Consider the following 81,130-nt stretch of genomic DNA (forward strand, 5'->3'; position numbering starts at 1 on the left):
TTCCCGCCCTAGGTACAAGAAAAGCCCATCAGTCGATGGGCTTTTCTTGTTTATAGCTTTTTCTCCAACGCTCCCCTCCTTCGCCTTAAATTTCATTATCCGAACTTACCCGTGCTTTATAAAGCTCAATCTTTTGATAAACCTTGTTAAAAAACATTTTCTTGTCCCGCGTTCCGGCCGTATTTAACAACCTTGAATTTTTAAGCTGATGCTGATAAAAATTTGAAGCATGTTGGCAAGTGTCTTTATCATTTGTAATGAAATACCCCAACATCGTATGGGGAACAAATAGCGACTTTCTGTCTTTGTTTCCAACTAAAACATTATTGTTTAAGATCAAGAGTTCGTGGTAATATAGTTGATACTGATCGTTATTCGGGATACATTTTTTTTCCAATGAAAACACCAACTCCTTGATCTGGTCACAGAGGGTCTTCCCATTGTCAGCCGTCAATAGACCCGCTTGGGAAAAATACATAATCTGCTGTAGTGTACTATTGATCGTGGTATCATTCCAGATCTCTTTCACTCTGATGGACGAATAATAATCGTTCAGCTTTTGCCCCCTATTGTCCATTGGTGTTTTTGACAAAAACGACTCAAAAGAAACCTCCAACTCATCCGGGCTCAATAAATTAAGCCAAACATACCGCTTAAAACGAGATAATAATCCTGTATTTATCGTATAGAAGATCGGTATATCCTTGGCAGAATAATACAGGAACGTCTCAAGATTAGGCTTAAATTCTGTTAAAGACCTAAAGGAATTTTCGAGGTAATTTGACAGATCATTGAATGACTGAATTTCTGTTGTCCTTTTCACTAAAACATGATCACTGTTCTGAAACATCTTATCCAAAGAAAGTGAAAAGTGATTCGCTAGCTGCACTGTCTCCTCTATTGAAAATTTACTCTTCATCGAAATTCTCCGGTGTGCCGCATCGTAGCTGATATCAAGTGCACTTGCTATAGCCTCGATGACCGACCTCGTTGCATCTATTTTTCGTTGTATTTCCTGGATCAGCTTTTCTTGATACATAGATCTATTGGCTTTTGCGATTATCACAAAAATAAAAATATTTTTTATTGTTTACCACAATTTAGAATGCGATTATCACAATAAATTTGTTAGACAAAACAAAAAGTCATTTTATTAAAATCTGCATATGAAAACATCGCTAAAAATACCTCCGCAATCAGTTGATCAAGCTGAAAACTTATGTGCTTTACCTTTTTCGTCGGAGATTAGCACCAAAGGAACGGAGCAACTACGGTGCTACCTAAGCGAAAAAACGAACCAGCAATTTCCTACATTGACCGATACAAAAATCGACCTATCGCTACTAAATGGAAATATTGAGAACTTCATTGGTATGAGTCAAGTGCCAACAGGGATTATCGGTCCGTTAAAAGTCCATGGAACTGCTGCCAACGGCACATACTATGTCCCATTGGCCACCAGTGAGGGGGCGTTGGTTGCTTCTTATCATCGTGGAGCAAGGGCCTGCCTGCTGGCAGGAGGAATCACATCGATCTGTCTAAAAGAAGGTGTTCAGCGAAGTCCCGTATTCAAATTTGAAAACCTAAATGATTTAAGCCTTTTCGTTTCGTGGTTCCTTGCTGAGAAAGACTGTCTTCAGGATATCGTTAAGAAAACAAGTCGTTTTGCAAAATTAACGGACACAAAAATCCAGATTGAAGGCAATCATCTGACCATCTCATTTGAATATTTCACCGCAGATGCGGCGGGACAAAATATGGTCACCATCTGTACAGATGCTATCTGTCGGTTTATTGTCAGTCTCTGCCCAGTTAAGCCTACGCACTGGTTTATTGAGGGGAACAGTTCCGGCGACAAAAAGGCTACGGCAAATTCCTTCAACAATGTTAGAGGTAAGAAAGTAACGGCAGAAATAGAACTATCGGCCAGCATTGTATCGGAAGTACTCAAAACATCCGCCGAACTTGTGGATAGATACTGGCGTAGCTCCACCATGGGGATCATCCAAAGCGCTGCCATAGGCGCGCACGGTCACTATGCCAATGGACTGGCAGCCCTATTTTTAGCTACAGGCCAAGATGTTGCCTGTGTAGCCGAAGCTGCTACCGGCATCACAAGAATGGAATTAAATAAAGATGGATCACTCTATGCCAGCGTCACCTTACCAAACCTGATCATAGGGACTGTTGGCGGAGGTACAAATCTCCCTACTCAAAAGGAATGTTTGGAGATCATGGATTGTTACGGAGAAGGAAACTCAATAAAATATGCCGAGATAGCCGCAGCCCTTGTACTTGCAGGCGAACTATCTATTGCTGCGGCCCTGTCAGCAGGCCAGTTTACGCAGGCACATCAAAAATTCGGCAGAAAAAAAACAATATAAAAATGGAAACAAAAAAAGAAAATAGATGGAATGTGCCAAATGCACTTTCCATTTACCGCCTACTAGCATTACCTTTTATTAGCTATGCCATATTAATTGAAAATAGGAATCTCTTTATATTATTATTGTCTATAAACCTTATAACGGACATACTCGACGGATTAATCGCCAGACTATTTAAACTTCAGACAGAATTTGGAGCTAAACTGGATTCGGTTGCGGACATAGGAACATACCTGATGGCCTTCATGGGAATGATAACACTGGAAAAAGCTTTCGTAGCGACTTATAAAATCCAATTTATGATTCTTATTGTCTTATGGATCGTTCCACAAGTATATGCACTTATCCGATTCCAACGGTTCCCCAGCTTTCATTTATGGTCTTATAAAATAACTGGCTATTTACAGGGCATATTTATCTTTAGCTACTTCGTACTAGGATTTCATGCAATCTATTTTCATTTGATGTTGATCGTGAGCTATCTGGCTTACCTGGAGGAATTAATTCTAGTGATTACCTTACCAAAGCTGCAATCCAATTTGAAGAGCATATTCCTTATCCAACAACAAAAAGAAGGTTGACCATGTATCTGTTTATTGCGAATATATTGCTATTATTTTTTGGAATAGGTGCTTTAGTTACACTGTATCTCAATAAGGACAGTCAAGCTGATCGAGCCAAAGCGCGTTGGTTAAAACTCGGAGTTTATTTTCTAGTGCTAAGCTTGGTGTTCTCGTCCATTTATTTTGAACAAATAAAACTCCTGGCTATTTGCATTGGCATAGTCGGTATTTATGAAATTTTTAAAGCCCAATCATTTTCCAAACGACCAGTTTTTTTCTTCTATTTTATCTTATTTATTTACCTCATTATCCTATTGGCATTCGTTAAGTTCTGCTATCAGATACCAACAGAGCGTATTTGTTTCGTCTACTTTATAGTCGTCACCTTTGACGGGTTCAGCCAACTTAGTGGTCAATTGGTGGGAAAACGAAAACTTATCCCAAAGATTAGTCCCAACAAAACTTTTGAAGGTTTAATTGGAGGTTTGATATTGGCAGTATCGGCCAGTCTTTTCCTTTTTCATTACATCCCTTTTTCAATTGGATTAACAGTATGGACAGCAGCGCTCATTTGCATTTTTGCGCTCATTGGAGATCTCTTAGCTTCCTGGTACAAGCGCAGATGTCAAATTAAGGACTATAGTCGATTAATTCCGGGACATGGTGGAATATTGGATCGCTTCGATAGCTTTATGTTCTCCGGAGCAATGTATTGGTTAGTTTATTTATAAAAAATATGATCATGAAAAACGACTTATCAAATATGCTTCTATTGGCAATGCTATTTTTGCTTCTATTTGCCCTTTCTGAAATTTTATACCACCGCTTTAAGATTAGAGTTGAATTCACAAGAAAACTCGTACACATAGGTACGGGCATTATTTCACTGTTATTCCCTATTTTACTTGCAAGTCATTGGTCAGTATTATTTCTTTGCGGGGTATTTGCAGTGATTGTGGTCCTATCCCTAAAATTTAATTTATTGCAATCTATTCATGCTATTGACCGGAAATCTGCAGGTAGCCTAGCCTATCCAGCCGCAGTCTATCTTTGCTTTGTAACTCAGACCTATCTGGATGATCGTAACATTTTCTATTATCTCCCCTTGGCTACCTTAGCCATCTGTGATCCTATGGCCGCATTATCTGGCAAAAAGTGGCCGCTAGGCCCTTATATGGTTCTAGGCGCAAAAAAAACTGTGTTAGGATCAATTGCTTTCTTTATCAGTGCGATTGTTCTGACCTTTTTTATCTGGAAATACGCTCATGATTCGAGTCTCGACTTTCAGGAACTCACTATAATAACCACGATTGCACTCATGGCTACATTCGCTGAAGCCCTGAGCAAAGATGGCTATGATAATTTAACCATTCCACTAAGTACAATCGTAAGTTTATATATCTTACTTCCCTAAGCACGCCCCTTTTCTTCGTATCAAATGCCGATTATATTTGCCAATAGCCAAACAAGAGGCGGACCGAAAGCGGATCCAGGCCAATTATTTCAATTCCAAATTGAGGTTATGTTTCCCTGCCTCCAATTGGATTACTTTACCATTGCGGATATTTGCTGGCGGATAAAAGGTTGCGCTGGCATTTGCCGGTATCTCCACCTGATATTCGACCTTATCTCCGTTCGATTTCCAGCTGGACACAATGTTTCCGTAGGGCGAATTATAAGTAATAGAGGACTCCTTGAGCTCCTTCGGAAAAATGGGTTTTAATAGCACATGTTTAAAACCAGCCTGCGCCGGATCCGGCAGAATGCCGCCAATGGACTTAAAAAACCAGCCTCCGATTTCACCAAACATCATGTGGTTATCAGAGATATCCCGCGTGGCGTTCAGATCCCAGTTTTCGAGCAAGGTGGTCGCCCCATTGACAATCCACCATCCCCAGGAGGGATAGGTATCCTGTACCGCGACTTTATAGGCCGTTTCGTCATAGCCGTTATCCTTCAATGCATTCAAGAGTGCTTTCGCCCCCAGCACCCCAACATCCAGATGAAAATTGGTCTCTTCTACCTTGCTATTTAGGTTGGCAGCGACTTTGGCTTTCATCGCTTCTGGTACCACGCCCCAATATAAAGGTACACTTAGCTCGGTCTGTGTTCCCGTGCTGTAAATCCCCTTTTCCGTATCCAAAAATTTAGCGTTGATGGCATCTTTGATCTTTTGGCCTAATTGTTCATATTTCTGCTGGTCGGCTGTTTTTCCAAACATCTTTGCAGCGGAAGCCAGTATCGTTGCATCGACGTAAAAGTACACCGATGAGGTAAGTTCAAGATTAGACTGCGATTTGACCGGTACCCAATCCCCCCGACCGAAGGTAGTCAGTCCACTGGGACTGATTCCGTCCACGTAATCCACATAACGTTTGATATTGTCATAACATTCCGCCAATAAGCTTGCATCGCCGTAAAACAGATAGGTCTGCCATGGAATAATAGCAATGGTGCTTGTCCAGTCCAAGCCATTTGCCGTACCGTACCCCCAGCCCCCAGTGGGAATGATATCCGGCAACACACCGTTTTCCTGTTGCTCGTCCCGATGGTCGGCCATCCATTTCTCGTAAACCGTGATGCCATCAAAATTATAATAAGCTGTTTCAATGGCGAGGTGACCATCCCCTGTCCAGCCATTTTTCTCCCGCTGCGGACAGTCCGTGGGGTAGCCCATCAAATTGGATAAGTAGGCGTTATTGGTTGCTTCCCATAATCCATTGATCAGGGCAGAGGAGGTTTTCAGCTGGCCAATTGGGCGCACATCGCTATGCATAAAATAAGCCGTAACAGCCGACTTGTCCAACACTACCGGTTCACTGCAGCTCAGTTCGACATAGCGGAAACCTTTATAGCCAAATTTCGCCATAAATTCATCCTCCTTCCTACCGCTCAGCGTCAGAATATCAGTTTGAAAGGGCTCCAGTTCTTTATTCCCACGATAATAAACATCAATATTCGACTGGTCCAAGCGTCCATTTGCATGCAATCGTTCACCGTGTTTGATCCTGACCACAGTTCCGGCTTTCCCCTGCATCTTGATCTTTGTCAGGCCAGCCATATTCTGTCCCATATCAAAGACATAGGTACTGTCATTGATCTTTTTCATTGATTTCGGTTCATACGATCTGACCAGGCGTATGGGTACCGTCTGTTGTGAGACAATGTTTGTGGAGGGTGGGGTCCGATACCGAACAGTATGCCACTGCGTGTCGTCAAAGGTCGGCATATCCCATCCCGGCATCTCCAGACGGGCATCATAATGCTCGCCCGTATAGATATTGTTGTAGCGGATAGGTCCTGCAGCAGTTTTCCAGCTTTGATCCGAGCTTATGGTTTCCTCACTGCCATCCTGATAAACAATGCGCAGGTCCAAACAAAATGTCGGGCGGTCACGCCAGGGGGCTTTGTCAAAATCCCATACCGCCAGAGGCTGATGATTATACCAGCCATTTCCCAAGACAACGGCGAGGACATTGTCACCCTGTTGAAGTTGCCGGGTGACGTCTTCCACCACATATAAAGTACGTTTATCAAATCGGGTATACATCGGATCCAGCCTGTGATCGCCGATTTTTTCGCCATTTACCGATAGTTCATAAAGTCCCGCCACAGCAACGTAAGCACGAGCCGACTTGATCGGTTTGGCAGCTTTAAAAGTTCTTCTGAAATAAGGTGCAGGCTGTTCATGGATATTGTGGTTATCGCTAATCCATTTTCCCTTCCAGTGCTCCACTCCCATCATACCGGTTTCGAATGAAGCAATGGAAGACGTGCTTGGCCGTCCATTTTTATCCCAGACCAGGACTTTCCAAAAATATTTTGTCTGCGGTTTCAATGCCCGTCCCTTATAATGGATCAACATGTCGGAATTTAACTGCTTTCCACTATTCCAGCTACCGGCTTTATTCTTCACCAATGCCATTGAATCTGTGTCCACCATAATTTGATAAGCCAATTGCTTTGCGCCCTGCCGTTTATCAGCCAGTTGCCAGCTCAAACGGGGATTTTGCCTATCTACACCCAATGGATTTTGGAGATGCTCACAGCTAAGCGCAATGGGTACACATTCTTTTCGCTGCTGTGCATATAGGACTGTGCCCATGCACAGCATCGTCATCAGTAAAGTCTTCCGCATAGTTGGTTTATACATGTTGATTTCTTGCTTTTCCCACAATAGAATTGAATTTACATCCTGAACGATCATGGATGGATTCAGCAGAAAAACAAGAGGTGTTAAATTGTTTTAGTTGATCCAAAAACGAATATATTAATTATTTTCAACATTGTAAACTATACTGTCCTGTTGGGAAGTATTTAAAATTAATGACGATGTTTTGGATTTTTCATCAAAATAGTCCTATATTAGTTCCAACTTTAGGGGTGTCTGCATGTGCAGGCTGAGATTTTACCCTTATAACCTGATCCAGATCATACTGGCGTAGGGAAAAGTAAGCTGTCTTCCGGATACATTACTGTATCTTGTTGTGGCCATTCCTAAAGTTTTACCAAAAAAATAAAAAGGAATGGAACTTACAATCAATCATCACATCCGATTTTTCGACCCCGCGCCCAACTCTTTAGCCGATCTTTTACAGGTTGAGCTTTCCGGTAAAACACAAGGTGTCGCTGTAGCACTCAACAACCAGGTTATTCCCAAAGACGACTGGTCCAAAACCCACCTGCAATCCAGCGACCAGATCCTGCTTATTACCGCTACACAAGGTGGTTAACTCCCCATGGAACATATTCAAATCAATATACCTAATTCCCATGCACATGACATCAGAAAAAATCACACAGACCGCTTTTCCAAATTCCACCAAGGTTTTTGTCCCCGGAACGCTTTATCCTATCCAAGTGGCTATGCGTCAAATTTCGTTGAGCCCTACCAAATTGAGCAATGGCCAGATCGAAGTAAATCCGCCCATTACCATATACGATACCTCAGGTCCCTACACAGACGGGACGCAGGAAATTGACATCCGCAAGGGGCTTCCCCGCCTTCGGGATCAATGGATCCTGGACCGCAAGGATGTGGAACAGCTGGAAGGCATCAGCTCGACTTACGGTCGGGAACGTCTGGCGGATACAACACTGGACGAGCTTCGATTTGCCTACAGCCATAAACCCAAGGTTGCGGCGCAGGGAAAAAATGTGACACAATTGCATTATGCCAGAAAAGGTATCATTACGCCTGAGATGGAATATGTTGCCATTCGCGAAAACCAACGGATAGCACAGCTGGCTGATAGTACCCCCGGTATGGATCATCAGCATCCGGGCGAGAACTTTGGCGCCCGAACTGCCGGGAAATATATTACACCGGAGTTTGTCCGGGAGGAAATCGCTGCCGGCAGAGCAATTATTCCGAACAATATCAATCATCCTGAAAGCGAGCCGATGATTATCGGCCGTAATTTCCTGGTAAAAATCAATGCCAACATCGGCAATAGTGCGGTCAGCTCCAGCATTGAAGAAGAGGTTGAAAAAGCAGTCTGGGCCTGCCGCTGGGGCGCCGATACGATCATGGATCTGTCTACAGGCAAAAATATCCACGAAACCCGCGAATGGATTATCCGCAATTCACCCGTGCCGATAGGTACTGTCCCGATCTATCAGGCGCTCGAAAAAGTGAAAGGGGTTGCCGAAGATCTCACCTGGGAAATATTTCGGGATACGCTGATTGAACAGGCTGAACAGGGTGTCTCTTATTTCACCATCCATGCCGGTGTCCTACTGCGCTACATTCATTTAACAGCAAAGCGCGTAACCGGTATCGTATCAAGAGGTGGATCCATTATGGCCAAATGGTGTCTTTTTCATCATCAGGAAAACTTTCTTTATACTCATTTTGAAGAGATCTGCCAGATCATGAAGCAGTATGATGTTGCTTTTTCGCTCGGTGATGGCTTGCGTCCGGGCGCCATTGCAGATGCCAATGACGCTGCCCAGTTTGCCGAACTCGAAACCCTGGGTGAGTTGACAAAGATTGCCTGGAAACATGATGTACAGGTGATGATCGAAGGGCCGGGCCACGTTCCTATGCAGCTGATCAAAGAGAACATGGAAAAGCAGCTGGAATGTTGTGACGAGGCGCCATTTTACACCTTAGGCCCCCTGACCACTGATATCGCACCGGGATATGACCACATCACTTCGGCTATTGGAGCGGCAATGATTGGATGGTATGGCTGTGCCATGCTCTGTTATGTAACACCAAAAGAGCACCTTGGACTCCCCAACAAAAAAGATGTGAAAGATGGGGTCATTACTTACAAACTGGCTGCGCATGCTGCAGATCTGGCCAAAGGCCATCCTGGAGCACAGTATCGCGACAACGCCTTGAGTAAAGCGAGATTTGAATTCCGATGGGAGGATCAGTTCAACTTGTCATTGGATCCCGACACTGCCCGTGAATACCACGACGAAACTTTACCTGCAGATGCTGCCAAAGTAGCCCATTTCTGCTCCATGTGCGGACCGAAATTCTGCTCCATGAAAATTACACAGGAAATCCGGGATACCGCCGCACAGGGCATGTTGGAAAAATCACAGGAATTCATCGCCCAAGGAAAGGAAATCTACTTATGATCATTGCGTTGACAGCAGCGGAGGAAGTTGCTTCGGAAATGGACATCATACATCATCTCTTTGAACAGGGGCTCGATCTCCTACATCTGCGAAAATATCATTTCACAGATGAGCAGATGTACCGGTATGTGGCATCTATAGATGCCACATACCACGATCGATTGGTTCTCCACTCCCATCCGCAGCTGTCAGATGCACTTCAAATCGGCAGAATTCACTTCAATGAACATCATCGGCAAAGCGGCCAGTTCGACCGGCATCACTTCGGGAACATCTGTTCGACTTCGGTCCACCATATCAGTCAGTTCAATGCCTTGGACACACACTGGAATTATGCTTTTTTAAGTCCCTTATTTCCAAGCATCTCAAAAATAGGCTATGGCCGCGACAATGCTCTATTGGACCAGCTGCCACTACGGTCCAATTTTGATGTCCGCTTAATTGGTCTGGGAGGGATAACAGCCGCAAACGGCCTACTCCCCATCCAGGCAGGAGCAGACGGGATCGCCTTATTGGGCGCCCTATGGCAAGATCCTGACCCTATTCAACATTTTATCACATGCAAACAGCTATGCTCGAAAAACTACAATATATCTCCCAGGGACTGACTTTGGCAGACCAAAAGAATAACATCTTAAAAGCTTTGGATGCAGGTGCCACATGGATTCAGATTCGATGGAAACAAGCGGATGAATCTGCATTCTCGCTGCTTGCGCAGCAAGTGCTACAGGTTTGCCAGCACTTTGGAGCCAAATGTATCATCAATGATCATGTGCAGCTAGCAAAGGAGCTGGATGTCGATGGTGTACACCTTGGCTTAACGGATTGCGGTATAGCAGAAGCTCGCCAGTTGCTGGGAGCAGCAAAGATTATTGGCGGGACAGCAAATAGCCTGGAAGATGTGCAACAGCGGATCGCTGAAAAATGTGATTACATCGGACTCGGCCCTTATAAACATACTTATACAAAACAAAAGCTCAGTCCGCTATTGGGTATTGCCGGATATGAACATATCATCCGGGAAATCCACCGGCAGGAGCTTACTCCTGTTCCGATCTTCGCTATCGGTGGGATCAGCAGCCTTGAAGACATCCAACGCTTAACAGAGACAGGAGTTTATGGTGTAGCGGTATCAGGATTGATCACGCAGACACCAAATATTATTTCATCCATTAAAAATCTTTTACCATGAGCACACTACACATAGCCAATCGTAGCTTTGAATCCAGATTATTTATGGGGACGGGCAAATTCGGCAATCTAGATGAAATGAGCGCGGCCGTTAGGGCTTCCGGCTCGCAGCTCGTTACCGTTGCACTAAAACGAATCGATCAGCTCGCCGTGCAGGACGAATTGACGGCTGCACTCGACCTGACAAAAATAGACTTACTTCCCAATACTTCGGGTGCCAGAACAGCGGCGGAAGCGGTTTTAGCGGCCCAACTAGCCAGAGAAGCGCTGGAAACAAACTGGGTAAAACTAGAAATTCATCCCGACCCCCGCTATCTGCTACCTGACCCGATTGAAACTTTGCGTGCGACAGAGGAGCTGGCAAAACTGGGCTTTGTCGTCATGCCTTATATTCATGCAGACCCTGTACTTTGTAAACGTCTGGAAAACGCAGGTACTGCCGTTGTCATGCCCTTAGGTGCACCGATCGGTAGCAACAAAGGACTTCGTACCCAAGACTTTCTGGAAATCATTATCGAGGAAAGCAATGTCCCCGTAATCGTTGACGCCGGAATTGGAGCTCCCTCTGATGCTGCTAAAGCGATGGAAATCGGTGCAGATGCCGTGCTGGTCAATACGGCAATTGCCATTTCCAATAATCCGGTAGAGATGGCCGCAGCATTTAAGCAAGCAGTCAGTGCCGGGCGCAAGGCTTATGAAGCAGGATTAGGCCCCATTACTTCGCGGGCAGTCAGTTCAAGTCCGCTAACTTCATTTTTATTCGATTGATCCAACACCATGACTGATTTTAAAGAGCTACTCGCGCAATATCGCTGGGAAGAAGTCCAAGCAAAGATTTATGGGACCTCGGATCGGGATGTCCGCCATGCATTAAACCGGGATAATTTGACACTCGACGATTTCATCGCCCTTATTTCACCGGCCGCAACACCTTATCTGGAGCAAATGGCTGTCAAGGCACAGCAGATCACACAACGGCGCTTTGGCAAGACGATACAACTCTACGCGCCACTCTACCTCAGCAATGAATGTCAGAATATCTGTACTTACTGCGGGTTTAGCATGGACAACAAGATTCGCCGCAAAACGTTGAACAACACTGAATTGTTACTGGAAGCGATGGCACTCAAATCCATGGGGGTCAATCATGTACTATTGGTCAGCGGTGAAGCAAACAAGACCGTGGAAATTAATTATTTCCTTCGGGCGATTGAGCTGCTTAAACCTCATTTCGCCCAAATATCCATCGAGGTACAACCTCTTGAATTAACGGAATATCAATTGTTACAGGCTGCGGGTGTATATGCAGTTTTAGTGTACCAGGAAACCTATCATCGGGAAGTATATAAGACATACCATCCCAAAGGCAAGAAATCGAATTTTGATTACCGTTTGGACACTCCGGACCGCATCGGGCAGGCAGGTATCCATAAAATCGGATTAGGGGTGTTACTCGGACTGGAAGACTGGCGTGTGGACAGCTTCCTTACCGCGGCCCACATCGCCTATTTACAAAAAAACTACTGGCAGACCCGGTACTCCATTTCCTTTCCGCGACTGCGGCCAGCAGCTGGTTCGGTCACTCCCAATTTTCATCTTTCGGACAAACATCTGCTGCAATTGATCTGTGCTTACCGGTTATGGAATGAAAACCTGGAGATTTCCATTTCTACCCGGGAAAATGAAAGCTTTAGAGATCATATCATCCCTATCGGGGTAACAACAATGAGTGCAGCTTCCAAAACAAACCCCGGCGGGTATGTTGTTGATCCGCAAGCCCTGGAGCAATTTGAGGTCAGCGATGAGCGGGATATGGAAACCATAAAAAATCAAATCCGAAAAATGGGATACGCACCTGTGATGAAAGATTGGGAAAGTACTTATTCAGGACTAATTCGCTAAATGAATGAAAGAGGATTTTATTTTCGAACGCTACAGCCGACAAATCTTTATCGAGGAAATTGGTGTTTCGGGACAACGAAAAATCATGAATGCCAAAGTACTGATCGTTGGAGCCGGCGGGCTGGGGAGTCCCGTATTGCAATATCTGGCAGCTGCTGGCATTGGCGTGCTTGCTTTGGCCGATTTTGACCGGGTAGAACTACATAACCTCAATAGGCAGGTGATCCATGGCGAAAAGCAACTCCATAAAACCAAAACCAGCAGCGCCGCTGACTTTATGCAACAGCACAACAGTACAATTGATTTCCGGCCCATACAGGTTAAAATCGATATTGACAATGCAGCAGAAATTCTTCGACCTTATGATATCATTGTGGATTGCTGCGACAACTTTAAGACACGTTACCTGCTCAATGAGACCTGTCTAAAGCTTAATAAACCTTTAGTCTATGGAAGTATACACAGATTTGAAGGACAGTTGGCCGTATTTAATTATCAGGGCAGTAAACATCTCCTCGACCTGTTTCCCTCAGTTCCTCCCCCCGAACAGGTGCCCAACTGTGATAAAAATGGTGTGCTGGGTCCTTTACCGGGTATAATAGGGAGTATGATGGCCATGCAGGTACTCAAAATGGCCGCAGAGCTGCCTGTAGACACTAATCAATTGACCCTTGTAGATACGCTTCATTGGCGTTTTTTGAAGCTTTCTTTTTAAAATATGACGTAACGAGCTCACCTGCCGGCGGGGAGCTCCTTATTTATCATGAAAATTCATTTTTAAAACAAGCATTGGCAAACAATATTTTCTAATTTTAGTTTATATATTAGCAAGCTAAAATGTCAACTATACAATCTGGAATGAAAAAAGTAATCTATCCGTTACTATCCCTCGCTTTATTACCTTTATTTTCAACTGCCCAAGAGACAAAGATCACTGCTGATGATCTCTTTGCCAAAGCGCGTAAGGTAGCCTTTGATTCAAAAGATTATCCGCAGGCCATTCGATTATCGAAACAGGCACTGCTACAGGCACCGGATTATACAGACATCAGCATTTTCCTCGGACGCCTTTACACGTGGTCGGACAAGATTGACTCCGCCCGGACACTCTTTAACGAACTGGATCTGAAAGACACAAAAGATGAAGACTTCTTTTTAGCCTATGCAGCGCTGGAGTACTGGAACGACCGGGCTGAGAAAGCCAGCCAGCTGACCGACAAAGGGCTGGGTTTTCATCCGCAATCACAGGATCTGCTTTTGTTAAAAGCAAAGATCAACTATAGCGCCAATCACTACGAGGTCGCCGAAAATGCTGTTCATCAACTCCTCAAGATCGACCCCAAAAATGCGGAAGCGCGGTCTTTGGCCAAAAACATTGAGGAATATACCGCTAAAAACGCCATTGGCCTAACCTATAATTTCGTCTATTTTGACAAGCAGTTTGACAATAACTGGCACATCGTTGGCCTGAGCTATAAACGTGCTACTCCCATCGGATCTGTGATTTTTAGAACAAATTATGCGAATAAATTTGCGGAAAACGGTGTACAATTTGAAATGGAAGCTTACCCACGGCTGTCCAAGCTGTTTTATCTCTATGTTGGAGCAGCTTACTCCAATAATGTGGGCATATTTGCCAAATACCGTACAGGTGTCTCCTTATACGCCAACTTACCGCATAGTTTTGAAGGGGAAATTGGGTACCGGCAACTCTATTTCAGCGACAATATCTGGATGTATACGGCTTCTGTCGGAAAGTACTATCAAAACTTCTGGTTCAATCTGAGAACATACCTCACACCCGGCGAGAAGAATATTTCCCAATCTTATACCGGAACAGTACGTTACTATACCAAAGGTGCAAACGATTATTTCGGATTTAGCGCTGGTACAGGTTTGAGTCCCGAGGAAAACCGTAACAATTTATTAGATAACGCACAGTACAAATTAAAAACATTTAAAGTGGGTGCAGAGTACAATTTCTCGGTCAAACAAAGTAACCTATTTTCGATCTCTGGCACCTATTATAACCAAGAGTTCAGACCAAAAGAAAAGGGAAATCAATTGGACATCATTCTGGGTTATATCCGCAAATTTTAGTCTTTTTTCAAGGAACCAAAATAATTGCTGTAAACGCTGTCCGGTAGCAGTCGTTTTTGAGTAAAAAACAATTTGTTCTTGCGCTTAAACAGTTCAAAGCGCTTGGACATTTCTTCTTTTGCAGCATCCGAAGCAATATCCTCATTGAGGGTTCCGTCCAGCTGATATACTTGCCCTTCAGATAGATGATAATTACCGCGTACAAAGTCAGCCAGTTGATTTTTGCTCTGCATCATAGCAATCCCCTCTCCTTTCGCCGACACACCTTTATCAAGTCCCTGGCCGATCCAGGTCACCTGAGCTGGAGTTTTTAGCGCAAAATTTTCTCTGTAATAGGCCAGCAACGAAGGGGCTACGTCAAAATGGCTCACAAAGTTGTGGAAGGTCTTTGCTTCTTTTAAGAGCGGTGAATAAATCAAAAGTGGCACATGATAACGGTCGATTTTGCTTTGCAAAGGTATCTCCGGCATGGCATGGTCTCCTGTGATCACAAAAATGGTATTTGCAAAATCGGGCCTTTCTCTATATTCCTTAAAAAACTGTTCCATGGCATCATCCAAATTTAAGACGGAGACAAGCTGCGTCCGGTTTTCCATGGCCCACTTTTTTTGCGTTGGCGACAGCTCCGAGGATGCTTTTCGCTGATCAAATAACTGCTCATAATGGGCTGTGTTATTAATCAAAAATGGATTGTGTGTAGACAGTGTCAGCAGGACGTGGAAATAAGGATTCTCCTGCACTTTCTGTACTTCAAGCAATTTACTAAACACGGCCTGATCTTCATATCCCCAACTTTCCCCGCCTTTTTCCGGTAACTTTCTATACGGTGGACCAAAAGCATCCTGGTCAATGAGTCTATCGATTTGATTATAGTCCATGAATTTTTTCATGAAATCGAAATTAGAATGACCACCATAGAAAAACCCCGTATTGAAACCATTGTGCTTCAGAATATTGAACAGGTTAAAATGATCCGGCAATGTATCCTGTTCGAGGAAACCATGCACAGCGAAAGGCAATGAACCGGTTAGGGTAGGCAATACGGAAAATGTCCTTCCGGAGGAACTTATATTATTATCCCAATACAAGGATTGTTTTTTTAATGTGCTTATAAAGGGTGTAAAGTTGCCAATATAGCCATTTTCTGAACTATAGGCATGTCCTAAACCTTCAATCACAAGGATGACCAAATTCGGCGCCTTTGCTGTCTTTTTTAAATAAGTTCCCAGAAAATCTTTGGTATCTTCAGCTTTCAAAAAAGGAAATTTACTATCCAGCTCCTTTGGATCCACATCATCTTGATACAGGGCAGCCAGCATTCCGGGATGTTCCTCCACATAATCTGACAAGTTGGATTCAAAAAAATACCGCCATTTGCTGCGGCTTGCATTGGCCACGAATTCGTCTTTTGCCGAAGCATTTCCCAAAATCGAAGCCGAAGAAATAAAACAGGCCCCAAAGCCCAAAGACAAGCATGCAATGCCCACATAAGCCTTTTTAAAAGTCTGTTTATTGGCCATCCAAAGGGGAACCCAGGCAATCACAATCAATACTAAAAGCAAAGCAATATTTGTAAAATTCAACATGCCGCTGGCTTCCAAAATCTGCTTCATCTCTTCGGAACTGTAATAAAACATATCTGCTCCGAGCAGATTTCTCGATTCTCCAAAATACAAAAACAGGATAAATTGGATGACAACAATAGCTGAAAACGACAGCACCAACAGGATCCTGGCCCAGAAGCTGCTTAAAAACTGAAGCAATAAATACCCGATACCCACACAGCCCAATACCTGAAAGGCAAAAAGCAGGTTATCTCCAACAAGGTATTTCCCTGCCCCCGCTTCGGCAAGCTGGGCAAAACGCCGGCCATACCACCACCATTCTATCGCAATGGATAACATATACAGCACAAAGAAAACCAGCATAACAGGACCTATTCGCTGCAATGCCGAAATTAACCGCTTGCCCAAGTATGTCCATACAGACTCATTCGCCTCTTTTTGCTGAAAGCCTTGTCTTGTCATCTCACCCCAGCCATGTTGCTTGCGAAAGTAATCAACCACGCCCTGTACACCGGCTTTAACAACAATGGGGTGAAAATATAGCGGTTCAAGAACAGCGGTTGCAATTAAGGTGGAGAGGTCTCGTTTCTTTGTATAAACCTGATGACTGACGAGGTCAACCAGGATGGCATAGATGGAATATAAAATTCCAGAAGCAATGACCAGCGCAAATAAGGCGAAGAAGAAGGGCCAGTTAATAATTCCTAAAATAAAAAAGATCACGAAAACGATGTAACCCGTAAACTCGACAATGGGGCCCAAAAACTCAAATAAAAACCAATAAGGCATACTGATCATACCAAAACGACCATACTTGGGGTTAAACATCAGCTTGCGGTGCTTCCATAAGGTCTCCATGGTACCTCTCATCCAACGGTTGCGCTGTTTGCGCAAGACCTCTTTTGACTCCGGTACTTCTGTCCAGCATAGGGGATCCGGAATATTAACGACCTCATAGGCTTGCTTTTGCTCTTCCATATAACGCCGCATACGAACAACAAGTTCCATATCCTCACCCACCGTATTTCTGTCATAACCACCGCAAGCCAAAACGATCTGACGATCAAAAGCCCCGAAGGCTCCAGAAATCAAGATCAATCCGGAAGCCCTGGACCAAGCCATCCGACCCAAAATAAAGGCACGGATATATTCCAAAGCCTGTGTTCGTCCCAACCAGGACTTCGGAAGATTGACATCCGTCACAGAGCCATTCACCACATTGCAATTATTGGCCAAACGTATTACGCCACCACAGGCAATAACGTGTTTGTCTGTTTGTTCCAAAAATGGCTTAGCCAATTTTAAGATCGCATCCTGTTCCAGAATACAATCCACGTCAATACAGACGATATAATCACCGGCAGAAATATTAACACCAACATTAAGTGCATCCGCTTTACCGCCATTCTCTTTATCGACAACGATAAGTTTTTTAAAGGCTGGATTTTTACTTTTATAGATTCCTCGGATCGCCTTGGTTTCAATATTTCCCTGCACGAAAAATGAAGAAGGTTCGAGCTCATAAGCCGCAATTAATTTCTGCATGGAATCATCCTTGCTCCCATCATTCACAATGATAATTTCCAAATTATGGTAATACAGGGACAATAAAGAGCGTACATTCTCGATGATGGTCATGCCTTCGTTATAGGCCGGTGCAATCAGACTGAAGGTAGGTGCATTGGGATTAGTAGCGATAATACCATAATCGGTAAATGCATTTTTATGTTTATAGCGAAATACGGCTCCATAGGCATATAAACCTATCCATGTATAGATAATAAATACGGCGGCAGAATAAAGCAAAAATAGCCAAACTACAATTTCATAGACGATATGGGAAAATTCTAACATTTTTTCTCTTGCAAAGCGTGTTTAATAATTTGTATAAGTTCGTCGTAAGTATCTGCCTTTTGCGAAATTTCGCGTAAATATTGTCCTTCTCCTAAAACCACGAGCACCTCAGCCGCATGGATTTTAATCGATACGGCGGCATTATTCCACAATTGATCCTTCAGAAAGCCCTCACTTTCCTTGCTCCTAGCCACCTTCATGGATTTTAGAATTTCGAGCTGTACATCAATGGGCTGTTGATCAAAGCAGGCAATAAATTGACTGATCGTCGCACTATTTTCTATAGCCTGCATGGTGCGTATGGCCTGCACACGAACAGACGTGGAAGTATGATCAAGCAGCTCATATACTGCCGTATAAAATGCCATCAGCCTAAACTTACGGATAAGACGTAAGGTAAATATAACGACCGAATCATTTGTGCTCTTTAGCCAGGTGTAAGCCTGAACATCCGAAAGTTCAGGTATATGATGAATTGAGGACAATAAGCGTAGTTGCTGCCAGTCTGATAGCGGTTTATCAAAATGTGTCAGAAATTCCAGGCCTTCATAGCCCCGGAAAGTCACCATGGCATATTGTGCTTCCTGATACACCACGGTACGATCATCATTTAGTTTAGCTTTTATCTCCGGAATTGCCGCTTCAACCTTCATCTCAGCCAGTTCCTGTATACCCCCAGCCACGAGATAGGCTTTCCGTTGTCGTAGCTTTCGCCAGGCTTCGTCTTCCAATTTAAAATCATAAAACAACCTATTGATGGCTTTTTTGGTTGTTCCTGAAAATTTGCGGCCAGAATCTACCAGTATCTCCAAAAAAAGTATTCGAAATGAAGGCTCCTTTAAATGCCGGCTGAACTCGCGGTCTTGCTCGTCATTTCCATCGCTTCCCACAACCCGCTCCATAATCTTATACTCAATGATCTGTTTCCAGCTGTGTCGATTGTGCAAGATTCTATAACTATAAAAGCTATAGCCCAGTACCGTAATAATCAGCAGCAGAACCAGAATCAAGACGACAACAATCGCCAGGATAAGCTCATGTAGGACAATATGATGGAAACTCATCGCAGTCTATTTAATTGTTAAGCGTTTTATTCTCAGGATCAGCTCGTTTGGACTAAATGGTTTAACCATAAAATCCGATGCGCCCAGGTCAAAGGCATCCACAACCACTTCCTCCTGTCCCATGCTGGATAACACAATGACAGGGACTTTTTTTCCGTGACGTTTGATCGCCGAAAGAATTTCAATTCCCGATGCAAATGGCATCATAATATCCGTCACAATCAGATCAAAATCTGATTCCTTAATTTTTTCAATAGCTTCCTGACCATTTCTGGTCAAGACAACCTCGTGTCCTTCCTTTACTAACTTGTGTTCTACGGTGCGCAAAATTAACTCGTCGTCTTCGGCAATTAAAATCAACATATTCCTATTTATTTAAAATTTTTGTAATCAAATCCAATCCGATCTCCATTTCTTCTTCAATAACGGCAAAGGCTTTTGACAGATCGGTATCAAATGACATATTGGCTTCAAGTTCGTTCGTTAAATGGGCCAGTTTAATGAGTCCGGCAGTTGAAGAGGTTCCCTTTAATTTGTGTAGAAGCTCCTTGATACGCTTCCTATCATTTTCCCTTTTTGCTTCGGTGATCTGTGCTCTCGAGGATGTAATTTCCTTGATAACCAAATCGAGGAAAAAGGATAAAAATGCAGGATCATCGCCAGCCTGCTCATGCAGACGTCGCACATCCAAATGTGCAGCCAAATCAACTGCTTCAATTTCTGGTGTGCCAGAAACTTCCACCGATAACATTGCCTGCTGCAAGGCATTAAACAAATCCTGCAGACGAATAGGTTTAGCTAAAAAGTCAGACATGCCAGCTTCTAAACAGCGTTCCTTTTCTCCCGAAACATTGCCGGCAGTGATACCGATAATGGGCGTATCTTGGTATTGTTTCATCTGACGGATCTGTTTTGTTGCTTCGATACCGTCCACTTCCGGCATCTGCACATCCAGCAGGATAAGATCGAAATTTACTTCCTCACATGCCTGAACTGCGTCTGCCCCATTTGACACTTCTGTTAAAATAGCATCGGGCATAATACTGGCCATCATTCTTACATTCAACGCCATGTTTACCGCATTGTCATCAGCCAGTAGCACCCGGATTCCCCTACCATAGGATTCCGTAGGCAAGGATAGGTTTGCTTTCGCCTGTCCCAACTCTTCTTTATTCTGTTGGATTGCCCTGCGCAAGGTTTGATACAACTCATCCGATTTAATGGGTTTCAGCAGGCAAAACGAGCGTTCCTCCTGTCTAAATGCCGAAATTACCTCATGTTCTTCAGAAGATGTATGCAATACAATCAACGGAATCCCCTCACCTTGTTTCCGAAAGAGCTCCTTAATCTTTTCAATGGTTTCAAGGCCCGATAAAATAGGCATATGATAGTCCATTAAGATCACATCAAAGCGTTCGCCCTTCATCAGCAGCTGCAATGCTTCCATACCATTTTCGGCCAGGACAGATTCAACTTGTTTATAAGCCAGCATGTGTTGCAGAATAATACGATTGTTGGCATTATCGTCCACCACAAGCACCCTATTTAATGGCAAATCGGCATCTTGGCTTTCCATTTCTTCACAAGAAACTTCAATATCAAAGTAGAACCTTGATCCTTTGCCCAATTGGCTGATCAAGTTCAGCTTACTCCCCATATACTTTAATAAATTATTGGAGATGGTCAGTCCAAGCCCAGTTCCACCATATCGTTTGCTGACGGAACTGTCCTCCTGCGTGAAAGCGTCAAAAATACGCTGCTGTTTCTCTTCAGGAATTCCAATCCCCGTATCACGTACTTCAAAACGCAGGCTTAGCTTGTCGCTGTCATGATGAAGCTTGCTTATTTTAAACTCGATTTCCCCCTGCTCAGTAAACTTAACCGCGTTGCCCAATAAATTAATAAGGACTTGTTTAATGCGTGCTTCGTCAACCCATACAAAAGCCGGCAATCCTTGCTCAATATTCAAAAGCAATTCGACCTCTTTTCTTTGCGCCTGGTATAATACGACATTGATCACTTGGTTTGCGATATCGTATACATTATGCTTATCGACAAACAGTTCCAATTTTCCGGACTCGATCTTCGAAAAGTCCAGAATGTCGTTGATAATGTTCAATAAACTGTTGCCGGATTCATTAATATAGCCCAGATACTGCATTTGCGTATCATTCAGCGGAGTTTTCAATAACAAATCCGAGAATCCGATCACACCATTTAATGGCGTCCGGATTTCGTGACTCATATTGGCCAAAAATTCAGACTTGGCCTTGCTTGCCAGATCTGCCATATTTTTTGCAAGTTTTAACTCCTCATTTATTAGGACAGATTCCGTGATATTTTGCGTGAAAATAATAATTCCCCCAATGGTGCCATCTGTCAGATGCCATGGCCGTACTTCCCAGTTGAAGTGTTGTGGTTCGGCAATTCCGCCGACCTGAATAACTTCGTCTATATTTTTATAGGGGATGCCCTGCAATGCATCTTGATAGATTTTCTTTCGCTGGTCCGGAATATCCGGAAAAAGTTCAAACAGGTTTTTGGTGAGCAATTGATTTTCATCCTTATGAAAATCTTCAATCCATTGATTGCTCAGCGACACATAATTAAAATCACGGTCGAACATCGCAACGGACGCGGGCACGTAATTTACAAACGCACGCAACATGGATTCTTTACGTTCTAATTCAAGATACAGCGATTTACTCTTATCAATATCCTGAATGATACCAAATACCCGCTTACAGACATCATTCTCAAATTCAGGGATTCCTTTTACCCTGACCCAGATTGTTTCTCCATTCTGTTTTAACAGGCGAAGTTCCGTATCATAGGGTTTTCTATTACGGACCGATTCTTCGAATATATGCCGCAGTGCTACTTGGCTATCCGCTTCATAAAAGCCAATAGCATGTTCAAAATCAGGTGTAAAATGCGGATCAACACCATGAATTAATTTTGTTGAATCGGACCAGTAGACTTTATTTTCTGCAAGGTTTACCTCCCATCCGCCGACTTGGGCGACAGCATTGGTCTGTTCCAGGATCTGTTTGGTATGCCGCAGATCATTTTCAAGACGCAGGCGATCGGTCATATTCAATGCCGTACTGACCACATAGGGTTTGCCCTCTTCATCCACTTCGACCATATTATGGTAAAGCCAGGAAATATTTTCACCGTCTTTCGTCTGTAGCACCATCATCGCCGAATCCTCCTTATTCTGCACGATTCGCTTTAGGTATTCTTCCACCAGTCCCACATGGTGTGGCGGAACCAATTTTTTCAGGTTGAGCGATTTAACCTCATGCTGTTCATATTTCAACACCGCCCTACCTTTTTCATTGACCGCCAGAATATTACCTTCCATATCATGCATGCTCATCAAACCGATGGCATTTTCAAAAAAACTTCGGAAGCGACGTTCCGAATTCTCCAGCTTCATTTTTTCCTGACGCTCCTGTGTGACATTACGCCCAAAGGCTAAAATTTCATGATTGATCGCATCATACTTAAAATGCCATTCGATAATAACCTCAGAGCCATCCTTTTGAGGTGTTGATGAGGTGGATTGAATCCCATAATCTGCCGTCACGATCCGCTTCAAATCGGAAGCCAGCGTTTTCGTATCATCTTGCAATAACGTCAGTAAGGACTGTCCGATACTTTCTGATCTTGAAATCCCCAATACGTTTGTAAAAGCAGGATTGACATCTTTAATTTGACAATCTTGGTCTAATACACAAATGACGTTATTTGTCAGCTGAAAGATTTCGGAGAAATATCCAGCCTGTCGCTTTCTTTTTTTTCCAAGAAGAATCTTGGTTACACCCACTCCAAGCTCTTCCAATAAATGTTTCTGCCTATCAGAAAGCGACTTGGGCTGAAAATCTATCACACAAATAGTTCCCAATACATCCCCATCCTCATCCATTAGCGGCACCCCGGCATAAAAACGAATATTGCCTTCCCGTATCAGCGGATTGGAGGATGAGCGCGGATCCGCAAAGGTATCCTCTATGACAAGTAGCTCTGTGCTCATGATCGTATACTGACAGACGGTATTCTTTCTTTCGACGGTATCCAGTTCCATGCCAACACAACTCTGTATACGTTGTGTTTGCTCTTCCATCATGGCAATCAGTGCAGCAGGAGAATCCGTAATCAAGCAGGCAGCCTGTGCAAACACATCCAATTCTGGGTCTTTCCCTAGCCCCATTAACTCATAGGACTTTAATTTCTCTATCCTTCGCCATTCATTTTCAGGGAAATTCTGATTTGTCATAAGCTGTTGTCCGTTACTTGTGGTTTATTATGCCCGTGAAGTTAATAAAAACATTGTTGAACACATAACCAATAAGGAAATATCATTGAATCATACTTATTTGATAAACAATGATAACGCTAAATTGTTGCTGTCGGACATAGAAGATTGGCCAAAAATAAATGTACACCTGCTTTTCAAATTCTTAATAATTAATTTTTTTAAAACCAACAGGACCGAAATGCTCCACTTCTTTCTCATACAAAAATTGCAGATTGCAGGATAAAGCCTATAAAAAAAACGCCCTCCCGAAAAAAGGGAAGGCGTTTTTTATAAAAGGAATATGCTAAAACAGCTTTTCAATACTTTGTTCGGCATATCCGGCACTGGCCGTCATCCCTTTGCCGCCGATACCTGTACGCACATGGATGCGCGGACTGACATCAACTTCGAGAATATGATCTTTATGCTGTGCATAGAAACCTGACCAAGAGGAAGCAATCCAATCTTTCTGCATCGGAATAATACGATTTGCCTCGGCAATCATGAGCTCGTTGATGTAAGTATCAACCGCAAAGCCTAAGTCATCCAATCGATTCCCCGCCGCATATTCATGTGAATCTCCAACAATAATACTACCATCGGTGGCCTGTTTAAATAAAATATGTATTCCATATTTCCGCAGTTCATAATAATGCTCAGGCACCGGGATAGCCCCAAATGATGGACAATATTCTTCAAAGCTTTCATAACGACGAATCGTTAAACCGGTCAGGATATTTCCCGGTAGCTGGATCTGAGGTAACGGTCTGGTGCGCATCATTTGCAGTTTACTAATTTCGAGACCACTGTCATCAAACAATGAACGGTACAAGATCTTAAATTCGTACCCGTTACAGATAATGATTTTCGCTCCCTCAAAAACTTCGAGGCTGCTTGTCGTCAAGCTCGCCTGCTCATTACCATCTTCACAGGCAATAACGGTTGTGTCATATTTTAATGTATATTTTTCAAATTTTGCCTGCATGAAAATATGCAACTGGCGAATCATTGTTTCAGGTTCGGCGCTCAGTTCCTGATCAAAAACAATAGCTTCTTGAACATAATCGGCATTCATGGCGGGATACTTTGCCAAGATTTGCGCTTTGGACCAGAGCGCATGATCGTATCCTTTCGTTTGATAATGTGCAGACAGCTCGTGAATGACCTGTACTTCATCAGCATCAGATGCAATATAAATACTGCCATTATTCCGAATGGAGATATCCATTTCCTGTTGGATGGATTGGTATATTTCCAGCCCCCGTACACCATAATCAAACCATTCACCTGCCATCCCCGATGGCACCACCTGACCGAAGTTGCGCACAGTAGACCCGACAGGAAAATTATCCTTTTCCAACTGGAGTACACTTAATCCTTTTTTCAATGCATGATAGGCGTGAAAAGTCCCCAGGATACCACCGCCAACAATAATTAAATCGTATGTATTTGTTTTCATTCTTTAAAATAATTAGCATTAACTTATTTGTACTTCACCACTGTTCGCTTGCCAGGGCTGCAGCAATTCATCGCCTTTCTTCGTTTTCATCTGTTCTTTCTTCCGAACAAAGTAAACTAACGAAAAGATCGCCAGGATAGCACCTATAATGGAAGCCAGATAAACCAACTGGATGAAATAAGCGCCCCAAGTGACTGAATTTGGTAAAAATTCTTTATTCATTAAAATCAAAAAGCTCCCTAGATAACCAACCGAATCAGCCATATACATGACAAAACCAATATTACTTTTCATGCGATAGGTCGCAATCATACGTTCGAAAAATATGGCATTATAAGGTATATAAGCCATATAAAGTCCCAATCCGACCAATAACATCCAACTGAGACCGCCGATCCAATGCATGGAGAATAAATAGGTCGAAATCCCGGCGGTCAAAAAGCCCAAAATAATCATGTAATGAATCAGCTTAAATGCTTTCAGATTATCTTTTATCATAATTAAACAGCCTATTAAAATCAAGACGATAAGCGCAATGGTTCCATCGACTTTAGCGAATATCCCCGCTCCTTTCAGATGCAGCATTTGCCAGATTTCTATCTCAAAATTATCACGAACGTCACGTAAAATCGTCAACATTGTATAAATAATAATGGTCAACATAATGCCGGGCATAAATACCTTGAAAAAATGTTTACGCATACCGGCATCCATTGCTACACGTTCGGTCCGCAGCTGCTTATCTTGTGCTGTTGGCCCCGGGGCATTTTCAAGGATCCAAATACACAGGACAAAAGGCATAAAAAAGAGCATACCGGTAAAAAAAGGCATCCAGAATTCATTGACGTGGAAAGTGGACATAAGCCAGCGTCCCACCGTTTTAATAAAACCGGAAGCAAAAATCAAACTGACAGACATTACCGCACCCATAATTTCGGTATATCGACGACCTTCCAGGTAGCTGAATACCAAACCCCAGACCATCCCCAACGGGAAACCATTGATAAAAAGAAAGAGTACATTCCAGGGTTTAGGGAAAAGTGCAAAAGCCAATAAGCCAGCCCACGAAATACAAATCAAAGCAAGTAAGTAGCGCCCTCTATTCCGCTGCTTGCTCTCAGAAATAAATTTAATCCCATAGAATTTCGAAAACAGATAGCCCAGCATTTGAATAATAACCATACACACTTTATAATCTATTCCCAAAATAGATTCATTGGCAAAAGCCGAAGCCGTAAATGATTTTCGGAATGAATACATACTTGTGTAACATAAAAATGCCGTGATAGCCAGTAAAATGGCTACCGACCGTTCGTCTAACCCCGCAATCCGCTTTTTTATTCGCTGGTTCAAATCCATGATTTAGAATTGTTGACGGACCTCATTGTCCGCAATCAAAAGTAAATTCTGGAAATTAACATAACACTAAACTTTTGTTAAGTATTTATAAACAAATATAAGTAACCGAACTGACATTGTACAACCCTCAATAAAAAAGCATCAATGAAAATTTTCATTGATGCTTTTTTATTAATGGGCTAGCCTGACAGAACTATCGTTTATTTTCAAAGAAATACACAATGAGCATGACTGCTTTTTCCTTTCCGACATTGCGCGGTGTATGTGAAAGCCGTCCATTAAAGAATATGGAATCACCCTCCTCCAGCCGAATGCTTTGATCCTGAAAGATATATTCAACTTGCCCGCTGATGATATATTTATATTCGTAGGCTTCCGTCTCTACCATTGGGCGCTGTGCATCAGGCTGCAGTTCCAAAAGTACAATATCCATGGTGGAACTCTCTATTGCGGAGGTGAAAATACGTTTGTAATGAAATCCAAGGGCATGCTCTTTTTCAAAGGATGTATAGCTATCTTTTTTTCGAACAACGACCGGCCCTGCATCCAATTCGGAATTGAAATCTTTAAAGAATTCATTCAGGTCAACATCCAGTGCATTAATAATATTAATTAACACCAACAGGGAGGGTATGGTCCGGTTATTCTCAATCTGTGATATCAGTCCTTTGCTTACTCCAGCTTTATCAGCAACTTCCTGTATGGTAATCCCTTTTTCTTTGCGGATTTCTTTTATTTTATGACTAATCTTAAATATTGTATTATCTTCCATAATTGGGATCAAAAATAAACATTATTTTTCGGCTTGGTATGTTAAGTTTTTGTCACTTAATTTTGACTAAAAACCATCTTAATGATCAATGGTACTTCTTATAGATCTTGACTCCCGTTCACTATTGGTAAACCTTGACCCAATCTATGCGCATTTCGACCGGCAGCTGCTTCAAATCCACTTCCCCTACCCAAGTTCCGCCAAGCTGTTGGTCAATCAACAGGTAAAAAGGTTGACCATAGGGCCATTGGGACGCATCGACACCAGTTATCCGTGGATAGGTAAATGTATCCACGCCATTCAGCTGAAATACAATCCGATCTGGATACCAGCTGATACCATACACATTGTAGTCCCCCGCATTGACTTTTGCCGTTCCGGAATGTTTGGGATTATCCTTCTGTCCCAAATTCAAGGTGTAATGTGAATGAGTCGTTTGATAGATAATATCATCAAAATTAAGGTGTTCCATGATATCAATTTCACCGTTTCGCGGATACTTCCCGTATTTGTCCAACTCAGCCAGCATCCACATTGCCGGCCAGGCGCCTTGGGAACTGCCAAGTTTGGCTCTTATTTCAATACGTCCATATTGAAAAGCAAATTTTCCTTTACTCCATATCCCGCCAGTGACAAACGGTCGTGCATCTTTCTTCTGATCGGTATTCTTGATCCCTTTTAGAATCAATTCTCCCTTTTCCCATCCAAAACAGGCATCATCTTGACTCATGTGCCGGTTCCAGTCTGCTCCCCCTGCCGGAATCCGGCTCCATTTGCTTGTATCCAAATTTGATGAGTTAAAATTCTCCTCCCACACAAGCTTCCATTTTTTTGTCTGCCGACCGGGATTTTGTAAATACACCTGTGGATTTTCTTTTGGGTTGTGATGGACGCTACAAGCGGAGATAAGGATATAAAAAAGGCCTGCACCTAAAATTCGCTTCATTTAGATTAATTATTTTCTGCTTAATTACAATGTCAATAACGTATTAAATATAAGGCCTTTTTTATAAAGGAATAGCATGATTAAACAAAAAACAGCCGATATACTAAAACATGGGGTGACTATTGGCAGACTCTTTGGGTACATCTTGCTGTGTATCCCAGTGTTCAACAATCTTTCCGTTTTCTAAACGAAAGATATCTATCGTTGATTTCAGACTGCCATCAGCATTTTTATTTTTAAGGTGGATAAAAACCAGATCCCATCGGAGGCAATATGCTGTACATCAATCTTGGTTTTTGGCTGCCCTTCAAACCATTTTGCTGCAGCAGCCTTAAATGCGGCTGCACCATCCGCTACTGCCGGATTGTGCTGAATATATTCCGGGGCAATATAACGGTCGACGGCAGAAAGATCTTTATCTCCGAACATCTGCTGATAAAAGTCCAATACGATTCGTTTATTCTCTTTGTTGATATCCAACTGCGTCTGTCCTTTCTCCTCCTTAGCCTGTTGGCTCTGCTGGCATCCCGTAAATACCAGTGCTACGATTGCTATTGACAGCATAAAATTTCTGCTTGTTTTCATTATTTGAACCTAATTATAATATATAAAAGAACCTATTATATGCACTGCCCCGTATTTTATTGTATCCAATAAACAACATTTGGTCCATAATTTTGTTTTCAAAACAACCATCCTTCACCCCAAAATAGATCTTGAAAAATATGGCATGATAATTGAAAAATACTTTACAGTATAAATTCAAAAATATACATTTCATAAATTTAGGTTAATAATTGGTTAGGTTAAAAACACCTGAGGTCCCCAACTTCAGGTGTTTTTTTGTTTACGGGCCTTGTCCTATTAAAATTTACCAACAAATTAAAACAAAAAGTCAATTCCTGTTTTTATTAATCTAGTTCAATGATTTTGTTTTTCAGCTGCCGTAATTTTACAACAGTTAAGAAAATAAAAAAAAACAATTATGGATAATAAAATATTAGGACTGCATCATATTACCGCGATAGCTGATAATGCAAAACGAAATCTTGATTTTTACACAAAGGTCCTAGGACTTCGACTTGTAAAAAAAACTGTCAATTTTGACGACCCTGGCACTTATCATTTTTATTTTGGAAATGAGGAGGGCAGCCCGGGTACGATTCTTACATTTTTCCCTTGGGAAGGTATCGGTAAAGGTAAACAGGGCGCCGGAATGGCTACCCATATTGGTTATGCCGTCCCGGAGGGTGGTCTTATTTTCTGGAAAAACAGACTAAAGACACACAATGTGGCTTTTCTGGAAGATGAAATTTTTGGTGAAAAATTGATCTCATTTACCGATCCGGATGGTTTACAAATACAGTTTATTGAACCTTTAGCTAAAGATACTAGAAGCGTATGGACGACAGCGGATATCAATCATGAAAATGCATTAAAGGGATTTCATAATATTACCCTGTCCTTAAAAGAGGCTGATCCCACACTAAAGGTTCTGACGGATATATTAGGATACTCCGTGCAGGGGCAGGAGAACGAACGCTACCGCTTGACTACCGACAGCATAGCCACTGCGAACATCGTCGATATTGTTGCAGACCGGAATTTACCTTTCGGACGTAATGCCGCCGGTACGAATCACCATGTCGCATTTCGGGTAAAAGATGATAACATCTTGATGGAATATCGCGAAAAGGTGCTTGCCGCAGGTCTGGATATTACACCAAAAATCAATCGGGACTACTTTTTCTCGCTTTATTTCCGTGAACCGGGAGGTGTTTTGTTTGAAATCGCAACAGACAATCCGGGATTTACCGTTGATGAGCCATTGGAAAGTCTTGGTACGGCACTTAAATTGCCAAAACAATACGAAAGTCATCGGTCACAGATCGAAGCCACTTTACCAAAAATAGATTAAGATCAACGTAAAAACTATTAAATACTGCAAAACAATGGAAAGAACAGAAATTGTACTGGATAAAAATCAGCGTGGTGAACTTCAATTATTCTCCGATGAGAAAAAAGCTGGTTTAATGAGCATCGCCATTATTGACGGACGATTGGTCGTCTACCATACCGAAGTCGATGAAGCCTTTGAAGGTCGAGGATTTGCAAAAATACTATTGGAAAAATTGGTGTCCCATGCACGGGAAAATGCGATGAAAATTGTGCCTTTATGTCCTTATGTAAATGCACAATTTCACCGTCACCCTGACACCTATGCCGATATATGGTTTAAGAAAACAGTATAGGAAGGGAGATAATGAGTCATTCTAACAACATCAAAACAGCGGGGCATAGCCTGGAAAATGCTAAAAAAGCATTGATCATGATTCATGGCCGTGGCGGAAATGCAACAGATATCCTGAGCATGTCAGCTTATCTCAATGTAGGGGATTATGCCTTACTCGCACCGCAAGCTGACAATTACACCTGGTATCCACATTCATTTATGGCTCCCGAACAAAGTAATGAGCCCTGGTTGAGTTCTGCTCTTGAAGTCATTGAAAATACCGTGCAGCTTGCTTTGGACAAGGGTTTACAAGCAGAAAACATCTATTTTTTTGGTTTCTCCCAGGGAGCTTGTCTGACGCTTGAATTCCTGGCGCGAAATGCCAGACGATATGGTGGCGCAGTCGCTATAATCGGCGGATTGATCGGTGAGCAAATTGATCCGGGCAAGTATATGGGAGACTTTGAGCAAACACCGATATTTATTGGCACCAGTGATCCAGATTTTCATGTGCCCCTGGAACGTGTCAACGCCAGCGTGAACATCCTCGAAGGCCAGCATGCGGACGTCAAGCTTGCTGTATATCCCAATTTTGGTCATTCGATTAATCAGGAAGAGATTACCATCGCCAACGAGTTTGTCTTTCAGTAAATGCATCCTGGCTTAAGTATCCTTATCGAAACAGGAATCAACAGGCCGCTCAATATCCGCGACATATCCCGGGTTTAAGCTGAAATAATTTTCAAAGCTTAAACCCGGGATATGCTTTAGTAATCCTGTCACGGAACGATTGATCCCTCTGCTCCGCTATCCCCCTTTTTTCATACCTTTAGACTTTAGGGTATTTATAGCCGTTATGATAGACTGAAGCAAGGTATTTATTTGCTTTTTCGTCATTAAAACGTTGCTTTTCATTATTCCAATAGAGCTTTTGCCCTGTTCTATAGGCGATATTTCCCAATTGCGAAAAAATAGCAATATGGGCGCCGGCTTCAAGCGGGGCATTCAACAGGGCCGGATTTTTCTTGCGGATGGCATCCACGAAGTTGGCCATATGTTTTTCCAAACCGTTGTCTACGGAAGGTTGCAGGGCGACCGCCTCCATCCTTCCCTTTTCGGGAATGACTTCCCAGCCCCCGCGATTCAGTACCAAAGTTCCGTTATTGCCAATAAATGCCACACCATGGTTGCGGTTATAAGGTCCTAAATCAATTCCCTTTGCATGCTCCCATTGAATATTAAAGTTGTCAAATTCATATACTGCGGTCATGGTATCCGGTGTTTCTCCGGCATCATCCGGAAAAGCAAATTTTCCACCTGAAGCCATTACGGATTTTGGGTCGGAAACTTTCATTCCGAGCAGGGCGTAGTCGAGCATGTGTACCCCCCAGTCCGTCATCAGACCACCAGCGTAATCCCAAAACCACCGGAAGTTAAAATGAAAACGATTGATATTAAAAGGCCTTTTTGCGGCGGGGCCCAACCAATCCATATAATGTACACCTGCGGGTATTGCCCCGTCCGGCTGAATCGGAATGCTATTTTTCCAGCCTAGATAAGACCAAGCTTTTACCAAACGTATTTTACCCAGTTTACCCGAATGTACAAAATCAATGGCATCCTTAAAATGCTGTTGACTCCGTTGCCACTGACCTACCTGAACAATTGCATTATTTTTTGTTGCGGCTTGCAGCATGAGCTGACATTCCCGAATGGAATTCCCAATGGGTTTTTCGACGTAGGTATGCTTCCCGGCGTTCACCGCATCGATCATCTGAAGGCAATGCCAATGGTCAGGTGTACCGATGATCACCGCATCCACATCCGGACTAAGCAGCATTTTTTTATAATCCACATAGGTTGCAACCTTCATATTTCTATCCTGCAGCTCTTTCGCCCTTTTGCTTAAGATATTTTCATCTACATCACAAAGCGCTGTGCATATCACACCATCCTGCTTTAGCAAAGCATTAAGGTCAGACCAGCCCATACCATTTACCCCGATCACGCCCACCCGGATCGGCTGATCAAATAAGCTGGATGCCTGGCTTTTGAGCATAAATGTAGAGGCGGCTAAAATACTGGAAGTTCGGATAAAGTCTTTTCTATTCATCACATGTTGGTTTATTATACGCGAAGGTTTAAGTTCCCGATGAAATTACAAAATTCAATTTAAGCCCTTACCCTAATCATTGTAAAATATATATCGACATTCAAAGCTCTCCGCATTAAAGTCTCTTCGGGACAGTAGAAAAATCAGACAAAATTATGGTATCTAAAAGCCTTATGCTACTATTTTCAGGGATACGGCTGTTACAGAAAAAGCTAAATACCGTTGGAATACTGACTTTCAATACGATATAAAAACAGGCCCTAATCCATTTGAAGGTTGATTAGGGCTAAATAAATAGGGAGAAAGAAAAAAAACTTTGTTATTTTAACGAAAAATAAAAGATTAATCATTTATTATCCCTACCTTGCAGGACTTAATTAAAAATAATGAATACAGGTAAAATTAAATTTTTCAATGAAACTAAAGGTTTTGGTTTTATTACACCAGAGGATGGTAGTGCAGATGTTTTCGTACACGTTTCTGCTCTTAAGAACCAAGTATCTGAAGGCGACGTTGTAACTTATGATGTAGAAAGAACTCCAAAAGGAATCAACGCTACAAACGTAAAATTGGCGTAATCCAAAAAATACACTTTCTTGTTAATGGGGTAATTCTTAATGATTTATCCCATTTCTTTTTCGTATTCTTCCCTTGTTATTTTCAATGTACTTATTCATTTCGGGTATAATTAAAGATACCTCTAATCAATTATTTGATACTATAGAATAGCTAAAGGGTCTTCGTTTAAGCTTATTTTTCCGAATCATATTTAATGGAATTCAAACAACTCAATTTAATACCTCCTCTCCTCAAGGCAATCGCGGAAACAGGATATACAACCCCCACTGCAATACAACAAAAAGCGATCCCCGTTATATTAAGCGGTCAGGATCTTATTGGATGTGCACAAACAGGCACTGGTAAAACAGCGGCATTTGCCCTGCCCTTGTTGCAACGTCTATCCGAGAAAAATGTACACGTGCAAGGTAAAGTAATGCCCATCCGTGCCCTGATCCTCACACCAACCCGTGAATTAGCCATACAAATCGGTGAGAATATCAATTTATATCGCAAACATCTAAAACTAAATTACTGCACCATTTTCGGCGGAGTCAATCAGGACAGACAGGTCAAAGAAATAAAAAAAGGAGTGGATGTTTTAGTAGCCACACCGGGCCGTCTTTTAGACCTGATGAATCAGAAACTGGTTTTTCTTGATAAAATTGAAGTATTGATCCTCGATGAGGCTGACAATATGCTCGACATGGGATTTATCCATGACATTAAAAAAATCCTTGCGAAAGTTCCCGAGAAAAGACAGACGCTGTTTTTCTCAGCAACAATGCCGCCCAATATTCGCAAATTTGCACACGGTATCTTGCACAAGCCTGTCGAAGTGGACGTAACTCCGGTAAGTTCTACTGCTGAAAAGGTAAATCAGTCGGTATACTTTATTGAGAAAAAGGAGAAAATAAAATTGTTGACGAGTTTGCTTAAACAATTTAAGCAAGAACGTACGATTGTATTTTCACGTACAAAACATGGCGCTGATAAGATTGTCAAACTGTTGGCTAAGAATGGACTGCGCGCTGCTGCAATTCACGGCAATAAATCACAAAATGCCAGACAAAAAGCATTGGGTGAATTTAAAGAAGACCGACTGAAAATTCTGATCGCTACTGATATTGCTGCACGTGGAATAGATATTGAACAATTGCCTATGGTCATCAATTATGACCTACCCAATGTACCCGAAACCTATGTTCACCGCATTGGGCGGACAGGTAGAGCGGGTCTGGAAGGAAATGCCATTTCTTTCTGTGATGTGGAAGAAAGACCTTATTTAAGCGATATTGAAAAATTGATCGGCTTAAAGATCAAAGTGAATAAGGCAGGAAAATAACTTTCCTCCTTATTCTTACACAAAGCGCGCCGGAACAATCTTGTTTCGGCGCGCTTTGTGTAAATCCTTATTTTTTTCGGTCGGCCAGCAGTAAGGTGGATGGTGTATGGTGTAGCCAGTCCATCTTCTTGTTGACAATTTTATGCCAACACGGTAAGCTGATAAGCATCAGATCCTGTTGTGCCCACAGCTCGGCATCAAGCTCCTTCTCTTCCAATATCGTCAAATGATTGGGAACAAGCTGTTCCAGCTGCCTTAGCTTTTCCCGGAAACTCTCCTGCTTCCGCAAGATCTGGTCAAAATCCCACACCATCACCTGCGCATCCGAATGATGAATTAAGCGTTGGATGATTGCCGTTAGGAATTCATCATTTTTCAACAGGATAGGAACAATAACATGACGGGGCCGGACAAAGTTTTTGTCGATCAAAATACCAACCATCGCATTGACCTTGGCATTGATCTGCTGATTTCGGTCAAATGTAGCAAAGGGCGATTCCGCATTTGTCACGGTATGGAATAATTTCTCCGGATTGATAATACGTGATGTAAAATCCAGAAATCGTCCCAACAGGCTACCTTCGTATATGGATTCGCTCACACCCAACAACAGCAGATCCTGATGCTGTTCATTTGAGGTCTCCACAATTTCACTGTCAATGTCGCTGGAAATTTTGAAAATCGTCTGAATAGGCTGTTCCAAATTTGCTGCAGTCTCCTTTATTTCGCGGAAGCTATCCTGCTCCTGTGTTTCCACCTCGTAATGATGGAGCTCATTGGAAGGTTCGATATGCAATGCAGTAATTTCAGCCGTATTTTTGGACTTTAAAGTAAGTGCATCTGCCAGATGAAGCAGTGAAATTCCGGTATTGCTCTTGGCAAATGACAGGAGGATCTTAAATTTCGACTTATTCTGGATTTCCTGCTGTAGTGAACGTTTTCTCGGCCGATATAAGTAATTGATCAGATCCAGTGAAGGACCAGTCATAAAAGTGGTAAGCAGCGCCATGACGACCATCATGGAGAATAATTCGGCACTTAATACACCGAGGTCATAACCGATATTCAATACGATCAGTTCCATGAGTCCCCGGGTATTCATTAGCGCACCGATACTCAAGCTATCTTTCCAGCTTTGTCCCACAAAGCGGGCAGCCAATGCACTTCCGGCGAATTTTCCAATTACCGCCACCAAAATAATCACGATGGTGATGATCCATAGCTGCGGGTCATTCAATAAACCGATCTGTGTACGAAGTCCCGTGTATACGAAAAATAGCGGCAGCAACAGTAGCGTCGACACATCCTCGATTTTTTCAATAAAGGCTGTTCGAAAACGGCTGCTTTCGGGCATGATCGCACCCGCCATAAACGCACCGAATAACGCATGTATACCGATGACTTCAGTTGCGTAGGCCGAAAATAAAAGCACAATAAAAAAAATGGCGACAACAGGTTTACTCAAACCTTCACGCGTACCTTTCACCTCTCCCACCCGCATAAGGAAAGGGCGCACAATTTTTATCATCAATAAGACATAAGCAACCGCAAGGGCTATCGTGTACAAGGCACTGGCAAAATCCCCAGCCTTCACAATCGCAATGACCACCGCCAAAATGCACCAGGCTGTAATATCATCCGCCGCGGCACAGGTAATGACCATCGCACCCAGTTTACTTTTTTGAAGTCCCCGTTCCTGTACGATCCTGGCCAGGACAGGAAATGCCGTGATACTCATCGATATACCGATAAACAGACTATAGGACAAAAACTCCACATTCGCAGGTGGGTGGTATAGGTATAAAAAATAAGCCAGGGAAATTCCCAGCGTAAAGGGGATAACAATACTGGCATGGGAAATCACCACCGCATCGTGCGCTTTATTGCGCAGTACATTCAAATCCAGTTCCATACCGATAATGAACATAAATAAGATCAATCCGATCTGGCTCAAAAACTGTAGATTACTAAGCGATTCAACCGGAAATAAGGTATGCGCAAATTCAGGGAAATAAAGCCCCAATAAGGACGGGCCTAAAATAATACCAGCCAGCATTTCACCGATCACGACCGGTTGTTTGATTTTGATACATATCCATCCCATCACACGGGCGGCGATAATAATCGTCACAATCTGTGCCAGCAGTATCGCTAATGGATGTCCAAGGCTGTGCAGAAAGGTCGTTTTAAAATCCACCCAGGCCCCCTGGCTTGTCTTTTCACCGGTAAGCAGTCCCTGACTCTGCAGCTGTGTCCCCAAATGGATAACCCAGTACATCACCACAAGCAATGTGCCTATTAGGGTTACATAAAAAATCGTATTCCTGTATTTCTTCATCTTTTTCGCTTTAAATAATCGGGTGTTAATAGCAGATAAATGTCTGTCCAAAATCAACTATTCATCAATTCGAACAGACAACCACAACAAAAATAAAATTCTATACCTGTTTTAAATCTTACTGCGGGTTAGGAAGCCAAAAATTTGTAATGAACTCCGGGAATTTTGTAATCAAACAAATTTCTCGAGGAATGATTTTTTATAGGATTCGCCCAAGCTAAAAAGAATAGCCGATTCTTGCTCATCCAACAAGTTACTGGTGATGATATCCGCCGAAAAGAATTTCACAATTTTGAGAGCGATAATTTCCTTCTTGCTGATACGGATAAAATCCTGCTCGGGTAAGATGGACAGCAACTTGTCAAAGCTGATATTTTTTAATAATATGGAGGATCCATCTGAGAGGAATACTGTCTTATCGCGGCTGTCCACCTCCGCAATTTGAATATAGTCTATCTGATTGAAATAAAGTATTGCTTTGCCCTTATTGGTATTAAATTGCGCGAAAGGAGAAATGTCTGTTTGCCGATTATTTATTACCTGCTCTACTTTTAGAATCGCCTGCTGGAGGCGCGATAAAGATATTGGCTTGCGCATATAATCTACGGCATTGATATCGAAAGCATCGCTGGCATACTGTTTATAGGCTGTCGAAAAAACAATGGGATAGTCTTCCAGTACCTTAGCGATATCAAAGCCGTTAAACTGTGGCATCTCAATATCCAGGATACAAAAATCAAAATCTAAACTTTTGTATTCGTTGAGTAACACGCCCGGATCATTAAAGGCCCTGACAACCTCCAGTCCGGGAATTTGTTCACAGAGCATCTTCAGAAATCGTAAGCTCGGCAGTTCATCATCCAGCAAAATGCATTTCAGTACTTTTTCAATTCTCATACAACCTGATCTGAAGGTAAGCGTTATAGACATCATTTTCTACAAAACGTTTTAACTCGTGCCTATCCGGATAGTAAAGCATCAAGCGTTCTTCCAGTGTCTTGCTGCCTATTCCACCTTTGCTTTTATACAGAGGGGACCGTTTCGATATTTTATTGCTGACTGTCAATTCCAACAAACCATTGCGAAAAGTCAATACGATCGAAATAAAGGAGTCGGGATGGTGAAAATCAGCATGTTTAAACGCATTTTCAATAAGATCTACGGTCATCAGCGGAACCAGTGCAGGGCGCTCCAGTAGGGACTCATTCAATTCATCAATATCAAATTTAACACGCATATCGAATAAGGGGCTTAACTTGACCTTATTAACCTCAATTAAATTCCGCGCAAACTCAATCTCTGCTTTTGGAGAGACAAGCTCAGCTTCACTTTCATATAATACATAGTCCAATACCATCGCCAATTTATCCATGGTATAGTAGGTTTGATAGGCGTGGGAAAGAATACCATTGAGTGAGTTTTTCAGCAAATGCGGATTTAAACGATTGCGATGAACATGATCCATCTGCTCATTATCCATGCGTTTGAAAAGTTCTCTATGTCGCAGCTCCTCCCCCCGTAGCTTGTTGTATTTCCGTATTAATAATAGATAAAAAATTAACAGGACAATGACAGCCACAAGAAGCAATACGATCATTATATTGGAAAGTTCAGTCGTCATGATTCCTTCAAACTTAACGAAAATTTCACTAGCAACGAAACGATTCCTTTAGGCAGCCGCAGGTCAGGTTCATTTTATCGGGCTGCAATGAATCGCAAAATTTAATACCGAAAAGAATACTTATTTGAATGTAAAATTTGCAGGTATTGATTACAAAAATTAACAGTTTCATTACAATTTAGTCACTTTAAACTATTAATTTCAGATTATTCTTCTTATATTGAGAGTATTGTAATTAGCCGATCAAATGATTGTCTACGCTATTTTGGTTAAACCTGCCTGATTTATTCTAATCGGGCCTAATATGAAACACGATGGAAAAGCTCATTTTCGAAACTAATGCACAACATCCCAGTCTTGTAGACAAGATCAAACAAGCTGTAGAAAAATTAAATGGTATCCATGAATGGAAGATCGATCTGGATTCCATTTACAACCTGCTCACCATTGAGGGCATCCGGCTCAACCCAACGGAAATAGAGTCCGAACTAGCACTTCATGGTGTTGAGGCAAGTCGTCTATATGAAGAATAACCCTTGTTGATCTTCTGGCGCTTTGTCATCAACCAAACCATAGACTTCGTCCAGATCAGTTAATTACCGATATAAAATAATTCCTGATCTGGACGAGAAATTACAATCTTTTAATAATCATTCCTGAAGCCCCTCCACCACCATTGCAAATGGCAGCGAGTCCCATTGTTCCACCCTCTTGCTGTAATATACTGGTCAATGTCACGACTATCCTTGCTCCGGAGCAACCCAATGGGTGACCGAGCGAAACTGCCCCACCATAGATATTCACCTTATTTAAAGGAATATCCAATATTTTTGCATTCGCAAGTGCAACCACAGAAAAGGCTTCATTAAATTCAAAGTAATCGATATCTTCCTTTGTCAATCCCGCTTTCTTCAGCACCTTATCCGTTACGAGGCTTGGACTGGTCGTAAACCATTCCGGTGCCTGTTCGGCATCGGCATAGGCGATGATTTCAGCCAGGGGTTGTACGCCCAATTCCTTTACTTTTTCCCCACTCATTAATAATACCGCAGCGGCACCATCACTCAAAGTTGATGCATTCGCAGCCGTCACCGTGCCATCTTTCTTAAAAGCAGGCTTTAATTCGGGAATCTTATCGAAATTGACCTGAGAAAATTCTTCATCTCTGGAGATCGTCTGTTCGCCTTTACGTCCCTGAATGGCAATCGGACTTACTTCGTTGACAAATTTATTTTTTTGCCATGCATCCAGGCTTCGTTTGTAGGAGCTGATGGCATACTGATCCTGTTCCTCCCGCCCGATCGCATATTTCTCGGCACATAGTTCGGCAAAACTTCCCATTGCTTCATTCGAATAAGCGTCACTTAAACCGTCCCGCTGTAAACCGTCGACAAAACTTTGGCTCCCGAACTTCGCTCCCCAGCGCATGGCACTCGCATAATAAGGTACCCTGCTCATGCTTTCCATACCACCTGCAACCACCACATCGGCATCGCCCAATAGTATTGCCTGTGCGGCAAAAGCAATGGCCTTCATGCCACTTGCACATACTTTATTGACTGTCGTTGCCGGCACCCGGTCAGGTAAACCTGCGAGTCGGGCAACTTGACGGGCGGGAGCTTGTCCCAAATCGGCCTGTAGCACATTGCCGATCAGAATCTCATCGACCTGATCCCCTGAAAGACCGGCCTCATCCAAGACCGCCCGCACAGCATGAGCACCCAGGGCTGTCGTGGAAATAGATGACAAACCACCGCCGAAACTTCCGATTGGCGTACGCTTAGCCGCAACGATAAATACACTCTTTGACATGTTATTCTGTTTATAATTGTTTTCTTCTGATCATGATGGACAAGGGCATCATTCCTTCCCTAAAGATAAAAAATATAAAGCAAACAAGCGAATCCTATTTCTTTATTTTTCTGGCATAAACAGAATAAATAGAAAAAAAATCAGGTAAAAAGTTCCCTACCTAATCTATTTTACAAAAAATAAACAATAAATATTTGCAGAAAAGCCACTGCTTTTCGTTAAATTCGACTAGACATCCCATGCTTTGGGAAAGGTATTATAATGCCAAGCTAAAGCAAAAGATGAATCGTTTTCAGTCGACTATCGGGTAACTGAAACCAATAACCAAAAGTAAAATAAACAATTATGCAGGCAAGCAAGCTCACAGCTGAACATCAGATTTTTCGCGAGACCATTCGGGCATTTATTCACAAGGAAATTATCCCACATATAGATCAATGGGAACAACAAGGTGAAATAGATCGAAACATCTGGAAGAAAATGGGTGACATGAGTTTCATGGGACTCAATTACCCTGAAGAGTACGGTGGTCTGGACTTAGATTTTTATTATTCGCTGATTCTATGTGAAGAACTATCCTATTGTTTTTCAGGAGGGTTTACAATATCCGCCTTAGTTATCCAGTATATGTCAGCTCCCTATTTATTAAAATATGCATCCGAGGAACTGAAAGAACGTTATCTCAAGCCAGTTATTGCCGGTGATATGGTCAGCGCCGTGGCCATCACCGAGCCGGGGGCTGGATCTGACGTCAAACAAATCAAGACGACAGCCGTTCGATCGGGCGACCATTATATTGTAAATGGTTCCAAGACCTTTATCACCAACGGTTATTATGGAGATTTTTTTATTACTGCGGTTAAAACGGCTCCGGAAAAAGGAACAAAAGGGATCAGTCTGCTGCTGATAGAAAGAAATGCTAAGGGTGTTTCGGCCAATAAGATCAATAAATTAGGCTGGCATGCATCCGACACAGCCGAATTGGGTTTCGATCAGGTCCAGGTTCCGGTTTCCAACCTGATTGGCGTTGAAAATGAAGGCTTCAGCTACTTAATGGCGGGCTTACAATTAGAACGCTTAACCGCCGCCATCCATAGTCTTGCAACAGCGGATTCGGCATTACAATATACCCTGGAATATATCGGTCAACGGGAGGCATTCGGTAAAAAGCTCCATGATTTTCAGGCCATCCGACACCGCATTGCGCAAATGGTTGCCGATATCGCAACCACAAAAGCCTTTGTTTATCAATGTTGTGATCTTCAGAACCAAGGTGAATATGCCGTTCAGGACTGTTCCATAGCCAAACTCCAGGCCAGTGAACTCGCCGTTCAGGTGGTCAGCAATTGCTTACAGCTGTTTGGAGGCTACGGATTTACCGAAGATTATAAAATCGCACGCCTATATCGGGATGTAAGAGTAGGCACAATCATCGGTGGAACATCTGAGATTATGTTGGAAATCATCGCCAAGATGACGATTGATAAGGTAAACTATGAGCCGAATAAAACCAGGCTAACATAAACATTTTCAATACGAAAAAATAAATTCAATAGCATGAATTATAATACACAGCCCTATTTTGACATACAGCAGGACGATCAACATATTGTCACCATAAAACCATTCAACGATGTCGTAGCCGACGAACAAGGCATCCTCGATCGTTTGCAGCAGTTCGTTGCTTTAGTAACAGCTATTCTTCATGAAAAAGACGTTCGGGGACTGATCTATACCTGTCCGTTAAACAGCAAACAGACCGATTATCTTCCCCTATTCAATCAAGTGTTTAGTGGTCGATTCGATCCTGAGATCCTATTAAAAACCACCCTACAGGCACTAAAATGGAAAAGCCACGACAAACCAATTGTATCTATTTTTGATGATGAATGCACAGGTATTGGTTTAGCAACGATGTTGTGGTCGGACTACCGCATCGCAGGTGCGGGAATTAAAATGGGTTTTCCCGAAAGTAAATTTGGGCTATTTACCGGTTTTGGAGCGACGATCTGCCTACCTCAGCTTGTGGGCTCCGCCCAGGCACTGAACCTATTGACCCAAGCCGGACTTATATCGGGCCAAACGGCACTTGAATCGGGTTTATTGAACGAAGTGGCAACCGATTTTGATCTGTGCCTATTGCAAGCGAAAACCTGGATTCTTGCAAATTCAAAGCAACCTGTTTCTGCGTCCAATTCCACCATGCCATCAGCAGAATTTGAAGCGGCCTGCTCCGCTATTTTAAAGAAAACTAGAGGATTATTACCCGGCAGCAATGCGGTTGTGGAATTGCTGAAAACAAACCCCTCTTTAGCATTAACTGAATCCGTGGCGGCGGAAACATCACGCTATCATCAGGTATTAAGTGCACCGGAACCCCTCCATATGATCAGGACGCTGCATGAAGGAATTCGAAAGGCACAGCATCCCGGTCGGATAAAATCACTTGGAGATTATAAGGTCAAAAAAATAGGAATCCTGGGAGCAGGTATGATGGGATCCGGTATTGCCTATGAAGCCGCCAAAGCAGGTATTGAAGTGGTTTTAAAAGATGTGACTATCGCACAGGCCGAGCAGGGAAAAGCCTATTCGACCAAACTTTGCGACAAGCGGCTTGCCCAGGGACAGATGAGCAGCATACAACAACAGAAACTTCTATCCAATATTCAACCCAGTGCGCAAGTTGCCGACCTTGTCGGTGCTGATGTAATTATTGAAGCGGTATTTGAAGATCTGGAACTAAAAGCTGAGGTTACCCGACAAAGCCTGCCTTACCTCGCCGAAAATGGCTTTTTCGCTTCCAATACCACTTCACTGCCCATTACGGTATTGGCCGCTGCAACGGATCGACCGGAGCGTTTCATCGGCATGCATTTTTTCTCTCCTGTAGACCGTATGCCCCTGGTTGAAATTATATGTGGCACGCAAACCGATCAGATTACATTGCAAAAGGCTATTGCAGTCACATTGCGCCTGGGCAAAATCCCCATTGTCGTGCATGATGGCCCCGGATTTTTTACCTCACGCATTTTCTTCCATTATTTACTGGAGGCAATCACGATGCTGCTGGAAGGTGTTCCTGCGATTCAGATCGAAGAAGAAGCCATTCAGGCAGGATTTGCCGTTGGCCCATTGGCCGTGCTGGATGAGATTTCACTGGAACTGATGGTGCATGTGTACGATCAATTCCCGGCACTCCATAACAGTCAGCGACGTGCCTATGCCCACCTGAACAAAATGATTGCGAATGGCAGAAAAGGCAGAAAATCAGGCCATGGATTCTATGACTACGACCCTGTTTCTAGAACAAAAACAATCTGGCAGAATCCTGCGCTACCGACTTCCGAAGGATCTTGGTCAGCCGATATAATACGTAAGAGACTGCTCCATGTCATGGCCTTGGACAGCTACCGCTGTCTGGAAGAGGGCATATTGGAAGAAACCATAGCTGGTGATATCGGTTCAATCCTCGGCGTGGGATATGCCGCACATACCGGTGGCGTATTCGGACATATCGACCTAACCACCCTCCCCACCTTTGTGCAGGAGTGCCAGTCGTTTCTCCCATTTGGCGAACAATGGGATATCCCCCAATCATTAAAAGAACTTGCCAATAGAAATTTTACCTTTTATACGGGTTTTGATTCAAACTGGACAGGAAAACAGCCGTTGATTTAAACGAACTGCATTTATTAAAAAACGTGGAATCAAGCAAGACGTCTGTCTAAGGCTGAAGCTCTTCCATTAAATAACAAGCGCTAAAAAAGCCATTGACCGGTAATAACTTTCTTACACCGGCCAATGGTTTCTTGTTCTTATCGGGCCAGAAGATCCATCAGTTCAGCTACATCCAGATCAATGAAGGTATCGTAATCCAAGGTCACTCCGAGCAATTGTTTTTGTTGTTTTTCGGCGAATACACGGGCAAGATTCGTTTTATACTTTTCAATCAGTTTAGGAATTCCTTCCTCCCGACGTCGTGGATGTCCAATAGGATATTCCACAACCAGTTCCGGCAATACTGTCCCATCTTTCAAGACGACCGTCAGTGCATTGGAGATCGCCCTTTTCTGTGGATCATGATAATCTACTGTAAACTGAGGATCTTCGACACAGAAAATCTTATCCCGCAGGCTGTCAATACGTGGATCCTGCGCAATGTGGTTTTCATAATCCTCCGCCGTCAATCGTCCAAAAATTAGAGGTATCGCCACCATGTACTGAATGCAGTGGTCACGATCGGCCGGATTATGCAAAGGTCCTTTCTTGTCGATGATCCGAATTGCGGCCTCATGCGTACGAATGGTGACACGCTCGATATCATCGCTATTTTTCCCAAATTCCTTTAACTGCTGGTGAAGCTGCATCGCCGCTTCGGCAGCAGTCTGCGCATGAAATTCAGCCGGGAAAGAGATTTTGAACAGAATATTTTCCATGACATAAGATCCATAATCGCGCTGGAATTTAAATGGATTCCCTTTAAATGAAACATCATAGAAGCCCCATATAGGTGCTGTTAACACCGAGGGATACCCCATTTCACCAGTTTTGGCGATTAAAGCAAGGCGTACGGCACGCGAAGTTGCGTCTCCGGCAGCCCATGATTTACGGCTCCCTGTATTGGGCGCATGACGATAGGTACGCAGGGCCTGCCCGTCGACAAAGGCAAGTGATATGGCATTGAGCAGCTCTTCCCTAGTGAGTCCCAAGAGCTTACCGACAACAGCTGTCGAAGCGACTTTCACTAAAATAACGTGATCCAATCCCACTTTATTAAATGAGTTTTCAAGCGCCAGGACACCCTGAATTTCATGCGCCATAATCATGGCTTCGAGGACCTGTTTCGTCTTTAGGGATTTCCCTCCTTTGGCGATCTGTGTACGGCTCAACCAGTCTGCAGTCGCCAGAATACCACCAAGATTATCCGATGGATGCCCCCATTCCGCAGCTAGCCATGTGTCGTTAAAATCCAGCCAGCGAACTAAAGTGCCAATATTGAAGGCGGCCTGTATGGGATCCAACTGATAATTCGTTCCCGGTACTTTCGCACCGTTAGGAACAATCGTCCCGGGGACAACCGGCCCCAGTAATTTGGTGCAAGCGGGATAGGTCAGCGCTTCTAACCCACAACCTATGGTATCCAGGAAACAATAAAAAGCTGTATTCCATGCCGTTTTACTTGCTATCTTGTAATTTAGTACATAATCCACTATCGCCACCAGGACCTGATCGGGCTGTGGTCGCTCATTTGATATTGTTGAACTCATTATTTTTTTCTTATAAAAGCTATCTTTCTTTTCAATTTATATATTTCAGAAACTGCACGTACCCATCAAACGGAAAAACATCCTTTTATCAGGGTTTTAAGCCGTTTCTTCCAATTGTATTCACGCTATTATCCATACTGGTTTATCGTTCTGAAATTGGCACAAACGGCCGATCATCGGGACCGATATAATTTGCGCTCGGCCGGATGATTTTGCCGTCTTGCCGTTGTTCAAAAACATGTGCGGACCAGCCTGTGATACGTGAAAGTACAAACAAAGGGGTAAACATTTCAGTAGGTATTCCCATCAGGTGATAGGAAACGGCCGAGTACCAGTCCAGATTAGGGAACATCCGTTTTTCTTCCCACATCACTTTCTCCAGCCGTTCGGCAATCAGGTACAAAGTCATATCACCGGCCTCCTCGGATAATTCCTTAGCGACCTGCTTGATGACCTGATTTCTTGGATCAGAAATGGTATAGACAGGATGTCCAAAACCAATAATAACTTCTTTATTTTCCAGTCTTTTCCGGATATCGGCTTCGGCTTCATCCGCATCAGCATAGCGGCTCTGGATCTCGAAAGCAACTTCATTTGCGCCGCCATGTTTTGGTCCCCGTAAAGCCCCGATTGCACCGGCAATACAGGAGTACATATCGGATCCCGTGCCCGCAATTACCCGTGCTGTAAAGGTAGAGGCATTAAATTCATGTTCAGCATATAAGTTAAGCGAAATCTGCATGGCCCGCACCCAGGAATCGGATGGTGCTTTACCATGTAGCAGATGCAAAAAGTGTCCTCCAAGGGTTGAGTCATCGGTTTCCACCTGAATTTCACGTCCATTTTGACTAAAGTGGTACCAATAAAGCAAAGCCGAAGCCATGGATGCCATCAAACGATTGGCAATATCCCTGGCTCCTGCCAAAGCGTGATTTTCCTTTTCCGGATTCACACTTCCAAAAAAAGAAACATAGGTGCGCAGCACGTCCATGGCATGTGCTGTAGAAGGCAACTGTTTCAATACCTGTTGTACTGTAATCGGCAGGCCGCGCTGGCTAAGTAACTGGCTTTGATAAGTCGTTAACTGCGCCTGTGTAGGAAGATTTCCGTAAATCAACAGGTAAGCGACTTCTTCAAAGCTGGCCTGATGGGCCAAATCCAAGATATCATAGCCCCGATAATGGAGGTCATTACCACTTTTCCCAACTGTGCTCAGCGCTGTATTTCCAGCCGGAACACCCGAAAGCGCGACGCTTTTTTTGGGTTTAAAACCCGTATCATTTGGTGTCTCTTTCATCGCCATAAATTATTTATGTATAAGTATGCGTGTATTTAAATAACAAAATATGCTCATGCATCCGGTTAGAGATGGCAATTATTTCGTATTGAACAATTGATCCAGGCGGTTCTCGTAAGCATAGTAGTCGATACTGCGATACAATTCATCACGAGTCTGCATGCGGTCTACCACAGCCGCCTGACCACCGTCCTTCCGAATATGGTTGTACACATCAGTCGCCGCTTTGTTTGCTGCGCGGAATGCAGATAAAGGGTAAAGCACGATAGACACATCCGCATGACGAAGCTCCTCAAGGTTAAACAACGGTGTCTGTCCGAATTCGGTAATGTTAGCGAGTATAGGTAATCCGGTTGCGCGACTGAACTGCATATATTGATCCAAGTTATGCACGGCTTCTGCGAAGATAAAATCCGCCCCCGCTTCCTTGTAGGCCAGGGCTCTTTCCAGGGCCATTTCCAAGCCTTCAGAAGCCAAAGCATCGGTACGCGCACCAATGACAAAATGTGGATCTGTGCGCGCGTCGACAGCAGCTTTCAGCCGGTCTACCATTTCATCTTTTGAAACCAGCTCCTTTCCCGGGCGGTGGCCACACCGTTTGGCCCCCACTTGGTCTTCCATATGTACCGCTGCAGCCCCGGCTTTAATCAGGCTCTTTATTGTCCTTGCGACATTAAAAGCTGAAGGACCAAAGCCCGTGTCGATATCCACCATCAAAGGAAGCTTGCATACGTCCGTAATACGGTCCACGTCAATTAATACATCCTGAAGTGTTGTAATACCCAAATCTGGCACACCCAGCGAACCCGCGGCGACACCGCCTCCGGAGAGGTAGATGGCTTTAAAGCCTGCTTGCTCAGCCAAAAGCGCGTGATTCGCATTGATGGTTCCGACGACTTGTAAGGGGTTTTCATGCTTGATTGCTTCCCTAAAAAGGAAGCCTGGAGAATCTATCATATCATTGAAATTTGAAATTCCACAACTCATTAGTCCGACAGGATAAAACCCTGTTAGGGACGTGATGAGCAGTATTTAAGTTTATTTAGTTTGAACAACAAATAATCCGATCGTTCATCCTAAAGATACTAATTATCACGGCATTTCAACAAATTATTTTCTACATTTCAAGTCTTTAGCAGAAGAAAATACGGTTTCATCCGAAAGCATTCACAATCCTGTGCGCAGCTCTCCCCTTAAAAACAGGTCGATAGCCATCACCATAAACAATATGAGTCCGGTGTTTGGCCGGACTCATAGGATCAGAATCGTTGTTTAAACGATGCTGTTCACGTCATTAATAGCACAGGGCATGGTATAAACAGCTTAAAGTGACCAAAAAAATCACATTCAACGCCCAGCGGCATCATAATCCGGTCATAGCTCTTTAAATTTCGGTCCGGAGAAAATACGTTTTGAATCCCCTCGCCGGACATCAATCTGATTTTTCCAGGACTGGTTTTTCCCTGCATTTTTCTGCAACCGTTCCAGCTCCAGCAAGCGTTCTTCCAAACGCAAAACGGCAATTTCTTTATTTTGCAATTGGGAACGGGTATCCATCACCTGCACCATCATCCCTGTCGGGAGATGAGTCGCACGCACCGCTGAACTCACCTTGTTTACATGCTGTCCTCCTGCGCCACTGCTGCGCATGGCCTGAAATTGCACATCCTTCAAGTTTATTTTCGCAACAGGCTGTACCGGATACCAGTTCTTGACCTCCAAAAACCAATTCTTACGTTTGTGGTTGAGCCGAAAAGGACTTGGACAGATCCAACAAATTGTTCCTATCCAACGATCAATAAATACGGCACTTGCCTCACCTCTGAGCTTTAACACCAATGAACAGGGAAGCCCATCGTTCTCTTCGACTTCCACCGTCTCCATCTTTAAGCCGTATTGCTTCGCTTCTGACCGCATCCTTTCCAACACGAGCTTTACGGCAAGATTACATTCCCTTGGCCCTCGTCCCGAAGTCAATAAAATATACTTTTCCATGTTCCTCCTATTTATCCATGCGAACAATCTTGGGACGAAATGTTCCAAGTACATTAACCAACTCATGCTGCAGGCTCATCACACGGTGAATATCCTTATAAGCATGTGGAGCTTCATCCAATGCGCCCCCGATGAGTTCCACATCATGTTTCTCCAGTTCCTTCAGCATGGCACTTTTGGTGAAGCTACTTTTGCAGGCTGCCCGTGACATCATGCGTCCGGCTCCATGCGATGCCGATTGCAGGCTCAACGGATTGCCCCGACCCTCAACGATAAATCCGGGTGCGGTCATGGAGCCCGGGATAATCCCCAGCACCCCCTGTCCGGCGGGCGTTGCCCCTTTGCGGTGAACAATACATTCTCTTCCATCCACGTTTTCCTTCCAGGCAAAATTATGGTGGTTGTCGATGGTCAAAACGGGCCGTTCCCCCAAAGCCTTTGCCAAACGTCTGTGGATATCCTCATGACAGGCCCGTGCATAATCACCTGCTAAATTCATCGCTAACCAGTACTCCTGACCTTCTTGGCTGTCCAGGTCCAGCCACGCCAGATGTTGCACATGACGCGGTAAAGGACACTGTTTTGCCGCCAGATCGGTATACCGTTTGGCAATATTTGCACCCAATCCCCGCGATCCACTATGCGACAGGATCGCCAGATAAGTGCCGGGGGTCAGCCCCCAGTCCGGACGGACAGCATGCAGCTCAACCACGCCAAATTCGACAAAGTGATTACCGCCACCTGAGGTCCCGAGTTGTTTGTACGCTTTATCCAACAATGATTTCAGCAGCGGGATATCGTTAAATTCGGCCCGGCTAAAAATTGCATGATCCTGTTTCTCACGATGCGTATCATACATACCGAATTTGGTATTTTCTTTCAGCATATTTCGCAATTGGAATTCTCTTCCTTTGAAATAACTTGCTGGTAGATCAAAGATAGACAGGCTCATCCGGCAGCCGATATCCACACCGACCCCGTAAGGTATCACGGCATTATCTGTTGCCAGCACCCCGCCGATCGGCAGGCCATAGCCCATATGTGCATCTGGCATCAATGCTCCCCGATATGCTATGGGAAGTTTCAATGCTTCATACAATTGCTTTTTGGCCTGTTCATCAATTTCATTTTCACCAAAAATGGTAAAGGGAGCCATCTGCTTATTTAGCTGCCGCATACGGGCTTCAACCGGCTGAATCAAACCTTCGGCAAGCTTCGCCCAGATTGGATCCGCCCTAAATTTTTCAGGTGCCTCGAGCACCGTTTTTACTTCCAAAAGGATATTTTCCTTCTTTTCTCCTTTTCGGTAGCGTGTTATTAGCCCTAAGGCTACATGTATTATATTATGCTGTGGAAAACCGATTTTAATAAGGTCTTTCCCCGATAATTTACTTCCCATATTTTTAAAATAATTTGATATGCTAACTTATCCAGCTCAGGGATAAGCATTTTAAAATATCCGGGTTTTCTTTTCTTGAATAAACAGTCTGCCGAAATCGGGATCATCACATTTTATGGCATGACCAAAATGACATAAAAAACAGGTCGGTTAGGCTATATGGGCCGACACAGAAATCGACCGATAAAAAAACTGACCCGGCATAGCCCGGCTAAATAGAAAATTGAAGGAAATAAAAAACCCGAATGATCTTCGGGCTTTTTTCATGTCGTAACGAATACGTTATAAGTGAAGAAAAGCACGAAGAATGCTTCCAGCAAATCCATTTGCCGTAAAAGCGTCTTTTGTTTTTATCTTAGCGACCAACATAGTTCTTCGTCTTTTAAATTGTTTAAAATTAATATCAGTGGCAAAGGTAAGTAAGTTAAATTCAATTTTCCAAATTTTGAAGAAACTTTATTTTGAATTAAAAGGCAGCGGATCTTTTAGAAAGAAGGTATAATCGAGTTCCTGTCCGGCTCTTTCTATCTTAAAGCGGATCTCTTTGCCTTCCTCTGATTTGAACAGTGTATGGATCGCTTCCAAGGTATAAGAAGACGCCGAACGACCATTGATTTTCAACACTTTATCATCTGGTTTTAACCCTACCATTGCCGCGGGGGAATTTGTTCGAACTGTGGCGATTTTATACATGTTTTTCAGCACAAATCGATATTGTACCCGATTGTCCATGCGAATCTCGGTTCCACCATCTTTTTTTAAGTAGACAGGAACCTCCTCCTTCTCATATTTAATGCCGTCATGGATAATTTCCAGACCACTCATGTTTAAATAATAGAATTTATCAAAGTTTCTATTTTTAACCAGATACACTACATTATTGGGGTAGTCAAAAATCACTTTAAATCGACGCAGAAGTTCGTTTCCAACAGAGCCGATTCGTTCATTGACAAAAGTCGCATGCTGCGTTGAACTCAATTCCGGATAAGCCACCAGCGGATAATGCATCGTAAAAGGACCCAGCTCCAACGATTTGATCCGATTTCTTTTCCCATAAATTTCACCATTAAATCCTTGCCCGATATAATCGTCAATAAAAGGAGGTTTAATCGCAAAATTATTTAATTTGGAGGGGATAAGCATCAATGCATCGCTATTGCCCATGTCAATCAATACGCGCCCTTCGATAGCTGCGGAATCCTGATTAAACGCGATCGAAATATAGGGTCTGCTGTTTAAAATATCTAGCGGAATCCGCTGCATTTTGGCCAGCCCCTTAGGATACTCTTCCTTTTGATAAATGGTAACCCGATGTTTCAAAAAATCCATCTCAACAAGGTGGTCACTAAAAAAACGGCTCCCCATGATACCATTTATTTCAACGCCTATCCGGGTAGAAATATCAATATGTGCATTTTTAAGAATATAGATGGGTTGATCCGTATCTTCATAGACACCAGCGATATTCACGTTATTATTTACGGACAGATAGCCATCCAGCCCATCATCCTTCCCCAGTCCCTGAAATTTGTTAACAAAAACAGCGCTATCTATAGATTTAAGTGTTTCCCCAAAGATCATGGTCTCCTTGACTCCGGTGTCCAACAAGAAGTTCATGGCATAGCCGTTGACCTGTACGGGAATAATAATGAGGTTATGGACAAATAAAAAGGGAATTTTAGCTTTCTTTTTTTCTTTCAGAACAAAACGATCCTGCCCCCACGCAAAAACGGAACAGAGTAATGCTAAAGATAAAAATGCTGCTTTCATCCAAGTTTATATTTGGTATTTCCAATTTAAACAAGAATTCCCATAATAAAAAGGCTTATACAAAAAAACTGTGTCAAATTCTACAGTACCCGAGGAAAAAAAATATGACTCGTCTATTGCCCATTTTGCATCTTTATCCAACGAAATCCTAACGAAAGAATCGACTACAAACTTAGGGGTAAAATCAGCCAACTTTTCGGCGAGACATAACTTTTTATTGCCGATTTTGACACCTTACAGCCAAAATCAGAAGAAAATCAAGGCCTAAACCCCATTAAAGGGGCATTTTAACGGTGAGCAAACACTTACCGTTGCTAAGGACAGATGAACAAAACGTCCTTAGCATTTGTTCATCTCTCCTCAGCAATTGGTCAAACCTCCTTGACATTTGATCAAACGTCCTTAGCATTTGTTCATTTCTCCTCAGCAATTGACCAAACCTCCTTGACATTTGACCAAACGTCCTCAGCATCGGATCAATCCTCCTCAGTATTGGTTCAAACGTCCTCAGCATTTGTTCAAACGTCCTCAGCATTGGTCCAATCTTCCCTAGCATTGAACCAAACCTCCTTGGCATCGGATCAATCATCCTCAGCATTTGTTCATTTCTCCTCAGCATTGGTTCAAACGTCCTCAGCATTTAACTAAACGTCCTTAAGGATAAGCCGCTGCTGATCTCATTTAAACAAATAATAAGCGTATGTCGGCTGGTATTCATCTCAAAAAGATCGACGCAAGCATACGAAGGTCTCAAATAAATTAACAGATGAAGCTAAGTGCTTGGTGATGAAACAATGAAGCCGAATCTTTCAATGCCAAGATAAAAGCTTTCAGAAGTCCGTTCAGAGGTATCGCTGACATCAATCTCTTTTCTATTTAGATTGACAAAATTATTTGCTTAGTCCACAGGTTTTGAAAAGATCCCCTTTATATAGGACTCCATATATAGAGCCAATATTCCATCCTGCCGGATTCGCTCTGTCCATCTAAACAGCTTTAAAGAAATTTTGAACATGTGCCCGGGTGAGGATAAAGATTAATACAGGTCTAAATCTTGTCTACAAAATGTCTACAAATTTTTTGGCTTGTTAACTAAATCGTCCGTGTCAAGGTGTGGTTTTGCGCTGCCGAAAGGGCATTTTACTTAAAAAGGGCCTTATCATGTGAATGCTAAGACCCTTTTAGTACCCGGAGCCGGAGTCGAACCGGCACGGTTTCCCACTGGTGTTTGAGACCAGCGCGTCTACCAATTCCGCCATCCGGGCATATCCGTTTGGGATGATGCAAAAGTAAGGAAAGTTTTTATTTTTCCAAACGATCTGCTACTTCTTTTCCTAAACTGCCTGAAAATGAATTAGAAATTTTTTATAAAACTATTTGCAATACCGCTTCAAAGGCTTAATTAGCATTTTTTTCTTAATTTTAAGCTGGAAATATTAGGCAAATCATGGAAAAGGTAAAGTTAGGAAATAGTGAAATTGAATTCAAACCGATCGTTTTCGGCGGGAATGTATTTGGCTGGACTGTAGATGAGCAACAGTCGTTTGCTCTTTTGGACGCGTTCGTCGATATGGGCTTTAGTTTTATAGATACATCCAACAACTACTCTCATTGGGTACCGGGCCACACTGGATCAGAGTCCGAGTCCATTATAGGTAAATGGATTAGTAAACGGGATGTACGGGATAAAATTCAGATTGCGACGAAGGTGGGCGGACGCCACGCCGGTAATGACAAGCCCAATTTGAAAAAAGAACATATTATCAAATCTGTTGACGAATCGCTTATGCGATTGAAAGTAGATACAATAGATCTCTATCAGTCGCATCACGATGACCTTTCAACGGCCATAGATGAAACCTTGGAGGCTTACCAGCAACTGGCACATGTTGGTAAGATAAAATGGATCGGAGCGTCTAATTTAAGTCCTGAGCGCCTAAAGGAGTCATTGGTTGTCGCGGAGAAGAATGGTCTCCCTGCCTATGTAGCCATCCAGCCCGAATATAATTTATACGATCGTTCAAAATATGAGAAAGATTATGAGCAACTCGCGGTTGAAAATCACTTGGGTGTAATCACGTACTATTCCCTTGCAAGCGGATTTCTTTCTGGAAAATATAGGTCGGTGGCGGATATTAAAGATGTGAAGCGATCGGATGCCTTAAAAGGTCGGTTTGATAACCGTGGACTTCGTATTCTGGACGCCATAGCCCAGGTAGCCCACGATCAACAGGTCGCTATGTCAACAATCGCACTCGCGTGGATTCTTCATCGACCTTCAGTCGCTGCACCTATTGTCAGTGCTACTTCCCTACAACAACTTGAGGAACTAACTAAAGCGACCAAAATAAAGTTGTCCACTGAAGAAATGTCCCTGCTAAATATAGCTAGCACATGGGAAGAAAATTAATGTGTGTTTGGTTTTAATTTGTTGGTATAGAGGTTTTTAAAATAAAATTCAGCGCTATTCAGAATATTATTTGGTCAGTTTGGCCGTAAAAGGTTTGATACCTGGATTTTTTATGAATTAATTCTTTATATTGCGGATATTAAACCTCTGTAATTCAATGTAAAAAATATCCTGACAAAATATTATTTTGTCAGGATATTTTCTATGTTTTATTGTTGTAAATAGAACAATCAGAGGTTTGCCGGTCTCTTCTCGTTCAATAGGCTAAGGACCTCTGTTGGAACCATTGCGCTAACATCTCCCCCGTTAAACCAGATATCCCGTACGATAGTTGACGATATGTGGGCCTTCCCGGATCTGCTCATCAAAAAATAGCTTTCGATCGTGGGGTTTAGTAACAGGTTGTTTTGAGCTATCGCATTTTCAAACTCGAAATCTCCCGTGTTTCGTAAACCGCGTAATATAAATTTCGCACCGACTTTCTGGCAGAAATCTACGGTCAGACCACTATACTTTACCACTTCTATCGCTTGAGCACCCTTAAAAAGATGCTGTATGCAATTGACACGCTCCTCATGGTCCAACATGCCTTTTTTGTTCGCATTATAACCTACTGCAATAATGATTTTATCAAATAGTGGCAGGGCTCTTTCAACCAGATCTTGATGAGCTGAAGTAAAGGGGTCAAACGAGCCCGGAAAAACAGCAATTTTCATACTATAGAGGATTTGTGTAAAATGAAAAAGATGAATAACCGTATTTTCTGGTTTCTATAAAATTTGGGTGTTCCTCCATCTGCCTTGTAGAAGGATGTTCTACAATAAGAAGCCCGTTGTCATTCAATAGATTGTGATCGAAGATCAATTTTGGCAATTGTGGCAGTTTTGGAATATCGTAAGGTGGATCTGCGAAAATTAGGTCATACGTATTTTTACAGCTGCTAATAAACTTAAAGACATCTGCTTTCTTTGCTTTGATCTGTTCAAGTTTCATTTTTTTTGCAGTCTCGGTAATATATTGTACACATTTAAAATGCAGGTCAATAGAATCTACCTGTTTCACTTCGCGCGAGGCTAGTTCAAAACTAATATTTCCAGTGCCCGCGAAAAGATCAAGGCAATGGAGCCCATCAAATTCCAGACGATTCTGCAAAATATTAAACAATGCTTCCTTAGCAATATCTGTGGTCGGCCTGACCGGTAAATTGGTCGGCGGGTTCAGCCTTAAACCACCTATTCTACCTCCTATTATTCGCATAATATTGAATCAAATAGTATGTTGTAAGGTGTTAAGCTGCTTCCGATCTCTTGATCCGCCAAGACCACTTTTGTTTTTAGCTCCAAGACTTCGATGTCACCCGCATAGGATGCAATCCGTTTATAATAAGAATCATTTGGAACTTCACCGGAAAGAAGAATCTTATCGATGGAATCACCCAGACTGAACTGTGTCAATATATTCAAGACGTAATAGCTGATATCATCAAGGTTATGAATTTCAAAACTGTTATAAAGCTGAAAACCCCCATTCTTGAATAGATAAAAGTCAACCATGTTGTCCGCTACAAAATGTAATCCCAACGCAGTTCCTCTGATGGATATGCGCTCCTGAGCACGGTCCAATACAACGGCAAATTCAGGAAGGATCACAGCGTCAGGAAATAATCTGCGCCAACGATTTAAAAGAAGTTTATCGAACTGATATAAAGCTACTAAACCAAGGTTATCTAAATAGTAAATAAATGTATTCTCAAGATCTGAAGTACCCAAAAATTGCAGGTATTGTGCAATATTATCCTTCTGAAAAACCTCTTTGGGTATAAATGTAAAACTCTGGTGTGGGATCACAATCCGAACGAATCGAAACGGCAGACTCATTATTCTTGTTGCATCTAAAATTGGCTCCTCTGAGGGATACTCGATCAATATCGGTGCTACTGACTTCTTATCGACTACCGCTAACACATCTTTTTGGAAGCCAGCTTTTACCAAAAGGTTATACTCAGGTAAGTAATGAATGTTAAATTGTTTTGAAATATAATTCATTCGCTGAATTGTAAAAATAAAAACTTGTTAAAGCAAAAATAGCTTTTTCTAGAGGATAAGACAAACCTTTTAAATAACTTTGGGCGTGTTCATCAAAAATCTGCTAATACAACAATTTCCCTGGCAACCAACTGCACAGCAGCTGGAAGCATTCGAGTTATTGGAAGAGTTTCTGCTCGCTTTTGACAGGCAGTCCTGTTTTGTTCTCAAAGGTTATGCCGGTACTGGTAAAACAACACTAATTGCTGCATTGGTCAAAGTGCTTCCTGCATTGAAGAAACGGGCCGTACTCCTCGCTCCGACAGGTAGGGCCGCTAAAGTGATGAGTTACTATTCGGGACGAAAAGCTTTAACCATCCACAAGAAGATTTACCGGAAAAAGTCTGCCATTTCTTTTCAAATGGACTTTACGCTTGCAGAAAATTTACATGAAGATACTCTTTTTATTGTTGACGAAGCTTCAATGATCTCCAATGAAGCGGTAAATATGTTTTCAAAAAGTCTTTTGGATGATCTGATTCGTTATGTGCAATCCGGCAAGAATTGTAGCTTGCTTTTTGTGGGAGATACTGCCCAATTGCCGCCTGTTGGTCTACTGGACAGTCCGGCATTAAATCCCGGCTATCTCGAACATGAATTTCACCTCTGTGTCTATCCTTATGAACTGACTACCGTGGTTAGGCAGTCCCAGGATTCGGGCATATTGTACAATGCGACTAAAATACGTAATGAGATTATATCCGCTGAGGAAGGACAGCTTGATTTCCCGTTTCCTAAGTTCATAACAAAAGGATTTAAAGACCTTTATCGTATGACTGGTGAACGATTGATTGAAGGTATAAATTATGCATATGATAAATATGGTGTAGAGAACACCATGATCATATGCCGTTCAAACCGTTCGGCAAACCTATATAATCAGAACATTCGCAACAGAATCCTTTTTAGGGATGAGGAGTTGACCGGCGGCGACTATATCATGGTGGTAAAGAACAATTACTTTTGGCTACAGGAAAACAACATGGGCGATGGTTTTATTGCAAACGGCGATATGGCCAAAGTCAGGAAAGTGAGTAATATCCACGAACAGCATGGTTACAGGTTTGCTGATGTTACGCTGGAATTTATGGATTTTGATGAAATAGAACCCATCACCTGTCGCGTTATTTTAGACAGTCTCTATACAGAAGGACCTAACCTTTCGTATGAAAGCCAGAAAAACCTATACGAAGAGATCGGGATGGATTATGCGGATATTCTGGATAAAAAGGATCGACTTGAAGCTATTAAGAAAGATCCTTATTACAATGCATTGCAGATCAAATTTGCTTTCGCAATCACTTGTCACAAAGCACAAGGGGGACAATGGCCCATTGTTTTCGTTGATCAGGGATATATCAATGATGAAATGTTGGATCTTGAATTTCTTCGCTGGCTATATACTGGTGTTACCCGGGCTACGCAGGAACTTTTTTTGGTAAACTTTAATGAAAACTTCTATCCATCATAGGATTATTACACGAATCATTCTTTTGACTGTGTAATAATGAATATTTTAGCGACCAAAACCAAGATTACACAATTATCTATATTTATTTGATGCATAAGTTCTATTTTATCTTTGCAGTTAGTCTATTGCCTTACTTTGGTGCTGCACAACAGATTGAAAAGCCTCCGGTAAAACCGAATTATCAGTTGGCTGCCAAATTTTCGCCGGAGAAATTAAAGAAAATGATTTTCTCTACGACCATTAAGCCAAACTGGATCAATTTTTCGGATCGTTTTTGGTATGACTATGCCAGCCCACAAGGGAAAAATTGGTATATCGTAAACCCAGCACTCAAAAAGAAAGAGACTCTTTTTGATAGTGAGCATCTCGCTGCTCAAATTACTAAAATTGTCAAAAATCCTGTTGATGCCCAACATCTAGAATTACAGGGTTTAAGATTTACGAAAGATGAAAAAAAAATCAGATTTCAGATTCAGAGCACGAAAGATACTGTAAAGTCCAAAGATGAGATCGAAAAACTTAAAAATAAATCCGATTCGACAAAAAAGAAACTGTTCTATTTGGAATATGATTTCGCATCAAAGATAGTATCTGAAATTAGTGATTCTACGAAAGTAAAAACTCCCCTGTCCTGGGCAAGTTTCTCCCCGGATACCAATACGGTGTATTTTGCCAAAGACTTTAATCTGTATTGGATGGACAAAGCCAATTATCTCAAAGCAGTCAAAAATGAGAAAGATAGCACTATTGTCGAACACCAGATTACAAAAGACGGGGTACAATACTATGCTTGGGGCGGCGATGAATATAGTACCACTACGGGTGACGAAAAGGATAAAGATAATGAAACGAAACGCAAACGTGTATGGATAAGCTGGTCACCTGATGGTCGCTATTTTACGCTGACAAGAAAAGACAATAGATCGTTGCGACCTTTGTGGGTGATCAATAATGTGGGTTCTTCCCGACCTACCCTGGAGACATATAAATACCAGATGCCGGGTGAGGTTGACTCAACCGAGACCGAATTCTATATCTTTGAGGCAGCAACAAAGGTTCCGCGCAGAATAAATATCGCAGCTTTTAAAAATCAGTCCATTTCCAGCTGGACCAAAACACCAGACAGAAATTCATACAAAGAAGATTACTACATTAATTACTGGCTGGGTAATAACGAAGAATTCTATATTTCCCGTTCCAGCCGTGATTTAAAAAGAATAGATCTGTTAAAGGTAAATGTGAACGGAACAGTAAATCCCATTATTCAGGAACGTTCCAATGTATATCTGGATGTTCAAAAGCCTCTATTGCTCGAAAATGGAAAACAATTGGTTCATTGGTCCGAAAGAGACGGGTGGGGTCATTATTATCGCTATGACACCAATGGTAAATTTATAAACCAAATTACTAAGGGAAGCTTTCACTGTGAGGAAATTACGGGGCTAGATCCGACCACCCAGACCTTATTTTTTACAGCATCTGGTCGTGAGAAAAATGAGGATCCCTATTACCTTCACCATTATAGTGTCAATCTAAACGGAAATGGAATTAAACTGCTGAATCCGGGTAATTTTGATCATCAGATCGAGATGAGTGAATCGTCCAAATATTTTGTAAACAATTCTTCAAGAGTAAATACAACACCCGAATCTGTATTGTTAAATGGCAATGGACAGAAGATTATGACGCTTGAAAAGGCAGATTTGTCGCTGTTATTTGCTGCAGGTTATAAATTCCCTGAGCCGTTTAAAGTAAAGGCTGGCGACGGTACCACAGATCTCTATGGTGTCATGTACAAACCCTTTGACTTTGATAGTACAAGAACCTACCCTATTGTAGAATATGTCTATCCGGGGCCGCAGACAGAAGCTGTCAATAAATCTTTTGGACGGAGCATGGACCGGATAGACCGATTAGCCCAATTTGGCTTTATTGTGGTTACTGTTGGAAATCGCGGCGGACATCCATCCCGTTCACAATGGTACCATACCTATGGTTATGGCAATCTGCGGGATTATGGATTGGAAGATAAAAAGGTGACGGCAGAGCAACTCGCAGACCGTTATAAGTTTATTGACATCAATCGTGTAGGCATTACAGGGCACTCCGGAGGCGGATTTATGTCGACAGCGGCAATGCTTGTTTATCCCGACTTTTTTAAAGTTGCCGTATCGGGAGCGGGCAACCACGAAAATCAGATCTACAACCGCTGGTGGAGCGAACGCCACCATGGTGTAACAGAAAAGGTTTCGGCAAAAGGTGATACGACGTTTTCATATCAGATCAACAAGAACACGGAATTAGCCAAGAATCTAAAAGGCCGGCTGTTGATTGCAACGGGTGATATCGACAACAACGTTCATCCGGCAAATTCGATCCGGATGGTCGATGCATTGATCAAAGCAAATAAACGGTTCGACTTCTTGCTCTTACCGGGACAAAGGCATGGATTCGGCGATATGACAGAGTATTTCTTCTGGAAGATGGGTGATTATTTTAGTCAATACCTTTTGGGAGATTCCAAAATGAACGAAGTTGATATGACCGAAATGAATCGAGAGAAGCCGCTAAAATAACAGGTTTATGACCTATCATGAAAAAATAAAGTTTTTGTCCGTTACCTTAAGATCGTTTGAGGTAACGGATTTTTCTTTGGATATGCTTGCTGGTATTAGCCTTCAGGATTTGCTCAACATTTCGCTGGAGAAGGATAAAACACTGTCTTTTCGTGCTGCCTGGGTGTTTGAGACAATTGTTTTAAAGGACACGGCCCTGCTTCAAGGGTTGTTGCCACAATTCTTTGAGAATCTGAAAAAACAAAAAAACTGGAGTTGCCTTAGGAGTTATAGTAAAATATTGATGTACTTAACATCAAAAAAGAATAAAAGCTACTATCTTGATAAAAAGACTGAAGAAGCGTTTATTGAATATGCTTTTCAATGGCTGATTGACCAACAATGTCCCATAGCTGTGCTGGTCAATTGTTTGGATATTTTAAATAATCTGAGCAAAAAACATACATGGATAAAAGAGGAGCTTTTTGCTCAGATCAGTTATTTTCAGAAGATAAAACCAAGCCCCGCATTGCTGAGCCGCACGAAGCGAATCCTTCAAAGTAGCTGATTGGAAGGATATTTTTAGGCTTAGTAATTAAAATAATGTGTTTCCTTTTGGATTATGTGTGCGGCCGAGGTGCTTATATGCAGCTTCGGTACATTCACGTCCTCTGGAGGTGCGCATGATGTAACCTTCCTGGATCAGAAAAGGTTCATATACCTCTTCTATTGTACCTTCATCTTCTCCTACTGCAGTGGCAACAGTTTTGAGACCAACGGGACCACCTTTGAATTTATCAATAATTGTGGTCAAGATTTTATTGTCCATTTCATCTAAACCATTTTCATCGACATTAAGCGCATGAAGTGCATATTTTGCTATTTCCTGATCAATGCTTCCATTTCCTTTGATCTGGGCAAAGTCTCGTGTCCGGCGCAACAAAGCATTTGCAATCCGTGGGGTTCCCCTACTCCTGCGTGCAATTTCGTACGCTCCTTCGTCAGAGATCGGCGTATTCAGAATGTGTGCAGAACGGAGTACGATCGTGGTCAATAATTTTGCATCATAATATTGAAGCCGTGAATTGATGCCAAACCGTGCGCGTAGCGGAGCTGTCAGGAGGCCTGAACGGGTTGTTGCACCAATTAGGGTAAAAGGATTCAATGAAATCTGAACAGAGCGGGCATTTGGTCCCGTCTCCAGCATGATGTCAATTTTGAAATCCTCCATTGCCGAATAGAGATACTCCTCAACCAATGGGCTTAAACGATGGATTTCATCGATAAAGAGCACATCCCCCTCCTCCAGATTTGTCAACAGCCCGGCAAGGTCTCCGGGCTTATCCAAGACTGGGCCGGAGGTGATTTTTATACCTACACCCATTTCATTTGCGATGATGTGGGATAGTGTTGTTTTACCTAGTCCCGGAGGCCCATGCAACAATACATGATCCAACGCTTCTCCGCGCAGTCGCGCAGCTTTCACAAAAATATTTAGATTCTCCAATATTTTTGCCTGTCCCGTAAAATCTTCAAAAGCCTGGGGGCGCAATGCCCGTTCGATATCGCGATCGGTATTGCTCAAACGTTCGGGGTTTGGATCTAAATTCTCATTCATTGACCAATAATATTAATTTCTCTTATAACTTTTTCCGATACTTCCCAGTTTAAGCTGGATCACACCAAAAAAAGCTTCCTTGAAGATACTTGTACTCATTTTAGATGTGCCCTCGGTCCTATCGGTAAATATGATAGGCACCTCTACAACATTAAATCCATATTGAATGGCCGTAAATTTCATCTCAATTTGGAAAGCATAGCCAACAAATTTAATCTTGTCCAAAGGAATAGTCTTCAGTACCTCCCGCGTGAAACAGACAAAACCAGCTGTAGCATCCTGAACTTTAATTCCAGTAATAAAACGGACATATACTGATGCAAAATATGACATCAATACCCTGCTCATAGGCCAGTTGACAACATTTACGCCTTTAATATAGCGGGAGCCGATACTCATATCGGCACCATCCACGCAGGCTTGTCTCAATCGGACTAGATCTTCGGGGTTGTGGCTAAAATCCGCATCCATTTCAAAGATGTACTGATAATGTTCCCTTGCGAGCCCCCATTTAAATCCATGGATATAAGCAGTTCCCAAACCTAATTTCCCTTTCCGTTCCTCTATAAATAAACGGTCCTGAAATTCAATTAATTGTAAACGCTTTACGATATCTGCCGTTCCATCAGGCGATCCGTCATCAACAATCAGAATATCAAATGCATGTGATAAGGAAAAAACTTTACGAATGATTTTTTCAATATTTTCCTTTTCATTATATGTTGGAATAATAACTAAACTCTCCGCCACTTTCTTTTATTTAAGACCAGTAAAGGTAACAATTTAAGCTAAATTCTCTGCTAAGAATTTCGATGAAATCCTTACAAAAAGGATATTTCGAAGGAACGTAGCTTGATGTCGCCTGCTTTTTAACTATAAAAGTATCTGGCCGATAAAATAGCTGAGTGATAAAAAGAAAAGCCCGTTACTATGGGAGTAACGAGCTTTCATTAACCAATTATAAACTTAAATTATGAGACTGCAAATATGGTGAATATTGCTTATATATGCAAATTTTAATGCGTTTTTATGCAACATTTTCAATACAATGTCTCAGTTTTTGTCAAAAACATTTGATAATATGCACAATACTGCAATTTCATCGATCAACTTCGCCCAGGACAATATCAATTGACCCGAGTATTGCAATGAGGTCGGCAATTAAAACCCCTTTTCCCAATTCGGAAATGACAGAAAGATTGTTGAAACTTGGTCCTCTTGATTTCACTCTTAAGGGAATATCGGATTTTTCTTTCGTTACAAAATAAAAACCAAGTTCTCCTTTCGGGTTCTCCGCACGCACATAGTAATCTTGTGCTTTCAAATTTACTTTTTTGGGCACCAAAGCACGCGGATCAAAATCTGCGGTACGCTTAAAATCTTTTTGTAACCGTTCAAGGCATTGTTCAACGATACGTACAGATTCACGTACTTCATCTACCCTAACCTTATAGCGGTCCCAGCAATCTCCGATACTGCCCATGGCTCCTTGTCCCACCGGGATCTCAAAGTCTATTTCCGGATAAACGGAATACCCATCAATCCGTCTCAAATCCCATTTTATACCCGAGGCTCGCAGCATAGGGCCAGAAACACCATAATTGATCGCAACGTCAGCGGGTAAGACGCCTATATTAGCTGTTCGGGATATAAATATCTGATTCTGCGTTAATATCCCATCAAGCTCAACCAGTTTTGGTTTAAAATAACTTATAAATTCGGAACAACGTGCTTCAAAGCCAACGGGTAAATCGTAGAAAAGCCCGCCAACCCATATATAGTTATATAACATGCGGGAACCGGATACCCATTCCAACATGTTCATGATATGCTCACGGTCTCTAAAACACCATAGAAAAGGAGTTGTTGCACCGATATCAATGCCGTATGTACCGATAGCAATAAGGTGTGATGCAATGCGGTTCAGTTCACATACCAATACACGGATATATTCTACCCTTTTGGGAATCTTACTATCCAAACCCAGCATACGTTCTACACCCATGACGAACGCATGACTATTATTCATTGATGCAAGATAATCTAAGCGATCGGTGAAAGGAATTGTTTTACCATAGTTTAATGATTCAGCATGTTTGTCGAAACATCGATGCAGATATCCCAAATGTGGAACGACCTCTTTCACAATTTCGCCGTCGGTAATCAGTTGCAAGCGTAATACCCCGTGTGTCGACGGGTGTTGGGGTCCCATATTCAACACCATTTCTTGTGTCGAGATCTCCGTTAAATGTTTTTCATAACGCGCTAATGCTTCTCTATATTTTGGATTCGCCATAGGGATCAATTAATGTTAATACCATGATATTTTTCAGCGTCCTGATAATCTTTGCGTAATGGATGTCCCTCCCAATCATCGGGTAAAAGGATTCGTCGCAGGTCAGGATGTCCTGAAAAATAAATTCCCATCAGATCAAATGCTTCTCTTTCATGCCAATCTGCTGTACGCCAAACGGATGTTATTGATGCAATCTCCGGTAGTTCGTCCAAAGACCGGTTCGCCTCCAATTCCACTTTCAAAACAAGTGTATGTTGATAAGGCAGGGAATTAAGATGGTAAACAATGGTAAAGTGCTCTTCGTAATCTACCGCCGTTATATTGCTCAAAAAGTCAAAATAAAGTCCTTCCGTATCTCGAAGAAAAGAACAGACAGGTAGTAGATCTTCCGAGGCGATAAACAAAGCTGGTTGTAATCCAGTGACCTCTTCTTTCAGTATTATTGAGCCCCCCAATGCGGAAACTAGTTTTGATTTAATTTCTTCAAATGTCATATTATGGGGCTAGACGCGTGATTTTCCAAGAATCTGATACTTTTTTATAGACAATACGGTCATGAAGACGGCTTGCGCGCCCCTGCCAAAATTCAAAATAGATGGGTTTTAAGATATAACCGCCCCAATGTGCCGGACGAGGTACGGGTACATCGTCGGTATATTGCTTCTGAAGCTCTTCTACTCTACTTTCCAAAAAATCTCTATTTGGAATTTCGCGGCTCTGCGGCGATGCCAAAGCACCTATACGACTTGCTTTGGGGCGCGATTGAAAATACTCATCCGAATTGGATTCATTGGCAAATTCAATTACACCCTCAACACGAATTTGTCGTTGTAGTTCGGGCCAGAAAAATAAGAGTGCTGCATGCGGATTGGCTTTCATATCTTCCCCTTTCCGGCTTTCGTAATTTGTGAAGAATACCAAACCCCCATCTGCAATATCTTTTAACAACACAATCCTTGAGGAGGGTAAATGTTGCGATGATACAGTAGACAGTACCATTGCATTGGGCTCAATGACTTCACTATGAATGGCCTCATCAAACCATTTTTTGAACTGAAGGACGGGATCATAATCCACATCCGATTCAGATAGGTTACCTAAAACGTAATCTTGTCTGATCGCTGCAATATCTTTATGTTGAATGGACATATAAACCTATTTCTATATTCTTACAAACTTACTAAAATCATTGCTTTTTCTCTATAAACTTAGTAGAAATTACCAAAAACGTTTTTTTGGCACAGATCTCGCATATGTTAAATAAAAAATGGATATATTTCGACATATACTTAATCTTACGTCCTATGTTTAATGAATTAGACCCACAAAAAGGAAGTTTATTGATCTCAGAACCGTTTATGCTGGATCCCCGGTTCTTAAGGTCCGTTATACTACTCTGTGACCATAACAGCGAAGGAAGTTGGGGCTTTGTCTTGAATAATAAGACAAATGTTCAGATTGGTCAATTATTGGAGCCGATATCGACATGTACTTTTCCAATTTATCTTGGCGGGCCTGTAGCACAAGAAAGCTTGTTTTTTGTACATAGCCGATTCGATCTTTTATTAAGCGGTGAAGAAGTTGCTCCCAATCTTTACTTTGGTGGTGACGAAGAAAAGCTTATTAGCGCCATTCAACAGCATGAGATTAAAACTGATGAAATTAAATTTTTCATCGGCTATTCAGGTTGGTCGACCGGTCAATTGGACAAGGAAATCAATGAGAATAGCTGGGCGGTTCAAAATAAATACCATCATCAAATTATTTTTGAAGGAAACGGCGAGTTGCTCTGGAAGGACGCCATTATTGGGTTAGGTCCTAAATATGCGCATGTTGCCAATTTTCCACAGAGCCCAGAGTTAAATTGAACTATTCTTCTGTCTACGCTATCTTGACATAGGTTTTAATTTCGATTACGAGGGCATATTGAACGTTATGACAAAATGAATGAATTTCTGCCATCCTGTCCTACTATCAGTATTTGGAACATTGATTGTGCATGGATCACCAAAATCATAACATTAAATAGCAACATACAAAATTATGAATCCAGAAAAAGGTAGTATTTCAATCCACACGGAGAACATATTTCCCGTAATCAAAAAATTCTTATACTCAGATAATGAGATTTTCTTGCGAGAACTGGTATCTAATGCAGTTGATGCTTCCCAAAAGATTAAACGTTTGGCTTCTTTGGGGCAATACAATGGCGAAACAGGTGAGTTAATCGTAGACGTCAAGTTTGATGAAGCGGCCAAGACCATTACGATTTCGGATAATGGTATCGGTATGACAGCCGAAGAAATCAAAAAATATATTAATCAGATTGCGTTTTCGGGAGCAACGGAATTTATGGAGAAATTCAAAGAAGCGAACGATGCAAACGAGATTATTGGTCGCTTTGGATTAGGATTCTATTCTGCATTTATGGTGGCAGATACCGTAGAAATTCAATCATTATCCTACCAAGATGGAGCTGAGCCGGCGCACTGGACCTGTGACGGTAGTACCTCTTACGAAATTTCAACAGGGACTAGAACAACACGTGGTACAGATGTCATTTTGCACATCAATGACGAGTCGACCGAGTTTTTGAGCCACGCACGTCTGCAGGATATCTTGGACAAATATGCGAAGTTCCTTCCTATTCCAATCCGTTTCGGTACCAAGACAAGTTCTGAGGCAGATGGTGAAGATGAGGAAGGCAAGCCAAAATATAAATCTGTAGAAGTTGATAATATAATCAACAATACAAATCCAGCATGGACAAAGTCTCCTTCTGAATTAAAAGATGAGGATTATTTAGCTTTCTATCGCGAACTATATCCTTATTCGATGGACGAGCCATTGTTTTGGATCCACCTTAATGTAGACTATCCATTTAATTTGACTGGTATACTTTACTTCCCCAAGGTGAAAAATGAGCTTGAAATCCAACGTAACAAAATCAAGCTTTATTCGCGACAAGTATTCATCACTGATGAAGTGAAAGATATTGTACCAGAATTCCTAATGTTACTGCACGGTGTAATTGATTCACCTGATATCCCATTGAATGTCTCCCGCTCATTCTTGCAGGCTGATAGTAATGTCAAAAAGATCAATAGTTACATCACTAAAAAAGTTGCTGATAAATTAAATGAAATATTCAAAACTGACCGCAAAGGTTTTGAAGAAAAATGGAACGATATCGGCCTTTTTATCAAGTACGGTATGTTAAGTGATGAGAAGTTTGCAGAAAAAGCTAGTGATTTCTGTCTTTTGAAAAATACAGGCAATGCAAGCTTTACGATCAAAGAATATTACGAAAAGGTAAAAGACATTCAAGTCGACAAAGATGGTAATATCATTTACCTCTATACACACGATGCTGCTCAGCAAGATGGCTTTATCCAAACAGCGTTAAACAAAGGTTATGATGTATTGGTGCTCGACGGCCCGCTTGACACGCACTTTACTTCTTATTTAGAGCAAAAGGGCGGCGAAAAAGTACAGCTTAAACGTGTAGACGCAGATGTAATCGACAAGCTTATTCAAAAAGACGAAAAAATAGAACTTTCGTTGTCCGAAGAGGAATCCAAAAAAGCATTGGAGGTTTTTGAAAAAGCGATTTCTCGTCAAGATATGAAGGTTGAGGTGGATGCGCTCCGTGAAGCTGACTTTCCAGTATCCGTCACTATCGATGAGTTTATGCGTCGTATGAAAGATATGGCCAAAACTGGTGGTGGTATGAACTTCTATGGTTCACTGCCTGACAATTACAAGGTAACGGTTAATGGCAATCACCCTTTGATCAAACGGATTTTATCCGCTTCTGACGAAGAAGGTGCGAAATTAGCGAAACAGGCTTTTGATTTAGCACTCTTGTCAAGAGGTCTTTTATCAGGTGCAGACTTGACGTCTTTCGTAAAAAGAAGCGTTGAGATGATCTAATAAGACTATAGTCTAAATAGAAAAAAGCGATTACTCTATTCGGGTAATCGCTTTTTTATTCAAATATTCAGCAAAAAACGGACATTATCATGAGTAAAAATACCAAATCTCCATCCGCTGACTATTGCATTCGTTTTTTGTTAAAATTTAATAAACTAACCTTCACCTAGTTGCCTTTAATCGCTGTTTTTTTTCATTTAATTATTTGGAGGGAATAGGGTTTAATTGTACTTTTGTATCATCAAAATCACGGTAGGTATAGCTCAGTTGGTTAGAGCACTAGATTGTGGTTCTAGGGGTCGTCGGTTCGAGCCCGATTACTTACCCAAAAGGCAGATCAGTAAAATGGTTTGCCTTTTTTGCGTTTCAGGCCATTCGTTGTTTTTATAACCGCCTGTGGCATCCCCTAAATGGGCCATCAGTTTCAAAACTTGTGGAAACGGGATGCATAGGGCTTGTATTTGTTGATGTTAATAGAAGTAAAAAAATGCTATTTTCATCAATCAGGTAAAGGATCTAGCACAGCTGGCTTTTGCGGGTCAAAAACTGCTACACCGACGCGTGAATCAGCACAGCCGTAATATAGAAACCATTTTTGTTTAAAATATACCAAGCCCTCGATAAATACAGTCCCATCGACATATTGTCCGCTCTTTTCAAAAGCTTCCATTGGACGTAGAAATGGTGTATCCAGACGAGCTAATACTTTGGTGGGATCTTTCCTGTCAAAGAGCACCTGCCCTGCTGAATAGGTGTTTTTATTGAATCTTGGATCCCCTTTATATGCATGGTTTTTGCCGTTATAGAGGAGTAGAATTCCTTTCGCTGTCAAAATCGCGGGTGGACCACATTCGGTGAGAGAGCTGTCAAAATAGCCCTCGCGTGGCGAAATAAATGCCTGCAACCTTCCATCTTTATCCACTACAGGTTCCCAGTCGATCAGATTGTCTGATGTAGCTCCATACACCCCGTATTCGCCCCAATATAACCAGTACTTACCATTTACCTGAGTGATAACCTGCCTATCTCCTACCAATTTTGTGAGAATAGATGCGGACTTATGCGCCATGTTAACAAGGTTGGGCAACTTGTTGGATTTTTGGAAAATAGGTCCATGCTTTGTCCAGTTTCTTAGATCGCTGGAGGTGGCTACACCTAATCGGGGAACCTTGCGATTCCATTGTGTGTAGAACATGACAAAGGTTCCGTCTTGAGCCTGGGCAATCCGTGGGTCTTCAGTTCCCCCCGGCCATTCGTTGGCCTGTTGACTATCCTTATCCGGAAAGAATATTGGTGTTTTGCTTCGTTCAAAATGCAGCCCATCCCCGCTCGCGGCAAGTCCTAGACGGGAGGTTCTATGTCCGATTTTTACTCCTGTTTTATCTTCAGCGCGATAAATGACATAGACACTGTCTCCAATGACAGCGGCCGCCGGATTAAACGTGTCATTATCCTCCCAGCGGATGGTCGTTTGGCTAAGAGGATCGTAGAAGCTGGTGCTACTGTCCGGTGCAATAACGGGGTTAATGCCAGTAGGCCGTTCAAATCCACCCATTACCCAGTTTTTTCCATGCTGTGTACTGCATCCCTGTAAAATAACAGATTGGATAATAATATAAAGTCTAATAAATGTCTTCATAAAGCCTATTTTATTTCCTCCAGCGCTCCCTGCGATAACGCAAAGGCAGCAATAAAACCGATAATGAAAAATAAGAGATAATCGTCGTGGGCACCCTTTAGTCCATAAGCTGATAACAATAAAAAGAAAACCATTCCAACTGCTCCTGTCCGCAATAATTTCTTACGACCGAAACGATCTCTAATGCTCATCCCCATATACACATCAAATTTATTTTGCTAGTTGACGTAAATGAATTGGCTATAGTTTGACAAAAAAGCAAAACCGATTTTGTCGATTAACCAAATATACTTCTTATTCCAAAATAAATCAAAACCTTTCTTCTGAATGCATTCTTCGATACACATGTATCGGATAAAGTAAGGTTGGCACGGATCATATATGTGTTATTTCCTGAAAATCCGATCAAAATAATGAAGGAGATTCATTAAAATAAGCGGGATATTTCTATATTTATGTTTAGGTCTTTCCTAGGTTAGACAATGTCATGAATATTCGGAAGAATATTCAATTTCGGACAACATCGCTACAACAAGATTAGATATAAATGACAAGTACCAAAATCAACACCGGAATTTTAAGTTTTGGCATGTCTGGGCGTGTCTTTCACGCACCTTTCATCCATATTAGTCCACATTTTAACTTAACCGCTGTCGTAGAGCGGTCAAATAAAACAGCGCAGGAACTTTATCCAGAAATTATTAGTTATGACAGTGTAGCTCAATTATTGGCTGACGATACAATAGAGCTTGTGATTGTAAATACACCAAACCATACCCATTTTGAGTTCGCTATCGACGCGCTAAAAGCAGGAAAACATGTCCTTATCGAGAAGCCAGCAGTGGAAAATATTGCTCAATTCGACGAACTTATTGAGGTCAGCAAGAAAAGCGGGAAGCGGATTTTCTTTTATCAAAACAGACGTTATGATAGTCATTTCCTTGATGTAAAGAAAGTTGTCGAAAGCGGTGATCTTGGCAAACTGGTTGAAGTATCTTTTCGCTTCGACCGCTATAAACTGGAATTGGGTCAAAAATATTTCAAGGAAAATAACCAATACATCTCCAGCGGTCTCACATACGACTTAGGGCCTCATATAATAGATCAGGCTATCGCACTTTTTGGTAAACCATTAAAATTCAGTAAAACAACCTCAATCAACCGACCGGATTCCCAAGTCGCGGATTACTTTCATTATCATTTGCATTATCCGGATGGCTTAAATGTATTTTTAACGGGAAGTCTCGCTGTTGCTGAACCTTTACCCGCTTTTGTTTTAAACGGTACAAAGGGGAGCTTTATTAAAACGATGGCTGATGTACAGGAACAACAATTAATAGATGGTATGCTTCCCAACAATTCGATATATGGCATGGAGCCGGAAGGCAGCGAAGGAAAACTTGTGACCATCGATAGCTCAAATCAAAAGCATATATCTTACCTTCGCCCGCATAAAGGAGATTATAATCTATTATTCAATGCTATCTATGAAAATCTTATTAATGATGTTGAATATCCGATTACAATAGACCATGTCAGGTGGCAGATTGAAATGTTATCGGCGGAAAACATAGGATAACATATAATAAAAAAACCATCCCGATTACATCGGGATGGCTCTCTCCTGTTAATATTGCCAATATCAATTTTTATGCATTAAAACTAACTTTTCAGCAAAGTCTTCCACAATCAGGTTTTGCACCGAAATTCATTTAAAATAATTCAAATTTGAATCCCAGTTGATATTGTTCAATATCCGCAGTCCAATTGTCAATAATATTATTTGTTCTATTAAATTTTCGATACCGAAAATAAACTCCACCCAATTCTGCACCTAAACTGTACCCTGTTCTTGGTCTACTACGGAATGCATTGTCTCCATTGTTCAATTTATAGCGGTCATCATTGAGTAGAAAATTAAAGTCGAGACCACCCATAATTGCAATAGTGCGGGTAAAGTTTAGTTTCAAATAGAGTGGTACACTCATATAGGCTAACTTTCTGGTACCGGCTCCAATACCGTGCTCACGCTGTGCTGTCTGGTCATTATTTCGGATCCGCATCAAGTTATAGACTGGTTCAGCTTGTAAAGCGATGTTTTTATTGAAACGATAAGTAAGATCCCCTCCGATCTGAAAACCGACTCTCTTATTTGAGCGAAAGGCTGAGCCATCTGTACTTGATAGATTGCCTCCTGCCCGAATGCCCATTCCGAATTGTGCTAAAGCTTTGTGTATGGACAGTAGTCCAAAAATTACTGTTACGGCAAATACGATTTTCTTCCTTTTGTTGTCTGGCATACAATGTCATTTACTATTTGAGTTTCTCCTGATAATTCTGTCAACACAACAGAATACCTGCTGACATACAGCCAAAGTTCGTAATCAACAGCAGGAGAATGCTTACAAAAAACTATTTTTTGAGAAGTAGCTGTTATTTGGGATAAAGCTAAAAGAAAAATAAATACAGATTGATAAAATTATACGAACGGCATTATTTTATATACGAACACGCTAATTAGCATTAGGCTTCGGTCTCCCCGCTCTTCTTCATCACGATTCGAAAAGAGCTTTCTTTCTAGATAATGATCCCACCCAAGATAAATAAAGTCCAGGATTTGGGCTGTTGTGATAGCAATAAGTTAGTTTTTATTATCAATGGCAAAGCAAGCATATGATTCAATGTTGTGGCAGATATTTCAATTGGTTGCCCAAAAACATATGCCTTTGCTCCGGAGAAGGGCGAAAGCTTAAGCGGGATATTCAGTCGCAGAGAGAAGCCTTCTGGCGCAGCAAGTATTGTTCCTGATGCAAAAGGATTTCTTTGGATCAAGCACGGTAAATTCCACGAAAGCTTTGCCCATGATTTAAACGAAAAAGATGCAATCGTGATGTCTTTGGCTCAAAAGCCAAGTCATGGCAGTATTTTCGCCGCTGAGGCGGATGAACCGGCGTGGAAAGCAAAACCTAGCTGGTACCAGGTATCAGACAATGATCATATGATACCACCGGCAACACAAATAGAAATGGCTGAGCGGATCAACGCAAAAAAATCATTCATTTAGCAGCTAGTCATGCTTCCCTGGCTACCCATCCAAATGAAATTACAGCATTGATCAAAGAGGCTGTAAGTGTAGTATCGTAAAATCTTATCGTATTATAAAAAGAGCTAAATAGATTAAAATCCATTTAGCTCTCTCTTACGACATTTCACTTGAACTATTTGTTCGTGTGTTAATTTGCCTTTGTAAGTTCCGTCAATGCTTTTACTATCTCTGGAGCAGCATAGTCTCTACTCCCCTCTAAGCGTTCGATTATCTGTCCATTTTTGTCTAGAATGACTGTGGTAGGAATTGATCCACCTAAAAACTCAGGTGGGATTTCTCCTGCGGGAGTGTATAAAGGCAAGTCATAATTGTTCTTTTCCATAAATGCTGCCGATTGATCGATATCATTATCTACATCCACCATCAGGAATTCAATATTTTTATTACCCTTGAATCCTTGTCTTAAGGTATTTATGGACGGCATCTCATGTATACACGGAGGACACCAGGTAGCCCAGAAGTTGATAAACACAACTTTCCCTTTTAAAGCACTCAACGATACGACATTTCCAGACTTATCTTTAAAAGAAACGTCTGCTACTTTTGGTGTTTGCATCTCCTGGATAGGCTGCTCTTTTTCCGTTTTGGGTTTGTTACTCGGAGTTGGATTTCCGCAGGCAGTCAAAACACCTGCCGCGATAATAAAAAGCCCAATACGTATGGTTATACTGTTAAATCTTATATTCATCATTGTATGTGTAAGTTACTATAGTTTATATTCGAAATTTATTGCCTTAATTTTTTCACCTTGCTAACCTTCAGCTGTATAAAAATGTGAATACAGTTGCTACCGTTCTGTTGAGAAGACACAAACTTTTGAAAGAAAGATAATCCTAGATGCGCAATGTCTGGTATTGGAGAAAAATAGGTAAGTATTTATCGTTAGCCCGATGAGACTTTTGATTCCACTCTTTATTGGGCAGGATGTGAACCATACGACGACCAACATAAGTAAAGTCATCACGTATTGTCCGTAGTTTTTAAAAATATCAGATTTAATGTAGCCCATCAATGGCTAAAATAAGCTTAATTGTGCAAGCACACAAGTGACTGAAGCTATTTTATTTACTTTAAAGTGCTTGCTATAGCATTCAAAATAGTCGCTATAGCAAGCACTTCCTGGCCAAAATGCCAACTATAGGCTTTAAAAAACTACCTCATTTAACTAACAAAGAAAAGCCGTCCAGTATAAACGGACGACTTTTCCTTGATGATTGCAGTTAATTATGCAGAATGCGGTTCTGCAATAAAGCCTTTCTTTTTGATAATCTCCATAACTTCTTCTTCGGATATACCGTTTGATTTCACGGTGAGAATCTTATCATTGTTCGATGTGTCGACATTCCATTCGCAGATCCCTTCGGCATTGTCCAGATCAGCACGAACTTTGGCTACACAGCCTCCACAGTTGAGGTTTGTTTTGAATTGAATGTTTTTGCTTTCCATGTTATTTAATTTTAATATTACTAATTCTATTTTTTCCATTTTAAACGTAAGCTATTGCTCACTACACTAACACTGCTCAAGGCCATTGCCGCTCCGGCGATCATAGGATTTAAAAGGAAGCCATTGATCGGAAAGAGTATGCCTGCTGCGAGCGGGATACCGATCACATTGTAAATAAAAGCCCAGAATAAATTTTGTTTGATCGTGGTCACCGTTTGTTTTGACAGCCGGATTGCCTGGGGTATTTTAGTTAGATCCGAGGAGATGATGGTCATTTTTGCCACATCCATAGCAATATCGCTTCCTTTACCCATCGCTATGCTGACGTCAGCCGTTGCCAGCGCGGTGCTGTCATTAATACCGTCGCCAACCATGGCCACCACTTTTCCCTGTTGTTGAAGTTCTTTTACAAAGTCAGCTTTGTGTTGTGGCATGACTTCCGCTTTGTAGTGTTTAATACCGGTTTGTTCGGCAATCGCTTTAGCAGTAGATTCATTATCACCCGTCAGCATATAAAGTTCAATACCCATGGCCTGCATTTCTTGAATGGCCAACACGGAGGTTTCTTTGATTTTATCGGAAATTGCAATTACCGCAAGTGTATTTGTGCTATTTGCGAACCAGATAACAGTTTTGGACTCTTCACTCCATTGGTCTGCCTGACGCTGCAATTCTGCCGCTACGCTGATCCCATTTTCCATCAGCAGTTTCTTATTTCCTACATAATAAGTTTCCGGTCCATAATTCGCTTTTGCTCCTTTGCCTGTTATGCTATCGAATGCAGCTATCGGCGTGATGCTTACACCTTCCAAATGATTGACTACTGCCTCCGCCAGCGGATGTTCTGACTGTTTCTCAATATTCAATAAGATACCATTTGTGGCATCATCATCGTTTAACCATTGTATACCCGTTACCCGTGGTCTTCCTTCCGTTATTGTTCCGGTTTTATCCAATACGATCGCATTGACGCGTTTGGCAAGCTCAAGGCTTTCCGCATCTTTGATCAAGATACCATGCTCCGCCCCTTTTCCTACGCCAACCATGATTGCGGTAGGTGTTGCTAGGCCAAGTGCGCAGGGACAGGCGATAACTAGTACGGTAACAGCGGCCAACAAACCTTGTACCAAGCCGTTATCCCCACCCAAAATAAGCCACATGGCAAAGGTGAATAGTGCAATGCCGATGACGACCGGAACAAATACACCGGCAATTTTATCAACCATTTTTTGTACGGGAGCTTTACTACCCTGGGCGTCCTGAACCATTTTGATGATCTGAGCTAGCATGGTCTCCTTACCCACTTTTACGGCGCGAAACTGGAAGCTGCCTTTTTGATTGATCGTACCGGCAAAAACTTTTTCATTTTCTTTTTTCAGAACAGGTACAGGTTCACCACTCAACATGCTTTCATCCACGTAGGAATCGCCCGATATCACCATCCCGTCAACAGCAATTTTTTCACCCGGTTTTACCTGAATGATATCGCCAACATTGACCGCTGCTATAGCAACCTGTCTTTCAGATCCATCTGCTTGTATTACCATCACTGTCTTAGGTTGCAAGCCCATCAGCTTTTTTATAGCTGATGAGGTATTGCCTTTGGCTTTCTCTTCCAGCAATTTCCCGAGCAAAATAAAAGCAATCACCACAGCGGCAGCTTCAAAATAGACATGCGCATGCAAGCCGCGTTGATGCCAAAAATTGGCAAACAGCATATTGAAAACACTAAATATATAAGCGATCCCAGTACTTAACGCGACCAGGGTATCCATATTGGCTGAACCATGTTTTGCTTGTTTCCATGCATTGGTAAAAAAGTCTTTTCCCAGCCAGAGTACGACAGGTGTTGCAAAGAACCACATAATCGGATTCGCATAAGGCATATCCATAAAGAACATGCCAATTACCACCACTGGTAGGGACAGGATGACAGCCCACACTGTTTTGGTTTTGAGCGTTCTGAATTTTTCAGCGTGAATGGACTCTAGGGTTTCTTGTTGTGTGGCTTCGTCCTCTACCAATAAATCATAGCCGCCAGCTTGAACAGCTTTCTGGATTTTCGTAGCATCGGTTATATTTGGAAGATATTCGACAGTCAAATTTCCGGTGGCAAAATTTACGGAAGCATTAACTACCCCCTGCTCGTATTTAACCATACTCTCGGCGCTGCTTGCACAGGAAGCACAGGTCATTCCCAATACCGGAAAAGTCTTTGTTATCGTAGATACGCCATAACCAAGGTCTTTGACAGCTTTTACAGCCGCGGCAACAACTTGGTTGTCCTTGACAGTAATAGCTGCCCTACGGTTATTTAATTCTACGTTGTGGCTCTCAATCCCTTTCACCAGGGCCAGTTCTTTTTCAACAATTAATGCGCAATGTTCGCTTTCGACATCTTCCAAGGGAATGTAAATTGTCTCTTTATAATTATTTGTAGCCATATCTGTATGTTTAATCTTACAATACAAATGTGCGCACAAACTGCTCTGAAATCTTTATGGAATTATGGGATTGATTTGTAAGATTATGGCCTGTTTGACCAGGAAATTTCAATATTTGAAAGCACACTTTAAGTGCAACAAGGTGTCGGAGCAATAAGCAAGTATATCATGTCATTTTTAAGTGTTGCCACAAATATTCTGCTGTTGACGACCTTTTGTCTTTTAATAGATTGGCCACTGTCCCTTCAAAAAGTAGTTCACCTCCATATTTACCTGCCCCTGGGCCAATGTCTATTACCCAGTCTGCCTGCGCGATTACATCCAGGTTATGTTCGATCACAATAACCGTATTCTTATTTTTTACAAGGATATCTATAAAGTTCAATAGCTTTTCCGTATCAGTTGGATGCAATCCGGTGCTCGGTTCATCAAGGACAATAATACCATTGCTTTGATGGAGTTCGCGTGTAAGTTTCAGTCGTTGCCTTTCGCCACCTGAAAAACTATCCAGCCGCTGTCCTAGGCTAAGATAACCAAGGCCAAGTTTGGATAATAAATCAAAGGCGGAATAAAATGGCTCTTCGGGGAAAAAGCTGACGGCCTCCATTACTGTCATATTCATAATATCAACTATATTTTTACCTTTATAATGGTAATTTAGAATTTTAGGCGTAAAGCCCGAACCACCACAAAGTTCACAGGCCTGTTCAATATCTTCCATAAAAGCAAGATCAATCTTCTCAATACCCAATCCTTTGCAATTTTCGCAGGCGCCAAGACTATTTCTACTAAATAGTTTCTCAGAAACGTTATTGGCTTTCGAAAAGAGCCTTCGAATTACATCCGATAAATTTAGATAAGTAAGTAAATTTGAACGTACATTAGCGGCGAATAAGGTCTGATCGACTACAATAACTTCAGGGTAAAATGTTGGCAAAACTTTGTTGATTAGGGTACTTTTACCCGAACCAGCAACGCCTGTAACAACAGATAGAACCTGTTTTGGTATGTTAACATTGATGTTTTTCAAATTATGTAAGTCCGCCTGTCTTATCTCCAGATAACCTTTCGCTTGGCGAGGGCTTCGATTGAAGTCAAAATGACCTACAAAATAGGTTCCTGTTTTCCCTTTTGAATCTGGAAGTGTGTCAAATTTTCCCTGGTATACAACTTCGCCGCCCGCTTTTCCGGATCCGGGCCCCATATCAACAACCCAATCCGCAATTTTGATCAGATCCGGATCATGTTCAACAATTAACAAAGTATTTCCTTTTGCTTTAATCTGTTGGATAATAGCAGCAATATTTTGGAGGTCTTTGGGATGCAGCCCTATGCTCGGTTCATCGAAAATATAAAGCAAATCGGTTAAACTATTGCCGAGATTACGTACCATCTTGATGCGTTGGGATTCCCCACCGGACAAGGTGTCTGTGCGTCGTTCCAACGTCAAATATTGCAAGCCTATATCAACAATATGTTGTAATTTTCTAATCAGTTCGTTTAATAATACCTCATAGGTGATTGATCTTATGGTGTTTATGAAGTCGAGAAGCTCATCTATTGCGAGCGACGCACAATCGGCTATACTTTTTCCTGATATTTTACAGGATAGCACCTTTTTATTCAGCCTTTTACCATTACATACAGGGCAGTCCGTCGTGGTAATGATCTTCTTGAGGACTTCTTTCCGTGCGACATGCTCTTTCGAATCTTTCTTTAGGAATGCCTTTTCAATGCGGGGGATTAATCCTTCATATTTTACAGTTTTCCCCCATTGTCTATCAGGATGTTTGGGTTTATGTTCCGTTGCATTTAAGAGCATCTGCCATTCCCTCTCGTCGTAGTCTTTTAATTTCTTATTGTTGTCAAAGTACCCCGATAGTGTATATCGGGTTAAGCGCCATCCACCGGGTTGAAATGTCGGAAATTTGATTGCGCCCTCATTTAGGGATTTTTCCTTATCCAAGAGTTGCCCGATATCTATGGTCTGCACAAAACCAAGACCTTCGCATCCCTTGCACATCCCTTGTGGATTATTAAATGAAAACACATTGGAATAGCCCACGAAAGGTGTTCCCATTCTAGAAAAAAGTAACCTCAATGAGCTATAAACATCTGTTGCGGTGCCTACAGTAGAACGGGCGTTCCCACCTAGCCTTTTTTGATTGATGATAATGGGGACATTTAAATAGTCAATTTTATCCACTTCAGGTACCCCGATATGTTGTAATCGATTTCTGATAAAGCTCGTTTGAGTTTCATTAAACTGACGTTGGGCTTCTGCTCCGATAGTTCCAAACACCAAGGACGATTTGCCCGAACCGGATACACCTGTGAAAACTGTAATCTGTCTTTTGGGAATATTAAGCGAAATATTTTTTAGATTGTTCTGCTTGGCATTTATAACAACGATATGCTCCATTTTAATTATCTTTGGTATTTATTGCTTAACTAAGTTAAGTATATTATTTAACAAAGTTAACTAATGTATTGTTTTATGAATGAGAACGAAATTGATTTCTACCATGTCTTTACAGACTTACATTGCTATATATTGGCACACATGAATAAGGGCAATGTACATGGTGTAACTGCTACGCATTATAATATTATTGAGTATATATATAGAAACCGTCAGGTAACTGGAAAACAGATTGCTGAAGCGTTTCAAATCAGTCAGGCTGCTATTTCCAAACAGCTTAAATTTTTGGTTGAAAATAAGCTTATCGAGCAGCAGCAGTCCAGGACAGACCGTAGATTTTTTGATCTAAGGGCGACCGACGAAGGCAAGTATATCATCGATAATTCGGAAAATTTTAGGGAGAATATTGCAAAGAAAGTTTCAAAATCGTTGACAGATAATGAATTGAAAACACTTACGCTACTTTTGCAGCGCGTCATACAAGTTGTAAAGTTGAACGAGGTTAAATCATAATCTTTTTATGTTGACATTCTGCTGTCAGTTCTATGATCTAACTTTGTTTAGCAATAAAATTTTTATACAATGAAATTCCAACTTATTTGGAGATGGCTTGGCAATTCATGGTATATATATTTAAACTATATAGCGCGTATTTATGAGTCTTATTAAGGATATCTATTCCATCAGCTTTTACCAACAACTAGCAGATCAGTTTAGCGGTATAAAGCCTGATTTCGATGGCAAACAATTTATCAAGCGAATTTTTAGCACTAATTTTAATGATTTGGAATGGAAGGAACGGACAAAACACAGCACACAGACCCTACATGAGTTTATGCCACCCGATTTTGAGGAAGCGGTTGAATTGATCAATCAGGTTGTCAAAAATTTCATTGCCACAGGCCATTCTGCTGGTCTCGAATATATTATTTTTCCCGACTATATTGAGACTTACGGCATTGACCATTTTGAATTGGCGGTCCAGTCATTTGAATTAGTTACCACCTTCATAACCTGTGAATTTGCGGTTCGTCCCTTTATCATCAAATACAGAGAGCGGATGATCGCTGTTATGGAGAAATGGGCTGAAAGTCCGCATGCGGCGGTTCGTCGTTTGGCAAGTGAGGGTATTCGGCCACGATTGCCCTGGGCAATGGCTATCCCCTTTTTGAAGCAAGATCCGGCGCCAATTTTACCCATTCTGAACTTGTTAAAAAATGATGTTTCTGAAAGTGTAAGAAGAAGTGTCGCCAATAATTTAAATGATATCTCGAAAGACCATCCGGTTATTTTATTGGACATAACCCGGCATTGGAAAGGGATTAGTAGAGATACGGACGCAATTATCAAACATGCTAGCCGTACATTGCTCAAGCGAGGGCATCCCGATATTCTGCACTATTATGGTTTGGATGCCACAGATTTCAAGATCACCGATTTATACATTGAAACCCCGGTCGTAAAAATTGGTGGGCAGGTCAGTTTCTCTTTTCAGATTGAAAATGCTCAGCCGCAGCCCAAAGCACTCCGTCTGGAGTATGGGTTGTATTACCAAAAATCAAATGGCTTATTGTCACGCAAAGTATTCAAAATTAGTGAGCGAATCTACCAGGGATCTGAAATTAATCGGATCCAACGAAACCAATCATTTAAAGTGATTACCACACGAAAATTTTACACGGGTAGACACAAAATTTCCATTATTGTCAATGGACAGGAAACATTGATGACAGATTTTGAACTGATATAAGCTTTGCATTAGGAGCAGCAAAGTATGCTTGGTACGAATGAATGCATGCATAAGTATCGAAACCTATATGAAAATGATCAAGTATTTCTATTATATTATGCGAATACTGACTTTGTTAATCGGAAGACGATTAACAAAGTCAGTATTCG

Annotated in this window: 69 protein-coding genes, 2 tRNA genes and 1 riboswitch; of the genes, 33 read left to right on the forward strand and 38 right to left on the reverse strand. The window is 41.9% G+C overall.

Annotated features, from left to right (window positions below; all coding sequences use genetic code 11):
- Positions 1-85: 85 nt before the first annotated feature.
- Positions 86-1,039, reverse strand: coding sequence for a hypothetical protein (locus tag B4G94_RS11505; RefSeq protein WP_286858976.1), 954 nt, complete (start codon positions 1,037-1,039; stop codon positions 86-88).
- Between the two features lie 127 nt (positions 1,040-1,166).
- Here B4G94_RS11505 and B4G94_RS11510 point away from each other — a divergent pair, with 127 nt between their 5' ends.
- From B4G94_RS11510 to B4G94_RS11525, 4 genes are read left to right on the forward strand one after another with little or no spacing between them, the layout of a single operon-like run.
- Positions 1,167-2,384 (forward strand): hydroxymethylglutaryl-CoA reductase, encoded by a 1,218-nt coding sequence (locus tag B4G94_RS11510; RefSeq protein ID WP_286858977.1) that lies wholly within the window; start codon positions 1,167-1,169, stop codon positions 2,382-2,384.
- Positions 2,385-2,386: 2 nt separating this feature from the next.
- Positions 2,387-2,968 (forward strand): CDP-alcohol phosphatidyltransferase family protein, encoded by a 582-nt coding sequence (locus B4G94_RS11515; RefSeq protein ID WP_286858978.1) that lies wholly within the window; start codon positions 2,387-2,389, stop codon positions 2,966-2,968.
- Positions 2,969-2,970: 2 nt separating this feature from the next.
- Positions 2,971-3,681: a phosphatidate cytidylyltransferase gene (locus tag B4G94_RS11520; protein WP_286858979.1), complete on the forward strand. Its 711-nt coding sequence runs from the start codon at positions 2,971-2,973 to the stop codon at positions 3,679-3,681.
- 11 nt (positions 3,682-3,692) lie between these two features.
- Positions 3,693-4,364, forward strand: a complete 672-nt coding sequence (locus B4G94_RS11525; protein ID WP_286858981.1) for a diacylglycerol/polyprenol kinase family protein — start codon at positions 3,693-3,695, stop codon at positions 4,362-4,364.
- A gap of 84 nt (positions 4,365-4,448) precedes the next feature.
- On the opposite strand, the gene B4G94_RS11530 is transcribed toward B4G94_RS11525, so the two are convergent.
- Positions 4,449-7,088 carry an alpha-L-rhamnosidase gene (locus B4G94_RS11530; RefSeq protein ID WP_286858982.1) on the reverse strand — a complete coding sequence of 880 codons (2,640 nt, stop codon included), beginning with the start codon at positions 7,086-7,088 and terminating at the stop codon, positions 4,449-4,451.
- Positions 7,089-7,319: 231 nt separating this feature from the next.
- A riboswitch (TPP riboswitch) is annotated at positions 7,320-7,415 on the forward strand.
- A 61-nt stretch (positions 7,416-7,476) separates the two neighbouring features.
- Between B4G94_RS11530 and thiS the strand changes: the two genes are divergently transcribed.
- The 8 genes from thiS to B4G94_RS11570 all read left to right on the forward strand — a co-directional run bounded on the left by thiS (position 7,477) and on the right by B4G94_RS11570 (position 14,737).
- The gene (thiS, locus tag B4G94_RS11535; RefSeq protein ID WP_286858984.1) at positions 7,477-7,683 is read left to right on the forward strand and encodes a sulfur carrier protein ThiS; all 207 of its coding nucleotides are present in this window, start codon (positions 7,477-7,479) and stop codon (positions 7,681-7,683) included.
- Between the two features lie 46 nt (positions 7,684-7,729).
- Positions 7,730-9,544 carry a phosphomethylpyrimidine synthase ThiC gene (gene thiC / locus B4G94_RS11540; RefSeq protein WP_108632031.1) on the forward strand — a complete coding sequence of 605 codons (1,815 nt, stop codon included), beginning with the start codon at positions 7,730-7,732 and terminating at the stop codon, positions 9,542-9,544.
- Entirely contained in the window at positions 9,541-10,152 is a 612-nt protein-coding gene (locus B4G94_RS11545) for a thiamine phosphate synthase (RefSeq protein ID WP_286858986.1), read from the forward strand. Before thiC ends, B4G94_RS11545 begins: the two co-directional genes overlap by 4 nt.
- Positions 10,104-10,736: a thiamine phosphate synthase gene (gene thiE / locus B4G94_RS11550; protein ID WP_286858987.1), complete on the forward strand. Its 633-nt coding sequence runs from the start codon at positions 10,104-10,106 to the stop codon at positions 10,734-10,736. The genes B4G94_RS11545 and thiE overlap by 49 nt, the downstream gene beginning before the upstream one ends.
- Positions 10,733-11,503: a thiazole synthase gene (locus B4G94_RS11555; RefSeq protein WP_108632034.1), complete on the forward strand. Its 771-nt coding sequence runs from the start codon at positions 10,733-10,735 to the stop codon at positions 11,501-11,503. Before thiE ends, B4G94_RS11555 begins: the two co-directional genes overlap by 4 nt.
- Positions 11,504-11,512: 9 nt before the next feature.
- On the forward strand, positions 11,513-12,637 hold the full coding sequence (gene thiH, locus B4G94_RS11560; RefSeq protein ID WP_286858989.1) for a 2-iminoacetate synthase ThiH: 1,125 nt from the start codon (positions 11,513-11,515) through the stop codon (positions 12,635-12,637).
- Between the two features lie 4 nt (positions 12,638-12,641).
- Complete coding sequence (locus tag B4G94_RS11565) at positions 12,642-13,352, forward strand: HesA/MoeB/ThiF family protein (RefSeq protein WP_286858991.1); 711 nt, start codon at positions 12,642-12,644, stop codon at positions 13,350-13,352.
- A 143-nt stretch (positions 13,353-13,495) separates the two neighbouring features.
- On the forward strand, positions 13,496-14,737 hold the full coding sequence (locus tag B4G94_RS11570; protein WP_108632900.1) for a YaiO family outer membrane beta-barrel protein: 1,242 nt from the start codon (positions 13,496-13,498) through the stop codon (positions 14,735-14,737).
- Here the strand turns inward: B4G94_RS11570 and B4G94_RS11575 are convergent.
- The 9 genes from B4G94_RS11575 to B4G94_RS11615 all read right to left on the reverse strand — a co-directional run bounded on the left by B4G94_RS11575 (position 14,734) and on the right by B4G94_RS11615 (position 28,644).
- Positions 14,734-18,156, reverse strand: coding sequence for a sulfatase-like hydrolase/transferase (locus B4G94_RS11575; protein ID WP_286858992.1), 3,423 nt, complete (start codon positions 18,154-18,156; stop codon positions 14,734-14,736). The genes B4G94_RS11570 and B4G94_RS11575 overlap by 4 nt on opposite strands.
- On the reverse strand, positions 18,150-19,220 hold the full coding sequence (locus B4G94_RS11580; RefSeq protein WP_286858993.1) for a hypothetical protein: 1,071 nt from the start codon (positions 19,218-19,220) through the stop codon (positions 18,150-18,152). The genes B4G94_RS11575 and B4G94_RS11580 overlap by 7 nt, the downstream gene beginning before the upstream one ends.
- 6 nt (positions 19,221-19,226) lie before the next feature.
- Positions 19,227-19,583, reverse strand: coding sequence for a response regulator transcription factor (locus B4G94_RS11585; protein ID WP_108632039.1), 357 nt, complete (start codon positions 19,581-19,583; stop codon positions 19,227-19,229).
- A 4-nt stretch (positions 19,584-19,587) separates the two neighbouring features.
- Entirely contained in the window at positions 19,588-23,502 is a 3,915-nt protein-coding gene (locus tag B4G94_RS11590) for a response regulator (RefSeq protein WP_286858995.1), read from the reverse strand.
- Between the two features lie 325 nt (positions 23,503-23,827).
- Positions 23,828-24,982: a TIGR03364 family FAD-dependent oxidoreductase gene (locus tag B4G94_RS11595; RefSeq protein WP_286858996.1), complete on the reverse strand. Its 1,155-nt coding sequence runs from the start codon at positions 24,980-24,982 to the stop codon at positions 23,828-23,830.
- An 18-nt stretch (positions 24,983-25,000) separates the two neighbouring features.
- Positions 25,001-26,341 carry a DUF5690 family protein gene (locus B4G94_RS11600; protein ID WP_286858997.1) on the reverse strand — a complete coding sequence of 447 codons (1,341 nt, stop codon included), beginning with the start codon at positions 26,339-26,341 and terminating at the stop codon, positions 25,001-25,003.
- 193 nt (positions 26,342-26,534) lie between these two features.
- Positions 26,535-27,113 (reverse strand): helix-turn-helix domain-containing protein, encoded by a 579-nt coding sequence (locus B4G94_RS11605; RefSeq protein ID WP_108632044.1) that lies wholly within the window; start codon positions 27,111-27,113, stop codon positions 26,535-26,537.
- Positions 27,114-27,234: 121 nt separating this feature from the next.
- Positions 27,235-28,059, reverse strand: coding sequence for a glycoside hydrolase family 16 protein (locus B4G94_RS11610; RefSeq protein WP_286859000.1), 825 nt, complete (start codon positions 28,057-28,059; stop codon positions 27,235-27,237).
- A 210-nt stretch (positions 28,060-28,269) separates the two neighbouring features.
- Positions 28,270-28,644 (reverse strand): nuclear transport factor 2 family protein, encoded by a 375-nt coding sequence (locus tag B4G94_RS11615; RefSeq protein ID WP_286859001.1) that lies wholly within the window; start codon positions 28,642-28,644, stop codon positions 28,270-28,272.
- Between the two features lie 400 nt (positions 28,645-29,044).
- Between B4G94_RS11615 and B4G94_RS11620 the strand changes: the two genes are divergently transcribed.
- Genes B4G94_RS11620 through B4G94_RS11630 form a run of 3 tightly spaced genes read left to right on the forward strand, consistent with a single transcriptional unit; the run spans position 29,045 to position 30,943 of the window.
- Positions 29,045-29,977, forward strand: a complete 933-nt coding sequence (locus B4G94_RS11620; RefSeq protein WP_286859003.1) for a ring-cleaving dioxygenase — start codon at positions 29,045-29,047, stop codon at positions 29,975-29,977.
- A 34-nt stretch (positions 29,978-30,011) separates the two neighbouring features.
- Entirely contained in the window at positions 30,012-30,311 is a 300-nt protein-coding gene (locus B4G94_RS11625; protein WP_286859005.1) for a GNAT family N-acetyltransferase, read from the forward strand.
- A gap of 11 nt (positions 30,312-30,322) precedes the next feature.
- Positions 30,323-30,943, forward strand: coding sequence for an alpha/beta hydrolase (locus B4G94_RS11630; protein ID WP_286859006.1), 621 nt, complete (start codon positions 30,323-30,325; stop codon positions 30,941-30,943).
- Positions 30,944-31,121: 178 nt separating this feature from the next.
- On the opposite strand, the gene B4G94_RS11635 is transcribed toward B4G94_RS11630, so the two are convergent.
- Complete coding sequence (locus B4G94_RS11635; protein WP_108632051.1) at positions 31,122-32,405, reverse strand: Gfo/Idh/MocA family protein; 1,284 nt, start codon at positions 32,403-32,405, stop codon at positions 31,122-31,124.
- 386 nt (positions 32,406-32,791) lie between these two features.
- On the opposite strand from B4G94_RS11635, the gene B4G94_RS11640 reads away from it, so the two are divergent.
- Positions 32,792-32,983: a cold-shock protein gene (locus B4G94_RS11640; protein WP_077434921.1), complete on the forward strand. Its 192-nt coding sequence runs from the start codon at positions 32,792-32,794 to the stop codon at positions 32,981-32,983.
- 194 nt (positions 32,984-33,177) lie between these two features.
- Positions 33,178-34,308, forward strand: a complete 1,131-nt coding sequence (locus tag B4G94_RS11645; protein ID WP_108632052.1) for a DEAD/DEAH box helicase — start codon at positions 33,178-33,180, stop codon at positions 34,306-34,308.
- 67 nt (positions 34,309-34,375) lie between these two features.
- Here the strand turns inward: B4G94_RS11645 and B4G94_RS11650 are convergent, their stop codons facing one another.
- The 3 genes from B4G94_RS11650 to B4G94_RS11660 all read right to left on the reverse strand — a co-directional run bounded on the left by B4G94_RS11650 (position 34,376) and on the right by B4G94_RS11660 (position 38,267).
- Entirely contained in the window at positions 34,376-36,646 is a 2,271-nt protein-coding gene (locus tag B4G94_RS11650; RefSeq protein ID WP_286859010.1) for a cation:proton antiporter, read from the reverse strand.
- A 171-nt stretch (positions 36,647-36,817) separates the two neighbouring features.
- Positions 36,818-37,543: a LytR/AlgR family response regulator transcription factor gene (locus B4G94_RS11655; RefSeq protein WP_206531923.1), complete on the reverse strand. Its 726-nt coding sequence runs from the start codon at positions 37,541-37,543 to the stop codon at positions 36,818-36,820.
- Positions 37,533-38,267 (reverse strand): histidine kinase, encoded by a 735-nt coding sequence (locus B4G94_RS11660; RefSeq protein ID WP_206531922.1) that lies wholly within the window; start codon positions 38,265-38,267, stop codon positions 37,533-37,535. Before B4G94_RS11660 ends, B4G94_RS11655 begins: the two co-directional genes overlap by 11 nt.
- A 314-nt stretch (positions 38,268-38,581) precedes the next feature.
- On the opposite strand from B4G94_RS11660, the gene B4G94_RS11665 reads away from it, so the two are divergent.
- Positions 38,582-38,800, forward strand: coding sequence for a hypothetical protein (locus tag B4G94_RS11665; protein ID WP_046672939.1), 219 nt, complete (start codon positions 38,582-38,584; stop codon positions 38,798-38,800).
- 100 nt (positions 38,801-38,900) lie between these two features.
- Here the strand turns inward: B4G94_RS11665 and B4G94_RS11670 are convergent, their stop codons facing one another.
- Positions 38,901-40,079 (reverse strand): thiolase family protein, encoded by a 1,179-nt coding sequence (locus B4G94_RS11670; RefSeq protein WP_286859012.1) that lies wholly within the window; start codon positions 40,077-40,079, stop codon positions 38,901-38,903.
- A gap of 345 nt (positions 40,080-40,424) precedes the next feature.
- Here B4G94_RS11670 and B4G94_RS11675 point away from each other — a divergent pair, with 345 nt between their 5' ends.
- Both B4G94_RS11675 and B4G94_RS11680 read left to right on the forward strand, forming a co-directional pair.
- Positions 40,425-41,603 carry an acyl-CoA dehydrogenase family protein gene (locus tag B4G94_RS11675; protein ID WP_286859013.1) on the forward strand — a complete coding sequence of 393 codons (1,179 nt, stop codon included), beginning with the start codon at positions 40,425-40,427 and terminating at the stop codon, positions 41,601-41,603.
- A gap of 33 nt (positions 41,604-41,636) precedes the next feature.
- Positions 41,637-43,757, forward strand: a complete 2,121-nt coding sequence (locus tag B4G94_RS11680; RefSeq protein ID WP_286859014.1) for a 3-hydroxyacyl-CoA dehydrogenase NAD-binding domain-containing protein — start codon at positions 41,637-41,639, stop codon at positions 43,755-43,757.
- A gap of 137 nt (positions 43,758-43,894) precedes the next feature.
- Here B4G94_RS11680 and B4G94_RS11685 read toward each other — a convergent pair whose 3' ends face one another.
- The 6 genes from B4G94_RS11685 to B4G94_RS11710 form a co-directional block, all read right to left on the reverse strand.
- Positions 43,895-45,346 (reverse strand): bifunctional 2-methylcitrate dehydratase/aconitate hydratase, encoded by a 1,452-nt coding sequence (locus B4G94_RS11685; RefSeq protein WP_286859015.1) that lies wholly within the window; start codon positions 45,344-45,346, stop codon positions 43,895-43,897.
- A gap of 142 nt (positions 45,347-45,488) precedes the next feature.
- Entirely contained in the window at positions 45,489-46,643 is a 1,155-nt protein-coding gene (prpC, locus tag B4G94_RS11690) for a bifunctional 2-methylcitrate synthase/citrate synthase (protein ID WP_108632058.1), read from the reverse strand.
- Between the two features lie 78 nt (positions 46,644-46,721).
- Positions 46,722-47,630 (reverse strand): methylisocitrate lyase, encoded by a 909-nt coding sequence (gene prpB / locus B4G94_RS11695; RefSeq protein ID WP_286859017.1) that lies wholly within the window; start codon positions 47,628-47,630, stop codon positions 46,722-46,724.
- Positions 47,631-48,017: 387 nt separating this feature from the next.
- Complete coding sequence (prfH, locus tag B4G94_RS11700) at positions 48,018-48,638, reverse strand: peptide chain release factor H (RefSeq protein ID WP_286859018.1); 621 nt, start codon at positions 48,636-48,638, stop codon at positions 48,018-48,020.
- Positions 48,639-48,645: 7 nt separating this feature from the next.
- Positions 48,646-50,037 carry an RtcB family protein gene (locus B4G94_RS11705; RefSeq protein WP_286859019.1) on the reverse strand — a complete coding sequence of 464 codons (1,392 nt, stop codon included), beginning with the start codon at positions 50,035-50,037 and terminating at the stop codon, positions 48,646-48,648.
- 456 nt (positions 50,038-50,493) lie between these two features.
- Positions 50,494-51,807: a PDZ domain-containing protein gene (locus tag B4G94_RS11710; RefSeq protein WP_286859020.1), complete on the reverse strand. Its 1,314-nt coding sequence runs from the start codon at positions 51,805-51,807 to the stop codon at positions 50,494-50,496.
- A 70-nt stretch (positions 51,808-51,877) separates the two neighbouring features.
- Here B4G94_RS11710 and B4G94_RS11715 point away from each other — a divergent pair, with 70 nt between their 5' ends.
- Positions 51,878-52,075, forward strand: a complete 198-nt coding sequence (locus B4G94_RS11715; protein ID WP_286859021.1) for a hypothetical protein — start codon at positions 51,878-51,880, stop codon at positions 52,073-52,075.
- 56 nt (positions 52,076-52,131) lie between these two features.
- A complete protein-coding gene (locus B4G94_RS11720; RefSeq protein ID WP_286859022.1) occupies positions 52,132-52,455 on the forward strand; it encodes a hypothetical protein in 324 nt (107 codons plus the stop codon).
- A 537-nt stretch (positions 52,456-52,992) separates the two neighbouring features.
- Here the strand turns inward: B4G94_RS11720 and B4G94_RS11725 are convergent.
- A tRNA-Leu gene (locus B4G94_RS11725) sits at positions 52,993-53,072 on the reverse strand.
- 182 nt (positions 53,073-53,254) lie between these two features.
- On the opposite strand from B4G94_RS11725, the gene B4G94_RS11730 reads away from it, so the two are divergent.
- Positions 53,255-54,217: an aldo/keto reductase gene (locus tag B4G94_RS11730; protein WP_286859023.1), complete on the forward strand. Its 963-nt coding sequence runs from the start codon at positions 53,255-53,257 to the stop codon at positions 54,215-54,217.
- A 230-nt stretch (positions 54,218-54,447) separates the two neighbouring features.
- Here the strand turns inward: B4G94_RS11730 and coaD are convergent, their stop codons facing one another.
- Genes coaD through B4G94_RS11745 form a run of 3 tightly spaced genes read right to left on the reverse strand, consistent with a single transcriptional unit; the run spans position 54,448 to position 56,262 of the window.
- Complete coding sequence (gene coaD, locus B4G94_RS11735; RefSeq protein WP_108634266.1) at positions 54,448-54,933, reverse strand: pantetheine-phosphate adenylyltransferase; 486 nt, start codon at positions 54,931-54,933, stop codon at positions 54,448-54,450.
- A gap of 1 nt (position 54,934) precedes the next feature.
- Entirely contained in the window at positions 54,935-55,474 is a 540-nt protein-coding gene (gene rsmD, locus B4G94_RS11740; protein ID WP_286859024.1) for a 16S rRNA (guanine(966)-N(2))-methyltransferase RsmD, read from the reverse strand.
- Positions 55,465-56,262: a DUF3822 family protein gene (locus B4G94_RS11745; RefSeq protein WP_286859025.1), complete on the reverse strand. Its 798-nt coding sequence runs from the start codon at positions 56,260-56,262 to the stop codon at positions 55,465-55,467. Before B4G94_RS11745 ends, rsmD begins: the two co-directional genes overlap by 10 nt.
- 85 nt (positions 56,263-56,347) lie before the next feature.
- Here B4G94_RS11745 and B4G94_RS11750 point away from each other — a divergent pair, with 85 nt between their 5' ends.
- From B4G94_RS11750 to B4G94_RS11760, 3 genes are all read left to right on the forward strand, one after another.
- Positions 56,348-57,772 (forward strand): ATP-dependent DNA helicase, encoded by a 1,425-nt coding sequence (locus tag B4G94_RS11750; protein ID WP_286859027.1) that lies wholly within the window; start codon positions 56,348-56,350, stop codon positions 57,770-57,772.
- A gap of 89 nt (positions 57,773-57,861) precedes the next feature.
- Entirely contained in the window at positions 57,862-60,348 is a 2,487-nt protein-coding gene (locus B4G94_RS11755; RefSeq protein ID WP_286859028.1) for a S9 family peptidase, read from the forward strand.
- A 7-nt stretch (positions 60,349-60,355) separates the two neighbouring features.
- Positions 60,356-60,895, forward strand: a complete 540-nt coding sequence (locus B4G94_RS11760; protein ID WP_286859029.1) for a hypothetical protein — start codon at positions 60,356-60,358, stop codon at positions 60,893-60,895.
- A gap of 27 nt (positions 60,896-60,922) precedes the next feature.
- Here the strand turns inward: B4G94_RS11760 and ruvB are convergent, their stop codons facing one another.
- From ruvB to pdxH, 5 genes are all read right to left on the reverse strand, one after another.
- Positions 60,923-61,945 (reverse strand): Holliday junction branch migration DNA helicase RuvB, encoded by a 1,023-nt coding sequence (gene ruvB / locus B4G94_RS11765; RefSeq protein WP_108634261.1) that lies wholly within the window; start codon positions 61,943-61,945, stop codon positions 60,923-60,925.
- 12 nt (positions 61,946-61,957) lie between these two features.
- Positions 61,958-62,695 (reverse strand): polyprenol monophosphomannose synthase, encoded by a 738-nt coding sequence (locus tag B4G94_RS11770; protein WP_108634260.1) that lies wholly within the window; start codon positions 62,693-62,695, stop codon positions 61,958-61,960.
- A 349-nt stretch (positions 62,696-63,044) separates the two neighbouring features.
- Positions 63,045-64,241 carry an NADH-quinone oxidoreductase subunit D gene (locus B4G94_RS11775; protein WP_376786638.1) on the reverse strand — a complete coding sequence of 399 codons (1,197 nt, stop codon included), beginning with the start codon at positions 64,239-64,241 and terminating at the stop codon, positions 63,045-63,047.
- Positions 64,242-64,246: 5 nt separating this feature from the next.
- The gene (locus B4G94_RS11780; RefSeq protein ID WP_108634258.1) at positions 64,247-64,735 is read right to left on the reverse strand and encodes an NADH-quinone oxidoreductase subunit C; all 489 of its coding nucleotides are present in this window, start codon (positions 64,733-64,735) and stop codon (positions 64,247-64,249) included.
- Between the two features lies 1 nt (position 64,736).
- The gene (pdxH, locus tag B4G94_RS11785; protein WP_108634257.1) at positions 64,737-65,390 is read right to left on the reverse strand and encodes a pyridoxamine 5'-phosphate oxidase; all 654 of its coding nucleotides are present in this window, start codon (positions 65,388-65,390) and stop codon (positions 64,737-64,739) included.
- A 155-nt stretch (positions 65,391-65,545) separates the two neighbouring features.
- Here pdxH and B4G94_RS11790 point away from each other — a divergent pair, with 155 nt between their 5' ends.
- From B4G94_RS11790 to B4G94_RS11800, 3 genes are all read left to right on the forward strand, one after another.
- Positions 65,546-66,109 carry a YqgE/AlgH family protein gene (locus B4G94_RS11790; RefSeq protein WP_286859031.1) on the forward strand — a complete coding sequence of 188 codons (564 nt, stop codon included), beginning with the start codon at positions 65,546-65,548 and terminating at the stop codon, positions 66,107-66,109.
- Between the two features lie 175 nt (positions 66,110-66,284).
- Positions 66,285-68,174 carry a molecular chaperone HtpG gene (gene htpG / locus B4G94_RS11795; RefSeq protein ID WP_286859033.1) on the forward strand — a complete coding sequence of 630 codons (1,890 nt, stop codon included), beginning with the start codon at positions 66,285-66,287 and terminating at the stop codon, positions 68,172-68,174.
- Positions 68,175-68,426: 252 nt separating this feature from the next.
- Positions 68,427-68,500: transfer RNA gene (locus tag B4G94_RS11800), tRNA-His, on the forward strand.
- Positions 68,501-68,673: 173 nt separating this feature from the next.
- Here B4G94_RS11800 and B4G94_RS11805 read toward each other — a convergent pair.
- Positions 68,674-69,813, reverse strand: a complete 1,140-nt coding sequence (locus tag B4G94_RS11805; protein WP_286859035.1) for a glycoside hydrolase family 130 protein — start codon at positions 69,811-69,813, stop codon at positions 68,674-68,676.
- 5 nt (positions 69,814-69,818) lie between these two features.
- On the reverse strand, positions 69,819-70,010 hold the full coding sequence (locus B4G94_RS11810; RefSeq protein WP_286859037.1) for an MFS transporter: 192 nt from the start codon (positions 70,008-70,010) through the stop codon (positions 69,819-69,821).
- Positions 70,011-70,360: 350 nt separating this feature from the next.
- Between B4G94_RS11810 and B4G94_RS11815 the strand changes: the two genes are divergently transcribed.
- Positions 70,361-71,392 carry a Gfo/Idh/MocA family oxidoreductase gene (locus tag B4G94_RS11815; RefSeq protein ID WP_286859038.1) on the forward strand — a complete coding sequence of 344 codons (1,032 nt, stop codon included), beginning with the start codon at positions 70,361-70,363 and terminating at the stop codon, positions 71,390-71,392.
- Positions 71,393-71,525: 133 nt separating this feature from the next.
- Here B4G94_RS11815 and B4G94_RS11820 read toward each other — a convergent pair whose 3' ends face one another.
- Positions 71,526-72,113 carry an outer membrane beta-barrel protein gene (locus B4G94_RS11820; protein ID WP_286859040.1) on the reverse strand — a complete coding sequence of 196 codons (588 nt, stop codon included), beginning with the start codon at positions 72,111-72,113 and terminating at the stop codon, positions 71,526-71,528.
- A gap of 386 nt (positions 72,114-72,499) precedes the next feature.
- Between B4G94_RS11820 and B4G94_RS11825 the strand changes: the two genes are divergently transcribed.
- Complete coding sequence (locus B4G94_RS11825; protein ID WP_286859042.1) at positions 72,500-72,877, forward strand: hypothetical protein; 378 nt, start codon at positions 72,500-72,502, stop codon at positions 72,875-72,877.
- Between the two features lie 169 nt (positions 72,878-73,046).
- Here B4G94_RS11825 and B4G94_RS11830 read toward each other — a convergent pair whose 3' ends face one another.
- From B4G94_RS11830 to B4G94_RS11845, 4 genes are all read right to left on the reverse strand, one after another.
- Positions 73,047-73,610, reverse strand: coding sequence for a TlpA family protein disulfide reductase (locus tag B4G94_RS11830; RefSeq protein ID WP_286859044.1), 564 nt, complete (start codon positions 73,608-73,610; stop codon positions 73,047-73,049).
- Positions 73,611-74,143: 533 nt separating this feature from the next.
- The gene (locus tag B4G94_RS11835; RefSeq protein WP_108634550.1) at positions 74,144-74,365 is read right to left on the reverse strand and encodes a heavy-metal-associated domain-containing protein; all 222 of its coding nucleotides are present in this window, start codon (positions 74,363-74,365) and stop codon (positions 74,144-74,146) included.
- A gap of 26 nt (positions 74,366-74,391) precedes the next feature.
- A complete protein-coding gene (locus B4G94_RS11840; protein ID WP_286859047.1) occupies positions 74,392-76,809 on the reverse strand; it encodes a heavy metal translocating P-type ATPase in 2,418 nt (805 codons plus the stop codon).
- A gap of 166 nt (positions 76,810-76,975) precedes the next feature.
- Entirely contained in the window at positions 76,976-79,231 is a 2,256-nt protein-coding gene (locus tag B4G94_RS11845; protein WP_286859049.1) for an excinuclease ABC subunit UvrA, read from the reverse strand.
- 75 nt (positions 79,232-79,306) lie between these two features.
- On the opposite strand from B4G94_RS11845, the gene B4G94_RS11850 reads away from it, so the two are divergent.
- On the forward strand, positions 79,307-79,744 hold the full coding sequence (locus B4G94_RS11850) for a MarR family winged helix-turn-helix transcriptional regulator (RefSeq protein ID WP_286859051.1): 438 nt from the start codon (positions 79,307-79,309) through the stop codon (positions 79,742-79,744).
- Between the two features lie 142 nt (positions 79,745-79,886).
- Complete coding sequence (locus B4G94_RS11855; protein ID WP_286859053.1) at positions 79,887-80,981, forward strand: DNA alkylation repair protein; 1,095 nt, start codon at positions 79,887-79,889, stop codon at positions 80,979-80,981.
- The last annotated feature ends 149 nt before the right edge of the window (positions 80,982-81,130 follow it).

The organism is Sphingobacterium sp. UBA7625 (genome assembly GCF_002484085.1).
Taxonomy (GTDB): domain Bacteria; phylum Bacteroidota; class Bacteroidia; order Sphingobacteriales; family Sphingobacteriaceae; genus Sphingobacterium; species Sphingobacterium athyrii.

What these genes read in the sequence shown, in the direction of transcription:
- pdxH (WP_108634257.1), bottom strand. Translation starts at nt 65,390, where the DNA reads ATGTCCATTCAACATAAAGATATTGCAGCGATCAGACAAGATTACGTT.
- thiS (WP_286858984.1), top strand. Translation starts at nt 7,477, where the DNA reads ATGGAACTTACAATCAATCATCACATCCGATTTTTCGACCCCGCGCCC.
- B4G94_RS11720 (WP_286859022.1), top strand. Translation starts at nt 52,132, where the DNA reads ATGAACAAAACGTCCTTAGCATTTGTTCATCTCTCCTCAGCAATTGGT.
- thiE (WP_286858987.1), top strand. Translation starts at nt 10,104, where the DNA reads ATGCAAACAGCTATGCTCGAAAAACTACAATATATCTCCCAGGGACTG.
- B4G94_RS11545 (WP_286858986.1), top strand. Translation starts at nt 9,541, where the DNA reads ATGATCATTGCGTTGACAGCAGCGGAGGAAGTTGCTTCGGAAATGGAC.
- B4G94_RS11645 (WP_108632052.1), top strand. Translation starts at nt 33,178, where the DNA reads ATGGAATTCAAACAACTCAATTTAATACCTCCTCTCCTCAAGGCAATC.
- B4G94_RS11675 (WP_286859013.1), top strand. Translation starts at nt 40,425, where the DNA reads ATGCAGGCAAGCAAGCTCACAGCTGAACATCAGATTTTTCGCGAGACC.
- B4G94_RS11815 (WP_286859038.1), top strand. Translation starts at nt 70,361, where the DNA reads ATGACAAGTACCAAAATCAACACCGGAATTTTAAGTTTTGGCATGTCT.
- B4G94_RS11665 (WP_046672939.1), top strand. Translation starts at nt 38,582, where the DNA reads ATGGAAAAGCTCATTTTCGAAACTAATGCACAACATCCCAGTCTTGTA.
- B4G94_RS11835 (WP_108634550.1), bottom strand. Translation starts at nt 74,365, where the DNA reads ATGGAAAGCAAAAACATTCAATTCAAAACAAACCTCAACTGTGGAGGC.
- B4G94_RS11680 (WP_286859014.1), top strand. Translation starts at nt 41,637, where the DNA reads ATGAATTATAATACACAGCCCTATTTTGACATACAGCAGGACGATCAA.
- B4G94_RS11760 (WP_286859029.1), top strand. Translation starts at nt 60,356, where the DNA reads ATGACCTATCATGAAAAAATAAAGTTTTTGTCCGTTACCTTAAGATCG.
- B4G94_RS11515 (WP_286858978.1), top strand. Translation starts at nt 2,387, where the DNA reads ATGGAAACAAAAAAAGAAAATAGATGGAATGTGCCAAATGCACTTTCC.
- prpC (WP_108632058.1), bottom strand. Translation starts at nt 46,643, where the DNA reads ATGAAAGAGACACCAAATGATACGGGTTTTAAACCCAAAAAAAGCGTC.
- B4G94_RS11650 (WP_286859010.1), bottom strand. Translation starts at nt 36,646, where the DNA reads ATGAAGAAATACAGGAATACGATTTTTTATGTAACCCTAATAGGCACA.
- B4G94_RS11565 (WP_286858991.1), top strand. Translation starts at nt 12,642, where the DNA reads ATGAAAGAGGATTTTATTTTCGAACGCTACAGCCGACAAATCTTTATC.
- B4G94_RS11605 (WP_108632044.1), bottom strand. Translation starts at nt 27,113, where the DNA reads ATGGAAGATAATACAATATTTAAGATTAGTCATAAAATAAAAGAAATC.
- B4G94_RS11705 (WP_286859019.1), bottom strand. Translation starts at nt 50,037, where the DNA reads ATGGGAAGTAAATTATCGGGGAAAGACCTTATTAAAATCGGTTTTCCA.
- B4G94_RS11810 (WP_286859037.1), bottom strand. Translation starts at nt 70,010, where the DNA reads ATGGGGATGAGCATTAGAGATCGTTTCGGTCGTAAGAAATTATTGCGG.
- B4G94_RS11510 (WP_286858977.1), top strand. Translation starts at nt 1,167, where the DNA reads ATGAAAACATCGCTAAAAATACCTCCGCAATCAGTTGATCAAGCTGAA.
- B4G94_RS11590 (WP_286858995.1), bottom strand. Translation starts at nt 23,502, where the DNA reads ATGACAAATCAGAATTTCCCTGAAAATGAATGGCGAAGGATAGAGAAA.
- B4G94_RS11555 (WP_108632034.1), top strand. Translation starts at nt 10,733, where the DNA reads ATGAGCACACTACACATAGCCAATCGTAGCTTTGAATCCAGATTATTT.
- B4G94_RS11730 (WP_286859023.1), top strand. Translation starts at nt 53,255, where the DNA reads ATGGAAAAGGTAAAGTTAGGAAATAGTGAAATTGAATTCAAACCGATC.
- B4G94_RS11600 (WP_286858997.1), bottom strand. Translation starts at nt 26,341, where the DNA reads ATGGATTTGAACCAGCGAATAAAAAAGCGGATTGCGGGGTTAGACGAA.
- B4G94_RS11850 (WP_286859051.1), top strand. Translation starts at nt 79,307, where the DNA reads ATGAATGAGAACGAAATTGATTTCTACCATGTCTTTACAGACTTACAT.
- B4G94_RS11710 (WP_286859020.1), bottom strand. Translation starts at nt 51,807, where the DNA reads ATGAAAGCAGCATTTTTATCTTTAGCATTACTCTGTTCCGTTTTTGCG.
- B4G94_RS11620 (WP_286859003.1), top strand. Translation starts at nt 29,045, where the DNA reads ATGGATAATAAAATATTAGGACTGCATCATATTACCGCGATAGCTGAT.
- ruvB (WP_108634261.1), bottom strand. Translation starts at nt 61,945, where the DNA reads ATGAATGAGAATTTAGATCCAAACCCCGAACGTTTGAGCAATACCGAT.
- thiC (WP_108632031.1), top strand. Translation starts at nt 7,730, where the DNA reads ATGACATCAGAAAAAATCACACAGACCGCTTTTCCAAATTCCACCAAG.
- B4G94_RS11820 (WP_286859040.1), bottom strand. Translation starts at nt 72,113, where the DNA reads ATGCCAGACAACAAAAGGAAGAAAATCGTATTTGCCGTAACAGTAATT.
- B4G94_RS11595 (WP_286858996.1), bottom strand. Translation starts at nt 24,982, where the DNA reads ATGAAAACAAATACATACGATTTAATTATTGTTGGCGGTGGTATCCTG.
- B4G94_RS11660 (WP_206531922.1), bottom strand. Translation starts at nt 38,267, where the DNA reads ATGACGACTGAACTTTCCAATATAATGATCGTATTGCTTCTTGTGGCT.
- B4G94_RS11575 (WP_286858992.1), bottom strand. Translation starts at nt 18,156, where the DNA reads ATGTTAGAATTTTCCCATATCGTCTATGAAATTGTAGTTTGGCTATTT.
- B4G94_RS11530 (WP_286858982.1), bottom strand. Translation starts at nt 7,088, where the DNA reads ATGCGGAAGACTTTACTGATGACGATGCTGTGCATGGGCACAGTCCTA.
- B4G94_RS11520 (WP_286858979.1), top strand. Translation starts at nt 2,971, where the DNA reads ATGTATCTGTTTATTGCGAATATATTGCTATTATTTTTTGGAATAGGT.
- B4G94_RS11745 (WP_286859025.1), bottom strand. Translation starts at nt 56,262, where the DNA reads ATGAATTATATTTCAAAACAATTTAACATTCATTACTTACCTGAGTAT.
- B4G94_RS11775 (WP_376786638.1), bottom strand. Translation starts at nt 64,241, where the DNA reads ATGGCGAATCCAAAATATAGAGAAGCATTAGCGCGTTATGAAAAACAT.
- B4G94_RS11580 (WP_286858993.1), bottom strand. Translation starts at nt 19,220, where the DNA reads ATGAGTTTCCATCATATTGTCCTACATGAGCTTATCCTGGCGATTGTT.
- prpB (WP_286859017.1), bottom strand. Translation starts at nt 47,630, where the DNA reads ATGAGTTGTGGAATTTCAAATTTCAATGATATGATAGATTCTCCAGGC.
- B4G94_RS11610 (WP_286859000.1), bottom strand. Translation starts at nt 28,059, where the DNA reads ATGAAGCGAATTTTAGGTGCAGGCCTTTTTTATATCCTTATCTCCGCT.
- B4G94_RS11755 (WP_286859028.1), top strand. Translation starts at nt 57,862, where the DNA reads ATGCATAAGTTCTATTTTATCTTTGCAGTTAGTCTATTGCCTTACTTT.
- B4G94_RS11630 (WP_286859006.1), top strand. Translation starts at nt 30,323, where the DNA reads ATGAGTCATTCTAACAACATCAAAACAGCGGGGCATAGCCTGGAAAAT.
- B4G94_RS11585 (WP_108632039.1), bottom strand. Translation starts at nt 19,583, where the DNA reads ATGTTGATTTTAATTGCCGAAGACGACGAGTTAATTTTGCGCACCGTA.
- B4G94_RS11625 (WP_286859005.1), top strand. Translation starts at nt 30,012, where the DNA reads ATGGAAAGAACAGAAATTGTACTGGATAAAAATCAGCGTGGTGAACTT.
- prfH (WP_286859018.1), bottom strand. Translation starts at nt 48,638, where the DNA reads ATGGAAAAGTATATTTTATTGACTTCGGGACGAGGGCCAAGGGAATGT.
- B4G94_RS11670 (WP_286859012.1), bottom strand. Translation starts at nt 40,079, where the DNA reads ATGTCAAAGAGTGTATTTATCGTTGCGGCTAAGCGTACGCCAATCGGA.
- coaD (WP_108634266.1), bottom strand. Translation starts at nt 54,933, where the DNA reads ATGAAAATTGCTGTTTTTCCGGGCTCGTTTGACCCCTTTACTTCAGCT.
- B4G94_RS11655 (WP_206531923.1), bottom strand. Translation starts at nt 37,543, where the DNA reads ATGAGAATTGAAAAAGTACTGAAATGCATTTTGCTGGATGATGAACTG.
- B4G94_RS11505 (WP_286858976.1), bottom strand. Translation starts at nt 1,039, where the DNA reads ATGTATCAAGAAAAGCTGATCCAGGAAATACAACGAAAAATAGATGCA.
- B4G94_RS11840 (WP_286859047.1), bottom strand. Translation starts at nt 76,809, where the DNA reads ATGGCTACAAATAATTATAAAGAGACAATTTACATTCCCTTGGAAGAT.
- B4G94_RS11790 (WP_286859031.1), top strand. Translation starts at nt 65,546, where the DNA reads ATGTTTAATGAATTAGACCCACAAAAAGGAAGTTTATTGATCTCAGAA.
- B4G94_RS11635 (WP_108632051.1), bottom strand. Translation starts at nt 32,405, where the DNA reads ATGAATAGAAAAGACTTTATCCGAACTTCCAGTATTTTAGCCGCCTCT.
- thiH (WP_286858989.1), top strand. Translation starts at nt 11,513, where the DNA reads ATGACTGATTTTAAAGAGCTACTCGCGCAATATCGCTGGGAAGAAGTC.
- rsmD (WP_286859024.1), bottom strand. Translation starts at nt 55,474, where the DNA reads ATGCGAATAATAGGAGGTAGAATAGGTGGTTTAAGGCTGAACCCGCCG.
- B4G94_RS11570 (WP_108632900.1), top strand. Translation starts at nt 13,496, where the DNA reads ATGAAAAAAGTAATCTATCCGTTACTATCCCTCGCTTTATTACCTTTA.
- htpG (WP_286859033.1), top strand. Translation starts at nt 66,285, where the DNA reads ATGAATCCAGAAAAAGGTAGTATTTCAATCCACACGGAGAACATATTT.
- B4G94_RS11640 (WP_077434921.1), top strand. Translation starts at nt 32,792, where the DNA reads ATGAATACAGGTAAAATTAAATTTTTCAATGAAACTAAAGGTTTTGGT.
- B4G94_RS11780 (WP_108634258.1), bottom strand. Translation starts at nt 64,735, where the DNA reads ATGACATTTGAAGAAATTAAATCAAAACTAGTTTCCGCATTGGGGGGC.
- B4G94_RS11855 (WP_286859053.1), top strand. Translation starts at nt 79,887, where the DNA reads ATGAGTCTTATTAAGGATATCTATTCCATCAGCTTTTACCAACAACTA.
- B4G94_RS11685 (WP_286859015.1), bottom strand. Translation starts at nt 45,346, where the DNA reads ATGAGTTCAACAATATCAAATGAGCGACCACAGCCCGATCAGGTCCTG.
- B4G94_RS11615 (WP_286859001.1), bottom strand. Translation starts at nt 28,644, where the DNA reads ATGAAAACAAGCAGAAATTTTATGCTGTCAATAGCAATCGTAGCACTG.
- B4G94_RS11830 (WP_286859044.1), bottom strand. Translation starts at nt 73,610, where the DNA reads ATGATGAATATAAGATTTAACAGTATAACCATACGTATTGGGCTTTTT.
- B4G94_RS11525 (WP_286858981.1), top strand. Translation starts at nt 3,693, where the DNA reads ATGAAAAACGACTTATCAAATATGCTTCTATTGGCAATGCTATTTTTG.
- B4G94_RS11845 (WP_286859049.1), bottom strand. Translation starts at nt 79,231, where the DNA reads ATGGAGCATATCGTTGTTATAAATGCCAAGCAGAACAATCTAAAAAAT.
- B4G94_RS11805 (WP_286859035.1), bottom strand. Translation starts at nt 69,813, where the DNA reads ATGAAGACATTTATTAGACTTTATATTATTATCCAATCTGTTATTTTA.